General features: G+C 69.2%; 102 protein-coding genes and 8 pseudogenes (1 of these 110 only partly in view). 57 read left to right on the top strand and 53 right to left on the bottom strand.

What is annotated here, in order from left to right:
• Positions 1-236 carry the 3' portion of a DUF4333 domain-containing protein gene (locus EHO50_RS15580; RefSeq protein ID WP_164904856.1) on the top strand. It extends 115 nt beyond the left edge of the window, so the window shows 236 of its 351 coding nt (coding positions 116-351); its start codon lies off the left edge, out of view; its stop codon occupies positions 234-236.
• Between the two features lie 163 nt (positions 237-399).
• Here the strand turns inward: EHO50_RS15580 and EHO50_RS15585 are convergent, their stop codons facing one another.
• The 4 genes from EHO50_RS15585 to EHO50_RS15600 form a co-directional block, all read right to left on the bottom strand.
• Positions 400-1269: a helix-turn-helix domain-containing protein gene (locus EHO50_RS15585; protein WP_128430766.1), complete on the bottom strand. Its 870-nt coding sequence runs from the start codon at positions 1267-1269 to the stop codon at positions 400-402.
• A 173-nt stretch (positions 1270-1442) separates the two neighbouring features.
• Positions 1443-2141: a type 1 glutamine amidotransferase domain-containing protein gene (locus EHO50_RS15590; RefSeq protein WP_128430767.1), complete on the bottom strand. Its 699-nt coding sequence runs from the start codon at positions 2139-2141 to the stop codon at positions 1443-1445.
• A gap of 25 nt (positions 2142-2166) precedes the next feature.
• The gene (locus tag EHO50_RS15595; RefSeq protein WP_128430768.1) at positions 2167-2559 is read right to left on the bottom strand and encodes a nuclear transport factor 2 family protein; all 393 of its coding nucleotides are present in this window, start codon (positions 2557-2559) and stop codon (positions 2167-2169) included.
• A 54-nt stretch (positions 2560-2613) separates the two neighbouring features.
• Positions 2614-3213, bottom strand: coding sequence for a flavodoxin family protein (locus tag EHO50_RS15600; RefSeq protein ID WP_128430769.1), 600 nt, complete (start codon positions 3211-3213; stop codon positions 2614-2616).
• A 648-nt stretch (positions 3214-3861) separates the two neighbouring features.
• Here EHO50_RS15600 and EHO50_RS45030 point away from each other — a divergent pair.
• Positions 3862-4495 (top strand): annotated as a pseudogene (locus EHO50_RS45030) (XdhC family protein); the annotation flags it as partial.
• 5 nt (positions 4496-4500) lie between these two features.
• On the opposite strand, the gene EHO50_RS15615 reads toward EHO50_RS45030, so the two are convergent.
• The 7 genes from EHO50_RS15615 to EHO50_RS15645 all read right to left on the bottom strand — a co-directional run bounded on the left by EHO50_RS15615 (position 4501) and on the right by EHO50_RS15645 (position 11873).
• Entirely contained in the window at positions 4501-5166 is a 666-nt protein-coding gene (locus EHO50_RS15615) for a response regulator (protein WP_128430770.1), read from the bottom strand.
• Positions 5163-6431, bottom strand: coding sequence for a sensor histidine kinase (locus EHO50_RS45635; protein WP_128430771.1), 1269 nt, complete (start codon positions 6429-6431; stop codon positions 5163-5165). The genes EHO50_RS15615 and EHO50_RS45635 overlap by 4 nt, the downstream gene beginning before the upstream one ends.
• 108 nt (positions 6432-6539) lie before the next feature.
• Entirely contained in the window at positions 6540-7394 is an 855-nt protein-coding gene (locus tag EHO50_RS15625; RefSeq protein ID WP_128430772.1) for an ABC transporter permease, read from the bottom strand.
• Positions 7391-8329, bottom strand: a complete 939-nt coding sequence (locus tag EHO50_RS15630; protein ID WP_128430773.1) for an ABC transporter ATP-binding protein — start codon at positions 8327-8329, stop codon at positions 7391-7393. Before EHO50_RS15630 ends, EHO50_RS15625 begins: the two co-directional genes overlap by 4 nt.
• Positions 8330-8546: 217 nt before the next feature.
• Positions 8547-9677: a sensor histidine kinase gene (locus EHO50_RS15635; RefSeq protein WP_164904857.1), complete on the bottom strand. Its 1131-nt coding sequence runs from the start codon at positions 9675-9677 to the stop codon at positions 8547-8549.
• Between the two features lie 22 nt (positions 9678-9699).
• Entirely contained in the window at positions 9700-10404 is a 705-nt protein-coding gene (locus EHO50_RS15640) for a response regulator transcription factor (protein ID WP_128430774.1), read from the bottom strand.
• Between the two features lie 380 nt (positions 10405-10784).
• Positions 10785-11873 (bottom strand): amidohydrolase family protein, encoded by a 1089-nt coding sequence (locus EHO50_RS15645; RefSeq protein ID WP_164904858.1) that lies wholly within the window; start codon positions 11871-11873, stop codon positions 10785-10787.
• Positions 11874-12924: 1051 nt separating this feature from the next.
• Here EHO50_RS15645 and EHO50_RS15655 point away from each other — a divergent pair.
• The gene (locus EHO50_RS15655) at positions 12925-15351 is read left to right on the top strand and encodes an MFS transporter (protein ID WP_246101220.1); all 2427 of its coding nucleotides are present in this window, start codon (positions 12925-12927) and stop codon (positions 15349-15351) included.
• 203 nt (positions 15352-15554) lie between these two features.
• Here EHO50_RS15655 and EHO50_RS15660 read toward each other — a convergent pair whose 3' ends face one another.
• The 3 genes from EHO50_RS15660 to EHO50_RS15675 form a co-directional block, all read right to left on the bottom strand.
• On the bottom strand, positions 15555-16529 hold the full coding sequence (locus EHO50_RS15660; RefSeq protein ID WP_128430777.1) for an Lrp/AsnC family transcriptional regulator: 975 nt from the start codon (positions 16527-16529) through the stop codon (positions 15555-15557).
• A 4-nt stretch (positions 16530-16533) separates the two neighbouring features.
• The gene (locus EHO50_RS15665) at positions 16534-16989 is read right to left on the bottom strand and encodes a MarR family winged helix-turn-helix transcriptional regulator (protein ID WP_128430778.1); all 456 of its coding nucleotides are present in this window, start codon (positions 16987-16989) and stop codon (positions 16534-16536) included.
• 440 nt (positions 16990-17429) lie between these two features.
• The gene (locus EHO50_RS15675; protein WP_128430779.1) at positions 17430-17882 is read right to left on the bottom strand and encodes a MarR family winged helix-turn-helix transcriptional regulator; all 453 of its coding nucleotides are present in this window, start codon (positions 17880-17882) and stop codon (positions 17430-17432) included.
• Positions 17883-17955: 73 nt separating this feature from the next.
• Between EHO50_RS15675 and EHO50_RS15680 the strand changes: the two genes are divergently transcribed.
• Positions 17956-18747: an SDR family NAD(P)-dependent oxidoreductase gene (locus EHO50_RS15680; protein ID WP_128430780.1), complete on the top strand. Its 792-nt coding sequence runs from the start codon at positions 17956-17958 to the stop codon at positions 18745-18747.
• Here EHO50_RS15680 and EHO50_RS15685 read toward each other — a convergent pair.
• Positions 18744-19835, bottom strand: coding sequence for a LacI family DNA-binding transcriptional regulator (locus tag EHO50_RS15685; protein WP_128430781.1), 1092 nt, complete (start codon positions 19833-19835; stop codon positions 18744-18746). The genes EHO50_RS15680 and EHO50_RS15685 overlap by 4 nt on opposite strands.
• 467 nt (positions 19836-20302) lie before the next feature.
• On the opposite strand from EHO50_RS15685, the pseudogene EHO50_RS15690 reads away from it, so the two are divergent.
• The 5 genes and pseudogenes from EHO50_RS15690 to EHO50_RS15715 form a co-directional block, all read left to right on the top strand.
• Positions 20303-21130: pseudogene (locus EHO50_RS15690) on the top strand (LacI family DNA-binding transcriptional regulator); the annotation flags it as partial.
• 14 nt (positions 21131-21144) lie between these two features.
• Positions 21145-21647 (top strand): annotated as a pseudogene (locus EHO50_RS15695) (carbohydrate ABC transporter permease); the annotation flags it as partial.
• Positions 21648-21924: 277 nt separating this feature from the next.
• Positions 21925-23724: pseudogene (locus EHO50_RS15700) on the top strand (RICIN domain-containing protein); the annotation flags it as partial.
• A 430-nt stretch (positions 23725-24154) separates the two neighbouring features.
• Positions 24155-26278 (top strand): glycoside hydrolase family 2 protein, encoded by a 2124-nt coding sequence (locus EHO50_RS15705; RefSeq protein ID WP_128430783.1) that lies wholly within the window; start codon positions 24155-24157, stop codon positions 26276-26278.
• A 198-nt stretch (positions 26279-26476) separates the two neighbouring features.
• Complete coding sequence (locus EHO50_RS15715) at positions 26477-27043, top strand: SMP-30/gluconolactonase/LRE family protein (RefSeq protein ID WP_425472189.1); 567 nt, start codon at positions 26477-26479, stop codon at positions 27041-27043.
• A gap of 96 nt (positions 27044-27139) precedes the next feature.
• Here the strand turns inward: EHO50_RS15715 and EHO50_RS15720 are convergent, their stop codons facing one another.
• From EHO50_RS15720 to EHO50_RS15735, 4 genes are read right to left on the bottom strand one after another with little or no spacing between them, the layout of a single operon-like run.
• A complete protein-coding gene (locus tag EHO50_RS15720; RefSeq protein ID WP_128430784.1) occupies positions 27140-29155 on the bottom strand; it encodes a beta-galactosidase in 2016 nt (671 codons plus the stop codon).
• A 47-nt stretch (positions 29156-29202) separates the two neighbouring features.
• Entirely contained in the window at positions 29203-30087 is an 885-nt protein-coding gene (locus EHO50_RS15725) for a carbohydrate ABC transporter permease (protein WP_128430785.1), read from the bottom strand.
• Positions 30084-31064: a carbohydrate ABC transporter permease gene (locus tag EHO50_RS15730; protein WP_128430786.1), complete on the bottom strand. Its 981-nt coding sequence runs from the start codon at positions 31062-31064 to the stop codon at positions 30084-30086. Before EHO50_RS15730 ends, EHO50_RS15725 begins: the two co-directional genes overlap by 4 nt.
• 38 nt (positions 31065-31102) lie before the next feature.
• Complete coding sequence (locus EHO50_RS15735; RefSeq protein ID WP_181449628.1) at positions 31103-32413, bottom strand: ABC transporter substrate-binding protein; 1311 nt, start codon at positions 32411-32413, stop codon at positions 31103-31105.
• Between the two features lie 506 nt (positions 32414-32919).
• Between EHO50_RS15735 and EHO50_RS15740 the strand changes: the two genes are divergently transcribed.
• Positions 32920-33957 carry a LacI family DNA-binding transcriptional regulator gene (locus EHO50_RS15740; RefSeq protein WP_128430788.1) on the top strand — a complete coding sequence of 346 codons (1038 nt, stop codon included), beginning with the start codon at positions 32920-32922 and terminating at the stop codon, positions 33955-33957.
• A 226-nt stretch (positions 33958-34183) separates the two neighbouring features.
• A complete protein-coding gene (locus EHO50_RS15745; protein ID WP_128430789.1) occupies positions 34184-36244 on the top strand; it encodes an RICIN domain-containing protein in 2061 nt (686 codons plus the stop codon).
• A 23-nt stretch (positions 36245-36267) separates the two neighbouring features.
• On the opposite strand, the gene EHO50_RS45050 is transcribed toward EHO50_RS15745, so the two are convergent.
• Positions 36268-36432 (bottom strand): hypothetical protein, encoded by a 165-nt coding sequence (locus EHO50_RS45050; RefSeq protein WP_246101181.1) that lies wholly within the window; start codon positions 36430-36432, stop codon positions 36268-36270.
• 144 nt (positions 36433-36576) lie between these two features.
• Here EHO50_RS45050 and EHO50_RS15750 point away from each other — a divergent pair, with 144 nt between their 5' ends.
• From EHO50_RS15750 to EHO50_RS15770, 5 genes are all read left to right on the top strand, one after another.
• Positions 36577-37071: a MarR family winged helix-turn-helix transcriptional regulator gene (locus tag EHO50_RS15750; protein WP_128430790.1), complete on the top strand. Its 495-nt coding sequence runs from the start codon at positions 36577-36579 to the stop codon at positions 37069-37071.
• A 152-nt stretch (positions 37072-37223) separates the two neighbouring features.
• Positions 37224-37832, top strand: a complete 609-nt coding sequence (locus EHO50_RS15755) for a DsbA family protein (protein WP_128430791.1) — start codon at positions 37224-37226, stop codon at positions 37830-37832.
• Positions 37833-37878: 46 nt separating this feature from the next.
• Positions 37879-38685, top strand: coding sequence for an MBL fold metallo-hydrolase (locus EHO50_RS15760; protein WP_128430792.1), 807 nt, complete (start codon positions 37879-37881; stop codon positions 38683-38685).
• 2 nt (positions 38686-38687) lie between these two features.
• Positions 38688-39098 carry a nuclear transport factor 2 family protein gene (locus EHO50_RS15765; RefSeq protein WP_128430793.1) on the top strand — a complete coding sequence of 137 codons (411 nt, stop codon included), beginning with the start codon at positions 38688-38690 and terminating at the stop codon, positions 39096-39098.
• A 108-nt stretch (positions 39099-39206) separates the two neighbouring features.
• Positions 39207-39401 carry a nuclear transport factor 2 family protein gene (locus tag EHO50_RS15770; protein ID WP_246101182.1) on the top strand — a complete coding sequence of 65 codons (195 nt, stop codon included), beginning with the start codon at positions 39207-39209 and terminating at the stop codon, positions 39399-39401.
• A 470-nt stretch (positions 39402-39871) separates the two neighbouring features.
• Here EHO50_RS15770 and EHO50_RS15780 read toward each other — a convergent pair whose 3' ends face one another.
• Positions 39872-40564, bottom strand: a complete 693-nt coding sequence (locus EHO50_RS15780) for a TetR/AcrR family transcriptional regulator (RefSeq protein WP_128430794.1) — start codon at positions 40562-40564, stop codon at positions 39872-39874.
• Positions 40565-40665: 101 nt separating this feature from the next.
• Here EHO50_RS15780 and EHO50_RS15785 point away from each other — a divergent pair, with 101 nt between their 5' ends.
• The 6 genes from EHO50_RS15785 (at position 40666) to EHO50_RS15810 (ending at position 44987) form a co-directional block, all read left to right on the top strand.
• On the top strand, positions 40666-41604 hold the full coding sequence (locus EHO50_RS15785) for an NADP-dependent oxidoreductase (protein WP_128430795.1): 939 nt from the start codon (positions 40666-40668) through the stop codon (positions 41602-41604).
• A 31-nt stretch (positions 41605-41635) separates the two neighbouring features.
• A complete protein-coding gene (locus EHO50_RS15790) occupies positions 41636-42316 on the top strand; it encodes an SDR family NAD(P)-dependent oxidoreductase (RefSeq protein WP_128430796.1) in 681 nt (226 codons plus the stop codon).
• A gap of 79 nt (positions 42317-42395) precedes the next feature.
• A complete protein-coding gene (locus EHO50_RS15795; protein WP_128430797.1) occupies positions 42396-42767 on the top strand; it encodes a DoxX family protein in 372 nt (123 codons plus the stop codon).
• 50 nt (positions 42768-42817) lie between these two features.
• A complete protein-coding gene (locus tag EHO50_RS15800; protein ID WP_128430798.1) occupies positions 42818-43456 on the top strand; it encodes an NAD(P)-dependent oxidoreductase in 639 nt (212 codons plus the stop codon).
• A 15-nt stretch (positions 43457-43471) separates the two neighbouring features.
• Positions 43472-44494 (top strand): LLM class flavin-dependent oxidoreductase, encoded by a 1023-nt coding sequence (locus EHO50_RS15805; protein ID WP_128430799.1) that lies wholly within the window; start codon positions 43472-43474, stop codon positions 44492-44494.
• 277 nt (positions 44495-44771) lie between these two features.
• On the top strand, positions 44772-44987 hold the full coding sequence (locus tag EHO50_RS15810; protein WP_164904859.1) for a hypothetical protein: 216 nt from the start codon (positions 44772-44774) through the stop codon (positions 44985-44987).
• 165 nt (positions 44988-45152) lie between these two features.
• On the opposite strand, the gene EHO50_RS15815 is transcribed toward EHO50_RS15810, so the two are convergent.
• From EHO50_RS15815 to EHO50_RS15825, 3 genes are all read right to left on the bottom strand, one after another.
• Positions 45153-46292 (bottom strand): ABC transporter substrate-binding protein, encoded by a 1140-nt coding sequence (locus EHO50_RS15815; protein ID WP_128430801.1) that lies wholly within the window; start codon positions 46290-46292, stop codon positions 45153-45155.
• 129 nt (positions 46293-46421) lie between these two features.
• Positions 46422-46646: an MBL fold metallo-hydrolase gene (locus EHO50_RS15820; protein ID WP_128430802.1), complete on the bottom strand. Its 225-nt coding sequence runs from the start codon at positions 46644-46646 to the stop codon at positions 46422-46424.
• A gap of 352 nt (positions 46647-46998) precedes the next feature.
• Positions 46999-47211 carry a hypothetical protein gene (locus EHO50_RS15825; RefSeq protein ID WP_128430803.1) on the bottom strand — a complete coding sequence of 71 codons (213 nt, stop codon included), beginning with the start codon at positions 47209-47211 and terminating at the stop codon, positions 46999-47001.
• A gap of 531 nt (positions 47212-47742) precedes the next feature.
• Between EHO50_RS15825 and dctA the strand changes: the two genes are divergently transcribed.
• The 4 genes from dctA (at position 47743) to EHO50_RS15845 (ending at position 52467) form a co-directional block, all read left to right on the top strand.
• Positions 47743-49167 (top strand): C4-dicarboxylate transporter DctA, encoded by a 1425-nt coding sequence (gene dctA, locus EHO50_RS15830; RefSeq protein WP_246101183.1) that lies wholly within the window; start codon positions 47743-47745, stop codon positions 49165-49167.
• Positions 49167-50318 carry a glycerate kinase gene (locus EHO50_RS15835; protein ID WP_128430804.1) on the top strand — a complete coding sequence of 384 codons (1152 nt, stop codon included), beginning with the start codon at positions 49167-49169 and terminating at the stop codon, positions 50316-50318. The genes dctA and EHO50_RS15835 overlap by 1 nt, the downstream gene beginning before the upstream one ends.
• Positions 50319-50360: 42 nt before the next feature.
• Positions 50361-51260, top strand: a complete 900-nt coding sequence (locus EHO50_RS15840; RefSeq protein WP_128430805.1) for a LysR family transcriptional regulator — start codon at positions 50361-50363, stop codon at positions 51258-51260.
• 112 nt (positions 51261-51372) lie between these two features.
• On the top strand, positions 51373-52467 hold the full coding sequence (locus EHO50_RS15845; protein ID WP_128430806.1) for a tartrate dehydrogenase: 1095 nt from the start codon (positions 51373-51375) through the stop codon (positions 52465-52467).
• A gap of 746 nt (positions 52468-53213) precedes the next feature.
• On the opposite strand, the gene EHO50_RS44015 is transcribed toward EHO50_RS15845, so the two are convergent.
• The 7 genes from EHO50_RS44015 to EHO50_RS44525 all read right to left on the bottom strand — a co-directional run bounded on the left by EHO50_RS44015 (position 53214) and on the right by EHO50_RS44525 (position 59644).
• Positions 53214-53384 (bottom strand): nuclear transport factor 2-like protein, encoded by a 171-nt coding sequence (locus EHO50_RS44015; protein WP_164904860.1) that lies wholly within the window; start codon positions 53382-53384, stop codon positions 53214-53216.
• 249 nt (positions 53385-53633) lie between these two features.
• The gene (locus tag EHO50_RS15855) at positions 53634-54047 is read right to left on the bottom strand and encodes an ester cyclase (protein WP_128430807.1); all 414 of its coding nucleotides are present in this window, start codon (positions 54045-54047) and stop codon (positions 53634-53636) included.
• A gap of 121 nt (positions 54048-54168) precedes the next feature.
• On the bottom strand, positions 54169-55119 hold the full coding sequence (locus tag EHO50_RS15860) for an alpha/beta fold hydrolase (protein ID WP_128430808.1): 951 nt from the start codon (positions 55117-55119) through the stop codon (positions 54169-54171).
• A gap of 267 nt (positions 55120-55386) precedes the next feature.
• Positions 55387-56151 carry a 3-oxoacyl-ACP reductase family protein gene (locus EHO50_RS15865; protein ID WP_128430809.1) on the bottom strand — a complete coding sequence of 255 codons (765 nt, stop codon included), beginning with the start codon at positions 56149-56151 and terminating at the stop codon, positions 55387-55389.
• 310 nt (positions 56152-56461) lie between these two features.
• A complete protein-coding gene (locus EHO50_RS15870) occupies positions 56462-57742 on the bottom strand; it encodes a glutamate-cysteine ligase family protein (RefSeq protein ID WP_128430810.1) in 1281 nt (426 codons plus the stop codon).
• 67 nt (positions 57743-57809) lie between these two features.
• Positions 57810-58727 carry an ATP-grasp domain-containing protein gene (locus EHO50_RS15875; protein ID WP_128430811.1) on the bottom strand — a complete coding sequence of 306 codons (918 nt, stop codon included), beginning with the start codon at positions 58725-58727 and terminating at the stop codon, positions 57810-57812.
• A 107-nt stretch (positions 58728-58834) separates the two neighbouring features.
• The gene (locus EHO50_RS44525) at positions 58835-59644 is read right to left on the bottom strand and encodes a glutathione S-transferase family protein (RefSeq protein ID WP_181449629.1); all 810 of its coding nucleotides are present in this window, start codon (positions 59642-59644) and stop codon (positions 58835-58837) included.
• A 168-nt stretch (positions 59645-59812) separates the two neighbouring features.
• Between EHO50_RS44525 and EHO50_RS15890 the strand changes: the two genes are divergently transcribed.
• Positions 59813-60406, top strand: coding sequence for a TetR/AcrR family transcriptional regulator (locus EHO50_RS15890; protein WP_128430812.1), 594 nt, complete (start codon positions 59813-59815; stop codon positions 60404-60406).
• Between the two features lie 478 nt (positions 60407-60884).
• Positions 60885-61070, top strand: a pseudogene (locus EHO50_RS45055) (DNA-binding response regulator); the annotation flags it as partial.
• Positions 61071-61139: 69 nt separating this feature from the next.
• Here EHO50_RS45055 and EHO50_RS15905 read toward each other — a convergent pair.
• Together EHO50_RS15905 and EHO50_RS15910 are read right to left on the bottom strand one after the other, a co-directional pair.
• A complete protein-coding gene (locus EHO50_RS15905; RefSeq protein WP_128430813.1) occupies positions 61140-62321 on the bottom strand; it encodes an amidohydrolase family protein in 1182 nt (393 codons plus the stop codon).
• A 182-nt stretch (positions 62322-62503) separates the two neighbouring features.
• The gene (locus EHO50_RS15910) at positions 62504-63268 is read right to left on the bottom strand and encodes a 3-oxoacyl-ACP reductase family protein (protein WP_246101184.1); all 765 of its coding nucleotides are present in this window, start codon (positions 63266-63268) and stop codon (positions 62504-62506) included.
• A 132-nt stretch (positions 63269-63400) separates the two neighbouring features.
• Between EHO50_RS15910 and EHO50_RS15915 the strand changes: the two are divergent.
• Positions 63401-63584, top strand: a pseudogene (locus EHO50_RS15915) (TetR/AcrR family transcriptional regulator); the annotation flags it as partial.
• Between the two features lie 514 nt (positions 63585-64098).
• Here the strand turns inward: EHO50_RS15915 and EHO50_RS15920 are convergent.
• The 3 genes from EHO50_RS15920 to EHO50_RS15930 form a co-directional block, all read right to left on the bottom strand.
• Positions 64099-64467, bottom strand: a complete 369-nt coding sequence (locus EHO50_RS15920; protein WP_128430814.1) for a DUF805 domain-containing protein — start codon at positions 64465-64467, stop codon at positions 64099-64101.
• 431 nt (positions 64468-64898) lie between these two features.
• On the bottom strand, positions 64899-65849 hold the full coding sequence (locus EHO50_RS15925; protein ID WP_128430815.1) for an alpha/beta hydrolase: 951 nt from the start codon (positions 65847-65849) through the stop codon (positions 64899-64901).
• A 370-nt stretch (positions 65850-66219) separates the two neighbouring features.
• A complete protein-coding gene (locus tag EHO50_RS15930) occupies positions 66220-66921 on the bottom strand; it encodes an SDR family NAD(P)-dependent oxidoreductase (RefSeq protein ID WP_128430816.1) in 702 nt (233 codons plus the stop codon).
• 146 nt (positions 66922-67067) lie between these two features.
• On the opposite strand from EHO50_RS15930, the gene EHO50_RS45830 reads away from it, so the two are divergent.
• Together EHO50_RS45830 and EHO50_RS15935 are read left to right on the top strand one after the other, a co-directional pair.
• Positions 67068-67292, top strand: coding sequence for a TetR/AcrR family transcriptional regulator (locus EHO50_RS45830; RefSeq protein ID WP_342786934.1), 225 nt, complete (start codon positions 67068-67070; stop codon positions 67290-67292).
• A gap of 4 nt (positions 67293-67296) precedes the next feature.
• On the top strand, positions 67297-67764 hold the full coding sequence (locus tag EHO50_RS15935) for an SbtR family transcriptional regulator (RefSeq protein ID WP_342786935.1): 468 nt from the start codon (positions 67297-67299) through the stop codon (positions 67762-67764).
• Positions 67765-68196: 432 nt separating this feature from the next.
• Here the strand turns inward: EHO50_RS15935 and EHO50_RS15940 are convergent, their stop codons facing one another.
• Entirely contained in the window at positions 68197-69099 is a 903-nt protein-coding gene (locus tag EHO50_RS15940) for an AraC family transcriptional regulator (protein WP_128430817.1), read from the bottom strand.
• A gap of 129 nt (positions 69100-69228) precedes the next feature.
• Here EHO50_RS15940 and EHO50_RS15945 point away from each other — a divergent pair, with 129 nt between their 5' ends.
• The 13 genes and pseudogenes from EHO50_RS15945 to recX all read left to right on the top strand — a co-directional run bounded on the left by EHO50_RS15945 (position 69229) and on the right by recX (position 81783).
• Positions 69229-70008, top strand: coding sequence for an MBL fold metallo-hydrolase (locus EHO50_RS15945; RefSeq protein WP_128430818.1), 780 nt, complete (start codon positions 69229-69231; stop codon positions 70006-70008).
• A gap of 315 nt (positions 70009-70323) precedes the next feature.
• Positions 70324-71010 carry an SMP-30/gluconolactonase/LRE family protein gene (locus EHO50_RS15950; RefSeq protein ID WP_181449630.1) on the top strand — a complete coding sequence of 229 codons (687 nt, stop codon included), beginning with the start codon at positions 70324-70326 and terminating at the stop codon, positions 71008-71010.
• 469 nt (positions 71011-71479) lie between these two features.
• A pseudogene (locus EHO50_RS15960) lies at positions 71480-71647 on the top strand (ISKra4 family transposase); the annotation flags it as partial.
• Positions 71644-71850 (top strand): helicase associated domain-containing protein, encoded by a 207-nt coding sequence (locus EHO50_RS15965; protein ID WP_246101185.1) that lies wholly within the window; start codon positions 71644-71646, stop codon positions 71848-71850. The pseudogene EHO50_RS15960 and the gene EHO50_RS15965, both read left to right, overlap by 4 nt.
• 449 nt (positions 71851-72299) lie before the next feature.
• On the top strand, positions 72300-73817 hold the full coding sequence (locus tag EHO50_RS15970; protein WP_164904861.1) for an AfsR/SARP family transcriptional regulator: 1518 nt from the start codon (positions 72300-72302) through the stop codon (positions 73815-73817).
• A gap of 116 nt (positions 73818-73933) precedes the next feature.
• Complete coding sequence (locus EHO50_RS15975) at positions 73934-74674, top strand: SDR family NAD(P)-dependent oxidoreductase (protein WP_128430820.1); 741 nt, start codon at positions 73934-73936, stop codon at positions 74672-74674.
• 214 nt (positions 74675-74888) lie between these two features.
• Positions 74889-75611, top strand: a pseudogene (locus EHO50_RS15980) (NADPH-dependent F420 reductase).
• A 19-nt stretch (positions 75612-75630) separates the two neighbouring features.
• Complete coding sequence (locus EHO50_RS15985) at positions 75631-76959, top strand: SMP-30/gluconolactonase/LRE family protein (RefSeq protein WP_342786936.1); 1329 nt, start codon at positions 75631-75633, stop codon at positions 76957-76959.
• 490 nt (positions 76960-77449) lie between these two features.
• Positions 77450-77644, top strand: coding sequence for a DUF3046 domain-containing protein (locus EHO50_RS15995; RefSeq protein WP_128430821.1), 195 nt, complete (start codon positions 77450-77452; stop codon positions 77642-77644).
• Positions 77645-77704: 60 nt separating this feature from the next.
• Complete coding sequence (locus EHO50_RS16000; protein WP_181449631.1) at positions 77705-78976, top strand: AI-2E family transporter; 1272 nt, start codon at positions 77705-77707, stop codon at positions 78974-78976.
• Between the two features lie 76 nt (positions 78977-79052).
• Positions 79053-79436, top strand: coding sequence for a hypothetical protein (locus EHO50_RS16005; RefSeq protein ID WP_128430822.1), 384 nt, complete (start codon positions 79053-79055; stop codon positions 79434-79436).
• 214 nt (positions 79437-79650) lie between these two features.
• Positions 79651-80778 (top strand): recombinase RecA, encoded by a 1128-nt coding sequence (recA, locus tag EHO50_RS16010; RefSeq protein WP_128430823.1) that lies wholly within the window; start codon positions 79651-79653, stop codon positions 80776-80778.
• A gap of 3 nt (positions 80779-80781) precedes the next feature.
• Positions 80782-81783: a recombination regulator RecX gene (recX, locus tag EHO50_RS16015; protein ID WP_164904862.1), complete on the top strand. Its 1002-nt coding sequence runs from the start codon at positions 80782-80784 to the stop codon at positions 81781-81783.
• A 157-nt stretch (positions 81784-81940) separates the two neighbouring features.
• Here recX and EHO50_RS16020 read toward each other — a convergent pair whose 3' ends face one another.
• The 8 genes from EHO50_RS16020 to EHO50_RS16050 form a co-directional block, all read right to left on the bottom strand.
• Complete coding sequence (locus EHO50_RS16020) at positions 81941-82387, bottom strand: rhodanese-like domain-containing protein (protein ID WP_128431252.1); 447 nt, start codon at positions 82385-82387, stop codon at positions 81941-81943.
• Positions 82388-82572: 185 nt separating this feature from the next.
• Positions 82573-83154, bottom strand: a complete 582-nt coding sequence (locus EHO50_RS16025) for a cupin domain-containing protein (protein WP_425472190.1) — start codon at positions 83152-83154, stop codon at positions 82573-82575.
• 94 nt (positions 83155-83248) lie between these two features.
• Positions 83249-83335: a putative leader peptide gene (locus EHO50_RS46035; RefSeq protein ID WP_313960178.1), complete on the bottom strand. Its 87-nt coding sequence runs from the start codon at positions 83333-83335 to the stop codon at positions 83249-83251.
• A 117-nt stretch (positions 83336-83452) separates the two neighbouring features.
• A complete protein-coding gene (locus EHO50_RS16030) occupies positions 83453-85150 on the bottom strand; it encodes an FAD-dependent monooxygenase (protein WP_128430825.1) in 1698 nt (565 codons plus the stop codon).
• 177 nt (positions 85151-85327) lie between these two features.
• Entirely contained in the window at positions 85328-86260 is a 933-nt protein-coding gene (locus EHO50_RS16035) for an amino acid ABC transporter permease (protein WP_128430826.1), read from the bottom strand.
• Entirely contained in the window at positions 86257-86931 is a 675-nt protein-coding gene (locus EHO50_RS16040; protein WP_128430827.1) for an amino acid ABC transporter permease, read from the bottom strand. Before EHO50_RS16040 ends, EHO50_RS16035 begins: the two co-directional genes overlap by 4 nt.
• A 111-nt stretch (positions 86932-87042) precedes the next feature.
• Positions 87043-87894, bottom strand: a complete 852-nt coding sequence (locus EHO50_RS16045) for a glutamate ABC transporter substrate-binding protein (RefSeq protein ID WP_164904863.1) — start codon at positions 87892-87894, stop codon at positions 87043-87045.
• A 108-nt stretch (positions 87895-88002) separates the two neighbouring features.
• Positions 88003-88779: an amino acid ABC transporter ATP-binding protein gene (locus EHO50_RS16050; protein WP_128430829.1), complete on the bottom strand. Its 777-nt coding sequence runs from the start codon at positions 88777-88779 to the stop codon at positions 88003-88005.
• Positions 88780-89067: 288 nt separating this feature from the next.
• Here EHO50_RS16050 and EHO50_RS16055 point away from each other — a divergent pair, with 288 nt between their 5' ends.
• Positions 89068-89754, top strand: a complete 687-nt coding sequence (locus EHO50_RS16055; protein ID WP_128430830.1) for a response regulator transcription factor — start codon at positions 89068-89070, stop codon at positions 89752-89754.
• A gap of 9 nt (positions 89755-89763) precedes the next feature.
• A complete protein-coding gene (locus EHO50_RS16060; RefSeq protein ID WP_128430831.1) occupies positions 89764-91155 on the top strand; it encodes a sensor histidine kinase in 1392 nt (463 codons plus the stop codon).
• A gap of 26 nt (positions 91156-91181) precedes the next feature.
• Here the strand turns inward: EHO50_RS16060 and EHO50_RS16065 are convergent, their stop codons facing one another.
• Entirely contained in the window at positions 91182-92177 is a 996-nt protein-coding gene (locus EHO50_RS16065) for a TAXI family TRAP transporter solute-binding subunit (RefSeq protein ID WP_128430832.1), read from the bottom strand.
• A gap of 142 nt (positions 92178-92319) precedes the next feature.
• Here EHO50_RS16065 and EHO50_RS16070 point away from each other — a divergent pair, with 142 nt between their 5' ends.
• Positions 92320-92724: a pyrophosphohydrolase domain-containing protein gene (locus tag EHO50_RS16070; RefSeq protein ID WP_128430833.1), complete on the top strand. Its 405-nt coding sequence runs from the start codon at positions 92320-92322 to the stop codon at positions 92722-92724.
• Between the two features lie 105 nt (positions 92725-92829).
• Here EHO50_RS16070 and EHO50_RS16075 read toward each other — a convergent pair whose 3' ends face one another.
• The 3 genes from EHO50_RS16075 to EHO50_RS16085 form a co-directional block, all read right to left on the bottom strand.
• Positions 92830-93777, bottom strand: coding sequence for an NADP-dependent oxidoreductase (locus EHO50_RS16075; RefSeq protein ID WP_128430834.1), 948 nt, complete (start codon positions 93775-93777; stop codon positions 92830-92832).
• Positions 93778-93830: 53 nt separating this feature from the next.
• Entirely contained in the window at positions 93831-94127 is a 297-nt protein-coding gene (locus tag EHO50_RS16080; protein ID WP_128430835.1) for a DUF2218 domain-containing protein, read from the bottom strand.
• A 65-nt stretch (positions 94128-94192) separates the two neighbouring features.
• A complete protein-coding gene (locus tag EHO50_RS16085; protein WP_128430836.1) occupies positions 94193-94825 on the bottom strand; it encodes a GTP cyclohydrolase II in 633 nt (210 codons plus the stop codon).
• A gap of 193 nt (positions 94826-95018) precedes the next feature.
• On the opposite strand from EHO50_RS16085, the gene EHO50_RS16090 reads away from it, so the two are divergent.
• The 3 genes from EHO50_RS16090 (at position 95019) to EHO50_RS16100 (ending at position 97930) form a co-directional block, all read left to right on the top strand.
• Entirely contained in the window at positions 95019-95495 is a 477-nt protein-coding gene (locus EHO50_RS16090) for a MarR family winged helix-turn-helix transcriptional regulator (RefSeq protein ID WP_128430837.1), read from the top strand.
• A 68-nt stretch (positions 95496-95563) separates the two neighbouring features.
• The gene (gene miaB, locus EHO50_RS16095) at positions 95564-97078 is read left to right on the top strand and encodes a tRNA (N6-isopentenyl adenosine(37)-C2)-methylthiotransferase MiaB (protein WP_128430838.1); all 1515 of its coding nucleotides are present in this window, start codon (positions 95564-95566) and stop codon (positions 97076-97078) included.
• 123 nt (positions 97079-97201) lie between these two features.
• Positions 97202-97930 (top strand): class III extradiol dioxygenase subunit B-like domain-containing protein, encoded by a 729-nt coding sequence (locus EHO50_RS16100; RefSeq protein WP_128430839.1) that lies wholly within the window; start codon positions 97202-97204, stop codon positions 97928-97930.
• 76 nt (positions 97931-98006) lie between these two features.
• Here the strand turns inward: EHO50_RS16100 and EHO50_RS16105 are convergent, their stop codons facing one another.
• Complete coding sequence (locus tag EHO50_RS16105) at positions 98007-98276, bottom strand: antitoxin (RefSeq protein ID WP_128430840.1); 270 nt, start codon at positions 98274-98276, stop codon at positions 98007-98009.
• 24 nt (positions 98277-98300) lie between these two features.
• On the bottom strand, positions 98301-98582 hold the full coding sequence (locus EHO50_RS16110; protein ID WP_128430841.1) for a hypothetical protein: 282 nt from the start codon (positions 98580-98582) through the stop codon (positions 98301-98303).
• A 182-nt stretch (positions 98583-98764) separates the two neighbouring features.
• On the opposite strand from EHO50_RS16110, the gene miaA reads away from it, so the two are divergent.
• From miaA to hflX, 6 genes are all read left to right on the top strand, one after another.
• The gene (gene miaA / locus EHO50_RS16115; RefSeq protein ID WP_128430842.1) at positions 98765-99703 is read left to right on the top strand and encodes a tRNA (adenosine(37)-N6)-dimethylallyltransferase MiaA; all 939 of its coding nucleotides are present in this window, start codon (positions 98765-98767) and stop codon (positions 99701-99703) included.
• Between the two features lie 108 nt (positions 99704-99811).
• Complete coding sequence (locus EHO50_RS16120) at positions 99812-100315, top strand: hypothetical protein (RefSeq protein WP_128431253.1); 504 nt, start codon at positions 99812-99814, stop codon at positions 100313-100315.
• Positions 100316-100418: 103 nt separating this feature from the next.
• Positions 100419-101288 (top strand): diaminopimelate epimerase, encoded by an 870-nt coding sequence (gene dapF, locus EHO50_RS16125; protein WP_128430843.1) that lies wholly within the window; start codon positions 100419-100421, stop codon positions 101286-101288.
• A 299-nt stretch (positions 101289-101587) separates the two neighbouring features.
• Positions 101588-103783, top strand: coding sequence for a RelA/SpoT family protein (locus EHO50_RS16130; protein WP_128430844.1), 2196 nt, complete (start codon positions 101588-101590; stop codon positions 103781-103783).
• A 225-nt stretch (positions 103784-104008) separates the two neighbouring features.
• Complete coding sequence (locus tag EHO50_RS16135; protein ID WP_128430845.1) at positions 104009-105697, top strand: M1 family metallopeptidase; 1689 nt, start codon at positions 104009-104011, stop codon at positions 105695-105697.
• Between the two features lie 186 nt (positions 105698-105883).
• Complete coding sequence (gene hflX / locus EHO50_RS16140; RefSeq protein ID WP_128430846.1) at positions 105884-107377, top strand: GTPase HflX; 1494 nt, start codon at positions 105884-105886, stop codon at positions 107375-107377.
• 97 nt (positions 107378-107474) lie between these two features.
• On the opposite strand, the gene EHO50_RS16145 is transcribed toward hflX, so the two are convergent.
• Both EHO50_RS16145 and EHO50_RS16150 read right to left on the bottom strand, forming a co-directional pair.
• Entirely contained in the window at positions 107475-108695 is a 1221-nt protein-coding gene (locus EHO50_RS16145; protein WP_128430847.1) for a trypsin-like serine peptidase, read from the bottom strand.
• 333 nt (positions 108696-109028) lie between these two features.
• On the bottom strand, positions 109029-110249 hold the full coding sequence (locus EHO50_RS16150; RefSeq protein WP_128430848.1) for a trypsin-like serine peptidase: 1221 nt from the start codon (positions 110247-110249) through the stop codon (positions 109029-109031).
• Between the two features lie 855 nt (positions 110250-111104).
• Between EHO50_RS16150 and EHO50_RS16160 the strand changes: the two genes are divergently transcribed.
• The gene (locus EHO50_RS16160; RefSeq protein WP_246101186.1) at positions 111105-112805 is read left to right on the top strand and encodes a diaminobutyrate--2-oxoglutarate transaminase family protein; all 1701 of its coding nucleotides are present in this window, start codon (positions 111105-111107) and stop codon (positions 112803-112805) included.
• Positions 112806-112892: the final 87 nt, after the last annotated feature.

Consider the following 112892-nt stretch of genomic DNA (forward strand, 5'->3'; position numbering starts at 1 on the left):
CGACGACCGTGCCCCAGGCGGAAGTCGAGAAGCAGGTCCGCGAGAACTACGCCATGCCACTGGTCCAGCGGAAGCCGAAAGCCGTGAGCTGCGCCGGAGGTCTGAAGGCGCGGCAGCTCGACAGCGTCGCGTGCACGGTGACGGCCAAGGACGGAAAGAAGCAGGGCATCCTGGTGTCCGTGACCAAGGTCGACGGAAGCAAGGTCTCGTACGACTTCGTACTGCTGGCGGACTGACCGACACCAAGTCGAGCTGGCCGTTGCCGAGGCCCACACTCTCGCCGTACAGGACGCTGCTCAGGTCGAGGAGCGGGGAGGAAATCCAGGCCGCAGGCCGCGTTCGCGATGAACCAGGGGTTGGCGAAGGCGCCGGAGGTCGCCGCCTGTACCGAGAAAGGACTCAACCGACGGTGTCGGATGCCGTCCGCTTCTGGTCCACGGCCCAGGAGGCCAGGAGGCGCAGCCCGTCGTGGGAAGGGGAACCGGGCTCGGCGTTCCACACGATGATGTGCTGCTCGGGGTCCGTGCCGCACGTGAGCGTGTTCCAGTCGAGCGTCAGCTCCCCCACCACCGGGTGACGAAGCTTCTTGATGCCCTTGCCCCGCATCGCGACGTCATGCTCGGTCCACCACTGCCGGAACTGTGCGTCGCGGGCGGAGAGTTCCTCGACCAGAGCGGCGAGGCGCGGTTCGCCGGGGTAGCGCGCGCTCTCCATGCGCAGCTGCGCGATGGCCAGCCGGGTGACCTCTTCCCAGTCCGCGTACAGCTCGCGCATCCAGGGCTCGGTGAACAGCAGCCGGATGAACACGCGCTCCTGCTCCGGGTAGCGCCCGAAGTCGGTCCACAGGGCGGCGGCGAGCTGGTTCCAGCCGAGGATGTCGGTGCGCCGGCCGATGACGAAGGCCGGAGTGGCGGTGAGGTCGTCCAGCATGCGCTGGAGCTGCGGGTCCACCCGCTGGCGATCGTCCGACGTGAGCGGGCGCACCGTCTGCTTCGCCGCGAGCTCGAACAGGTAGGTGCGCTGGTCCTCGTTCAGGCGGAGCACCTGGGCGATCTCGTTCAGCAGGGGAGCCGATGCCTGGAGGCGGCCCTGCTCGATGCGCGTGTAGTACTCGGTGCTGATCGCGGCGAGAAGGGCCACTTCCTCGCGGCGCAGACCGCTCACGCGCCGCCGTTGACCTCCGCGGAGCCCGACCTCGGAGGGACTGAGCTCGGCACGGCGGGCCTTGAGGAACTCACCCAGCTCGTTCAGATGGGGGTTGCGGTTCATGATCTCCAGCCTCGCACAGAAGCTCGGCCTTGTGACGGGGTGTGATGCTGCCTACGTCAGCTCGATTGACACACGGAGATCGTACCGGTTCCGCCCTTTATGGCTGCACGCGGAAGAGGACTCGGCGGCCCGGAATGCGTACCGGGCCGCCGAGCGAGCGCGGAGCGGAGTCGTCAGCTCAGTGCTTTGAGCAGCTCCTGGGCCAGCGGAACGGCCGAGCCCGGGTTCTGGCCGGTGTACAGGGTGCGGTCGACCTCGACGTGCGGGGCGAACGGCTCGGTTTCGCGGTAGTCCGCCCCGAGCTCGTTGACGAGGCGGTCCTGCAGCAGCCACTTCGCGCGGTCCGCGAGACCGTTCTGCTTCTCCTCCGCGTTGGAGAGGCCGGTCAGGCGGTAGCCGGCGAACGGAGACGTCCCGTCGGGACCGATGGTGGCCAGCAGCGCCGCGGGGCCGTGGCACACCAGGGACACCGGCTTGCCGGAGGCGAGCCACTCGGTCAGCAGCTTGCCGGAGGCGGCGTCGTCGGGCAGGTCCTCCATCGGGCCCCAGCCGCCGGGATAGAAGACGGCCACGTAGTCGTCGATGTTCACGTCCTCGATGCGCATCGGGTGCGCCAGCTCGGTCGCCTCGCGCAGGGCGGTGCGCATGCGCTGCGCGCCTTCCTCGCCGCCGTTGAAGTCCGCGGTGAGGCTGAGCGCGTCCGCCGTGGGCGGTACACCGCCGGGTGTCGCCGCCGCGATCTCGTATCCGGCCTCCTTGAAGACCTGGTACGGACCGATTGCTTCCTCGGCCCAGAAGCCGGCCGGCTGCCGGGTTCCGTCGGCCAGCGTCCAGTGGTCGGACGCGGTGATCACGAAGAGGATCTTCGCCATGGTTACTGGTCTCCCGGTGATGGTGTCAGCCCTTGAGGGCTTCCTGGAGGATGTGGCTGTCGGCCGCCTGCCGCATGCTCACGGCCTTGCCGTCACGGACGGTCCACAGGTGGATGAACCGGACGTCGGCCTTGTTCCCGGTCTTTGTCTCGGCGTGGTAGTGCCCGTACACGAAGACGTGGCCTTCGTCGTCCGCGTAGAACTCCTCGGGCACCGCGCCGAAGGACTCGTAGTTCGGCATCGTCCTGCCGAAGAAGTCCTTCGCCGCGCTGTCCCAGCCGTGGTACACGCCGCTGTTCGGGAAGCCCGGGGTGATGTCCCAGACGAGGTCCGGGGCCATGACCTCGTTGGTGACCTCCGGGGCCATTCCGGATTCGTACAGCCGACGGATGAGGGCGAGGTGCGGGGAGTCGGACATGGGTCGCTCCTTGAGGGGGGTGGTGGATCGGATACGGGGAAGAAAGCCTTGCGATCAGGCGGCGAGGGCAGTACGTCCGGCGCGGAAGATCGCAGCCTGGCGCGCGACGCGCGCACCCAGGTGCTCCGCGGTGGCGATGTCCGACTTGTGGACCGCTTCCGGGCCGGCGTCGGTCGGGCTCTGGGCGCCGGCGCCCATGAAGAAGCCGAGTCGGTTGATGTCGTCCTCGCTGCCCGTGGTGGATGCCCAGCCCGGCTGCAGACCCAGGCTGATCCAGTGCATGCCGTGCTGGGCGGCCATGGTGGCGAAGTAGCCCAGGGTGGACGACTTGTCGCCGTTCTTGGCGCCGGAGTTGGTGAAGCCCGCGGCGAGCTTGTCCGCCCAGGCCTGGGGGTACCAGCGCTTGGTGCTGGCCTGGGCGAACGTGTGGAAGGCGGCGGAGGCGGTGCCCATGTAGGTGGGGGCACCGAAGATGATCGCGTCCGCGGCGTCCAGCTGTGCCCACTGCTCGTCGGTGATGGTGTCGACGGAGATCGAGATCACCTCGGCGCCGGCTTCCGCTGCGCCACGCGCCACGGCTTCGGCGATGACGGCCGTGTGGCCGTAGCCCGAATGAAATGCAATGGCGAGCGTGGGGCGGCCGGAATGGGACATGGCGATCTGGCTCCTCGGAAGTCTTTGCGCGGTGTGTGACCGAGCATTGCATCGGATGAGCGCGCTGTGAGGGGTAAGAAATTTTCCCCTGCCTACCGTCCTCCGGGTAAGCGATTCCGGCAGTTCGCTGTCGCCGTTCGTCGGAGACGAACTCCGTCCGGGATCTGATCGAACGCCGAGAAGGCGAACATCTTGTCCATGCTGGTCAGCAGGAAACGGCCCTTCGAATTGGGGTGCTGACCTCGCGGTGTCCTGTAGTAGTCGTACCCCTCGCGTAGGAGGTCCGGCGTGCTTTCGTTGATGTCCTCCAGCGTTCCGATCTGCTCGGCATGCCGAAGACCCCCATTCGCTCGGAGTCGACGAACGGAAGAGCGGTGAGGAAGTCGGCTGCACAGCGAGCGTCTTCCACTCGCGTCGTCGGGTCTTCCAGGAGGCGGGGTTCGCCACAGCTCGCTCCCTGATAGGAGGAGTCATAGACGACGGTGACGAATCCGTGCTCAGCGAGCCTCTCGGCGTAGTGGCCGATGGTCTGTTCCTTTACGCCTCCGGCCGGATGAATTCCGACGAGTGCCGGATATTTCTTTCTTCGCTGAAGTTGTGAGTTTGCAAATTGCACGCATTTCTCGATGTGCTGTCCGAGCCTCCCCATCAGCCGGGGCGTCCCACGCCCTGGCCCATGTCGCCGACGGCCCCGACGAGCTCGTCGGCCGTACGCTTCACGTCCCTGGCGAGGGGCCCGCGCGCTCCTGCGGGCGGGCCGCACAGCCCGCATCGAGGTCGGTGGCGACGCCGACACATGCCCCGAGCGGCTGTCCGTGCTCGTCCACACCCACGCGCCCCGCCCCCGCATGCTGATCTTCGGTGCCGTCGACTTCGCCGCCGCCCTCAGCCAGGCCGGCCGATTCCTCGGCTATTCGGTCACCGTCTGCGACGCTCGCCCCGTCTTCGCGACCACCGCCCGCTTCCCGCACGCCGACGAAGTCGTCGTCGACTGGCCCACCGCTACCTGGCCGTCACCGGGACCGACGCCCGCACCGCCGTCTGCGTCCTCACTCACGACGCCAAGTTCGACATCCCCCTGCTGCGTCGGGCACTGTCCCTCCCCGTCGGCTACGTCGGCGCCATGGGCTCGCGACGCACTCACGAGCACCGCATCGACCTGCTCCGGGAAGCCGGCGTCCCCGAGGGCCGATTGGCCCGTCTGCACTCACCGATCGGCCTGGGCATCGGTGCCCGTACGCCCGAGGAGACGGCGATCTCCATCACTGCGGAGATCAGTGCGGTCGGTCATGCACCGGGGTGGGCGTAGCCGGTCTGGTAGGCGATCACGACGAGTTGGGCGCGGTCGCGGACGCCGAGCTTGGTCATGATGCGGTTCACGTGGGTCTTGGCGGTCAAGGGCGAGATGTGGAGCTGTTCGGCGATGGCGTCGTTGGAGAGGCCGGCGGCCACCAGGACGAGCACCTGGCGTTCGCGTTCGGTCAGGCTCGTCAGATGCGGCGCCGGAGTGTTCGTCATGTCGGGAGTGGCCAGGTAGTGGGCGATGAGTGCCTTGGTCGCCTTGGGCGACAGCAGCGCCTCTCCGCGGGCGACCAGCCGGATGGCGTCGAGGAGGTCGGAGAGCTCCACGCCCTTTCCGAGGAACCCGCTGGCCCCGGCACGCAGCGCCTGGAAGACGTACTCGTCGGCTTCGAAGGTCGTCAGGATCAGCACGCGTACGCCCGCGAGGTCTTCGTCCGCCGAGATGGCGCGCGTGGCGGCGAGGCCGTCCATGTCGGGCATCCGGATGTCCATCAGCACGACGTCGGCACGGGTACTGCGGGCCAGTCCGACCGCCTCGCCGCCCGTCGCCGCCTCTCCGACGATTTCCAGGTCCGGCTCCGACTCGATGATCATGCGGAAGCTGGTGCGGACGAGGGCCTGATCGTCGGCTAGCAGAATGCGGATGGTCATCCCTGCCTCCCGTTGGCGTCGGACGCGCGCAGGGCCGTGCCGGACCGTTCTGACGTGCGCGTGTCGGTCGGTGGTCCGGCTGCCGACAGCGGTAGGTGCACATCGAGGTGAAAACGACCGTCGGCGTCTGCTGCGGCATGGAGGCTGCCGCCGACCGCGTGGGCGCGCTCGTGCATGCCCGTCAGCCCGTGTCCGGTGCCCAGCGCGGCCGATGCCGGGTACGGGCCGGAGTGTAGGGGGTTGGTGATTTGAATGCGCAGTTCGTCGGTCCCGTAGTCGACGAGCAGGTCTGCTTCGGCGGTGGAGCCGTGCTTGTGGGCGTTGGTCAGCCCCTCCTGGATGACGCGGTAGGCGGCCAGGTCGGTGGCGGTCGGCAGGGGGCGCGGGTGGCCGGACTGCCGGTGGCGGACGCTCAGCCCGGCGGCGGTCAGCGATTCGAGGAGCCCTCCGAGGCGGGACAGGCCGGGCACGGGTTCGGTCGGTTGCGCCTCGTCCGTCTCGTCGCCGGACTGCCGCAGTACGTGCAGCAGCGAGCCCAGTTCGTCCAGGACCGTGCGGCCGCCGTCGCGGATGTGGCCGAGCGCCACTTCGGCCTGGTCGGGCCGGTCACGCAGGAAGTGCCCGACGACGCCCGCCTGAATGGTGATCAGGGCGATGTGGTGGGCGATCACGTCGTGAAGCTCCCGGGCGATGCGCAGCCGCTCCTCGGCGACGCGGCGGCGGGCCTCTTCTTCCTTGCTCGCCTCCGCCCGCAGCGCTCGCTCCTCCATCGCGGCGGCGTAGTCGTGCCAGGTGCGTACGGTGGCTCCGACGGCGGCGAACATCCCGGTCCAGGCGAACACGGCGCCGGCCTCCGGGCCGGTGGCCGAATCCGTCGCGTAGGTGATGACGGCGTACAGGGCGAGGGCAGTGGCCGAGACGGCGACCAAGGCGGTCCGCCGGCGGACCGTTCGGGCCACGGTGTAGACCGCGATCAACGCGGCGAATTTCAGCACCCGCGACGGATACGACGCGAGGACGGTGAAGGCCACTTCCCCGAGCACTGTCAGCGCCAGGACGGGCAGTGGTGCCCGGCGGCGGGCCAGCACAAGCAGGAACGCTGCCGCCGCGGCGACGGCGTCAGCTCCTGACGGTCGTACGCCGTCGGGCCACCGTCCGAACAGCAGGGGCAGCATCCCGGCACCGCCCACGAGGGTGGCGAGGGCGGCATCCAGCAGGCGCGGGTGGGCGCTGGTCATCCTCCGCAGCGACGCCGGTCCGATCACGGCTTCACCGTTCCTTTGTACGGATCCTTGGTTCGGGCGGATGCGGCCGTCCGTCCTCACGCCTGAAGGCGTACGAGCGGGTGGGCGGGTTGTGCGCGGTAACCGGGCTCATGCGTCGCGTCGCTTGAGCACGACGGCCGCGCCTGCCAGGAGCACGACAATGTATCCGGCGAACACCGCGAGCCCGGACCCGGGTGACAGCGAGTCACTGGCCGTCTGCACGGACATGACCGCGTTCGCCGCGTTCGACGGCAGGTACGGGCCGATGGCGTCGTTCCAACTGCTCGGCAGGAGCTGGATCAGGCCGGGCACCACGAACAGCGCGCCCACCACGAGGGTGATCGTCCCGGCGGTGTTGCGCAGCAGGACGCCGACCGCCAAGCCGATCAGCCCGGCACCGGTCAGGTAGACCGCCGCGCCGACAAGCGCCCGGAACACCCCCGGGTCGGACAGCGCGGTGGTGTCCAGACCGCGAGAGGACAGGACCGACTGACCGGCGAGGAAGGCCCCCAGGACCGCGACGAACATGAGCACGAAGCTCACCACGGCGAAGACGATCACCTTGCCCCACAGCACCGGCAGGCGTGAGGGGACCGCGGCCAGCGTGGCGCGGATGGACCCGGTGGCGTACTCGCCGGCGCTCATCAGTACCCCGAGTACCGCCACGGCCAGCGCGGCGAGCGTCACCCCGCCCAGGCTGATCGAGGTCGGGTCACCGAAATCATCCTGTCCGGGACCGTCTCCCGAGCCGACCACACTGCTGAACAGCAGCCCGAGGCCGACGACAAGGGCCACGGTGATCGCCAGCGTGTAGAGCGTCGAGCGCAGCGATCGCAGCTTGATCCATTCCATGTGGACGACCCGCGGAAAGGTCACCCGCTGACCGCCCGCACGGCGACCGGCGGTCCCGGTCGTCTTCTGCGGGTCCTGCGTGTTCTGTGCGTCGAGGGCGGTGCTGCTCATCGGTTCGTCCTTCCGGCGGTGGCGAACTCGGCGGTGGTGGCGTGGTATTCGACGGAGTCGCGGGTCAGCTCCATGAACGCCTCCTCCAACGACGCCTCTTGAACGAACAACTCGTGCAGCACCAGGCCGGCTGCCGCGGCGCGCTCACCGATCTCGGCGCACTCCAGCCCCTGGACGTCCAGCACGCCGGGCCGGCTGCTGGTGACCGAGACGCCGTCACCCACCAGCAGGTCACGCAGGGACGCGGCCTGCGGCGACTGCACCCGTACGCTCCGGTTGGAGGCCTGGGCGACGAAGTCGGCGAGCGGACCCGCGGACAGCAGCCGGCCCTTCCCGATCACGATGAGGTCCTCGGCGATCAACGCCATCTCGCTCATCAGGTGGGAGGAGACGAAGACGGTCCGCCCCTGGTCGGCGAGGTCCTTCAGCAGGTTGCGGATCCACAGCACGCCTTCGGGGTCGAGGCCGTTGACCGGCTCGTCCAGCATGACGATGTGCGGGTCGCCGAGCAGTGCCGAGGCGATGCCCAGCCGCTGCCCCATGCCCAGCGAGAAGCCGCCCGCCCGCTTGCGGGCCACCTCCGTCAGACCGACCATGTCGATCACCTCCAGCACCCGCCGCTTGCCGATGCCGTTGCTCGCCGCCAACGCGAGCAGGTGCTGATATGCCGAGCGCCCGGGGTGGATCGACTTCGCCTCCAGCAGTGCCCCGATCTCCTGCAGGGGGGCCTTGTGCTGCTCGTAGGGGCGGCCGTTGACGCGGACCGTTCCGGACGACGGGCGGTCCAGTCCCATGACCATCCGCATCGTCGTCGACTTGCCCGCCCCATTGGGCCCGAGGAATCCCGTCACCACTCCAGGACGCACGGTGAAGCTCAGCGCGTCGACCGCGAGCTTGTCCCCGTACCTCTTACTGAGGTCTTTCACCTCGATCACGATCCACCTCCGGTTGTTTAGGCCTCAAGGTTCTTGCAAGGCGGTCGGATTTTGCGTCGCCCCACGGCGGTCACTGCCTGTACCACGACCGCGGTACGCCGCCGTCGGAGGCAGCGACCGTGGGGTGACGCTCGTCGTAGCTCGCCGTGCTCGAGCAGGGTGACCACTGACGGCGCGTTCCCCGGGGACCTGCCTCCGTGCCGGCGACATGTGGGTGTCAGTGGGATACCTCAGGCGTGTCGCCCTCGGGGGCGGGTCCCTGCGGTAGGCGCAGGGTGAACGTTGCTCCCTTGCCCAGCCCAGCGGATTCCGCGGTGATGTCTCCGCCATGAGCGCGGGCGATACCCCGGGCGATGGTCAGGCCGATGCCGCTGCCGCCGGCGGCAGCGGGTCGGCCGGGACGCTGGAGGCGTTCGAAGCGGTGGAAGATGCGCTCGAGGTCGTGCTCGGCGATGCCGATGCCGTCGTCCATGACGCGGACGACGACGTGGTGCATGGGATGCGGGTCGCCGTGCACGGACAGCGCCACATGCCCGTGCCGATCGCATGCGGTCAGTGCGTTGCCGAGCAGGTTCACCAGGACCTGGGTGATCCGGTCCGGGTCGCAGGGGGCGACGACGGGTGTGCCTGCGTCCACGACGAGGGTCACCATCTGGTCGTCGTACTGGGTGCGCAGTCGCTCGGCTGTGGTCCGTGCCAGCGCGGCCACGTCGGTGGGCTTGCGGTGAAGATCGAAGGCGCCCTCCTCCGACCGGGACAGGCTGGAGAGGTCGCCCGCCAGCCGCTGCAGCCGGTCCAGGTCGTCGGCCAGGGAGGCGAACATTGCCTCATCGGGGATGAAGATTCCGTCGGCCATGCCCTCGATCTGGCCGCGTAGGAGGGTGATGGGGGTGCGCATCTCGTGGGCGACCTCGGAGATCAGCCGGGCGCGGCGGCGTTCGGTGTCGGCGAGGGCTGCCGCCAGCGTGTTGACGTCTTCGACCAGCGCTGCCAGGCCCGGCTCGCTGGGGACTTCGAGGATGTCGTCGTAGTGTCCCTCGGCGAGCCGGTGCGTGGCGGCGCGCACCCTGTCGAGCGGACGCAGCAGAAACCGGGACAGGGCGACGGACGCCGGGAAAGCCGCGGCCACTCCGAACAAAAGGCCCACCTGCAGGACCACGTCGCCTTCGACGTCGTCAAGCCCGAGCCACACCTCGATCAGCGCACTGATCGCCGCCATGGCCAGCAGTGCCAACAGGAGCACCGTGACGTGCGAGAGCACCAGCCGGTTGCGGAGCGACAGACGCTCTTGGAGTCGGCGCAGCCGCGCACGACACCTGTGGTAGGCCGGGAAGGGGGAGGGCGGCATGGGCGGGTGTCCTTCCTGGCCGCTAGGCGGGGCTCCCGATGAACCGGTAGCCGATGGTGCGGACGGTGCCCACGAACCGGGGTGCGCTCGCGTCGTCGCCCAGCGCGCGCCGCAGCGTGCGGATGTGTACGTCCACGACGCGCTCGTCGCCGAAGAAGTCCTCGCCCCACACCTGGGTCAGCAGTCCGCGCCGGGTGAAGACCCGTCCCGGTGCGCGGGCCATCGCGAACAGCAGATCGAAGTCGAGAGCGGACAGCTCCACTGTCCGGCCGGCGTCGACGAGGACGGTCCGTGTCTCGGGATCGACAGTCAGTCCGTCGAAGCGCAGCACGCCGTCCTCGTGGGCCGCCTCGGACCGGCTGTCGGTGCGCCGCAGGATGGCGCGCACCCGTAGTGCCAGTTCGCGGGGGCTGAACGGCTTGGTGACGTAGTCGTCGCTGCCGGTGGTGAAGCCGATCAGCCGGTCGACCTCCTCGTCCCGGGCGGTGAGCATGATCACCGGTATCTGGCTCGCCTCCCGGATGCGGCGCAGGACCTGGAAGCCGTCCAGCCCGGGGAGCATCACATCGAGCACCACGAGGTCCGGCCGGTCGCGGGTGACGGCCTGCAGGGCGGACGGTCCGTCCGCGGCTTCGATGACGTGGAACCCGTCCGCCTCCAGGTAACCGCGCACGGTCATGCGGATCTTGGGTTCGTCATCGACGACCAGAACGCGCTGCGTGCTCATCGTGCTCGCTTTCCATCGCCGAGGCGGGGAGGGGAAGGGGGAGGGCCGTCGTGGCCGCGGGGTGACCGGCGGCGTGGAGGTAGAGGGCCTCGAATGGGGCCAGCGTACGGTGCATGTCGTGGCTGGCGACGATCTCCCGGCCTCGCCCATCCGGCGCCGGGCCGCCGGGTCGTCGAGCAGCTCCATGAGGCGGTCGGCGAGGTCGCGCACGTCACCGGGCGGGAACCGGCTCCCATCCAGCGGGCCGCGTTCGCCCGGCCGCCGACGCCGGTTTGCGTCGATGGCCTCTACCGTCGGCCGGTGCCGACCTTTTGCACAGAGCGCCGCCCGCGCCAGGTCGGTGGGGCAGCGGGGCGGCGGGCTTGGTGTGCGGTCGCGGTTCAGCGCGAGTTGGAGCGGCGTATACGCGCCCGCAGCTTCGGGAACTGCTCGAGGGCGTTGGTCCGCTCGAGAGCGATCCGCTGGCGCCGGTTGTAGATCTCGTCGACGGTCGGTTCGGGGTCGCCTGCCTTGGGAAGCGGCAGGCTGCCCTTGAGGAAGGGCATCGTCTCGACGTTGTCGGCCGCGTAGAGGTGGCGGGTCGCCGGCCAGTCGCTGCCGAACATGATGTGGTCGGCGGGCACCAGCGACGACAGCGGCTGCAACTGCGCGGCGGTGAACGCCTGTGCGTCGTCGAAGTACATCCGCGAGAGGTACGTGAGGGGGCCTTCCGGCAGCACCTCGTTGAACGGCGGGAAGGCCGAGTGCCGGGTCGCGAGCCGGTAGGCCAGGAACGGCAGCGCCCCGCCGCAGTGCGTGAAGTGCCAGCGGATGTTCGGGTAGTCCCGCAGAACACCGTTGTAGATCAGGCTCGTCATCGCACGGGTCGCGTCGAACGTGTACTCGAAGACGTTGTTCCCGGCCGGGATGTCGGGGCCGAAGCAGAGCTTCGGAGCCGGGTTCACCTCCGGACCCGTCGGGTGGACGTAGACGTAGGCACCGCGGTCATCGAGGATCCCGTACAGAGGCGCGAAGGAAGGATCCCCCAGGTAGGTGCCCTTGTAGTTGGTGAGCAGGCAGATGCCGTCGAGATCCAGGTCGGCGAGCGCGCGGTCCACCTCGGCCACCGCGCCCTCGATGTCGGGCATCGGAGTGACCGCGAAAATCCCGAACCGGTCACCACGCGTCTGCACGAGGTCGCGGGCGTAGTCGTTGACCGCGCGGGCGGTGGCACGCCGGTCGTCGACCGGGCCGACGGTGACCTGGAGGTCGCCGAACGACAGGACGCTGGCCTGGATCCGGTACTGGTCCATGAAGGCCAGGTGCCGATCGACCGACCACGGACCGTACGCCCCGGTAATGGCGCCGAGCAGGCCGTAGCGCTTCAGGTAGTCGTTGTACACGTCGGGGGAGTAGTGCGCGTGGGTATCGATACGCCAGTTGCCCCTCGGCAGCCCCGGACCGGACGCTGCCGCCTCCGGACTGGCCATGGCAGCAGGCACAGTGGCCGCAGCCGCCGTGACAAGCGCCGCGGCCGACGCCCCTTCGATCATCCTTCGACGCGAGATGTTCCGTCGCAGGTTCATTTCCAGTTCCCCTCTTCAATTCTGTGTGCGAGTCAGGTCGTATGCGTGTGGGTCGTTGCGCCGTCGTCAGGCCGGGGCAGGGCCTGCGCAGGACGGTGGATGGGGCCGGTGCCGTGCCAAAGGGGCAGGCCGGTGTCCCGTTTGGGCTGGGCGGCGATGGTCCCCGCTGTAATGGAGACCGCTGTCTCCTCGGGCGTGCGGGCGCGTGGTCCAGGCCGATCGGGGAGTGCAAGCGGACAAGTCGCTCCTCGGCTGGGCCGGTTGCCGCCAACAGGCCGATGCGGCGCTCATGTGCGGGAACCCCACGGCGCCGACGTAGCCGCGCCGACCGGTAGTCGGCTGGGGAGCGGAACCCGCCAACTACGCCCCGACCCCGCCGCCGCGGCGCCCACACAGGCCGTGAACAGGCCGGCGGTTCCTTCATGCAGCGCGTACTCGCCGACCACCCGCCCAACGGGGTCCACGTGCCTGGTCGACCCCGGATGAAGGAGCGCGCCGAGAGCGACGGAACCGGACGGAGTGGTGTGCGCGGCCGTCGTCAGGTGCCGCTGAGCATGGTGATCAACGGCGGCCGACGTCGACGGCGGTACGAGAAGGTCCTGCATGACCGCCAGGCAACAGCCGCCTCATAAAGCACGTACCACTCAGCCCATGAAGCTTCCATGAAGCCGGTCTGTCCGGACTGGCGCCCACTTCCTGGGCCGGGCCCGCAGTCTGCATCAGGTTCGCCCGCGCTGCGTTTCAAAGCCGTTGGTCCGTCGGAAATCCGTCGCAAGACCGCTCCGGATGTCGGTTTTCCTGGTTCTGGAGGCCGTGGCTGGCTCGGAAGGCGGAAGTGGCCGGAAGGTATCGGCGTGTAAGCCGAGTGCGGCCTTGCCGCGCCACGAGGGAGAGTTTCTTGAAAGTCGCGCCAACGGTGAACGAGCCGCGTGAACGGCAGGTGGCCACGCTGGTCATGGCCTGTCTCGGGATGTTCGTCGCCTATCTGCCAGTGACCACCGTCTCGGCGAGTCTGCCCGCCATCGCGAGCGCATTGCACGCGTCGACCTCCCAACTGACCTGGGTCTCGGCCGCGTTCCAGCTCCCCATGGCCGCTTTCATCCTGACCGCCGGGGTCTTCGGTGACGTACACGGCCGCAAGAAGGTGTACCTGGCCGGCCTCGCGCTGGCCGGCGCGGGAGCCGCGATCGCACTGTCGGCACAGTCGGTCGAGATCCTGTGGGTCGGTCAGGCGTGCGCCGGGTTGGGCGCGGCCGCGTTGCTGCCGTCGACGCTGGCCCTGATCAGCCATGCGGTGCCCGACCCCCGCAAGCGCGGCGGGTTCGTCGGGCTCTGGGCGGCGTCCCTGATGGCCGCGCTGGCCGTCGGGCCCATGATCGCCGGTGTGATCCTCGACCACACCACCTGGCGTTGGATCTTCCTTCCGGCCATACCGGTGGCGGTCATCACACTGGCGGTCGCGGCACCGCTGGTGACCGACTCCCGAGCTCCCGGTGAGCGTCGGCTGGACTGGCCCGGTCAGATCACGGCAGCGGTGACGATCACCGCGCTCGTCTACGGCGTCATCGAGGGCGGCGCCGCATCGTTCACCGAGGGTCGTGTGATCGCGGCCCTGTCGCTGGCGGCGGCCGGCGCCTTTGCCTTCGTCCTGTTCGAGCGGCGCAGCCCCAGCCCGATGCTGGACCTGTCGCTCTTCCGCAGCGCGGCCTTCAGCGCCACGACCGTGATCGCCATGATCACGTTCCTGGGGTTGATCGGCTTCTTCTTCGTCCTCAGCCTCTACTTCGGTCTGGTGCAGCGCCTCGACACCCTTCACGCGGGTTACCGGCTGATGGTCGTCAGTGCGGTGTCCCTGGTCGTGGGCACGCTCGCAGGCCGCCTCATGCACCGGATCCCGCCTCGAGCCATGATCACCACCGGCCTGCTGGTCACCGTGGGATCGCTGTTGTCCCTGACCGCGATCGACGCCGGGACCGCCTTCGGTCCGCTGGCCTGGCGGCTGGCCCTGCTCGGCCTCGGCCTCGGCCTGGTGATCACCCCCATGACCGCTACGGCGGTCGCGGCGGTGCCGCACCACTTGGCCGGCATGGCGTCGGCGGGCAACAACGCCTTCCGGCAGGTCGGCGGCGCGCTCGGCCCAGCCGTGCTGGGCACCCTGCTGACGACGAAGAGCGCCGACACCCTGCCCGGCCACCTGCGCGACGTCGGCCTCACGGGACCCGTGGCCCACCGGATCACCGACGCGGTGGACGCCGGCGGCCTGGGAGCGGCAGCCCGCATGAACCTCGGCCAGGACACCGGCCGGGCCATGGGCGCGTTGGGTGAGGCCTTCCTCGACGGCCTATACCTGTGCCTGATCGTGGCCGCATGCCTGGCCCTGGTTGCTGCACTCGTCGGCGCGGTACTGCTGCGGACTCCACAGCGCACCATGACGCCTGTTGCCGGCTCTGCAGATCAGGTCGCACCCGAGGACGCCGCGCCTTCCATCGAGTTCGAGCCGGAGCGGGAGCCGGTGCTGGTCGGTGCCCATGCCCGGGACCGGTCGGGGGAGCACGGGCAGCGGCTGGGCGCGGTCGGCTCCGCAATTGGTGGTGGCGCGTTCGTCCCTGACGGGGGGTGGGGTCCCGTCCTGTACGGCCGGATACTCGGGACGGCAGGGGAGGCGGTCGTGGGAGCCACGCTGACGCTGATCTCACTGGGCGGGCGACAACTGGGCCGGGCCGTGGCGCATTCCGGAGGCCGCTACCGTCTGGACGCGCCGAGCGCGGGATCGTACGTTCTGATCGCGGCGGCGGAGGGCCATCAACCGCAGGCATCCACCGTGGTCGTGGAGGAGGAGCCGCTGTCCCACGACATCCTGCTGTCCGCGAACAGCGGGTTGGTCGGCACCGTGGTCACCGCCGGAGACGGAGCGCCCGTGCAGGGTGCGACGGTGGCGGTGACGGACGTGCGGGGAGAGGCACTGGCCGCTGAAACGACCGACGCATCAGGTGCGTTCGCGTTCGGCGAGCTGCCGGAAGGCGATGTCACGGTGGTGGTGAACGCGGCGGGATTCCGGCCTGCCGCTCTCCCGGTGCGGGTGTTCGGCCCTCGACTCGCCCGTTTGGACGTGGCGTTGTGGCCGGGGGCAGTACTTCGGGGCACCGTGCGGGCGGGTGCGGATCGTCGGCCGCTGACCGACGCGCGGGTCACACTCGTGGACACGGCGGGCAACGTGATCGGCACGGCGACCACCGGGCCGGACGGCGGCTATGTCTTCACCGACCTGGACGCGGGCGACTACTCGGTGATCGCCGGCGGTTATCCGCCGGTTGCCGCGCCGGTAGCCGTGGACGGGCCGGGGCGCGAGTTCGACGTGGAGCTGGCTCATCCGGAGAGCTGAGTCGGCCACCCGATCGGTTCCCCTTCTTGAGAGGAAGGCAGGAGAACGTACTGGGCCGGGTCGCACCAAGGGGTAGGGAGCGGCCGGGACCGGTATGGGGCGCGTCCGTGGGGACGGGAAAGCGCCCGCGCCTGGTCCGGGACCCGCACCCTCTCGGGTCCCGGACCACGACGTGCCGACCTTGACGCGACCGCGTGCTGTGGTCAGCGGTTCGGTTCGTAAGTGAGTTGTTTGACCTGGCGCAGGATGAGAGCCGACTCGACCGCCTGGATGCCGTCGAGGGCACCGATCTTCTCGCTCAGGTAGGTGTACAGCTCGTCGGGGCTCTGGAAGTGGACGGAGGCGACGATGTTGGCGTGGCCGGTGGTGGCGGACGCGAAATGCACCTCCGGGTGTGCGGCGAGGCTGCGGCCGACGTCGGCGAGCGCGCGGGGCGTCACGGTGAGCCAGAGCATGGCACTGACGTCCTGCCCGAGGGGCCCGTGGTCGTACTGCACGTCGAAGTACAACACGCCGGTCGAACGCAAGGTCTCAAGCCGCCGTTTGACCACGGACTCCGACTGGCCGGTGGTCTTCTGCAGGTCCGTGAGGGTGGCCCGGCCGTCGAGGCGGAGCGTCTCGAGCAGCGCCTCGTCGGCCGCGTCCAGAGTGACGGGGGCATCGAGCGACACCGGAGGCGGCAGTCGCAGAGCGGCCTCCTGGTCGGCGGTGAGCGCGTTCGACTTGTTCAGCCAGCCGAGTGAGCCGCCGTAGAAGGAGTGCAGCAGGCAGTGGGCGGTCACCGTGACGATCTGCCGGGTGCGTTGGAGCCGGTCGAAGAGCAGCTCGTCCCGCTCCTTTCGGCTGCGGGGCTTCATACCGCAGACAACCTCGGTGCCACCGGAGATGAGGTTCACGTAGAGGGTGTCGGGGCGCTTGGCGAGTGCGTCCGCGAGCTGTTCCGCCACGTCCGGGGTGCAGTGCAGTCGTACCATCCAGCTCTGCCGGCCGAGACGGTTCTCGTCCGTCATGCCCAGCACCCGCACGTTGACGGTGCTGCGCAGCCGTCGGTACCGCCGGGCGACGGTCTGGTCGGAAACTCCGAGGACGGCGGCAATACGGCCGAACGGGGCGCGCCCGTCGAGCTGTAGCGCTTGCAGTATCTGCAGGTCGAGGGGATCGAGGGTCGGCAGGCCCACCGTCTTACGCCTCCCGGACCACGTCGGCCACCTCGTTGAGCAGTGCCCTCAGCTGTGCGGCCTTCTTCGGACCCGGCCTCTCGGCGATCCGCTGTCCGATCTCCACGATCACGGCATCGGCATCCCGCAGGCAGTCGCGGCCGACATCGGTGAGGTGCAGCTCCTGCACGTGGCGGTGGCGCCGGTGCGGTCGGCGTTCCAGTTGACCCCGCTCCTCCAGACGGGTCACCTGGGAGGCCACTGCTTGCGGGGTGACGTTCAGGCGGCGGGCCGGTTCCGCGCCGGTCAGGCCGGGATCGCTATGGACGCAGATCAGCGGGGTGTACTGCGCGGCGGCGATGCCCAGCGGTCGTAGCCGCTGATCCTTCCGGGCCTGCACAGCCCACTCCGCCCGACGCAGCGCCCAGGTCACCCGGTTCTGTGCGCCGGCAGCGATCGGCCGTTCGTCATCCTGTGTCACGCGGCGAGAATACGATACCTGGGGGTTCTCAAGTACTTGATGATCTTCAAGTGTGCGAATAGCTCTTCGGGGCCCTCCTGGAGGCTCGCGCCAGACAGGACGGTCGGCCCGCTTACCGCCACCTCCTCGCCCCGGCTCAGAGGCATGGGATCCCCAGGCCACGAGTCGAGGAGGTGGTCGACATGGTGGGACTGCGGGAGGTCGCCCGCAAACGTGCCGGAGGCTTCTTCCTGGGCATGAGCCAGCGCCTGGGCATCGAGACCTGAGCCCGCGGGGCCGAAGGCTAGTCGGGCGGAGATCGCCGTGGCCGTGTCGGCGATGTGGAACTCTGCACGTGGTGGTGCGGGTGCGGTCGGCGGGTCGGGCCGCCTCGGTCCTCCCGGCGGGTTGCCACGGAGGCCACCGCTCGGGGGTGACGTTCGGTCGACGGCAAGGCGGGCTCAGCCCTCGCGAACCGCCTCGGCCACCTGGTCGAGCAGCGCCCGCAGCCGCGCTGTCTCCGAGCCGAGACCATCGGTGATCCGCCGCTCGATGCCGACGATCACTGCGTCGGCCGCGCGCAACGCCTCCCGCCCGGCGTCGGTGAGGTGCAGTTCCTGGATGTGCCGGTGGCGCGGATGCTCACGTCTCTCCAGCTGCCCACGGCTCTCCAGGCGCGCCACCAACGAGGCGATGGCCTGCGGGGTCACGTTGAGGCGGCGGGCCAGCTCGGCGCCGGTCAGCCCCGGCTCGGCGTGCACCGAGATCAGGAGCGTGTAGTGCGCCGCCGCCATGCCCAGCGGGCGCAGCCGCTGCTCCTTGAGCGTCTGCACCGCCAGCTCCGTGCGGCGCAACGCCCAGGTCACCCGGTCAAGCGCGTCGAGCCCGACGGGCTCCTCGTCATTGCGTGTCACGCGATAAGGGTACGACACTTCAGGAGTATCAAGTGTTTGACAGCTGCCCAATGCTTGAGGAACACTGGTCCCCATGACTCGCACCATTGCTCTGATCACTGGCGCCTCCTCCGGCATCGGCGCCGCCTACGCCCGTCTCCTGGCGGACGAACACGACCTCGTCCTGGTGGCGCGACGCGCCGACCGCCTCGCCGACCTGGCCGAGGAACTCCGCGCCCATGGAGCAGCCGTCGAGGTGCTGCCCGCCGACCTCATGACCCACGACGGCATCGCCGCTGTCACCGACCGCCTGGCCGCCGGGGACGTACGCATGCTGATCAGCAACGCCGGCGCCGGCGGCTACGCCCCGCTCACTGACGTCGACCCTGCCGACATCGACCGACTGCTCACCCTCAACGCCGTCGCCCCCATCCGGCTGGTCCACGCCGCACTTCCCGGAATGCTCGCGGCAGGTGAAGGCGCGATCGTCACCGTCGCCTCGCTTCTCGCCCTCAGCGCGGGCCTCACGGACCCGCGAGCGCCTCGGCGCACCCTGTACGTCGCCGCGAAGGCCGCTACCTTGGGATTCACTCGCACGCTCGCCGGCGAACTCGCCGATACCCCGGTCCGGGTCCAGGTGGTGTGTCCCGGCGTAGTGGCAACCGAGTGGAACGGTGGCGCCGGCCACAGCATCCCCTGGGCGATGTCGCCGGAGGATGTGGCGTCGGCAAGCCTGGCCGGGCTGCGCCTCGGTGAGACGGTCTGTGCCCCTGGTCTGGAGGCTCAAGACTCCGCCCTGGACGCCTTGCTCACCGCGGAGACCGCTTTTGTCACGGGCGGCAATCAGCCCGCACTCGCGGCTCGCTACACAGACCCGCGAGCCTAGGGCGTTTCGTTTGACTGATGCGCAGTGGGCGCGGATCGAGCCGTTGCTCCGGGGGAGGACGGTGGGGGTGCAGTCGAGGCTCGGAGGACGAGTTCGACCGGTGGGTCGCTCGCCGGCGGTATTTGGGTGTCGGGCTTTTCGATGGCGTGGACGAGAAGCCTGATTCCCTCTCTGGCTGCGGCGTCGAACGGCTGGCGCACGGTGGTCAGGGGTGGGGTGACGTGGGCGAAGACGGGGTTGCCGTCGAAGCCGATGACGCTGACGTCGTGGGGCACGCGTCGACCGGCCTCTGTCAGGGCGTGGATCAAGCCGATCGCCATGTCGTCGCCCGAGACGAAGACCGCGGTCACCGCGGGGTCGGCGGCCAGTTTGCGGCCCGCTTGGTAACCGGAGTCGGCCGACCAGTCGCCTTCGAGGAGGGGCGGTTGGTGCCTGCCGCGTGCCGCCAGTGCTGCTCGCCATCCCTCGACACGGTCCCTGGCGGCGTACCAGCGCAGGGGTCCGGCGAGGTGGTGGACGGTCTGGTGTCCCAGATCGAGCAGGTGGTCCGTGGCGGCCCGCGCCAGCAGATCGGCGCCGACCCCCGCGGTCACCGCTCGAGGGCCGCCGAAGGCCGATGGCGCGCCGAGGAAGAGGATCGGCAGGTCGACGCGGACGGACACTTCTCCTTCGATGACGGGCTCGGAGACGATGATGCCGTCCACGCCTTGCTCCAGGAGGGAGTCCACGGCGGCGGCGATATCGTCCGGTTCGCCGTCCAGCGTGTTGACCACTCGGAGTGCGTAACCGGAGTCCCGTACAGCTTTCTCAATGGCCACAAGCAGGGAGGCGGTTCCGTACCCGGCCGTCCCCAGAGCGACCACACCGATGGAACGTGTTCGTCCGGAAGCCAGTGCCCGGGCCGCGTTGTTCAGCCGGTAGCCGAGTTCCTCGGCGGCTTCGATGACGCGTCGCCGTACGTCGGCGGAGACGTAGGGCTCGTTGTTGAGGACCCTCGACACGGTCTTGCGTGAGACGCCGGCCAGTTGGGCGACATCGGCACTGCGGGGCGCAGAGGGGCTCCCGCCCCGTCCTGCCGCTCGTGTCATGGTGTCTCCTCTGGCCGAACGCGGGAATCCTTCGAGGTCCGCTGTGTGACCGCGCGGTCATTGTCTACGCAGTCCGAGATCGCGCGTCAAGGGTGTGCGCACGGCTTCTTCCAGCCTCGCGCCCTGGCGGAAAGAAGCCGGGAGTCAGGTGTCGGGCGATGCCCTGCCTGCGGCGCAATTCTGCTTCTGACCAAGCGTCACTTGTTGCCGCCGGGGCCGACCATGTGGAGCTCCTGGGGTGCGGCGCCGGCTTCCGGGCGGTCGTCTTGGTGCAGTTCGTATACGTGTCCCGTCGAACGACCGCCTCGAGGCGAGGCCCCGGAGAAGAGTCCCGCAGGAGGGAAGTTGCGCTGTGCGCGCTATTGACGCGTGCTGCTCCGGCTGCATAGATATGACCGCGCGGTCAGTGATCGCGCGGTCATAGCGCTGACTTCGTCCGATGCAGGGATACGCCGCCGGGAGACTTCATGGCACGAGTAGTGAGGCGGAGCGCGCGTTCGCCCGCGCCGCGCAGCGAGGACGTGGCCCGTGTGGCCGGGCTCTCGCGCAAGACCGTGTCGCGGGTCCTCAACAACGAGCCGTACGTCTCTGACGAGGTCCGCGGACGCGTCCTTGAAGCCGCCGAGGAACTGGGCTATCGACTGAACCACGCGGCGCGGGCGCTGGCTTCGGGGCGGAACCGCTCCATCGGTGTGGTCGCCCTGGGGACAGCAGGGTACGGATCCGCCATGCTTCTCGTCGGCATCGAGAAGGCGGTGCGGGACGCCGGTTACGCACTGCGTGCGGTCAACACGGCGGACGGCGACCCGGATGGCATCGCCGGCGCCGTTATGTCGCTCCTGGAACAGGGAGTTGACGGCGTCGTCGTCTCCGAACCCATTGTGGAAGGCGAGGTTCCTGTCAGAGCCGATGTGCCGGTCCTCTTCCTGGGTGCGCCGCCGGCTCTCATCTCCGCCCGGACTCTGACCGTGGGCGTGGGCGCCCATGCTCTGGCCCGGGCGGCGACCGAACACCTGCTGGATCTGGGACACACGACCGTTCATCATGTCGCCGGTCCCGGGCGGTGGTACGCCTCCAAGGACCGTCTCGAAGGCTGGCGGGCGGCGCCGGCCGCCCGGGGCGCGCACGAACCGTCGGTGATCGAGGGTGACTGGTTACCCACCTCCGGCTACGCGGCAGGCCGCGAGCTGGCTGCGGACAGCTCCGTGACCGCCGTGTTCGTGGCGGGCGACGACATGGCCATCGGCGTGATCCACGCCCTGCGGGAGGCCGTCCGCCGGGTGCCGGACGACATGTGCCGCCCGCGCGCCCGGCCACCGCCCTGGCCATCCCGACCTATCTGCTGTTCGCCAAGGTCGGTCTGGTCAACACTCCCTGGGCGATCATCCTGCCCTCGCTGGTCAGCCCCTTCGGCCTCTACCCGATGCGCGTCCACGCGGCCGACGCCGTCCCGGACAGCTTCCTGGAGGCCGCCCGCATCGACGGCGCGGGGGAGGCGCGGATCTTCTTCCGGATCGCCCTCAGACTGCGGGCTCCGGGCCTGGTCACCGTTTTGCTCTTCACGCTCGTGGCGACCTGGAACAACTATTTCCTTCCACTGATCATGCTCAACGATCCGAACCGGTACCCCATCACGGTCGGCCTTCCTCTTGGGCCGTCCAGGCCCAGAACGGCGGCGCCGGCGCCAGCAGCGACATGCTCCCGCTCGTCGTGACCGGCTCCCTGATCTCCATCGTCCCGCTCGTCATCGCCTTCCTCCTGCTGCAGCGCTACTGGCAGAGCGGCCCGGCCATCGGAAGCGTCAAGCAGTGACGTACGAGCGCACCCCCCCGTCGTACTTCCCACGCTCCACCGGCGGTTCTCCCTACGGGAGTTCTGCCTGCCCGCGTGCTGTTCGTCGCCGTGTCAACGTCGTCCACAACCGGAGCCGACAGCCCGTCGGTGTCGCCGCCATCCCTGGATCTGGTCCGACGTCCTGGACGACAGCCCGGTCCCCGCGGGCCGCCGAACTCGAGCTCGACGCATGGGACGTGCGGGTGTTCGTCACCGGACGAGCATCACCCCTGACCATCCCTCAAAGGAGAGGCACATGCAGACAAGACGACTGGGAAAGGCGCTGGGAACCTTCATCGCGGCATCTGCGATGGTGGCGGTCCCCATGAGCAGCGCGCAGGCGTACAACCCGACGGGCGGGACCCTCTACCAGCTCGGAAATGAACCGTGCCTGAAGGGGCGGGGCAACTGTGCGATCTACGTGAAGTCGGCACAGCTGCAGAGCGGACGTCTGGTCGCGTCGTTCGAGAAGGCCACGGTCGTGCCGGAGACGGGAAGCGCTGACGGAGAGACCCTCCCGATCTACAAAAGCGACGACTACGGCACGTCGTGGCAGCCGCTGTCGGAGGTGAAGGCTCCGGCGTATCTCTCCAGTGACCCCCAGTACGCGAAGTACAAGAGCAACTGGGGCGCCCCCTTTCTCTACACGCTTCCGCAAGACCTCGGGAACCTGAAGAAGGGCACGCTGCTCCTCGCAAGCGTCGTGACGGGCGACGACTACTACTACAAGGAGCACAAGGCAGCCGATCCGAACTGGACTCCGTCCAACGACGGGGACCGCAGTGACATGGCGATAGCCCTGTACTCCAGCACCGACGACGGCGTGACGTGGGACGTCGTCAATGTCATCGCCACAGGGGGTTGGCAGGGCGGCAGCGCGGGCGCGGTCGGCAAGAACGTCGCCAAGGCGAACACGTACAAGCAGGTGGATCCCCTCTGGGAGCCGTACCTGATGGTCTACCAGGGCAAGCTCGTCTGCTACTACTCGGACGAGAACGACTACCTCGGCTTCGATCCGGTATCCGGCATACCGAAACTCGACCCTGCGAATGACACCGCTCCGGACTCGCACGGCCAGATCCTCGTCCACAAGACCTGGAACGGCCGCAGCGCGCAGTGGAGCGAGCCCGTCGTCGACGTCGCGGGCCTGACCCAGGACATGGGCGGCGGCAAGACACAGATCGGAGGCGGCAGGCCTGGCATGACGACCGTCGTCCCGACGACGGACGGCAAGTGGCTGCTCCCGTACGAGTACTGGGGCGGCGGAACCAACACCCGGTACGTGATCGCCGACGACCCGCTGAAGTTCTACCGCGGCTCCACGGACAACCCCGTCACCTCACTGCCGGTCGACGCCGGTTCCCGTCGGCTCGCGGTGAACGGCAGCCCGGTCGTCATCAACCTCCCCGACGGGCGCCTGGTGTACAACGCCGCCGGCAGCGGCAACGTCTGGGTCAACGAGAGCGGACGCAGCGACGGCGTGTGGAAGGAGTACCAGACGAATGCACCGGCCTCCTACACCCGCAACCTGCAGTACGTCGAGGGCACCGGCCGCATCGCGATCCTCAACCACCAGGGCACCTCGACGATCCGGTACTCCGAGGTCGACCAAGGCCGCTCGGACGGCGCCTACTACCAGCTCGTGAACCGCAAGACCGGGCAGGTCATCGGCACCGGCGGCAAGACCAACGACGCCAACATCGGCAACGGGGACGTGCCCGACGTCCGCCTGGAGGACGCCGGCTCGGTGGCGAACAAGGACACCCAGTACTGGCACCTGGTCACCAAGGCCGATGGTGCCCTGACGCTGCTGAACAAGTCGGGCGGCCGTGCCGCCGGCATCTGGACGGCGAATCCGACAGTCGGCCAGCGGATCGGCCAGTGGGTCGACGACACCCCGGCGGGCCTGTGGAACCTCACCAGGACCGCTGACGGCTACTACAGGTTCCAGGCGGCCAAGAACACCAACGTATACCTGACCGGTGCATCCGCTGGGGCGCCGCTGACCCTGCAGAACGCGGTCGCGGACGGCTCGCAGGAGTGGCAGCTCGTCCAGCAGGCTCCGACCTCCGCGGACCTGACGAGGGACAAGCGGTCGAAGAATCTGATCGCGGCGAACGAGGTCGGGGTGAAGGCAACCGTGTCGCTGGACGCGGCGGCGTCGGACCCCGCAGGCCACGCCCTGCACGCGAACACGACGGGCCATGTCTACGTGTTCGCAGCCGACGGGCAGGTCACCGACCTCGGTCCGGTCTCCTTCGACGAGGACCAGAAGGCCGGCGTGACGCTTCCATCGACGTTCGCGGGCGGAAGGAAGATCAAGGTGGCCGTGGTCTTCGACGACACACCGCTGATGTGGGACGCCGTCACTGTGCGGGCCGCTGCCATCGAACGCTGACCCGGAGGTTGGGGTGAGCAGCCTCGTCGGCTCACCCCAACCTCAATTGCCTGCCCTCTACTCCACCACTGCGGAAGTGAGTTCTGAAATGAAGGGTTTCCCTACGCGCCGGCAGGTGCTGAGCGGTACGGCTGGAGGAGTGCTGGCCTCGTTGGCGGGGATTCCGCTGGCCAACGCCGCCTCTGCTGCGACGTACACGGCGCCGAATCCGCGTGTGCGCATCGATCTCAACGCGCAGTGGCGATTCATCAGAGCGGACGTCACAGGTGCGCAGCAGCCCGGATTCGATGACGCCGGGTGGACGTCGGTCAACACGCCCCACACCTGGAACGCGGTCGACGGCGCCGACGGCGGCAACAACTACTACCGCGGAGTGGGCTGGTACCGCCGCCATTACACCGTGCCGTCCGAACTGGCCGGGAAGCGGCTGTACCTGCAGTTTGCCGGGGTCAACCAGGTCGCCGACGTCTGGGTCAACGGCACGTATCTGGGGCAGCACCGAGGTGGATACTCCCGGTTCAGGTTCGGCGTCACCGGTGTGCTCGTCCCGGGCGGGGACAATGTGATCGCGGTGAAAGTGACCAACGCCCGTGACACTGATATCGCGCCGGTGAGCGCGGACTACACCTTCGAGGGCGGCATCTACCGCAATGTGAGCCTGTGGGCCGTCGACAACCTCCATGTGCGGATGGAGGACTACGCGGGTCCCGGTATTTATCTGCGGCAGAGCAATGTGACCGCGGCGTCGGCCACGGTGACCGTGACGACGAAGCTGTGGAACGACAGCAGTACCACCAGATCGGTGGTGGTCCGCAGTGTCATCGCCGACAGGAGCGGGACCGTCGTAGCGGAGACCAGCAGCACCGCGCAGACCGTCGCCGCGGCCACCGGCGCCGAGATCGGACAGACCGTCCGCATCGACCGCCCACGCCTGTGGAACGGCCTGGCAGACCCGTACCTCTACAACGCCAGCGTCGAGATCCATGACGTCACCGCGGGCGCGGACAGGGTCGCGGATGTGGTGACCGAACGCCTGGGCCTTCGCTCCATCGCCGTGAACGCCGACACCGGCTTCCACCTCAATGGCAGCCGACTCGGTCTGCACGGCGTCAATCTGCACCAGGAGCGGGCCGGCAAGGGCTGGGCGATATCCGACGCCGATCACATCCAGGACTTCGACCTCATCCGGGAACTCGGGGCCAACGCCGTCCGGATGGCGCACTACCAGCACGACCAGAAGGACTACGACCTCGCTGACGAACGTGGGCTGATCGTGTGGGCGGAGATCCCGCTGGTCAACTCCGTCACCGACTCGACCGCCTTCACCACCAGTACCCAGAACCAACTGCGTGAGCTGATCCGGCAGAACTACAACCACCCGTCGATCGTCTTCTGGGGCATCGGCAACGAACTCACCGATTACAACGGCACCGCCACGAACAGGCTGCTGGCGTCACTGGCCGGCATCATCGAGTCCGAGGACCCCGACCGGCTCTCCACCTACGCGGTGCGTGGCGAAGACCCTGACGACGCGCAGTCCGGGCTGCACACGCAGGTCACGGGATTCAACAAGTACTACGGCTGGTACTACGGTTCGAAGGACGGTGAACTCGGTGCGTGGGCCGACAGCCTGCACGCGAACTCCCCGTCCCGCAGGATCGCCATGTCGGAGTACGGTGTCGGCGCCAACACCGCTCAGCACGCCCTCAACCCGCCGAAGCCCGAACCGGGTGGTTCCTGGCACCCTGAGGAGTACCAGTCGCTGTTCCACGAAGCGGCTTGGAAGCAGCTCGCCGCCCGCCCGTACATGTGGGGCACGTTCGTCTGGGCCATGTTCGACTTCGCCTCCGACGGCCGCAACGAAGGAGGCCGGCCCGGGATCAACGACAAGGGCCTGGTCACCCACGACCGACAGATCCGCAAGGACGCCTTCTACTGGTACAAGGCCAACTGGGCGAGCACGCCAACCCTCTACATCACCAGCCGCCGCTGGACCCAGCGAACCGACGCCACCACCGAACTCAAGGTCTACTCCAACGCGGACAGGGTCACCGCCACCCTCAACGGCTCCTCCCTGGGCGCCGTGAGTAGCAGCGACCGCATCTTCAAGTGGGCCGGCGTCACACTGAAGCCGGGGCGGAACACCGTCGTGGTGACCGCGACCATCAACGGCTCCACCTACACCGACACGGTCGACTGGACTCTCGGCTGAGAACCTCCGCTCCGAGGTCCCTGTCTCAAAGCGATGACGCCGGATCCGTCACGGCCGACGGACCGTCCTGGTACAAGGAGGCCACTCCCGTCCTCGACCTCGAAGGGAACCCACAGCCCGTCTCCGACGCCCTGCTCGACGAGTCCGCCGTGATCCGGCACACCGGCAGGCCGCGGCCGTTGGATCGACGGCCGGTACGTGTACGTCGACATCCTCAGCGGTCGGCTCTTCGAACTCCGCGAGGGCACCGAGCCGACGGTCCCGTGCCAACTGGCCCGGTTCGACGTGCCGTTGGGCGCCGTCGCGCCGGTGGGGGACCGGCCTGGAACGTGGATCGCCGCCGCGGGCACCGGCATCGCGCTGCTCACCGCCGACGGCGCACTGGAATGGCTGGACCGCCCCGAGGGCCGCCCCACCGTCCCCAGCCGCCTGAACGACGGTGTCGCGGACCCCGCAGGCCGCTTCTGGGCCGGAAGCACGGCCTACGACGGCACCCCCGGCGCGGGCTCGCTCTATCGAACGGACCCCGACGGCACGGTGGTACGCGTCCTCGACGGCCTGACCATCGCCAACGGGCCGGCCTTCACCGCCGACGGCACGACCATGTACGTCGCCGACACGGCCGTCGGCAACCATCCTCCGCTGCCGGGCGACCTCGCCTCCGGCGACCTCGTCGGCGGCGGCGAGGTGCTGAGCGTTCCCGTACCGGTCTCAGGAACGGCGGGCTGCTCCTGGCGCCGACTGCGTCCGGCCGCCACCGCTTGACCGCCCGGATGCACTGATCAGCGGCTCCGGCACAGCGGAAGTGACCGGGCCGCGCACCTGGCGTGGTGCCGCGGTCCGGTCACTTCGGCAGGTGGATCAGCGGGGCTCGCGGACCACGGCGACGCCTCCCGGTGGGACGGTGACGGTTCCGGTGACCGGTGTGCCGGTGAGGAGTTCGACGCCTTCGGCAGGGGGTTCGGCGCCCTTTCCGGTGTGGTCGATGAGGAACAGGTAGTCGGCCTCCGCGCCGCGGCGCCGGACGACCTCGATCCCGGCGGGTACGTCCTGCTCAGGTGTGACGCCGGCGTCCTGATGGATGCGGTCGAGCAGGGCGGCGAGCGTGTCCTGGTCGGGGTGGGTGCCCAGATACCAGGCGGTGCCGTCGCCGTGCCGGTGGCGGGTGACGGCCGGGTGGCCGGCCAGTGGGCCGTCGGCGTGGGAGGCGACGGCCTGCGCGCCGGTGAGCCGGATGCGTTCCGACCACAGGTCGGCCGTGGCACCCGACGCCACATCGCCGGTCAGGCCGGTCGTCTCGCCCGGCAGCAGGGGGAAGAGCTCGTCGGTGACCACCCCGAGGACATCGCGGAACGCGCCGGGGTAGCCGCCCAGGTACACATGGGCGTTCTCGTCGACCATGCCGCTGTGGAAACCGACGGCCAGCGTGCCCCCGCGCTCGGTGAACCGGGCGAGGTTCGCCGCGGCTGCCTCCGTGACCAGGTACAGCGAGGGTGCCAGGACGAGTTTGTAGCGGTCGAGTTCGGGGTCGTCGGGGCGTACGAAGTCGACGGCGACCCCGGCCCGCCACAGGGGGGTGTACCAGTCCCGAACAAGGTCCTGGTAGCGCAGCTCGCCGCTGGGCTGGGAGGGCAGTTCCAGAGCCCAGCGGGCGTTCCAGTCCCACACGATCGCCACCTGTGCCGTGCTGGTGGAGTCCCGCACCTCGGCCAACGCCCTGAGATCGGCGCCGAGTTGGACGACGTCCCGCCAGATCTGGCTGTCGGTGCCGGCGTGCGGCAGCATCGCCGAGTGCCACTGCTCGGCGCCCGCCTTCGCGGCCCGCCACTGGAAGAACGCGATGCCGTCGGCGCCGTGGGCCACGTGCGCGAGCGCGTTGCGGCGCATCTCCCCGGGGAGCTTGGCTCGGTTGACGGGCTGCCAGTTGACGGCACCGGTCGAGTGCTCCATGAGAAACCACGGGCCGCCCGCGAGCGAGCGCATCAGGTCGCCGTGGAGGGCGATGTCGACCTCGGCCTCCGGGTCGTCGGACATCAGGTAGTGGTCGTTGGAGAGGATGTCCAACTCCGGTGCCCAGCGCCAGTAGTCGAGGGCGTCGATGGTGCGCAGGACCAGGAAGTTGGTGGTCGCGGGGATGTCCGGAGCGGCCCGGCGCAGTACCTCGCGTTCGGCGGTGCACAGGGAGAGCAGTTCGTCGGAGCAGAAGCGGCGCCAGTCCAGCTGGTGGGTGGGGTTCGGGGGAGCCGCGGTGGCGCGGGGCGGCAGGATCTGGTCCCACGAGTAGTACCACTGGCTCCAGAACGTGGTGCCCCAGGCGTGGTTGAGGGCGTCCAGGTCGTCGCCGTAGCGGGCGCGCAGCCAGGTGCGGAAGGCGGCGGCGCTGGTGTCGCAGTAGCAGGCGTCGTTGTGGCAGCCGTATTCGTTGTGGATGTGCCACATGGCGACGGCCGGGTGGGTGGCGTAGCGCTCGGCGAGGGCTTCGGCGATCCGCAGCGCTGCTCGGCGGTAGGCGGGACTGGACGGGCAGAAGGTCTGGCGGCTGCCGTACGACAGTGTGCGGCCGTCCTTGTCGACCGGCAGCGCTTCCGGGTGCGCCTTGAAGAACCATGCCGGCGGGCAGGCGGTCGGGGTCGCCAGGTCCGCGTCGATACCGTTCTCGTGGAGCAGGTCGAGGATCTTGTCCATGCGGGCGAAGTCGTAGACGCCCTCGGCCGGTTCGAGCAGCGCCCAGGAGAAGATGCCGACGCTGACCATGGTCACCCCGGCCTCGCGCATCAGGCGCATGTCCTCGGCCCAGACCTCCTCGGGCCACTGCTCGGGGTTGTAGTCACCTCCGTAGGCGATTCCAGGTATGCGAAGACGGCGTGCGGTACTCACTGGCGGTGCTCCGGGAGGGGTGTAGGGGAGGGGCAAGTGGGGGTGTGTCAGCCCTTGTTGGCGCCCAGGGTGAGGCCGCTGACGAACTGCCGCTGCAGTACGAAGTAGACGATCAGGGTGGGGATCGCGGTGAGCAGGGCGCCCGCGGCCACCAGGTTGGGGTCCGTGAAGTACGCGCCGGAGAGGTTGTTCAGCGCCGAGGTGATCGGCATGTTCTCGCCGGTCGAGATCAGGACCAAGGCCCAGAAGAAGTCGTTGTAGATCCAGATGGACAGCAGCGTGGCCAGGGCGGCCATCGCCGGCTTGCACAGCGGCAGCACGATCTGCCAGTACATGCGCCACACCGAGGCACCGTCGACCAGGGCGGCCTCAGTCAGTTCGTGCGGGAGCGAGCGCATGTAATTGGCGAGCACGAAGGCGCAGAAGCCGGACTGGAACGCGACGTGGATGAGAACCAGGCCGAGCGCGGAGTCGTAGAGCTTGCCGGACATGGTGATGCCGGGCAGGTCGATGAGCAGGTACATCCGGTACAGCGGGGTGATGATGACCTGCTGCGGGAGCAGGTTGCCGGCGGTGAAGATGAGCAGCAGGGCGAGGTTGAGGCGGAAGTCGAAGCGGCTGACGTAGAAGGCCACCATCGACGACAGGAACAGCGTCACCAGCACCGCCGGCACGGCGATGATCATCGTGTTGACGAAGTAGTGACTCATGTCCGACTGCTGATACGCGTTCGTGAAGTTGTCGAAGCTCAGCTTGTCGGGCCAGGAGACATAGCCCTTCTCGCTGGTCTCCGCGTACGGCCGCATCGCCGAGTACAGCGCCCACAGCAGCGGTGCGAGCCAGGCCAGCGCCGCGCCCGCGAGGAAGAGGTGCAGCAGGACGCGGGCGGGGCGCACGGGCGTACGGACCTTGGTCATGACGGTGGTGCTCATGCGCGCCGCTCCTTCCGGAAGGTGGCCACCAGGTAGGGAATGATCACGACGAGGGAGATCAGCAGCAGGACGACCGCGATGGCGGAGCCGTATCCGATGCGGCTGGACTCGCCGATGATGTTGTTGGTGACCAGGATCGAGAGCAGCTCGGTGCCCTCGGCGCCCTTGTTGAAGACGAAGACCAGGTCGAAGGCGCGCAGGGCCTCGATGATGGTGACGACCAGGACGACGGTGTTGGTCGGGCGCAGGGTGGGGAAGATGACGTTCTTGAACGTCTGCCACTCGTTCGCGCCGTCGAGCGCGGAGGCCTCCCGCAGCGAGGGGTCGACGCCCTTCAGGCCGGCCAGGTACAGGATCATCATGTAGCCGGTGTGGCGCCAGGACGCGGCGATGAGGATGGCCCAGAGGTTGAGGTCGGGGTCGCCGATCCAGTCGATGTACTTGCCGGGCTCGTTGGCCCCGATGACGCTGTTGATCAGGCCCGTGTCGGGGTTGTAGACGAGCTGCCAGACGAAGCCGATGACCGCCATGGAGAGCACGACGGGCAGGAAGAACGCCGTCTGGTAGACGCGGCTGAACCGGATCTTCTTGTCCAACTGCACGGCCAGAAACAGGCCGAGTGGCGTGGGGATCGCGATCAGGACGACGAACCAGATCACGTTGTGCTCGAGGGCGGGCCAGAACTGCGGGTTCTGCTCGAAGAGCTCCTTGAAGTTCTGGAGCCCGACCCACTGGATCGAGTCGAAGCCGATGCCGTCCCAGGTGGTGAAGGCGAGGGCGATGGAGGCCAGGGCGGTGACCCAGACGAGGGCGACGTGCAGGATCGTCGGCACGCCGGCCATGAAGCCGAGCGTGATCCGGTCGCGGCGGGTCAGCAGGCGCTGGTGGCCGTGTGGAACCCGCCTCTTCGGCGTCGCGGCGCCCGGAGGCGGCACCGTGGCCGCCTCCGGGATCTTCGTGGTCGTTTCGGAGCTCATGGTGTCGGTGTTCATCCGCTTCAGAAGGGGGGTCGGGCTCAGCCGGACGCGAAGATCGTCTTCTTCTGGCGCTCGATCGAGGACAGCAGGCTGTCGATCCCCTTGGGGTCACGGATGAACTTCTGCAGCGCGGGCTGCATCACCGTGGAAGTGAAGTCCGGCCGGCTGTCACGGTCCATGAACTGGGTGAGATGCTTCGCCTGAGTGATCATCTCGTAGCCCTTCTTCTGGAGGGCGCTGTAACCGGAGGTGTCGGCCTTCGAGGAGGCGGCGATAAGGCTCGGGTCGGCCTTCAGGTAGATCTCCTCGGCCTGGGCGGTGCCCAGGAATTCGAGCAGCTTGACGGAACCGGCGTGGTTCTTGGGCTTCTTGCTGAGCATGATGCCGTCGGTCGGCGCCTCCACGGTGTCCTGACCGTACGCCGGGTCGATCTCGGGGAAGGCGAAGAAGTCGAGGTCGTCCAGGTCCGCCTTGTCGGTGAACTGCTGGGCCACGAACATGCCGAGCATATACATGCCGGCCTTCTTCGCCACCAGCGTCTGGGCGGCGTCCTGCCAGGTACGGCCGACCGCGCCCTCCTGGTGGTAGGGCAGGGTCTCGGCCCAGGTGTCGAAGACCTTGCGGACCTTCGCGTCGGTCCACGAAGCCTTGCCCGCCATCAACTCGACGTGGAAGTCGTAGCCGTTGAGACGGAAGTTGATCTGGTCGAAGGAGCCCATCGCCGGCCAGGCGTCCTTGTCGCCGTACGCGATGGGGACGAGGCCGTCCTTCTTCATCCGCTTGCAGAGAGCAACGTACGCGTCCCACGTGGTGGGGACCTCGTAGCCGTACTTCTGGAAGACGCTCTTGCGGTAGAAGACCGCCCACGGGGACGTGGTGAGGGGCACCAGGTAGTACTTGCCGTCCTGACCCTTGCTCAGGTCATGCATGGCACTGGGGAAGTTGCCCCCGATCGTCTTCCACACGTCGTCGATCGGGGAGGCGAGCCCCTTGGCCGCGAAGAACTGCATCCGGTAGCCGGCGAACCACTGGAACACGTCGTCCGGCGTGCCCTGCAGGTAGGTGTTGATTTGCTCCTGGAACGTGTTGTGGTCCTTGGTGTTGATGTCGACCGCGATCCCGGACTGCTTCGTGAAGGCCGCGTAGACGTCGGCGTACCCCTTCTTCGGTACGGCGTCGGACGCGTTGGATCCCACGGTGACGGTCTTGGGGTCCGACGAGGCGGAACTGCCGGCGCAGGCACTCAGCAGGGGGATGCCGGCACCCAGTACCGCGGCTCCGCCGAGCCCGCGGAGCACGGTGCGGCGGCTGGTGGCAGGCATGGCCTGACCAAGGGATGAATGGTGCATTTCGACTCCTGACAGGGCTGGCGGTACCCAGACTTGGCGCGTCAGTCGGAAGAGGGGTGGCGGAGAGGCAGCCGCTGAGTGACCAGAATCAAACACGATCAAACAAACACGATCGGTGGACGCCAGGAAGCGTGAACGCTCCGTGTCCTCGCTGTCAAGGCTCCGCGTCCGGCAATTCGTGATGGATCAGGTTCGGTCAGGAGCCCGACGTGCGGGCAACCGGAGTGGACGGACAGTACTGGCATGGCTGCCCGTCGAGTCGTCCCGTACGGAGTAGTAGGCGTTTGAGCTGCAGAAATGCATGCCGGGCGCGCTTCATCGGGCACTTGCGGCAGCCCCCTCCACCCGGCCGTGGGCCCCGGTGTCCGCTCACACCAGAGGCAAGTGGCATTGCGGGAACTCTTGACGCGGGCTCGGCGGATGCGTACACATTGACCGCGCGGTCTGACCGCGCGGTCACGTAATTGACCTCGTTCGATGGAGAACACACGGCCAGGGGAGACTTCATGACAACAGGGGTGGAGCGCGGTGCCGGCTCCTCCGCGCCGCGCAGTGAGGACGTGGCCAGGCTGGCCGGCGTCTCACGCAAGACGGTCTCCCGGGTCCTCAACAACGAGCCGTACGTCTCCGACGAGTCCCGACGGCGCGTCCTGGCGGCCGCCGAGGAACTCGGCTACCGGCTGAACCACGCCGCCAGGGCACTGGCCTCCGGCCGTACCCGCTCCATCGGTGTGGTCGCTCTGGGAACAGCCGGGTATGGAACCGCCTCCCTGCTCGTGGGCATCGAACAAGCCGTACGGGACGCCGGTTACGCGCTTCGCGTGGTCAACACACCGGACGGCAACCCGGAAAGCATCGCCGGCGCGCTGGAATCGCTCCTGGATCAGGGCGTGGACGGCATCGTCGTCTCCGAACCCATTGTCGAAGGTGAAGTCCCGCTCGGCGTCGACGTGCCGGTCCTTTTCCTCGGAGCCCCACCCGCCTTCACTGCCGCCCGGACACTGACCGTCGGCGTGGGCGCCCATCAGCTGGCGCGCGCGGCCACCGAACACCTCCTGGACCTGGGGCATTCGACCGTTCATCACCTTGCCGGGCCGCGGCGGTGGTACGCCACCAAGGACCGCATCGAGGGATGGCGGGCGGCGCTCGCGGCCCGGGACGCGCATGAACCGCCGGTGCTGAACGGCGACTGGTCGGCGGCTTCCGGGTACGCCGCGGGGCGCGCGCTGGCCTCGGACCGCTCGGTGACCGCGGTGTTCGCTGCGGGCGACGAGATGGCCATCGGCCTGATCCATGCCCTGCGGGAGGCCGGGTGCCGGGTGCCGGAGGACGTCAGTGTCGTCGGTTTCGACGGAAACCCGGTCTTCGCCTACGTGTCTCCTCCCCTGACCACCGTCCGCCAGCCTTTCGAGGCCGCGTCAAGCGAAGGAATCCGGCTACTCCTGCACGCCATCGAGAAGCCCGAAACCGCTCTGCCGCCGGCGAACGACCCGCCCGTCGAACTGATCGTCCGCGGCTCGACCGCGCCTCCGCCCTCCCGCTGACCCCACCCTCTGGTTTCACTGCTCCGGCGCACCCAAACGCCGGGGCACCCCACCTATGCCATTCCGCGCCTGTCGCGCCGCGTTCCCTGCGCTCGCGAGCCGCGCCCGGCAGCGGCGCCCGACGGTCCCCCCGGGCGTCGCGCCCAACGAACTCCGCCGCGTCACTCTGAGCCGTTCCGAGCCGGCGGACACCGAAACACCCTTCCCTTTCCCCCTGGGAGCCGCAATGTCCCCGTCGCAGACAGGCGCCAGACCCGGCGCCGCTCCGCGTTCCCGTCCCACCTCCTTCTTGGCCCTGGCCTTCATCCTGCTCGTCACGGTGATGACCATGGTCCTGCCCGCCGGCCGGGCGGACGCCCTGGCCCGCCCCTCGCAGACGATGTACACCCCGCCGTCGGGCGCGCCCTCGCCCGGGTCGCTCTACCCGCGGGGGCTGCGTCTGCAGCACAACGGCTCATCCAACGGCACCATCCTCGCGACGTTCGAGCAGTACACCTCGGGCAGACCGGTCTTCCCGATCTACCGCAGCACGGACAACGGCGACTCCTGGTCGAAGATCTCCGAGGTCGCCGACACGCAGAACGGCTGGGGCATGCGCTGGCAGCCCGAGCTGTTCGAACTGCCCACTGCGGTGGGCGGCTTCCCGGCGGGCACCATCCTGGCCGCCGGAGCCTCGGTCCCTGCCGACCGCTCCGCCATCAAGATCGATGTCTACGCCAGCACCGACCGCGGACAGACCTGGACGTTCGTCAGCAACATCGCCACCGGCGGCCCGGCATACGACCAGAGCGGCAACGGCAACACCCCCGTATGGGAGCCCTTCTTCCTCTACGCCAACGGCAAGCTGATCGTCTACTACTCCGACCAGCGCGACCTCGACCACGGCCAAAAGCTCGTGCACCAGGTCACCACGGACCTGCGCACCTGGGGTCCGGTCGTGGACGACGTGGCGATGCCCACCTTCAGCCACCGCCCGGGGATGCCCACCGTCGCGAAGCTGCCCAACGGCAACTACATCATGACGTACGAGTACGGCGGCTCGCCCTCGGGCAACTTCGCCGTCTACTACAAGATCTCCTCCGACCCGGAGGCGTTCGACTCCGTCACGGGCATTCCCCTGCGGTCGACGGACGGCGCGGTCCCCACCAGCACCCCGTACGTCACATGGCTACCGACCGGCGGTCCGAACGGCACGCTTGTCGTCGGCGCCTACAGCACCAGCGACCTGTTCCTCAACACCCAGAACGGCGCCGCGAACACCTGGACGCGTATCAGCTCCAACGTCGCCAACGGCTACAGCCGCGGCATGGTGCCCCTGTCCGACGGCCACAGCCTGCTCGTGCTCAGTGGCGGTAACGGAGGCCCCGACCTCTCCAACTCCGTCACCTACAGCACCATCGACCTGGGCGGCGGCATCTCGGACGGTGCGACCTACACCCTGTCCAACGCGGGCAGCGACCTGAAGCTCACCATCGCCGGCGGTTCCACCACCAACGGCACCACCGCGACCCAGCAGAGCACCACCAACGCCACCGATCAGCAGTGGCGCTTCGTGCGGCAGCCGTCCGGCTACTTCAAGATCTTCAACGTCGCCAGTGGCAAGGTCCTCGGTGTGGAGAGTCAGTCCACCGCCGACGGCGCCAGGATCCTGCAGTGGGACGACAATGGCACCTTGGACCACGAGTGGGCCGTCGCCCCGCACCAGGCCGGCGGGTACACCATCACCAACCGTGTGACCGGCAAGTACCTGGAGATCCCGAACGCCTCCACCGCGGCCGGCACCGCCGCCGTCCAGTGGAGCGGCACCAGTTGCGCCTGCCAGCGCTGGAACCTCACCCAGACCGCTCTGCCGCCGTTGGGCACCGGGCAGTACGTCCTCGTCAACAAGAACAGCGGGAAGTACCTGGACATCCCGCAGGGCTCGACCGCCACCGGTACGGCCGCGAACCAGTGGCAGAACTCGGCCTGTTTCTGCCAGCTGTTCACCTTCCAGTCCGCCGGCGGCGGAGCCTGGACCATCAGGAACGTCAACAGCAACCTCAATCTGGACATCCGTAACGGCTCCACCGCCGCCGGAGCCGCCGTCGTCCAGAACACGCCGTCCGCCGCGAACTCGCAGAAGTGGACCCTCACCGACGCGGGCAACGGCTATTACGAACTCAAGAACGTGGGCAGCGGCTTCAACGCCTCCGTCGCCCAGTCCTCCACCAGCAACGGCGCGGCAGTCGTGCAGTGGAACGACCTGAACATCGACGACCAACTCTGGAAGATCGTCCGCATCAACTGAGTGGCCGTCCGAAGAAGGACGTGTCAGGCGGTCGTGCCGGTCACCAAGTCCCCGGACTTGGTGACCTGGTACGTCACCGTGGCGCCGCTCCACAAGTGGAAGGTGAGGGTTGAGGTCGCCGCGACCCAGGCGGCACACCCGCCCACGACCCGGCGTTCGCGTTCCGAAGTCCCCGGTTTCCTCGGCATGACCGTCGAATGCTGGACCTCGTCCTCGTTCAGAGTTCCGAGCGCCGTTGCTGTCGCCCGACTGGGCGAGCCTGCTCCGCTGTGCCGGCCGTCCCTCCGTGATCGGTACGGTGGTGCCGGGACGACGAGAGGGGCGGCGCGGCCGTGGGTGAGGAAACGGGGATCGGGACGGCGAAGGATGCCGCCGACCATGAGCTGATCCTGGCGTTCGGGCGGTTGCAGGGGGCGGCGAACCGGCTGGAGTACATCCTCGGCCGGGCCCTTGAGGTGGAGTGCGGCATCAGCCATCTGGTCTTCGAGGTGCTGCTGATCCTCGGACGGGCGGGCGAGCCCGGGTTGTCCATGCGGGCCATCGCCCAGGAACAGGTCCTCACGACCGGCGGCGCCACCCGGCTGGTGGATCGCATGGAGACGGCTGGTCTCGTGACGCGCGCGGAGTCCCCCGACGACCGGCGTGGGAAGCTGGTGCGCCTGACCCCGCTGGGCGAGGAGACCGCCGTACGCGCTGCCAGGGTGCACCTGGAGAACATCAGGCGGTACTTCGTGGAGCCCCTCCCGGCGGCGGACCGCGAGCGGTTCGCGGAGGATCTGCGCATCCTCAGCCACACAGCCCGGGACGTACTGCCTCGACTTCCCTGAACCGCGGACCGGCGCCAGCGCGGGTCTGATGGCGTTGGTCGCACTCCTGTGTCCCAGTTCACACAGGTCGAGAAATATCTGATGAGTCAGCTACTGTTTGGTCAGGTGAATCGCTCGCAGTCGGCGGGCGCCCTTCTCTGCCGAGGTCCTCGATGAAGCTCGTCTACGTCTTCGACGCCTATTGCGGCTGGTCGCACGGATTCACCGCGACTCTGCGCGAGATCACCTCGCGCCATCCCGACCTGCCGGTCGAGGTGGTCTCCGGCGGTCTGTTCACCGGGCCGCGCCGGGTGCCGATCCGTGAGTTCGGGTACGTCCAGGGCGCGAACGCCAAGATCGCCGAGTTGACCGGTGCCACATTCGGCCAGGCGTACGAGGAGTTGATCGCCGACGGCTCGTTCGTGATGGACTCCGAGGCCGCCGCCCGCGGTGTCGCGGCACTGCGCCAGGTGGCCCCCGACCGTGCGGCGGAGCTGGCTGCGGCCTTGCAGCACGCCTTCTACGTCGACGGACTGAGCCTGTCGGAGGCGGCCACCTACCGGACGGTCGCCCAGGCGGCCGGGCTCGACTCCGATGCCGTCGTCGCCGCCTTCGAAGCGCCCGAGGCGCAGACCGCGGCCCGCGACGACCTCCGCCGCGCGGCCCAGCTCGGGGTCACCGGGTTCCCCACCCTGATGGCCGTCGACGGCGACTCCGTCACCCCGCTCGCCTACGGCCACGCCACCGCCGACGAGGCCGACGAACGCCTCGCCGCTCACTGAGCTTTCCCCGTCCCCACCCCATCCCTTGCGAAAAGGAGCGCCTGGCATGAGCACTCTCGACTTCAAGGTCCTCGACCTGGACTTCCCGGCCGGCAGCAAGAACAAGACCGCCACCCTCGTCACGGGTGAGAACGAGGCGCTGCTGGTGGACGCCGGCTTCACCCGCGCCGACGGCCACCGTCTGGCCGCCGAGATCCTCGACTCGGGCAAGAAGCTGACCACCGTGTTCGTCAGCCACGGCGACCCCGACTTCTACTTCGGCGCAGAGATCCTTGCCGACGCCTTCCCCGAGGCGAAGTTCGTCGCCACGCCGATCGTCATCGAGCACATCAAGCATTCCTACGAGGGCAAGCTGAAGGCCTGGGCGGCGCTCGGCCCGAACCTCCCCACCCGCCTGGTCGACCTTGAGCCGCTGACCGGCGACCTCACCCTGGAGGGCCACCGCTTCGAGCTCAAGGGTGGCTCCGAGGAACTGTCCGACCGGCACTACCTGTGGCAGGCCGAGTCCCGCGCCGTCCTCGGCGGTGTCCTGCTCTTCCAGCAGGAGCACGTCTGGGTCGCCGACACCGCCACCCCCGCTTCCCGTGCCGCCTGGATCAAGCTGCTGGACGAGATGGCCGCCCTCGCCCCGGAGCTGGTCGTCCCCGGCCACCGCCTGCCCGGCACCGCGGCCGACGTCTCCGCCATCACCGCCACGCGTGACTATCTCGTCGCTTTCGAGGAGGAGCTCGGCAAGGCGGCCGACGGCGCCGCGCTGACTGAGGCGCTCGTCCAGCGCTACCCGGACAACGGCATGCTGATCGCCGCGCAGATCGGGGCGAAGGTCGCCAAGGGCGAGATGAAGTGGGGCTGAGCATGAGCGAGTTCGCCACTTCTACGGCCCCCGCCGACGTCGTACGCCGCCAGTACCTGGCCTCGGCCGCGGGCGACCTGGAGGCCCTGCGCGCCACTCTCGCGCCCGACGTGGAGTGGACCGAGATGGCCGGCTTCCCGCTCGCCGGCACCTACCGCACCCCCGACGGCGTCACGTCGAACGTGATGGAGAAGCTCGGCCAGGACTGGGACGGCTGGGCAGCCCACGACGACACCTATGTCGTCGACGGCGAGAACATCGTCGTCCTCGCCCGCTACACCGCGACCAACAAGGCCACCGGCAAGCCGATCGACGTCCGCGTCGCCCACCACTTCGTCGTACGCGGCGGCCTGATCGTGCGGTTCGAGCAGTTCGTCGACACCGCCCTCGTCCGAGACGCCATGACGGACTGACGCGTTCCGTACCACCGCACGGCAGGAGATCCTCATGTCCGCTGACGACAACAAGGCGCTGGAGATCGCCTTCTATTAAGTCCACTGGCTGCGCGGGCAGTTCCCCGAGTGCGCCTGGACATCAAGCGCGCGATCGCCGAAGGGGACCTGGTGGTCCACCCACAGCAACCAGCACCTGAGCCCGGCGACCGCGGAATGGCCGTCGCGGACTTCTGGCGCGTCGCCGACGGGAAGATCATCGAGCACTGGGACGTGATCCAGGAGGTGCCGGAGAAGAGCGTCAACCACAACACCATGTTCTGAGGTCCGCGGCGGCATCCGCGCCGGATCTTCGACCCCCTGCGGGAACGGTTCAACGCCCGCGGTATACCCTCCCGCGCGGTGCAGTTGCCCCCCAGTAACCCGGACAGCGCCGCGACATGAGAACTGACCGAGGACGTCGCGACCGTACGCGTCGAGATCGACTCCGTCGACGGGCCCGTCGTTCTGGCCGCCCACTCCAACGGCGGCGTCCCCGGGACCTGGGCCGCCGCCGATTGCGGCCAGGTCACCGAACTCGTCCACATCGCCGCCTTCGCGCTGGAACCGGGCGTCTCCATGATGAAGTGGATCGGCGGAGACTTCCCGCCCACCTGGATCCACTCGCCCGACGGCATGGGGCGTCTGTGCACCCAGATCGCCATCATCTGCGTGCGGGCGGAGCGGGGCGGTCATCCGTTTTCGGCAGACGTCCGCCTCGGCGCGAACGCGTGCTGCTGGCCGAGGCCGTCACTCTAGGCGGTGCCCGGGCCGGTGCGTGACAGGCGGACCATGGCGCGGTAGAGAGCCCTGGGCTTTGGGGCTTCGGGCACTGTGGGAAGCGGTGCGCCGGGGGCGGCGTAGGAGCGGAGCATGTGGCCGACGAGGCGGCGCCAGGTGTCGGGGGCGTCCTCGCCGGCGGCGGCGAGGACGCCGGCGTTGGCCATCTGCAGGATGACGAGGTCCTCCGGGACGAAGTCCTCGCGGAGGTGTCCGCTGCTCTTGGCGCGGGCGATGAGTTCGAGGAATCCGTTGTACGACTCGGTGCGGCGGGCTTCCAGTGCCTTGGCCGTGGGGAAGGTCATGGTCAGGACGTCGGCGAAGCCGCGGTCGGCGGCCTGCATGGCGCAGACGGCGTGGATGTAGCCGGTGAAGCCGTGCCAGGGGTCGGGGTCGGCGAGTGCCTCGGCGACGGCGCCGGCGTAGGCGTCCATGCGGTCGGCGAAGACCGCGTTGATCAGCTCCTCCCGGGTGGCGAAGCGGCGGCTGAGCGTGGCTTTGCCGACACCTGCCTCGCGGGCGACCGAGGTCATCGAGACGCCGAGCCCTTCGGCGGCGAAGAGACGGCGGGCGGCGGCAAGGATGCGGTCGCGGTTGCGTTCGGCGTCAGCGCGCAGTCCCGTGCCGGGCTGCTGGCACGGCGTCTGGTCGGAAGACGGGGAGGTCATGCCCCCACTCTACCCAAGTGGAACGGGCGGCCCGTTTCCGTTGTACGGTGGGCTACAGTGAAAGTGGGCCGCCCGGCCCACTTAGTCCAAAGGGTGTAGTCATGCGCGCTGTAACGCTCGAATCCGTCCCCTCGGCCCCGGCCGTGACCGAGGCGGACACTCCTCGCCCGGAGGCCGGGGAATTGCTGGTCAAGGTGGCCGCCGCCTCACTGAACGGCTTCGACGTCGCCGTCGCGGCCGGCTACATGCAGGGGATGATGGAGCACCGCTTCCCGCTGGTGCTGGGCCAGGACTTCGCAGGCACCGTCGAGGCGCTCGGTGAGGGCGTGGAGGGCTTCGCGGTCGGCGACGCGGTCTTCGGTGTGGTGCTGAAGCCGTTCCTGGGCGCCGGGTCGCTGGCTGAGTACGTCACCGTGCCCGCTGGACACGGAGTCGCCCGCGTCCCCGCGGGCCTGAAGGCGGAGGATGCGGGCGCGCTGGGCGTGGCCGGGGCCACCGCCCTGGTGAGCCTGGACGCGGTTGCCCCGGCCGAGGGCGGGACGCTGCTGATCTCGGGAGCCTCCGGCGGGGTGGGCGCTCTGGCGGTGCAGCTCGCCCCAGCCCGCGGCGCGAAGGTGATCGCGACCGCCCGCCCCGGCACGCAGACCGACTTCGTCACCGGCCTGACCGACGCGGAGGTCCACGTGGTCGACTTCACCGGTGACCTTCAGGGGCAGGTCCGTGCGATCGCCCCGGAGGGCGTGGACGCGGTGCTGCACCTGGCGGGCGACGGCGCGGCGCTGGCCGCTCTGCTGCGGCCCGGCGGACAACTCGCCTCCACCACCGGCCTGACCCAGGACGACGTCAAGGGGCGCGACGTCACCGTCCACACGATCATGGCCAACCCCGACGCCCGGATCCTGACCTCCCTGGCCGAGCAGGTCGCCTCCGGTGCCCTGCGCGTGCCGGTCACCGCCACCTACCCGCTGGAGCAGGCCACGCAGGCGTTCACCGCTTTCAGCTCCGGCACCCAGGGCAAGATCGCCGTCTCCTGCTCCTGACATTCATCACTTCACGGAAAGAGTTCTGATCGTGCCCACTATTGCCATCATCGGCGCCGGCCCCGGTATGGGCCTGGCCATCGCGCGCACCTTCGGCAGCCGCGGCTTCGACGTCGCCCTGATCTCCCGCACCAAGGAGAAGCTTCAGACGCTGGTCGGGCGGCTCGGCCAGGAAGGCATCACCGCCGAGGCGTTCACCGCCGACGTCCTGGACCGGCCCTCCCTGACCGCCGCCCTGGACGCCGTGAAGGCCCGCTTCGGCAGCATCGACGTACTGGAGTACTCGCCGGCCCCGCACTCCCCGGTGGCCGGCCTCACCATGGTCGCCCCCTCGGAGGCGACGGTGGACGACCTGCAGCCGCAGATCGAGTACGTCTTCTACGGCGCCGTCACCGCCGCCCAGGCGGTCCTGCCCGCGATGAGGGAGGCGGGCGCCGGCACCCTGCTGTTCACCACCGGCGGTGGCTCGGTGGACCCCATTCCCATGCTCGGCAACGTCAACGCCGCCGCGGCAGCTCTGCGCAACTGGGTCATCAACCTGGACAAGGAGCTGGCCGGCAGCGGCGTGCACGCCGCGCACGTGGCGATCAACGTCTGGATCGGTGACGGCGGACCGGAGGGCATCCCGACGGCCACGCCCGAGCAGATCGCCCCCCTGTACTGGGACCTGCACGAAGACCGCGACCGCTCCGAGGCCGTCTTCAACGCCTGACCGGCTGGTCCACCCCGCTCCCGGGAAGGAGCATCCGCCCCCTCCCTACCCTGTCCCCTTCCCCGTAAGGAATGAGTACGTGAACGTCTTCTTGTGGATCGTGCAGGCCGTGCTGGCCGCCATGTTCGCCATGGCCGGCGTCATGAAGTCCACCCAGCCCAAGGACAAGCTGGCCGGACAGCTGCCCTGGACGGCCGACTTCTCCCAGGGCACCGTCCGCCTCATCGGCATCGTGGAGTTCGCCGCCGCGCTCGGACTGATCCTGCCTGCGGCCACCGACATAGCCCCCGTGCTGACCCCGCTGGCCGCGACCGGCCTGATCGTGGTGATGGTGCTGGCCGCGATCACCCACGCCCGCCGCAAGGAACCCAGCGCGATCGCCTTCAACGCCGTCCTGCTGATCCTGGCCGCCCTGGTGGCCTGGGGCCGCTTCGGGCCGTACAGCTTCTGACCCTCTCCGTCTTACCTCAACCTTCTGACCGCCACCGCGAGGAACCCCTGATGCGTGTCACCGTCTTCGGCGCGACCGGCGGCATCGGCCGCCTGGTCGTCCAGCAGCTCCTGGACGGCGGCCGCCAGGTCACCGCCCTGGTCCGCACCCCCGCCAAGCTCGCCCTGAACCACTCCCATCTCACGGTCGTCACCGGGCAGTTGTCCGACCGCGATGCCGTCGAGCAGGCCGTCAGTGGTGCCGACGCGGTGATCAGTGCGCTTGGCCCGTCCTTGAAGCGGTTCACGACCGGCACCCAGGTGACCGACGGCACCCGCACCATCGTGCAGGCCATGCAGGCGCAGAAGGTGGACCGGTTCATCGGCCTGGCCACGCCCTCACTGGCCGATCCGCGCGACAGGCCCCACTGGAAGCACAAGGTGCTGCCCGTCATGGCCGGGTTGATGTTCCCCAACGCGCTGGCCGAGCTGAAGGGCATGACCGAGGCCGTCACCGGCTCCGATCTCGACTACACCATCGCCCGCATCACCAACCCGACGAACAAGCCCGCCACCGGCCGCATCCGCTCCGGATTCCTCGGCCACGACAAGGTCGCCTCCGCCATGACCCGCGCCGACATCGCCGCTTTCCTCGTCTCCCAGCTCACCGACACCCGCTACCGGCGGGCCATGCCCGTCATCAGCAACTGAGGCCAGGAACCCGACATGACCTTCGAACTCGGCGTCTACTCCTTCGGTAACACCCCGCGCCTGCCAGACGGCAGCCGCGGCCCCACCGCCCAGGCCCTGCGCGATGTGCTGGAGGCCATCAAGCTCGCCGACGAGGTGGGTCTGGACTTCTTCGGGGTGGGCGAGCACCACATGCGGGCGATGCCGCTGTCCTCGCCCACCTCGGTGGTCAACGCCGCCGCGGCCTCCACCAGCCGGATCAAGCTCAGCACCGCGGTGACCGTGCTGTCGACCGACGACCCGATCCGGGTGTTCCAGCAGCTCGCGACCGCCGCGTCCCTGGCTCCGGGACGCATCGAGTTGGTCGCCGGACGCGGTTCGTCGACGATCACGTTCCCGCTGTTCGACTACGAAGAGCGCGACTACGACATGCTGTACGCCTCCAAACTGGACCTGCTGATGGCGGTCAACGCCGGCGAGAGCGTCACCTGGCGCGGCCCGCACCGCAGGCGGCCGCTGCAGGACGTCACCGTCTTTCCCCGCCCCGAGGAGCCGCTGAAGATCTGGCTGGGCACCGGCGGCAGCCCGGATTCGGTGTCCCGTGCCGTGGAGTTGGGGCTGCCGATGTTCCTCGGCATCCTCGGTGGCACCCCCGAGCACTGGGCGCGCTACGGGCACGCCTACCGCGCCGCCTGGGCCCAGGCCGGTCACCCCACAGAGCGGGCCGACATCGCGGTCGCCGTGCACGGGTTCGTCGCCGACACCGGCGACAAGGCCCGGTCGACCTACCTGGACCACGAGCACCGCATGATGGCCGAGGGCATGGCCGAACTGGGCCGCCCCGCCCCCTCCCGCGCCGCGAACTACGGCCCCGACGGCATGGTCTTCGTCGGCAGCCCCGACGAGATCGCCGACCGCATCCTCCACCTGCACGGACTCCTCGGCCACACCCGCCAGATCCTGCAGATGGACGTCGGCGGTATGCCGCAGCGCGACTTCCTGCGCGCCATCGAACTGCTCGGCACGAAGGTGCTCCCCCTGATACGCGCCGCCCACTGAACCTCCGGCCAAGGAGCCCGCGAATGCCGCCTGACCATCTGATGATGCGCGCAGTCCAGTACGACCGATACGGAGGCCCCGAAGTGCTCTCCGTCCATACCGTCCCACGTCCGTCCCCCGGGCTGGGCCAGGTGCTCATTCGGGTCCACGCGTCCAGCGCCACCTGGTCGAAACGAGGACCCGCTCCGGCGCGATGCGTCTGATGACTGGGCGACGCTTCCCCACGGGAACGATGAAGCGCAGGGTCGCGGGGGTGCTGGTCGCGGGTGGACTCTCCATGGCAACTCTGCTGGGCGCCAGCGGAGCTGCCGGTGCGGCCGGCTCCTTCTCGGTGACCGGTAGCGGACCGACGCCGCAGGCGGCGAACGACGCTGCGGCGGCGACCGCGAGCGCTGCCTGTGGCGGCCGCTACGTCTACGACAGCCAGGGCAGCCTCGTCGGGAACTCGGGCGGAACCTGGTGGACCGCCACCATGTGGATCGAGTGCATCTGACACCGGGTAACCGCCGTCAGGCAGGCGGATGAACCCCTGACCCGAACAGGGCTCTACGACGAAGGTAATGGGCATCCCCACCCGCCGAAGGGCTGGTGGGGATGCGAGACGTCGTTATACGGCCCGGAATCCTTCGGGCCCGATCCGTACGGGGCCTGTCGGGGGTCAGGCGCCCGGGTGCAGGCCGGGCCACCCGGGTGTCGGGTCGCCCTTGACCTCGCCGAAGTAGAGGGCGAAGGTCTGCTTCAGTCGCTCGACCTCGGCCCGGTCCTCCATGAAGCGAGGGAACCCGTCCACGTTGGCGTTCGGGTACTCCCAGATCGGCTTCAGGCCGGTGGGCGGCGCGATGTCCGTGCGCACCGACCAGCTGTTGGAGGTCTGGCGCTCGGTGGACAGCTGCCAGTTGAGGTAGAGCTTGGCCGCTGTGGGGTGGGCGGCCTGTTTGAGGATCGCGATCCGCTGCCCCCATGCCATGAATGGGTGTCCGTCGGTCATCATCCAGCGGTTCGGGCTGGTGGCGAGCGGGTTGCCACCGGCGCCGACGCCGATGATCTTCTCCTTGCTGGTGACTGCGGTGCCGGGGGAGAAGGAGCCGCGGGCGAACTGCGGTTGCTGGGCGGCGAAGTCGGCCATCCAATCCCAACCGTAGGTCTCCGCGTAGAGGGCGAAGAGGTAGAGCACCGCGTCGTCGTCGTGCGGGTAGGAGGAGGCGATGGCGCCCTTCCAACGCGGGTCGACCAGGTCCAGCGGCGTCTGCGGCGCGTCGGCCCCGGCCGCCGCCACGTCGTACAGGTAGCTGAAGGCGATGACCATGCCGGCCACCCAGGCACCGTCCGGGTCCCGGAACTTCTTGTGGAGCTTGCTGAAGCCGGCGGGCTTGTAGTGCAGCAGCCGTCCCTGGCGCTTCCAGCGGGTGAAGTCGTGCAGCGTCTGCAACTGAACCACGTCGGGGACCAGGGTGTCGGTCGCGAACTGGTTGTCCACGCGGACGTCGTGGTACTTGCTGTAGTCCACGATGAGGTTGAGGTCGATCTGCGGGAACCGCTGGCGGAACGCGGTCCGGGCGCCGGCGCCGCTGCCGGAGTTGGCGAGGTCGCCGCCCGCGTAGATCACGAGCTTGCCGCCTTCGGCGATGGCGGCCTGGTACAGCTCGTCGAGGCTCCTGGTCTCCTCGGCGCCGGCGCCGCGTGCGGCTGTGGCCGGGGCGGCCGCGGCGGGGGTCGCGGTGGCGCCGAGCGCGCCGAGTCCGAGTGCGGCGCCCGCTCCGGTGGCGAGGAGATGCCGTCGACTGGGGAGGCTGGTCACTGGGGTAACCCTTTCTGCGTGGGGGCAGGGATGTTCCCGGAGTACGGGCGGCGGACCGCCTCGGCCGGGACAGCGGGAGTGGAAACGGCGAAGCCGGTGTTCTGGTACGGCGTGCTCAACAGGCCCATATCAACCCCATGTCATCTCGCCCCGGCGTCCGTGGCCGTGGCTGACGAACACGGTGATGAGCTTCTTGCCGGGATTGAGGATCTTGGCGGCGAGCCGGCGGTGTTCGCGGGTGGGACCGGCGTTGACCAGCATCGCCTCCTGCTCGCCGGTGGCGAGGGTAGCGGTCTTGTTCATGCTGCCGACCGGAAAGTCCAGGCCGAGGACTGTGAGTTCGAGCGTGCTCATCAGGGCTCTTCGCTCTTCGGTCGAGAATGGGGCTCGCTGGGTGCGAGCGGTTCACCTGATGATATCTGACGAGTCAGGTGTTCTCGTGCTGGATGCGCGCGGTGTGATCCGAGTCGCATGGCCTGCTGTGTGGTCAGGGCAGTTGGCGTGGGCGCTGCGCCCCCATGCGTCGGGTGGGATCGGATCGGCGGGGCGACGGAGACGCCGCGGTCGGGCTCGGCGCACCGTACGCCGCCGGATGGCCGCATCCAATGTCCCAGGTCAGTCGGACGGCAGCAGTCGCCTCATCAACGCCTCCTCCGGTGCACCGCCGACGCCGCGCGGCCGGTGGTGGCCGAGGTCAGTCCATGGGCTAGCGGGCCATCATCACGGCGAATTGACGGTACGTCAGGCAATAGCGGACGCGCGCGCCTGTCGCTCCCGTCAGTGCTGCCCGCCCCTCGCTCGGGCGGAGACGGTCGACGATGGATGACCTCCAGCCGACCTCGGCGAAGGACTCCTCCTCGCGGCCGGACGCGGCGAGGAGGCCGGAATACACCGGCAGCGTCACCGCCAGGCCTGTCATCGCGCGCCGGGAACTGCGGCTGCGAAGGTCACAGGCGGCTACGCAACTCACCGGGTCCCTCTGGCATCGCGCGCCACGCTCCTCAGGCGCTGCGTCCTGGCTGCGTCCCACAGCGGCATGACGCGCGCGGTCTTCTGCTTTGTCCTGTTCGGCGACGCGGATGCGCCGTTCCGAGGCGACATGGACTGGGTCACGGCAGCCTCCTGACCAGTCAGCGGCGCGTCACCCGGGGCGCGCGTCGACTGTCCTTTCTCATTGATCAAAATAAGTGGGAAGTCGGCTCCATTTACTCCTTCCCCTCAGTGTGGCGCGCGTCACCTGGTCGGCGGTGGGATCTGGCGTCGGGCCGGAGGTGAGGCAGCCCGGCACCTTGGCGACGTGGAGCCTGTGGCCGGTGTCGGTACTGATAGGCACGGCCTATACAGGGCATCGATTTTTGGTCGTGGACCCCCTGACATGTGAGCCGGTTCACTGTGGCGAAAGCTGGCGCGGACCGATCGGGCTCGGTGTCGCGCGATCAGGGAGGCTGCAATGACGCATACCCCGGGCAACGGACGAGCCGAGCAAGCCGCGCGTATCGCGGCGAAGCCGTGGTACCGGCAGTTGTACGTCCAGGTGCTGGTGGCGATCGTGATCGGCATCGTGCTGGGCTGGCAGTGGCCGGATCTGGCCACCGACATGGAGCCGATCGGCACGACGTTCATCACCGCCATGAAGATGCTGATCGGCCCGATCGTCTTCCTGACCATCATCGGCGGGATCGCCGGCGTCGCGGACCTGAAGAAGGTCGGCCGCACCGGCATCAAGGCGCTGACCTACTTCCAGGTCGGCACGATCGTCGCCCTGCTGACGGGCCTGGTGGCCATCAACCTCTTCCGGCTCGGCGACGGCGTGCACGCCGATCCGTCCACGCTGCAGACCTCGGGCGACGCGAGCCAGTACATCGAGACGGGCGAGCACCAGCACTGGTGGGAGTTCCTCACCGGCATCGTGCCGGACAGCTTCTTCGGCCCGTTCGTCGAGGGCAAGATCCTCCAGGTGATCTTCCTGGCCGTCGTCTTCGGCATCGCGATCAAGATGGTCGGCAGGACGGGCGAGCCGATCATCGCGGCCGTGGGACGCCTGACCGAGGTCGTCTTCAAGGTCCTGTCCTTCGTCATGAAGGCCGCCCCGCTGGGCGCCTTCGGCGCGATGTCCTACGCCATCGGAAAGTTCGGCCTCTCCACGCTGACCAGCCTCGGCTCGCTGATCCTCCTCTTCTACGTCACCTCCCTGCTGTTTGTGGTGGTCGTGCTCGGCGGGGTGCTCGCCCTGTACGTCCGGCTGAACATCTTCCAGCTCTTCCGCTACTTCAAGGAGGAGTTCTGGCTGATCCTCGGCACCTCGACCGCCGAGCCGGCGCTGCCCGGACTGATGCGCAAGCTGCAGTTCATGGGTGCGGAGCGGTCCACGGTCGGCCTGGTCGTGCCGACGGGCTACAGCTTCAACCTCGACGGCGCGGCGATCTACCTCTCGCTGGCCACCCTGTACATCGCCCAGGCCACCGACACTTCCCTCTCCGTCGGCCAGCAACTCGGGCTGCTGGCAGTGATGTTGCTGACGTCAAAGGGTGCGGCGGGGGTCGCTGGCGGCGGGTTCATCGCGCTCACCGCGACGCTGTCGACGGTCGGTTCCGTGCCCGCCGCGGGGATCATGCTCATCTTCGGCATCGACAAGTTCATGTCGGAGTGCCGGGCGCTCGTGAACTTCTTCGGCAATGCAGTGGCCACCTTGTTCGTTGCCAAGTGGGAGAACGGCCTGGACCTGGAGCGGGCGAGGGCGGTGCTGGCCGGCAAGGAGGGGGAGCCACCGCTCACCGCAGGGACCGATGCGGAGACCGAGGCGGAGGCCAAGCCCCGCGTCGAACTCGGCAAACAGCGCCCGGCCGTAGTGCACCCCGCCGAGGTCGCCCCCTGATGCCCGCCGTCCTGATCGCGCCGGACAAGTTCAAGGGCTCCCTCACCGCCGACGAGGCTGCCCGCGCTCTCGAACGCGGGCTACTGGAAGCCGCCCCCCGGATCCAGGTCGAGCGCCTCGCTCTGGCGGACGGGGGAGAGGGGAGCGTGGCCGCCGCCTGCGCAAGCCGGTTCAGCCCCGAGAAGATCACGGTGTCCGGGCCGACCGGCGGGCCTGCCACGGCCGAGGTCGCGGTGCACGGCCGTACCGTCCTCATCGAGGCGGCGGCCATCTGCGGACTCGGCATTCTGCCGGGCGGGCACAAGATGCCACTCACGGCCACGAGCCGGGGCGTCGGGCAGGCGATCCAGTACGCGCTGGCGGGCGAGGCGGACACGATCGTCCTCGCCCTGGGCGGGGTCGCGACCACGGACGGCGGCGCGGGCCTGCTGCAGTCCCTCGGCGCGATGCTGGCCCAGGAGGACGGCACGCCGATCGGTCCGGGCGGCGAAGGACTCGCCGATCTCCGCACGGTCGACCTCGCCGAGGCCCGCGCCGCACTCGCCGGGGTCGACCTCGTCCTGGCCACCGATGTGGACAACCCGCTTCTGGGGCCGACGGGCACGGCCGCCGTCTACGGTCCTCAGAAGGGGGCGAGCGCGGACGACGTACGGGAACTCGACTACGCGCTCGCCGGTTTCGTACGGCGACTGGAGGCGGCCGGGGTCACAGAGGCCGCAAGGCTTGCCGATGCCCCCGGGGCCGGGGCGGCCGGCGGGCTCGGGTACGCCGGGATGCTGCTGGGCGGGCGGGTGTGCTCCGGGGCCGACTACTTCCTCACTCTGCTCGGCGCCGATGAACTGCTCGCGAACGCCGACTTCGTGATCACCGGCGAGGGCAGCCTCGACGAACAGTCCCTGTCGGGCAAGCTGCCGGTCGCACTCGCGAGGCGGGCCCGGCGACTGGGCGTGGCGGTGCACGCGGTGGCCGGCCGCTGCACGCTGCCCGCGGACCGGACCGCCGCACACTTCCGCTCCGTCCAGGCCCTGACGGACCTGACCGACCAGGACTGCGCGAACGACAGCGCCCTGTCCGCGCGGCTGCTCGCCGAGTGCGGGCGGAGCCTCGCCGACCGCTGGATCGGACGCGGAGGAACGGAAACCGGCAGGTAGGCTCGCTCCGCCTGTCGTACCAGCACAGAGCGGGGAGGCGCCGTGGACGCCCGGCAACTGGAGTACTTCCTCGCCATCGTCGAGCACGGCGGTTTCAGCAAGGCCGCCGCCGCGCTCCACGTGGCCCAGCCGTCGCTGTCCCAGGCGATGGCGAACCTGGAGGCCGATCTCGGGGTGGCCCTCTTCCACCGGGTGGGGCGGGGCGTCATCCTGAGCGAGGCCGGACAGGAACTGCTGGAGCCGAGCCGGCGCGTGCTGCGGGACCTGGCCGCCGTACGGGACACCGCGGCCGCGCTCGCCGGGCTGCACGGCGGTACCGTCGAGGTCGCCACCATGCCCTCGCCCGGCATCGAGCCGCTGACGACCTTGATCCACCGTTTCGGCGAGTTGCATCCGTCGGTGACGGTGAGCACGCAGGCCGCCTTCACCCCGGACGAGGTCGTCTCCCTGGTCCGCAGCGGTGCCTGCGAACTGGGCCTGCTGGGCAGCGCCGCTCCCGTGCACCCGTCCGGGCTGGACGTCCTGCACGTCGAGGACCAGCCGTTCGTGGTCGTCGCCGCACCCGGCGGGGCGATCGAGGACGACGTCACCATCCGGCCCGAGGACCTGGCCGGGCAGAAGCTCATCGCGTCCCGCACCGGCAGCTTGATGCGCAGCATCGTCGACGACATCACCGCAGGCGGCACCGGCACGGAGATCGTGACGGTCGTCGACCACCGCACCTCGATCCTGCCGCTGGTCCTCACCGGGGTGGGTGTCGCCGTGCTGCCCTCCTCGTGGACCCGGCTGGCCCGCCGCTGCGGCGCCGTGGTCGCGCCCATCGAGCCGACCGCCCACCTTCACGTGACGATGGTCAGCCTGCCCGCGCACCTCACGCCGGCCGCGCGGGCGTTCCTCGTTCTCACCAGGTCGCTGGCGCAGCGGCGGGCACCTGCCGCCTGACGCAGGACCGATCGGCTGTGCCTATACGTCCTATCGAAAGCAGGTCTTGGACGCGCTATGACGTCGGTGTGTTGACTCGAACCGACCGCACGACAGCGAGCCGGAGGCACCCATGACCACCGCACCCCGCACGTTCCGCATCGCCGCCATCCCCGCCGACGGGGTGGGCAAGGAGGTCGTCGCCGCAGGGCGAGCCGTCCTGGACGCCCTGGCCGAGACCTCCAAGGCCTCCGCCGCCCCCTTCAACTTCGCCTGGGATGAGTTCCCCTGGGGCTGCGAGTTCTACGAGCGCACCGGCAAGATGATCGACGACGACGGCCTGGAGCAGCTCAAGGACTTCGACGCGATCTATTTCGGTGCCGTCGGCTGGCCGAGCGTGCCCGACCACATCAGCCTGTGGGGCCTGCGCCTGAAGATCTGCCAGACCTTCGACCAGTGGGCCAACGTCCGCCCCGTCAACTTCCTGCCCGGCGTGCAGAGCCCCCTGCGCAAGGCCGACCACACCGAACTCGACTGGGTCGTCGTCCGCGAGAACAGCGAGGGCGAGTACGCGGGCCTCGGCGGCCGTAACCTCTCCGGCCGCGGACCCGGCGGTGAAGTCGCCGTCCAGTCGGCCCTGTTCACCGAGGTGGGCTGCGAGCGGATCATGCGGTTCGCCTTCGACCTGGCCCGCACCCGGACGCACAAGAAGGTCTCCTCCGTCACCAAGAGCAACGCCCAGCAGTACGGCATGGTCCTGTGGGACGACGTCTTCAAGCGCGTCGCCGCCGACTACCCGGACGTCGAGACCGAGAGCGTGCTCGTGGACGCGATGTCGGCCAAGTTCGTGCTGCGCCCCGAGGATCTCTCGGTCGTCGTCGCCTCCAACCTCAATGCCGACATCCTCTCCGACCTCGGCAGCGCGCTGGCCGGCAGCCTGGGCCTCGCGGCCAGCGCCAACCTCAACCCGGAGCGCCGCTTCCCCAGCATGTTCGAGCCGGTCCACGGCTCCGCCCCGGACATCGCAGGGCAGGGCCTGGCCAACCCGATCGGCGCGGTCGGCAGCGCGGCCCTGATGCTGGAGCACTTCGGCCTGCCCGACCAGGCCACCAGGCTGTACAAGGCGATCGAGGCCACGACCACTGCGGGCATCCTCACCCGCGATGTCGGCGGCACGGCCACGACGGAGGACGTGACCAAGGCTCTGATCGACGCACTCAGCGCCTGACGGTCTGAAAGCGAGCTCTGAACGTCGTCGCGGGTCCCATGAACGCAGAGTCCCTTGGTGGCGAGCATGGACGTAACCTGGTTACGGATCGCAGCTTCGGCGTCGGTCTCCGCTCCGCCGCGCGGCAAGGCCCGCGCTCCACTCGCCGGGTGCCGGCTGCGTTTCGTCGACCGCGCGAGCGAAGGCGGGATCGGCCACCCCGGCCAGTGGGGCCGTTGGGGACGGGGACGGTACGGGGGATCGATGTCCTGCACCCCCGTCTCGCTGTCCGGCACAGCGCGGGCGGATCCTTCGACCTCGGTGCCGGAGACTTGGGCACTGGCACGCACCGTTGTGGGTAGCGGGTGTGTAGGGAAACCCTGCCCGCTGCGGCCCTTATGTCCGAGTGTTCGGCAGGGTCCTGAGCGGCGTCGCGCCGCCGTGAAGTACCGATGACTTGACGCCGTTTCGGGCGAGTCAGCTACTCAGCTGACTTCCATTTCTGGCACTTTGAGGTCGGGCGGGTAGCCCTTTGCGCGGAGCCAGGCATCGAGGGCCAGGGCGACGATGTCTCCGTGCGGTAAGTCGGTGTCGGCGTTGCAGCGGCGGATCCGGCGCTGGAGCTGGAGGACGTCGGGGACGGCGTAGTTGAGCTGTCCCCGCGTTTGGTGTGCCGGTTGCTGATGACGTCCAGAGTTGTCTTTCTTTGCTCGACATCTCTCTCCTTGATCCTCTCGGCCGCGCAGTGTGAGACAGGGTCGTTCCTCTTACAGTCCCGCCTCGGCGAGCACATCGGTCGCACGGGAGTCGTAGTACTCATCGATCCTGCTGATCAGACCGTCGGGACTGAGCTCGACACGCATGAAGTCAGGAAGCCGTAACCGACTGCCCGTGAGGAGAGCCGTGAGGGTGTGCTGGAGGAACACCTGCTGACCCACCGCCGTAGCCGCTTCCTCAGCCTTCCTTCTGTTGTAAATGGCCTGTTGTTGGGCGCGTTTTGTTTGGGTAGGTGACGAATGGAGCGAGCGCCTCCGATATGTCGTCAGACGGCCTTCAGGAGCCAACAGGGCAACAGAGTGGGCCATGAGAACCTCCGGCGAAGCGTCTGTGGGGCGGTCAACTTCTGCTCTTCGCCGGGGTCCTTGTCTGGTCCGCTCACGCCGCGCTGATGCATCCTTGCTGCTGCCTCAGCCGGTGAGCTGCATCTGCAGTTGCAGCAGTTCTTCGACGTGCCGGATCTCGACGATCCGGCCGTCGACCACCCGAGCGAGGTCGATGCCGGAGCAGGTCACGTCACGGCCGGTCGCGGGCAGTCCGAACCATGGGCCGGTGTGGGTAGCTGTGATCACCCACTGGGAGACGACCCAGCCGTCGTCTGTCTCGGCCTGGTAGACGATCTCGTGGTGAGCGTTGGTGAACCCGTCGCGCATGGCAGCGACCATCCTCTTCATTCCCTCGATCGCCGACGGAGCCCCTGGGGGCAGGTTGTGGTCGATGAGATCAGGCGAGACCAGGGTGTCCAGCGCAGCGATATCGCCCGCGTCGAAGGCGGCGAATACGCGAGTAGGAACATCGCGGACGGAAGTGGGTTGGCTGTGCATCAGGGGTTTCCTCTCACTTCGGTGTGTCGGCTGTCGAGGTCGCCGTCCGGGGACCGTGCGAGCTCTGCATCGGACGGTCCCCGGACGTCATGTGGTCATGTGGCCGTGTGGTGCTTTTTGGTCAGGAGGTGGGGGTGGGGTAGAAGGCGTTGATCTCGGCCAGGACGCGGTCGGGTGCTTCGTGGAGGAGGAAGTGTCCGGCGCCGGGGACGTCGGCGGAGGTGGCGTGGGGGGCGGCGTCCTGGAGGGGTGGCAGGACCATGTCGGCGAGGCCGGCCTGGGTGATCATGCGGACCGGGATGGTCAGCGGGGTCTCCTGGAGTTTGGTGTTGTCGGCCTCGTCCTGGGTCTCGGTCCGGTAGAGCTCGAAGCCGGCGTGCAGGACCTGGGGGCGGGAGAACAGCCGGACGAACTCGGCCAGTTCGTCGTCGGACACGTTCTCGCCGGCGGTCCTCATCCCCTGGAAGAAGTGGGTCAGGAAGGTTTCGACCCGGCCGGTGACCAGTTCCTCGGCGAGCGGGTTCTGCTTGTTGAAGGAGAAGTGCCAGAACATCGACTCGATGGTGGCGAACTTCAGGTTCTTGCCGGTCAGGCCGTAGTCCATGAGGAACAGGCCCGACACCTGCTCGCGGTACTGGGCGGCCAATGGGTAGGCGACGCTGACGCCGAAGTCGTGGGCGACGACGTGTACGTTCTCGCGGTGGCCGAGGTGGTTGAGCAGCTTGTGGATGTACGTGGCCAGGACCGCCTTGGTCCTGGAGGACGGGTTTCCGGTCGAGTCGCCCATGCCCGGCAGGTCGATGGCGATGACGGTGCGGCCGGGCAGCAGTGAGGGCATGACCTGGCGGTACTCGTACCAGCTCTGCGGCCAGCCGTGCAGCAGCACCATGACCTGCGGGCCGTCGCCTCCGATGACGTAGTGCATCTGCACGTCGTCGATGGTGGTGAAGCCATGCCGGAAGAGCTTGTTGAACTCGTCGTCGTCCTTGGTCGCCGCGTCGTAGCCGGGGCTGAGCGGCTCCTCCGACCCGACGGCTACGGCGGTCGTGGAGGCTGTGGTGGAAGCGTTCATGATGGTGGTAAGTCCTTTTAGTAGGGGGGTAGTAGCGGATTCGTCGCGCGCAGCGGTGCGGGTGGAGGCCGGTGGCGTGCGACGCCTTCGTGAGGGCGTCCGGTGGTTGTTCGGTCGCAAAAGTGGACTGCGCCAGGAACGGCCGGTGGGGTCGCGTCGTTGGCGGCCTGCTGCGTGACGTGTTCGACGTTGGCGCCGGTCGAGAACTCTGCGTCGATCGCGGGCACCGGGATGTTCAGGTGGATTGCGGCCGCCGGGGATAGGGCCTCAGACAGAGGAGCCGCCGTCGACGTTCCAGGTGCTGCCGGAGACGAAGTGGGCTTCGGGGCCGGCGAGGTAGGCGACGGCGCTGGCGATGTCGGCGGGCTTGCCGTAGTGGCCGACCGTGGTGAGCTGCCTCATCCATTCCGCGGCCGGGCCGGAGTCGGGGTTCATGTCCGTGTCGGTGGGGCCGGGCTGCACGGTGTTGACGGTGATGCCGCGCGGACCGAGTTCGCGGGCCAGGCCGCGGGTGAAACCGGCGACGGCGGCCTTGGTCAGGGCGTAGACGCTTATGCCGGGCTGGGGGGCGCGGTCGGCGCTGACGCTGCCGATGGTGATGATGCGACCGCCCTGGCCGAGATGGGCGGCGGCGGCCTGGACGGCGCTGAACACGCCCCGGACGTTGACCGCGATGATCCGGTCGAACTCCTCGAGCGTGAAGTCCTCGATCGGCGCGGCGTATGTGACGGCGGCGTTGTTGACGAGGATGTCGAGTCCGCCGAAGTGCTGGGTGGTGCGGCTGACCGCTGCCCGGACGGCTTCGTGGTCCGCGTTGTCCGCCTGTACGGCCAGGGCACTCGTCGCCTCGGCCACGGCGTCGGCCTGGTCCTTGGCACTGGTGTAGGTGAAGGCGACCTGGGCGCCGTCGGCGGTCAGGCGGCGCACGATCGCGGCACCGATGCCCCGGGACCCGCCTGTGACCAGGGCGGTTTTGCCGTCGAGGGGCCGTATGTCGGACTGGGTGGTGCCGGGGGCGGGCTGGGCGCTCATAGGGGTCTCCGATGTCTTCGACACTGCATTTACGAACCGAACCGCTCGGTTACTATAATCATGGTGGCACTAACCTGGGCAACCACAAGATTCATTCCGCGGCGGCGAGCTTTTTTTCGAGGAGGCTTTCCGCGACGCTGCGAGATCCGAAGGCGATGTTCAAAAAGCCCTGTTCGGAGAGCTGGTGAGTTCGCCGGGAGCGATCGCGGGGTCCGCTCGGCGTACTCCACGATCTCGATCAGCAGGCCGTCCAGACTGCCCTCGGACAGGACGGCGGACCGGGTCAGTGTGAGAACTGCGAAGAGCCGGCTCAGGTCGTGCAGGCGAGGCCGGGCGTGGCGACGAGATTCGTGGTCGGTGGCGTGGACGGCGACCGCCGCACGCCGGCGCCGGTCAGGTCGATGGGTAACGGCAACCACGCGCGAGAGCCGGGGGTGAGGTGCCGCGCGGTGAACCTCTTGAGGAACGAGTCGAGCAGGTCGACGTGCTCGCGGGTGTCAGCCACCTCCGGCGCGTACGTCGACAGGACGCTCGAGAGGATGGTCGCAGCCTCGGCGAGCCGCGGGTGACGCAACCCGTAACGGGCCGCGTCCAGCCACAGGTCGCTCGTGTCCGGCAGTCGTTCGTGGAGCTCCTCGCGGACGCCTGACTGACCGATGGTCGCGACCGCCAACGCAGCGGCGGCGCGCTCGGCGCGAGGCAGCGCGTCCAGGACCCGCAGCTCCATCCAGCCTCGGGGGCGGATGGGCGGGAAGAGCGTGGTGAGGTGGTACCGGAAGTCGTCGATCGTCGGCCACCCCAGCTCGTGTCCGCGGTACATCCACTGACGGAAGGTCATCGACTTGCTCACACCGGCGCCGCCCGGATGTCCCGGCCCTTCGGTGGGGATGAAGAACACGAGCGCGTCGAGCGCGTAGAACAGCCAGCTGCCGCTGGGGTCGTCCGACATCGGGACCGGCCGGGTGCGCGTGGGGTCGATGTTCCACCAGATGCCCTGCCGCGCCGATTCCCACGTGGTACCGGAGGCGTCGACGGCGCGGGAGTTCGCGAACATCGCAATCAGCACCGGTGCGGTCAGGTTGAGGATCCGCCACCGACCGAGCGGGTCCGCGGGGTCATTGCTGATGTTGACCTGCACCGACGAGGTGTTGGTCATCATCCAGCGGCCCGCGACCCCCTGGCGGTCGAAGTGCTCGTTCATGGCCCGGTATCGGGGCTGGTCGAGGATGCGGACGGGGGCGCGCACGTCCACGGCCCTGCTCTCAGCCCGAAGGCCGAGTCGCGACAGCCTCTGCTCGAGCACGGCGGCGTCGGTGTCCACGGCGCGGATCGCGTCCGAGACGGATGGCTGAGGGACCGAGGACAGCTCGATCTGGCCGCCCGGCTCCACGCTGACACGCCCTGCCTCGGGCAGCGGGGAGTCGGCCAGGGTCAGCAGCTGACCCAGGTCGGGGCGGGTCACCGGGTCCGCCACCGGATGGACCGCCCATTCGGCCTCGAGTCCCAGCAGGTCGTCCTTCGTCGCGGCGAACATGGCGTCCGTGACCTCACGCAGCTTCTCGTACGTGATCGAGTGGTGTGCTGCCGGCATGGCGAGCTCCTTTCGGAGTCCGTGGTGAATGTCGGGTGTTTACGACCTGCTGACGACCGCGGCCCGCCTACGCCGCCTTCTCGATGAGGTCCCAGAGGGCGATCTGAGGCTTCTCGCCGTACAGCTCCTCGATCTGGGAGAACCCCACGGAGGAGGTGATGTTGATCTCGGTGACGTGATCGTCGATGACGTCGATGCCGCAGATGTAGATCCCTCGCTCGACCAGCTTCGGCCCCAGCAGTCGCGCGAGTTCCTCCTCGCGCGGGGTGATGGTGGTCCGGTGGATCGAACCGCCCTGCGCGATGTTGGCGATGTAGCTGCCGTGCTTCGGGATCCGGACGAAGGCTCCGGCAACGTCGCCACCGACGAAGAAGATGCGCTTGTCGCCCGCGGTGACGCGGGGCAGGAATGCCTGTGACACGAGCGGGGGGCTGCCCTCGGCCAGCCGGGCCCTGACGAGCTCCTCGTCGAATGCCGCCGAGGTCACCCTCGCGATCCCGCGTCCGCCGTACTCGTAGAGCGGCTTGATGACGACGTCCTGGTGACGATCGGTGAAGTCGCGGATCTCGTCGACGTCGCGACTGATCAGCGTGGGCGGCGTGAACTCGGGGAACTCGAGAGGGAAGATCTTCTCCGGGAAGCGGATGATGCTCTCCGGGTCGTTGATGACGAGGACCTTGTCCTTTATCCGGTCCAGCAGGTACAGCGTCGTGAGGTAGGACATGTCGACCGGCGGGTTGGGCCGGAAGTGGATCACGTCCATGTCCTCGAGGTCGACGCGGATGTGTTCCTGCCTGTCGGCCGCGTCGGCACCCGTGTACAGGCGCGCCTTGGCGATCAGGCGCCCCTCGACCTGGCTCACGGCGGCGGGACAGACCTCGTGGACCGTGTGGCCTCGCACGAGTGCCTCGTCGGCGATCTTGGTCGTGTCCTGGGATGCGTAGGTCCCCAGCTTCTCGGAGATGACGGCGACGGCGAGCGGCATGGCACCTTCCTGTTCACGGGACACCCTGACGTGTGCGGGGTTGCGGTGGGCCGGCGCGCACGTCGCCGTGTTCGTCGGCCCACCGGGATGGGTGAGCTCGTAGCGCCTCAGGCGGGGTTGAAGGCCAGCTTGAGCTCGGGGTACCAGGTCTCCTGGATGTTCTGGATGTAGCGACCCAGGTTCGGGATCGTCCGCACGAAGTCAGTGATCTCCGGGTGCATGCCGCGGGCCTGGAAGAACGCCTGCGTGAAGCCGAACAGCGTCGCGTCGTAGGAGCTCGGGGCGTCGTTGCCGAGGAGGAAGCGGTTCTCGCCCAGGATGACCGAGATGGCCTCGAAGTCCTTCTTGGCCTTGTCGATGATCTCCGCCGGTGTGTACCGCGCGATGCCCTGGTCGTAGCAGCGCTTGCGGAAGTCATCGCGGCGCACCCGGATGGCCTCCTGGACTTCGGCCGGCAGCGCAGACGTGTCGCCGAGCGTGTTGCTGACGATGAAGTCGAAGCCCTGCTGGTCGAAGAACTCGAAGTAGATGATGATCCAGTAGAGGTGGTCCTCCAGCGTGCGCTTCACGGCGTGGCCGATGGCCCTCTGCTCCTCGGTGAGGTGCGTGTCGGGGTCGGAGACCGTCCGCTTCAGCCAGTCGATGATGAGCTGGGAGTCGGAGATCCTGGTCTCCCCGACGGTGATGTACGGCACCTTCCCACGCGGTCCGACGTCGGGGATGGGCTCGGCGACGACCTTGTGCTTGACGTCGAAGAGGCGGAAGTACGCCTGCAGCTTTGCGACGTACGGCGACAGGGTCGTCACGTAGGCCGCCAACTCGCTATCGCCGAGCGTCACGCCGTGCAGCTCGAACTCGGTGTCGCTGTCGACCTGGAGGTTGTCGTAGGGGTTCTCGTAGAGCGGGTACTGCGTCACTGTCGGCTCCATCAGTAGTGCGCCGGTTTCTGGGCGGTGCCGGGGGCGGGCTGGGGCCCATGGGCAATTGCGAACCGAATCGATCGGTTACTATATGCATGATGACACTAACCTGAGCAACCACGGGATTCCTCCCGCGGCGGCGAACTTTTTCTCAAGGAGGCTCCGATGCCCAGCACGGGACGGCCCCGATCATTCGACACAGACGAGGCACTGGAGGTGGCGATGCGGGTGTTCTGGGCCGAGGGCTACGAGGGGGCCTCGCTCGCCGCGCTGACCGAGGCCATGGGGATCAATCGGCGCAGCATCTATGCCGCCTTCGGCAACAAGGAGGAGCTGTTCCGCAAGGCCGTCGACCGTTATGTGGAGGGCCCGGGAGCCTTTGTGGCCCCGGCTCTTGAGCTGCCCACCGCCCGGCAAGTGGCCGAGGCGATGCTGCACGGAGCCGCGGACGCCCATACCCTCCCGGACTGTCCGCGCGGCTGTCTGCTGGTGCAGTCCGCGCTGGCCGCCGGCCCGGAAAGCGAACCGGTCCGTCGCGACCTGGCCGAACGCCGGGAGGCCGGAGTAGCCGCCCTGCGGAAACGGTTCGAACAGGCCCAGGCCGAGGGCGACCTGCCTTCCACCGCCGACCCGGAAACCCTCGCCCGCTATGTGCACACCGTCGGGCAGGGCCTCGCCGTACAGGCCGCCGGTGGCGCCAGCCGAGAAGACCTGCACCGCGTCGTCGATCAGGCCCTCAGCACCTGGCCGAGCGCCTGATCCGACTACCGGGCCATCACCTGAAACGCCCGGCTGAGACGCATCACGACAGTCGGCTCACAGGCGTTCCTGCAGTACACGCTGACCGCGGCGCTCCGCTCCGGAGACCAGTTCCGGATGCCGACGATGATGCGGCTGGAGATCGACTCAGACGGGCTCGTGGCACGGATCGAGGAATACTTCGACTCACGCGCGCTCGACAGCCTCGCCGAAGTCTCGCGACGGGCTCCGCGTTCAGCGAGAACGAGAGCGCGCCCCCCGGGGCCAGAAGCCCGCCTGCCCCGCCACCGTCACGTCGAAAGGACGGCCCCGCGTCGTTCCCGTCATCGTCGGCTTCGGCGGCGACTCGGGGACGATCAGTGTCGGCGCGCACGACCTGCCCGACCACCGCGGCCAGGACCGCTTCCACCACCGCAACATCGAGAAGAACCCATGGATCGCTCTCGTCGTCGACGCCGTGGTCTCGACCGATCCTTGGACACGATACGACACCCTGCCGGCCATCAAGGCGGGCGCAACGGGTCAACTACTCAAGGACGCCCCGCGCGACGAGCTCTTCACGGCCGTCCGCGCGACGGCCGACAGCCGCACCGTGTCATCCCCGGCCGTCGCCTCCCGCCCGGTTTGCGCGGTGCGTACTCCCGGGCTCTCGGCGACGAGTCCCTTTCCGCCCAGCCTCGATTGGCTCGGCAAGGAGCGTTCTCATGGCAAGCCCACCGGGGCTGGGCGGAGACTAGTTCCCGGGCAGGCGGTGGCCGGCCCGGTACACGGCCCGGATTTCGGTGAGGGCGGAGACGTCGGCGGCGGGTGAGCTGCCGACGACCAGCAGGTCTGCGTCCGCGCCGGACCGCAGCACGCCCTTGCGGCCGGGCAGGCCCACCGCTTCGGCGGCCTCGGTCGTCGCGGACCGCAACACGTCGAGGGTGGGCATGCCCAACTCAGCGAGCTGCACCAGCGCGTACGGAAAGACGTTGTGTGGCTTTCCCGGCTCGATGCCCGCGTCGGTGCCGACGACGACCCGTGCGCCCGAAGCGATCACCTTGGTCAGGACGTCGATCAGGGCGTCGATGCGGGCGGCAATGGCCGGTGGCGGCGGCGGTGCGCCCGGCGTCCCTCCCAGCGTGAGACTGGCGAAGATCCCCTGCTTCACAACCCGGTCGAGCAGGTCGTCCCGCAGTCCGGCACCGTCGGGGGTCATGAAGGTGAAGTGCTCGATGGTGTCGAAGCCGGCGTCGATCACATCCCCGATCGCGTCGGCGGCATGGACGTGCGCGGCCGCGGTGAGCCCGAGACGATGCGCCTCCTCGACGATCAGCCGCAGATCTGCCGGACCGTACTGCTGGTGCAGGGGGCTGGAGCCGGGCGTCATGCTGCCACCGCCGGCCATCACCTTCACCACGTCACATCCACGCTCGGCCCGCTCGCGTACCGCGGCCAGCAGCGCGTCGGCTCCCTCGGCCTCGCCGCCGAGGAAGTGGCAGTGGCCGCCGCGGGTGGTGATCGGCGGACCGGCGGCGACGATCTCGGGGCGCTGCGTGGAAGGCACCTGGTCGCGGAGGGCGAGGGCGAGGTAGTCGCGGTCGCCGAGATCCCGGACTGTGGTGACGCCGGTCCGCAGTGCGGTCGCCGCCGCGGTGCGGGCGGTGTCGAGGATGGTGCCGGGGTCGCCGTTCGTGACGTGGGCCACGGCATCCGTGCTCGCGTCCCAGCACAGGTGGACATGCGCGTCCACCAGTCCCGGAAGCAGCCATGCCGCCGCCCCGAAATCGGTGACGGTGGCGTACTCGGGTGGGGCCGCTCCTGTGAAGTCCACATCCCGGATCAGACCGTTCTCGATCAGCACCATGCCAGGCCCTCTGACCTGGACGCCGTCGAAGACGTTCCCGGCTCTGAGTACATGAAGTGCGCTCTGCATCGCTGTGCTCTTTCTCTTTCGTCCGGAGTGGGCGGATGGCGGCTGTGTGGGGGCGGGCCACGAGAGACTCCGGCTCACCGGCGGCCGAACCATGTCCATCTCTGCCGCCGGGAACCGGAGTACGTCCGGTGGCATGGGTTGTCACAGTGGTCAGGTGAATTGACTCCGCCCGGGGTGGGCGGTCAGACAGCGATGCCGCCGTCGACGTTCCAGTTGGCGCCGGTGATGAAGTGGGCTTCGGGGCCGGCGAGATAGGCGACGGCGCTGGCGATGTCGGCGGGCTCGGCGAAGTGGTCGAGCGGCATGAGCTGCTTCAGGGACTCCGCGTACGGGCCGGAGTCAGGGGTCATGTCCGTAGTGGTGGGGCCGGGCTGCACGTTGTTGACCGTGATGCCGCGCGGACCGAGTTCGCGGGCCAGGCCGCGCGTGAGGCCGGCGACGGCGGCCTTGGTCAGGGCATAGACGGTTGCGCCGGGGAAGGGGACGCGGTCGACAATGACGCTGCCGATGGTGATGATGCGACCGCCCTGGCCGAGGTGGGGAGCAGCGGCCTGGATGGCGCTGAACACGCCCCGGACGTTGACCGCGATGAGCCGGTCGAACTCCTCCAGTGGGAAGTCCTCGATCGGCGCGGCGTGGGAGATGCCGGCGTTGTTGACGAGGATGTCCAGTCCGCCGAAGTGCTGTGTGGTGCGGCTGACCGCGGTCCGGACGGCTTCGTGGTCCGCGCTGTCCGCCTGTACGGCCAGGGCGCCTGTGGCCTCGGCCACCGCGTCGGCCTGAGCCTTGGAACTGGTGTAGGTGAAGGCGACCTGGGCGCCGCCGGCGGTCAGGCGGCGCACGATCGCGGCACCGATGCCCCGGGACCCGCCGGTGACCAGGGCGGTTTTGCCGTCGAGGGGTCGTATGTCGGACTGGGGGGTACCGGGGGCGGGCTGGGCGCTCACAGAGGGGTCTCCGATTTCTTCCACACTTCATTTACGAACCGAACGGCTCGGTTACTATAGCCGCGATGACATTAACTTGAGCAACCACAAGATTCCTTCCGTGGCGGCGAACTTCTTCTCAGGGAGGCTCCGATGCCCAGCACGGGACGGCCCCGGTCGTTCGACACCGATGAGGCGCTGGAGGTGGCGATGCGGGTGTTCTGGGCCGAGGGCTACGAGGGCGCCTCGCTCGCCGCGCTGACCGAGGCCATGGGGATCAACCGGTGCAGCATCTATGCGGCCTTCGGCAACAAGGAGGAGCTGTTCCGCAAGGCCTATCGCTCACCTGGTCAGCGAGCGGGAGGCCGGCCCGGACGCCTGTGCGGGCCTGGTGCATTTCATGCTGAACGATGTGGCCAGCGAGGAGCGGGCCTGCGAGTTCGCCGCAGCCTTCCACGCGCCCTGTACGGAGACCTTCAGTCACTGAATCGCGCGGTGCCGGGTGCCGGACTGCCCGAGTAGCCCGTTCGGTCCGTGCTCGTGGCCGTCTGGATATGAACCCGATCTTTTGGGGGCAGGCAAGGGGAGCGATCGAGTGTTCACTCCTCGGAGGATGCGGCGATCCATCCACCCGGCGACGAATACCCCCCCGTTGGCGGGGGCTGGCTCTGAGCTCGCCGAGCGCATCACCAACGTGGCGCGGCTTTCTGGCCGTGCGCGCACCCGGGGCGGCGCGGCGGCCGATGCGGCGCTGCTGGTGGTCTCCGAGCTGGTCAGCAATGCGGTGCCACGGTGGCGGAGTGACCGGGTTCGGGCTGCGGTCCGGACCGGGCACCGTCCACGTCGTCGGTTCAGTCGACGGGCTGGTCGGCGGCCTTGGGGGAGAGGCCGTACTGGTTGGCGCCCGGAGAGCTGTCCACCGTCATGCCCACGAGGTACAGGATGGGGCCGACGGCCGGAATCAGGGCGATGAGCATTCTCCACCCGGACTTACCGGTGTCGTGCAACCGGCGGACTGAGACGCTCAGCATCGGCACGACGAACGGCACCAGCAACAGGCTGAGCAACGGAAGCTCGAATGCGAAGCTGCTCCCGGCGATCACGGCGGCGGCGCCCATGTACAGCAATGAGAACCACCAGTACTCCGCGCGCCGTGCGCGACCGGAGAGCGTGGCGAACTTGGATGTGAGGCACGTGCGTGCCGCATCGGTGAACGACATGGTGGTCACAGCGGTCCATTCGTAGAAGTGTCACGGAGGCACGGTGGATCGGGCGGCGAGAGTGCGGTGGTGCCTGAAGTGCCGCCACCACCGCCTCCGCGGTTGTGGGCCGTACGAGCCCTACGATCAGGCCCGACTTGATAGAGGCCCTTGTTTCTCCTGGCCGCATGACCGCATGAGTGCCCCCGGGGCTTCACGGCGAGGAACCGGCGGCTCGGTCCGCGGTTACGCGTACGGCCTGCTGTGATGGCGGTGCCTGCCGAGACCGTTGACGTCGAGCGGGACCAGACGACGGCGGCGGAGCGCCGGGATCTGGTGCGGTGGCCCGGTCGGGCTGACAGACCGCGAAACTCTCCTCGGCGGGTATCGGCCGACACTGTGGGCAGGATCAGTGCGGTCGCCGATGCCGTCAGGAGCCCGGAGAGGTGTCGTCAACTGCCCTGTGCGCCGAGGCCGCGAAGCAGCGCCGCGAGCATGTCGGCGAGTACGCGCTTGCCCACCGCGGACTCGGGGATGAGGCCGCCGTGCAGGACGCCGGGGTAGAGGACGAGTTCGGTGGGGACGTCGGCGTGTGCGAGGCGCTGGGCGTACTCGATGTCCTCGTCGCGGAACGCGTCGTACTGGCAGGCGGAGATGAACGCCGGAGGCAGTCCGGACAGGTCCTCGGCGCGGGCCGGTGCGGCGTAGCCAGAGACGTCGGTGGTGCCCGGGCGGCCCTCCCCGAGGTAGCAGCCCCAACTGACCTGTGTTGCACGGCTGTTCCACAGCGGGACGTCGTCGTAGGCGCGCATCGACGGTGTCTGGAGACGGTCGTCGAGTTGGGGGACGCCCAGGTACTGGAAGCACAGCGCGGGTCCGCCGCGGTCGCGGGCGAGGAGGGTCACCGCGGCGGCGAGGCCGCCTCCGGCGCTCTCCCCGGCGATGCCGAGGCGGTCGGGGTCGATGCTCAGTTCGCTCGCAGACTTCGCAGTCCACACCAGGGCCGCGTAGCAGTCTTCCAGGCCGGCGGGGAAGGGGTGTTCCGGGGCGAGCCGGTACTCGACGGAGACCACGACCGTGCCGACCTCGGCGGCGATGCGGGTGGCCGTGGCGTCGAACTGCTCGACGCTGCCCATGATGAACCCGCCGCCGTGGAGGAACAGCAGGCCGGGCAGCGGGCCGACCCGCTCAGCGGGCGCGTAGACACGGACCATCACGTCGGGGGCGCCGTCGGGCCCGGGAACGGTGATGTCGCGGGTGCTGATCGGGATGTCCGGTTCGTAGGTCGGCAGGCCGGCTCGGACCGCTGCCTCACCCACGGCGCGCAGTTCATGGAAGTCGGCGAATGGCCTCGGGAGCATCTCGAGCCAGGGGGTGATGTCGGGGTGGTATGCGTAGGTCATGAAGCCTCCTCGGTGGGGTCGGGCGAGGGCCCGGTGGACGCTGTGCGGGCGACCTTGCAGTGCTTGGTGTCGCGTCATTGGTGTCGGTGGATGCCCAGAGAGATGGACGTGAGGCTGAGCAGACCGCGTTGAGCGCTGTGGCTGGCTCCTTGCGGCGGGTGTGGAGGCCCATGGCCGGGACCATGATCACTGCAAGGCCGGCGGAGTGAGCACCGTTGCGATGTCCAGGCAGCTGGGAGGCTCAGCCCGATGGCCACAGGTACACGTTCATAGGGGCGGAGTCTTCTTCGGGGTCGCGCCGCGGCGCTGGGACGCCGCGACGCGATCGGGGTGCGACGAGGGGGGCCGGGTCAGCAGAGCCGACGCGGTGTCAGGCGCGGGGGAAGCCGTCGGCATCGAGGCGGAAGACGAGCTCGGCCTCGTCGCGCTTGGTGGTGTGCAGGTCCCAGTAGAGGGGGGCGATTTGCTCGGGCTTGGCCGCCTCCACGCCCGGGATGACGGAGACACCGATCGACGAGTCGATGCCGACGTGGGCGGCCTGGATACCGGTGCCGTCCAGCTCCTTGTGCAGGTTCATCGCCCAGTTGCGCAGCGCCGCAGCGGCGGCGTTGACGTTGGCGACCCGCGGGTCGGGCCAGATCGAGCCGGCGCCGGTGGTGTAGAGCAGGGTGCCCGCGCCGGCCTCACGCATGGCGGGGAGGACCGCCTGGGTGGCGGCGATGGCCCCGTACAGCTGGAAGTTCATCTCGAACTCCACATGAGACGGCTCGGTCTCGGCCGGAGCGGTCAGCTTGATGACACCGAACGACCCCACCGGGGAGTACTCCAGGACATCGATCCCGCCGAAGTGTGCGGCGGCGTCCTTGAGCGCCTGGGTGAGCGCGTCGCGGTCGAGCACGTCCGCGGGGAACGCGGCGGCGGTGAGGCCCTCGGCGGCGAGCGTGCCGACAAGACCGTCGAGCTTCTCGCGGTTGCGGGAGATCAGGGCGACGTCGAAGCCCTGGGAGCCAAAGGTACGGGCGATGGCCAGGCCCAGCTGGGGGCCGGCTCCAACGATGGCGATGCTGGTCACAGTGATCCTTTCCAAAAGCTGGTCGAAGGAAGAAAGCCATCCGGATAGCCCTACCCATATCGAGATTCGGATAGGGCGCTCCGGTTCGCTGCTGCCACCGTACCACCAAAAATGGATAGGGCAATCCGATTGCTGGACTCCCCGGTATGACCCCCGGCACCCAGCATCCCGGCGGCTCCGCCGCCCAACCTCTGCGCAGCGACGCCGAGCGCAACCGTGAGCGGATCACCGCCGCCGCGCGCAAGGTGTTCGCACGTGACGGCCTGGGTGCCTCGATGGCCTCCGTGGCCCGTGAGGCGGGTGTCGGCATCGCCACCATGTTCCGCCGCTTCCCCCCCCAAGGAGGAGCTGGTCGACGCCGTCTTCATTGACCGCATGGACGCCTACGCCGAAGCGGTCGCCGCCGCGCTGGACGACCCCGACCCCTGGAACGGGTTCGTCGGCTACATCGAGACCGCCTGCGCGATGCAGGCCGCCGACAGCGGCTTCGCCGACGTCCTGACCACGACCTTCCCCACCGCCAAGGCCCTGGAGCGGCGCCGCAACGAGGCATATGAGGGCATGGTGGAACTCATCGGCCGGGCCAAGGCCACAGGCCGGCTGCGTGAGGACTTCGACTCCTCGGACCTGGTGCTGCTGCACATGGCCAACGCTGGTGTCGTCAACGCCACCGGCGACGCCGCCCCCGACGCCTGGCGCCGCGTCGTCGCCCTGCTGGTCCAGTCCTTCGAAGCCCCCGCCCGCCGCTCCCTGCCCGCCTCACCCGAGCATGACGCCCTCTACAGGGCCATGCTCCGCGCCGGTCCGGCGGTTGTTGCGGAGCCGGATGCGGGTGACAACTGACCTGGGGCTGGCGCTATCTCGCGGTGCTCGACTCCTCGCCGCGTTCTCAGCTGCGACGTTGGTGTGTCGGCCGTCTCCACGAAGCTCGTGCTGGCACCCGCAGGCGCGAGCGTTGTACGCACTCGGGCAGGCCGAACTGCTCCTGTGCTCGCGTGAGTTGGCCCGCGAGTAGGTCGGCCGCGCGGAGGCTCGAGTGATCGCGCAGGCCATCGGCCGACCGGAGACGGCTGCGCTGATCGAGTCCTTCACCGGAGGCGGCGGGGTGCGTGCGTGACCAGGGGGCCGTGGCAGCGGTGCCGTGGGCCCTTGCAGCGCACGTCTGTGCGCAGGGGGCCTCGGCAGCCAGAGCCGCAGAGCTGCCGGGTGCTCTCTTTCCATCATGCCGCGCCGCTCAAGCGCCAGGCCGCCCGGTCGGCACAGCCTGTCACGGGCTCACTGCTGGCCCTGATGGGCCAGGCGGAAGGCGCCGGGCGTCACGCCGGTGTGGCGGGTGAAGAACTTGCCGAAGTTGGTGGGTTCGGGGAAGCCGAGGTGGCGGGCGATGGTCGCCACCGGTTCGTCGGTGTGGGCGAGCAGCCGTTGGGCCTCCAGGGCGACGCGGCCGTCGATGACGTGCTTCACGGGCTGTCCGGTGGCGGCCGTGCAGGCGCGAGTGAGTGTCTTGACGGTGTATCCGAGGCGGTGGGCATAGTCGGCGGCGCGGCGGGTGGTGGCGTAGGAGAGTTCCAGCTCGGTGCGGAAGCGGGTGTAGACCTCCCCGCCGGCGTGCGGGTCGCCGCCGCCGTCGGGGTGGGGGAGTCGGTCGATCTGCAACAGCACGGTGGCGAGCAGGAGTTGGAGGATCTCCGCAGACACGGTCTGTTCCGGCCGGCCGTACTCGGCCCGCAACTGGCCCAGCAGGGTGGACAGCACCGCGTAGTCGGGGCTCGCGCCCAATTGCCAGCACGCCGGCCCGTACCACTCGTTGACCAGCCGGTTGGCGCTGCTGGAGTGGGGCGGGAAGGCCGGTGTGAACAACAGGTGGGTGCCGTTTGCGGTGCCTGGTCGCACGAAGCGCTGCACCTGTCCGGGGCGGATCCACAGCAGGGTGCCCGGGCGGCAGGGGTAGGTCACGAAGTCTACGGCGTGTTCGCCGCTGCCCTCGGTGACGAGGGTGAGGGTGTGGAAATCGACCCGGTGCACCGCATCCGGCCGTCTGCGTCGGCGCCGCCCGTGCAGGGTGGCCAGCTCGATGATCTCGAAGCCGGGGATCCGTTCTTCGGGCGGGTTGAAGTCCAGCCGGGGGATGCCGCCGCCCCGGGAAGGAGAAGCCTGGCCAAGATCCGCGGAGTTCATCACCGCCTCCTGGATGTCCTCGATTTACCACACCGGGTCTCCAGGCTATCTCGTCTGCCTCTGTTTTTGCGGCGAGAGTGGATGACGTCAAGGCGGCGCACGGCCGCCCTCACCACAAGGGGCCCCTTCATGAACGGCACGGTCACGGTCCTCGACAAGGGCGCGGTCCGCATCCACAGCTACATGTCCCCGGCGGACACCTTCCACACGACCACGCAGCTGATCGAGACTCCCGCGCGGGTCATCGCGGTCGACGCCCAGCTGATCCCCGCCTACGCGGACGAGGCGGTCGCCTATGCCAAGGGGCTCGGCAAGCCGCTGGACCGGCTCATCATCACCCACGCCCACCCGGACCACTACAACGGTGCCGCCCGCTTCGGCGTCCCCGTTCACGCGCTGGCCCAGGTGCGCGAGCAGATCGTCGCGCGCGGCGACAGCCGGCTGCCCAGCGGCCTGGTCATCCCGGTCGCCGACTTCACGCCGACCGTGGAGATCACCTCTGGCACCGAGGTCGTCGACGGGATCCCGTTCGTCTTCCAGGCCGTCTCCGGTGGTGAGGCCGCCGACGAACTCCTCGTCAAGCTCCCCGAGCAGGGCGTCCTGATAGCCCAGGACCTCGTCTACCACGACGTCCATCTCTACCTGGGCAACAACGACATCGCCGGCTGGCAGCAGGTGGTCGACGCGCTGGCCGCCGAATCCGGTTACGACACGATCCTCGCCGGCCACGGCCTGCCCGCCGGGCCGGAGATCTACGAGGAGGTGCGTCGCTACCTCGCGGACGCCCAAGAGCTGCTCGGCGACGACGGCGAGGCGTACAAGAAGGCGATCGTGGACCGATACCCCTCCCATGTCGGCCCGTTCATCATCGACATCGCCAACCGGTCCCTCTTCCCCGCCGACCACTGAGCCCAGTCCTTCTGCTCATCGCAGCTCACGCCTTCAGAAGGACTTGCCGTCGCAGCCACAGCCCCGGCGCTCGCCATCCCGGACGCGACCGGGAGGCCCACCGCCGCTTCGGTTCAGCACCGCGCCCACCTGCCCGCCAGTTACTCGATCCCCGGCAGCCGGACCTACCCCGAGGGCATTGCCCGCCAGCAGGGAACGCCCTACTTCTACGTCGGCAGCACCAGCGACGGCACCGTCTACCGTGGTGACGTCCGCCAGAGCGCGACCAAGGTGTTCCTGCCGGGCGGTAAGGACGGGCGCACCTCCGTCGCAGGCATGAAGACCGACCGCGCGGGACGCCTCATCGTCGCGGGCGGCGCCACCGGCAAGGTCTTCGTCTACGACACCCGTACCCGCGCCCTGCTGCACGTGTTCGACACCGGCCGCGCCGACGTCTTCCTCAACGACGTGGCCCTCGCCCCGAACGGGGACGCCTACATCTCGGGCTCCGTCCACCCGGTGCTGTGGCACATCACGGCAGCGGAGTTGACGAGCAAGCACGTCCAGCTGCCTCTGCACGTCGGTGCGGACCTGGCCAAGTCCCCGACCGACTACAACGCCGGCTTCAACGGCAACGGCCTGGTCGTCACGGACGGCGGCCGCTACGTCCTGCTGGCCGACTACAACGACTACGCCTTCTACCGCATCGACACGATCAGCCACAAGGTCGTTCCCATCGACCTCGGCGGTGTTAAGGGCGTCTCCGGCGATGGTCTGCTGCTGCGCGGCAACACCCTCACCGCCGTGACCGAACTCGACCATCCCGAGGGCCAGGTCGCGATCCTGAAACTGAGCCACGACTACACCAGGGCCAAGCTCGGGCGCACTATCCACGGTCACGGTATGCACAGCCCTTCCACGGCGGCCTTCGACGGACGCGACCTGCTGATCGTCAACCTCCAGTTCCAGGTCGCCGACCCACAACCGCCGTTCAATGTGGTGCGAGTCCACGCGAACCGATGACCGGGCACAGCACAGAGAAGGAGCGTGCGGATCCTTTCGAGGGATAGCTGAGCTGGGAAGACGCTGATTGCCGTGTGGGCGGTGTCGTCGTACTTCTACCGTGGCGAGGTGGAGGTGGGCGCGATGGTGTCGTTGCCGGAAGAGCTCCAGGCGCGGGAGGCCGCGGCTCGACAGCGGGTGGAAGAACTCCAGGCCGAGGCCGCAGAGTTGGCTGTCCGGCTGGAGAAGGCCGGGGCGGATCTGTCGCGGTGGGAGATCACGCGGGAGAGCGTCATGCAGGTGCTGGCGGAGTTGTCGGCCGCCGAGGAAGCTGCGGCGCCTCACGGGATCGGAGTGACGGCGGTGCCGCCGTGGCGAGAGGGCCTGGTAGCTGGGGTGTTGTCGCTGATGCTGCGGGTCCGTTGCAGGCCAAGCAGATCGTGCCGCGGATCGGACTGGAGGCCACGACGGCGAAGATCGAGGGGACGCGGACATCACCGGCGCCCGCTGGGGACTCGACGGCGGCGAAGCCATCCTCCGACTGCGCGCATTCATAACAAACGGCGACTTCGAAGACTACTGGACCTTCCACACAGCCCGCGAACATCAACGCCTCTATCCCAGCCCCAACCAGCAGAACTACAGCCTCACTGCTTGATCCCGACCATCACTTCAGAGGATCCGCACCCTTTTGAGGGCGTCCGCCTCGACGGGGACACGGTCAGGATCGGCGCCTGGCTCGCCAAGGCCCGCACCAAGCACCGCTCCGGCCAGCTCCCCGACGAGCGCGTCCGCCTGGTCGCCGCACTATTCGACGGCGACTGGACGGAGGAGACCGCCGCCCCGGCCTTCCCCATGTAGCCGTGACTTCGCTGTGGGGTGGGCAACTTCCACCGCCGTTCTCCGCTTTCCCGCCCCGAACGGCCCTCAGCCCCCCCTCCGGCCCCGGCTCGCGCGCGCGACCACACCGCTGAAGGCGGATGGTCTCAGGCTGTGATGCCAGTTCAGTGCGGACGCGGCGCATGAAGCCACGGACGGCGGGCTCACGGCGCCATGGGGTGAGAGCACCAACTGGTCGGAGGTGGCCACCGAGATCCGACGCCGGATCGGCAAGGCGGTGACCCCGGACGGAGAACCCGAAGAGGTGCTGGAGTCGATCGCGAAGGTGGCGCGGTAGGAGGACCGGTACGGCAGTGGCGGGTTGTCCTGGCGCGGAGAGGCGGTTCGGAACGTGGCCAACGCGGAGAACGCCGGGAAGCAGGCGATCCGCGTGCGCGTTGTGCTGTCGCATGAGCCTGCGATTTTCGCTGATGGGTCCCGTACGAGCCTGGCGCGACGAGGAGGAGATCGAACTGGGGCCGCGCCAACAGCGTTCGGTGCTGGCGGCGTTGCTGCTGAACAACGGCGTCAGGCTGACCAACGACCAGCTGATCGGCATGGTCTGGGACGACCCGCCGCCGAGCGCGGTGATGGCGTTGCGGACGTACGTGTACAAGATCCGCAAGGCGCTTCCGGAGTTGGACCTGAAGTCCAGGGACGGCGGGTACATGGCCCGCGCGGAGATCGTCGACGACTGCGGCGGCGAACCCCTGGAGGGCCTCCAAAGTGCCTACTTCGACGCGCAGCGGGTGCGGCTCGGCGACCACCGGCTCAAGGCACGCGAGGACCGCCTGGAACGCGAGTTCGACGTACTTCAGCTACAGGCCCACGTCGCCGCCTTCCCCCTCAGGGAGCGTCCCCGCGCCCTCCTGATGCGCGCGCTCTACCTGGAGGGCAGGCAGGGCGAAGCACTCGACCAATTCCGCAGGGCACGCGCCCTCCTCCGCGAGGAGCTCGGTCTCGAACCGGGGCCGGAGCTGCGCAGGGTCCACGCGCAGATCCTCAGCGGCGATCTCACCGCGCCGCGCAGGCCGGAGCAACTGCCGCCGGACCTGATCGACTTCGCCGGCCGTGCCGAGGAGATCGCGCAGGCTCTGCGGACGCTGCCGGGCACCGTGGGCATCACCGGTATGCGGGGTAGCGGCAAGACCGTGCTGGCCACCCGGATCGGCCATCTCGTGAAGGGCCGCTTCCCGGACGGGGAGATCTTCGTCAGGGGCAGGGACGTCGCCGGTGAGCTGTTGCGGGCGGTCGGTGTGGAGAACCCCGTCGGCGACAGGGCCACGCTGTGGCGGGAGAAGGCGCGCGGCAAGCGGTTCCTCGTCGTGGTCGACGACGTGCGGGACGCGGCTTCCGTGCGCGATCTGGCCACGCCCGGATCGGCGATGATCCTCACGAGCGTCCGCCGGTTGCACGAGCTGCCCGGCGTGAGCTGGGTGCAGATCGCCGGGCTGACCGAGCCGGAGGCGCGGGAGTTCTTCCGCAGGACCATCGGACCGGTGCGCGCGGACGCGGAACCCGAGCAGGTCGAGGTACTGCTGGAACACCTCTCGCGACTGCCGACGCCGATCAGGGTGGCCGGCGGCAAGCTCGGCTCCCGCCCCGACTGGACGATCGAGATGTTTCTGCTGAAGATGCGGCGGGAGGGCAAGTCCGCCGACGCGCTCCCGTCCGACTGCGCCGCGATGCTGGCCCCGATGATCGCGGCCGATCAGGATCTCACCGATCCCGAACGCCACCTGCTCAGGTGTTTCGCGCGCCAGGACACCGAGGTGATCGACTACCACAAGGCGGCGCGGATGTTCGGGGCCGACCCCGGTGAGATCGAGCGGGTGCTGGAGTCGCTCGCCGGGGTCCACCTCATCGAGCCGCTCGTGGTCGGCCGCTACCGGTTGCCGCCGTTCGTGCGCGTCTACTTCGCGCTGCGCACACCGGTGCCAGTCAGCTGAGGGGCGAGTGAGGGGCGCAGCGCGTCGAGACCGGGCCGCTTCCTTCCTACCGCCCTGACCAGGCGGTATATACGGAATTTATGCGCTGACGATCCAGCGGGGCCACGTTTGCACACATGTCAACCAAGGAACTTCAGGGCAAGAAGGCACTCGTCACCGGCGCCACCTCGGGCATCGGCCGCGCGATCGCGCTCAAGCTCGCGGAGGCGGGTGCCACCGTCTATGCGACAGGGCGCAGGGCCGAACTCGGCAAGGAGACCGTCGAGCTGATCGAGCGGGCGGGCGGCACGGGCCACTTCGTCGTCGCGGACGTCGCGAACCTCGACGAGGTCCGCAAGCTCGCCGCGGAGGTCGGCGAAGTGGACGTGCTCGTGAACAACGCGGGCGTCTTCCCGTCCTCGCCGACCCCCGAGCAGTCGCGCCACGACTACGAGCAGATATTCGACGTCAACGTCCGCGCGACCTACTTCCTGACGGCCGCGCTCGTGCCGGCCATGGTGGCCAGGAAGAAGGGTGCGATCGTCAACGTGTCGTCGATGGCCGGGCAGATCGGCACCCCGGAAAGCTCGGTGTACAACGCCTCCAAGGCCGCGATGGACTCGCTGACCCGGTCGTGGGCCGTCGAGTTCGGCGCGGCGGGCGTGCGCGTCAACTCCGTGGCACCCGGTCTGATCCGTACCGACATGGCCGTTGACATGCTGGGCGAGAACCTCGAGGCGTACAGCCAGAACACGCCGCTCGCCCGGGTCGGCGAGCCCGAGGAGGTCGCCGAGGCCGTGGCGTTCCTGGCCTCCGACAGGGCCGGCTACATCACCGGTGCGGTGCTCCTCGCCGACGGCGGCTACGTCGCGACCTGAGGCGTCGACCGGATCGGCTGCGTAGTCATCGTCGTCCTCGTCACCCTCGTCGTCTCGGCGGCCCCCTCCCAGAACGTGCGGGAGGGGGCCGACGCCGCGTCGCAGGCCCCCTCGACTGATCGATGGACGGAAACCGATCAACCGAGGTCGGGCGAATTCGATTGGGTGCGGTTCCGGTTCCTGAACCCCGCACCCAAAGAAGGACGACCACACCATGCAGATCACCATCGTCGGTGCGGGCAACATGGCCCGAGGTATCGCCACCCGCGCCCTGGAGGGCGGCCACGCGGCCACCATCACCGCCAACGACCCCGCCAAGGCCATGTGACTCGTCGACGAACTGCGCATGCGGGCCCATGGCCCTGGCCGCATAGGTGCCGCCGACGACTCCGCCGTGGACACCGTGGACATCGTGGTCCTCGCAGTGCCCTTCGACGCGGCCAGGCAGCTCGTCGCCTCCTACGGGGCGCGGCTGAACGGCAAAGTCCTCGTCGACATCAGCAATCCCGTCGACGCCTCGCTCGACGCGCTCGTCGTCACCCCGGGCAGCTCGGCCGCCGAGCAGATCGCCGGGGCTGCGACACCGCAGGCGCGGGTCGTCAAGGCGTTCAACACCACGTTCGCCGCGACCCTGGTCGCCGGACAGGTGGCCGACACGACGCTGGACGTCTTCATCGCAGGCGACGACGAAGACGCCGGCAAGCAGGTCGCCAACCTTGTCACCTCCGGAGGGCTGAACCCAGTCGACGTCGGCGCGCTCAAGCACGCACGCGAACTGGAGGGCTTCCAACTGCTGCACATGGCCCTGCAGACCCGGGAAGGCGGCCATGGCTGGGCGAGCACGATCAAGATCGTCGCCGCCCCTGAGCTGCGCGGACACCGCCCTCGCCCCGTGGCCGACCCGCAACTCCCGCGGACGGCAGCGGGCCCTGACTGATCCCCAGGAGAAGCACCCCATGCACGTGCGCACCTCACTCACCACCCTTGCGGTCGCCGCGGCCCTGCTGGCCGGCCCCCGCCTCCACCGCCACCGCCGCGACCACCCCCTCTCGGCACCCGGCATCGCCAACCACTTCGACCTGGCGGCCTCACAGCAGCCCGAGAACATCACCGTCGGCCGCGCCGGATCGGCGTATCTGACCTTCTCCTTCGCTCGGCAGGTCGTCCGACTCGTCCCGGGCGGCCGAGTGCACCTCCTGGCCACCCTGCTGGCCCCGGCCAAGGCCAGCACCCCCAATCTGGGCAAGGCCTTCGTCGGCGGCATCGCCCGCAGCGACGACGGCACCCTGTACGTCACCTACCCCACCGGCACCGCGGACCTCACCGGCATCTGGGCCGTGCGCCCCGGCGGCCGGCCGCACCGCATCGCGGCCCTTCCCGCCGACGGCCTGCCCAACGGCCTCGCCCTCGACCAGCGCACCGGCCGGCTCTACGTCACCGACTCCGTGCACGGCGTCATCTACCGCGTCCCCGCAGGCGGCGGCAGAGCCACCGTCTGGGCCGACAACGCGGCCCTGCAGCCCACCACGTTCGCCGGCGCCAACGGGATCAAACTCCACAACGGAGCCGTCTGGGCGACGAACTCGGACCACGGCACGGTACTCCGTATCCCCGTCACCACTCGGGGTACCGCCGGCCCGGTCGAGGTCCGGGCCGAGGGCATCAGCCTCATCGACGACTTCACCTTCACCGGCCGCGCGACACCCTCCTCGCCGCGCGCAACAACAACGAAGTCGACCTGGTACGCCCCGACGGCACCCACACCGTCGTCCTCACCGCTGACGACGGCCTCCAGACGCCCACGTCCGTCGCGGTCCACGGCCACACGATGCACGTCCCCAGCGCCGCCTACCTCACGAACAAGGACCCCAACCTGCTCGTCGCGCACCTCGACCGCTGACGCGGCCGCAAGCACATACCTCGCCCGTGCCGGTGCCGCGCCGACAGAGCCGGCACCGGCACGGGCCGAACGGCAGGAAAGCCGTCCGCACACTCTCCTCGCCAACGAAGCCCAGGAACGGACATGTCCGAAACCCCCCAGACCAGCACCGCCACCACGGACGACGCGCCCCGCTCTCCAAGGCAGGGCCGCCGCTCCAGCCGTCTGCCCCTCGTCCGTGTTCCCGCACCGGGACAACGCCATCATCCCGCGGTCGGCAGATCGCCAGGAGACGTCCGCCGAATTCGCCAACCGTGTCCGACAAGGGACACCATCCGCCAGTCATGGGCAAGCACGCGAGCTGCTCCGGACGGTCTGGCTAGGCGCTGGCAGCCGGTCATGGTGAAACTCCCGTGGGAGAGCCCTCACGAACCTCAGAACGAACGGCAGCGCATCGACTGGGCTCCGCGTGCTTACCCGCTGTTCCTGGCTACCCGGCAGCGGCGCGCATGCAACCGCGGCACTGGAACAGGCGTCTCCGGAAGCCCGCGCTCGCCTCCGCGGGACTTATCGGCAAAGTGGACCCCGATTCCGGCGGGAGCAAGTGGGAGCCGTAGCGCGAACTCGGCTTCCATGCCCTGCGCCACACCTGTGCCGGCGTCCAGCTCGAAGCCGGCGAGTCGATCGTCTCCCTCGCCCGCTGGCTAGGGCATGCCGACCCTGGCTTTACTCTGCGTACATACACGCACTTCATGCCCGACGCAGGCACGCGAGGTCGCGCCGCCATGGATGCTTGGTTCAGCGGGGAGGCGAACTCCCTGGAAACCCCCTGACGGTCGTGCGGGGGTGTGAGGGGCAGGAAACGTGCAGGTCATTGCGGGTATGGAGCGGAATTCATGCGGTTGACGGTCTTCTGGGAGCGGATGGCGGATCACTTCGGTCCGGGATACGCCGACACCTTCGCGCGCGACCACGTGATGACGGAGCTCGGCGGGCGCACGGTGCACGAGGCGCTGGACGCCGGCTGGGAGGCCAAGGACGTGTGGCGTGTGGTGTGCGCCGTCATGAACGTTCCGGGGGAGAAGCGCTGACCGGTCACGAAGATCGCAGGACGGCAGCCGGTTGTCGGTGGCGTGGGCGACACTTGCTCCGTGGCACGCACTGACGAGACCGGGCAGCTCGCCCGGCACGGATCCCCGTTCGGCACGACGCCGCCCACCCGGCCTCCGGGCGAGGGCGCAGCCGGGCCGAGCAGCCGCATGCCGCGCTGGCTGCCGCGGGCCATGGTGCTCGCGCTGGCGCTCATCGGCGCGTTCCAGCTGGGCAGCTGGGCCTTTCACCAGCTCACGGCGCTGCTGATCAATATCCTCATCGCATTCTTCCTGGCTCTGGCCATCGAGCCGGCGGTGAGCTGGATGGCCGCGCGCGGCATGCGTCGGGGGCTGGCCACCGGCATTGTCTTCCTCACCGTGATCATCGTGTCCGCCGGGTTCGTGACGCTGATGGGGTCGATGCTCGCGGGTCAGATCATCAAGATCGTCGAGGATTTCCCGAACTACCTCGACTCCGTCATCAACTGGATCAACACGCACTTCCACACCGACCTGCGCCGCGTGGACGTCCAGGAGGGCCTGCTGCGCTCCGACTGGCTGCGCAACTACGTCCAGAACAGCGCGACCGGCGTCCTGGACGTGTCCGCCCAGGTCCTCGGCGGTCTCTTCCAGTTGCTGACGATCACGCTGTTCTCGTTCTACTTCGCCGCGGACGGCCCGCGACTGCGCCGCGCACTGTGCTCCGTACTGCCGCCGGCCAGGCAGGCCGAGGTGCTGCGGGCGTGGGAGATCGCCGTCAACAAGACCGGCGGCTACCTGTACTCGCGCGGTCTGATGGCGCTGATCTCCGGTATAGCCCACTACATCCTGCTGGAGAGCCTGGACGTGCCGTACGCGCCCGTGCTCGCCGTGTGGGTCGGCCTGGTGTCGCAGTTCATCCCCACCATCGGCACGTATCTCGCGGGCGCCCTGCCCATGCTGATCGCCTTCACGGTCGATCCCTGGTACGCGCTGTGGGTGCTGATCTTCGTCGTGGTCTACCAGCAGTTCGAGAACTATGTGCTGCAGCCCAAGCTGACCGCGAAGACCGTCGACATCCACCCCGCGGTCGCCTTCGGCTCGGTCATCGCGGGCACCGCCCTCCTCGGCGCGGTGGGCGCACTGATCGCCATCCCGGCGGTCGCCACGCTGCAGGCGTTCCTCGGGGCCTACGTGAAGCGGTACGACGTCACGGACGACCCCCGGGTCCACGGGCATCGGGGACGGGGCACAGGCGGCAGCCTGTTCACGCGCGCGCGTGAGTTGTGGGTACGACGGCCGGGGGAGCAACCTTCGGCGGAGACGGGGAGTTCCGGGGAGAGCTCCGCCTGAGGCCGGCTGCGGCTGCCGTCCAGGATTGAGCAGCCGTACTCAAGTCCGGATGGGCTCGACGTCGGAGGATGTGCCCATGCTCGCGTGGGTCGTGGACGTCTTCATGGCGGTCTGGATCACAGCGCTCGATGTGCTGCTGCTGGCCGTGTACTGGTTCTGGGTGGGCCTCAAGCAATGGGCATCTGAAAGACGCGCCCTTGGCCCGCCAACGAGCCTCTACCTGGTGCTGACGATCGGGTCTGCCGGATTCACCGTGGTCGGCTTCGGGTTCTACCGGGCGGATCTGGTGGTGGCCGCCCTGTCTCAGCTCGTCGTGGCCGCAGCACTCCTGCTCGTTCTGTTGCTGGGGCTCGGCACCGAGTGTGCTCGCTGGGCCGCCAGGCGCTCGGAGCGGCGTCGTCTCGTGCGTGAACGCCGCGCTCGACCATCACCATCACCCTCGAGGACACCGGACACGTAGTCTCGAGGGTGACGCGTGGTGTGCTTGACACGAAAATCGAACATCCATTCTCATGGAGGCTCCGGCGGGGAGCTCGGCGGGCAGTTCGCCACAGTTTCAATGGAGATGTGCCCGAGTTATCCACAGGCCGGACGGGCGTCGGGGCGCATTGTCAGTGGCAGGCGTTAGCGTCTTTGACGTGAAGCGATCGACTCAAGCAAACCGGGTGGAACCCATGGCAGGAACCGACCGCGAGAAGGCGCTCGACGCCGCGCTCGCACAGATTGAACGGCAATTCGGCAAGGGCGCGGTCATGCGCATGGGCGAGCGGCCGAACGAGCCCATCGAGGTCATCCCCACCGGGTCGACCGCACTCGACGTCGCCCTCGGCGTCGGCGGCCTGCCGCGTGGCCGTGTGGTGGAGGTGTACGGCCCGGAGTCCTCCGGTAAGACGACCCTGACCCTGCACGCGGTGGCGAACGCCCAGAAGGCCGGCGGCCAGGTCGCCTTCGTGGACGCGGAGCACGCCCTCGACCCCGAGTACGCGAAGAAGCTCGGCGTCGACATCGACAACCTGATCCTGTCCCAGCCGGACAACGGCGAGCAGGCGCTGGAGATCGTGGACATGCTGGTCCGCTCCGGTGCCCTCGACCTCATCGTCATCGACTCCGTCGCGGCGCTCGTCCCGCGCGCGGAGATCGAGGGCGAGATGGGCGACAGCCACGTCGGTCTGCAGGCCCGTCTGATGAGCCAGGCCCTGCGGAAGATCACCAGCGCGCTCAACCAGTCCAAGACCACCGCGATCTTCATCAACCAGCTCCGCGAGAAGATCGGCGTGATGTTCGGTTCCCCGGAGACCACGACGGGTGGCCGGGCGCTGAAGTTCTACGCCTCGGTGCGTATCGACATCCGCCGCATCGAGACCCTGAAGGACGGCACGGAGGCGGTCGGTAACCGCACCCGCTGCAAGGTCGTCAAGAACAAGGTCGCGCCGCCCTTCAAGCAGGCCGAGTTCGACATCCTCTACGGCCAGGGCATCAGCCGTGAGGGCGGCCTGATCGACATGGGTGTGGAGCACGGCTTCGTCCGCAAGGCCGGCGCCTGGTACACGTACGAGGGCGACCAGCTCGGCCAGGGCAAGGAGAACGCGCGCAACTTCCTTAAGGACAACCCCGACCTGGCCAACGAGATCGAGAAGAAGATCAAGGAGAAGCTGGGCGTGGGCGTGCGTCCGCAGGAGCCGGCTGCCGAGCCCGGCGCGGACGCCGCGGTCTCCGCCACCCCGGACGACGCCGCGAAGACGGTGCCGGCTCCGGCGGCGGCCAAGGCGGCCAAGACCAAGGCCGCCGCAGCCAAGAGCTGACCCGTGACACGACGCACGGACTGGGCCGAGTACGCCGCCTACCCGGACGCTCCGCGTGAGCGGGCGAGAGGCGGCGACAGGGCCTCCTCCGGGAGGGGCGGTTCCACCTACGGAGGGGACGCGGCCCATGACACAGACGGGGGGAACGACGACGGCACGGCGCCGTACGGCACGAGCGGGCCGTACGGGCGCTACGGGGGGCACGGCAAAGAGTCGGGCCTGACGTACGGCGACGAGTCGGGTCTGGCGTACGGCGATGATCCGGGCCAGGGCGGGGCGGACGGCGAAGCGTGGCCGGAGGGCGGCTCGGCGTATGGCGCAGGAGCGCCCGGCAGGGCCGGCGGCGGTTCGCGCCGAAGCCGCGGCGGGGGCCGGGGCACGGATGGCTCGGGCGGCAGCGCCGCCTCCACCCCGCGCGGGCGTCGCCGGCGCGGCCGCACAGAGCCGTCCAGTCAGGACGGAGGCGCTTCTTCCTCGTCGAGGGCCGAGAAGGAGGCGCCCCCGGGGGACCCGGTGGAGCAGGCGCGGGCGATCTGTCTGCGTCTGCTCACCGGGACCCCGCGCACGCGCAAGCAACTCGCGGACGCCCTGCGCAAGCGGGAGATCCCGGACGACGCCGCCGAGGAGGTGCTGTCGCGGTTCGAGGAGGTCGGTCTCATCAACGACAGTGCGTTCGCGGACGCCTGGGTGGAGTCCCGGCACCACGGCCGGGGACTGGCTCGACGTGCGCTTGCCCAAGAACTGCGGACCAAGGGCGTCGACTCCACACTGATCGACGCGGCCGTCGCCCAGCTGGACTCCGAGCAGGAGGAGACGACCGCACGCGAACTCGTCGCCCGCAAGCTCCGCTCGACGCGCGGCCTCGACCGCGACAAACGCCTGCGCCGCCTCGCGGGCATGCTCGCCCGCAAGGGCTACCCCGAGGGCATGGCCCTCCGGGTAGTCAGACAGGCCTTGGAGGAAGAGGGAGAGGACACGGAGTTCCTCGAGGACGAGGGGTTCTGAATCCGACGGCCCACGGCCACGGCACCGTATAGGCGCTGGTACAGGCGCTGAGGGTGGGTGCAGGGCCGGGGACTGCAGGATTCCGGCCCCGGACACGGTGGACGCGCGGGGGCGCCCATCGCGTTCGGGGCCGGGATCGCCGCCCCTTGGGCAGCTCCTAGGCCTCCGCCCCCACCCCCGGCGTCACCGGAAGTCCCTCCGCCCGCCAAGCCTGGAACCCCCCGACCAGGTCGGTCGCCCGGCGCAGTCCCAGTCGTCGTAGCGACTCCGCCGCGAGGCTGGACGCGTACCCCTCGTTGCAGATGACCACGACCCGCAAGTCGTGACTTGTGGCCTCGGGGGCGCGATGGCTGCCCTGCGGATCGAGCCGCCACTCGAGTTCGTTGCGCTCGACGACCAGGGCGCCGGGGATCAGTCCGTCCCGCTCGCGCAGCGCCGCGTACCGGATGTCGACCAGCAGAGCCTCGCCGGCCCGGGCAGCCTCGTACGCCTCCCGCGGCTCGATCCGCGTGTAGCCCGCACGCACCCGCTCCAGCAACTCGTCGATGCCGACCGGCCGTTCATCCACGCTGCCCACGCCCACCTCTGCCTCGCCCCCGCCGATGGGCTGCTCGCTCACGCTGCCCGTCTTCGACGTACCCCCGCCGACCGGCCGTCCACTCACGCCGCTCGTCTTCGACTCACCCCGGCCGACCGGCTGCTCAGGCACGCCGCTCACCTTCGGCTCGCCGCCCCCGACAACCGGCCGTTCGCCCGAACCACGCACCGCAGACCCGACGACCGCCCCGCTCACTGCCAGTCCTCCGGGCGTTCCACCTGCTCCAGACGCAGGACCGGTCCGCTGCGGCTGAAGCGGCGGATCTGCGGCAGGGGCGGGTAGTAGGCGTGCACGGAGATCGCATGCCGGCCGGCGGATTCGTTGAGGACCTCGTGCACATGGTGGTGGCCGAAGGAGCGGCCCTTTCCGGCCGGCAGCCGGCGTTCCCGGTCCACGTCGTCCGTCAGTTCCAGCGTCTTCCAGCCGTCGGCGGGCAACCGGACGGCGAGCGAGTTCTCCTTGAGCTCACCGGCCGCCGTCACGAAGGCCCCGACCGAGTCGGCATGGTCGTGCCAACCGGTGCCGGTCCCGGGCGGCCAGCCGATCAGCCAGGCCTCGCTGCCGCCGGGACCCTCGAGCCGTACCCAGGTTCGGCCCTCGGGATCGAGCGGCAACGAGGCAATCAAGTCGGCGTCGGCGGCGGTACGCCGTACGAAGTCGAGAAGGTCCGCCTGCGTCGGCGTGGACACCGGCCTGGAAACCGGCGTGGAGACCGCCGCGGAAACCTGCTGAGAAGCGGCAACGGCGGCAGGGGATGCGGGGGATACAGACACGGGCACCGTCCTGATGAGAGTTCGCCAAGAGCGCGCGACAGCAGAGGCGACAAGGCGGCAGGCGTGGCGCGCGCGGAAGAAAGGGGATGCGAGTTCAGCAGGACGGACGACACACGCAGCCCGCATAGCGGACGAGGTCCATATGGACCCTCCGCCACAGGCGTACACAGGTGTCGGTCATGGTCGGGAGTACACCATGACGGTGCGAACCGGTCAACTCACTGTCACTATGCGGACCGCACAGTGACAGTGAGTGCTGCTTTGAGGTGAGAACGAGGAGGAGTTGCCTACGACGGGATCAGCGTGACCCGGCCGCCGCCCCGGCCTGCTCCGCCGCCCCGGCCTGTGCTCTGACCGGTCCCCCCAGCGCCGCCTCAGCTGCCGCATACAGATCGGCCGGCCGCACCCCGCTCAACGCCGTCACCAGGTGCCCGTCGGGCCGGACCAGCAGGACCGAATGCGCGGCCGCCCCCGGATAGCTCTCCGCGACCAGCAACTCGGCCGGATACGGCAGCGCCGTCACCGCGGCCGCCAGCCGCGGCATGATCCCCGCGGTGGCCCAGTGCTTGCGGTCCCACACGCCCGTGCCCGGCGCGATCAGTACGACCAGCAGCGCGCCCCGCCCGAGCCGGTCCCGCAGCTGCACGAAGGAGCCGTCCTCCGCGGTGACCCGCACGTCCATGACCGGCGCACCGCGGGGCGTGTCCACGGGGACCTCGCCCTCCAGAGACCGGGGCGCCAGCGGAGAGTCGGCGTACGTCCCTGGCGCACCGATCGCTCCCTGCCCCAGGTGGCCGTCCATCAGCAGCGCGTCATGGCCCCGCGCGGAGCCGGGGACGACCGCGCGCAGCCCTCCGCCGCCGCGCAGCAGCGGCAGCGCCTGGTCGGCGGCGCGCAGCCGGGCGGCGACGGCCGAGCGCCGCTCCGCCTGATAGCTGTCGAGCAGCGCCTCGTGCGGCCCGTGGTGCCAGGCCGGCGCCAGCTTCCAGGCGAGGTTGTCGGCGTCCCGCAGCCCCTCGTCCAGGCCGTGCGTGCCGAGCGTGCCGAGGCAGTGCGCCGCGTCCCCGGCGAGAAAGACGCGGCCCACGCGCCAGCGGCGGGCCAGGCGGTGGTGGACCGTGTGAACCCCGGTGTCGAGGAGTTCGTACGGCGGTGTCGGCCCGCCGGTCCACCCGGCGAGCGTCTCCCGGACGTGGGCCACCAGCATCTCGGGCGTGACCAGGTCCTTGCCCGGCGGCAGCAGCCAGTCGAGGCGCCACACCCCGTCCGGGAGCGGCCGTCCGGTCACCTCCCCGCCCGAAGGTCCGGACGTCCGCCACGGCGGCATCCGATGGAGCAACGCCTGACCGTCCCAGGGAAGTTCCGCGCGCAGCGCGGCCACGGCGTGTCGCTCCACCGCCGTACGGCCCGGAAAGCGGATGTCCTCCAGCTTTCGCACAGTCGAGCGCTGGCCGTCGCAGCCCACCAGGTAACTGCCGCGCCACCAGGTGCCCTTGGGGCCGCGGGTGTGGGCGGTGACGCCCGAGGGCTCCTGCTCGATGGCGTCCAGGCGGCTGTCCACGACGACCTTGACGAGCCGCTCGCCGACGAGGGCCGCGCGCAGGGCGTCGGTCAGTACGTGCTGGGCGATGTGCAGGGGGGCGGGTTTCGTGACGGCCCCAGGGTTTGTGACGCCCCCGGGGCTCGTGATGCCCCCAGGGCTCGCGACGCCCTCGCCCCCTTCCGCGGAGGCGTCGAACTTGACCTCTCGCATCACCTGCTTGCGCCGCATCGCCCGCCATCCGGCCCAGCGGGCCCCGGCCTCGCCGACCGGCACGCCCGTCAGGCGCTCCATGAGGGCGGTGGTGTCCTCGCGCAGGACGGCGGTGCGCGCGAGGCGCGGTTCGTCCTTGCCGGGGCCCTCGTCGAGGACGACGGACGGCACCTCCTGACGGGCCAGCGCCAGGGCGAGCGTGAGCCCGACGGGCCCCGCTCCGACGATGATCACCGGGTCCACGGCGCGGTGCCCCCTGCCCGCAGCGGTGTCCCGAGGGACGCAAGTGAACAGAAGGCTGGAGCAGGGTGCACGATCACAGAACGTATGCAACCCATTGCCGGTGCTTGCGTCAAGTGACGGAGGGCAGTGGCGATCATGCCACTGCCCTCTGCGCCGTTCACGCCAATTGACTGCTTGTCAGGTATAGGTCCTGGAGCCTGGGAGGCCGCCGCCTTCACCACCGGTCCCGAAGGAGCCGCCCACCGCCGCCGGGTTCAGCTCCTCCATGTCCTCGGCGCTGAGGACCGCGCCCGTGCTCTTCTTGCTGCGCCGCAGCCGCTGCTCCAGCCAGCTCGCGAAGCTGGTGAGCATGAAGTTCAGCACGATGTAGATGATCGACACCACGATGAAGCTGGGGATGACCGTGGCGTAGAAGGCTGCCATCGTCTGGCGCGCGTTGAGCAGTTCGGTGAACCCGATCATCACGCCGCCCAGCGCGGTGTCCTTCACAATGACCACGAGCTGGCTGACGATGGCCGGCAGCATGGCGGTGACGGCCTGCGGCAGCAGGATGCTCCTCATCGTCTGGCCCTTGCGCAGGCCGACCGCCATGGCGGCCTCCGTCTGCCCCTTGGGCAGCGCGAGGATGCCGGCCCGCACGACCTCGGCCAGGACGGACGCGTTGTAGAGCACGAGGCCGGTGACGACCGCGTAGAGGGGCCGCTGTTCGCTGGAGACGCCCGTGTAGCGGTTGTAGAACTCGTTGGCGAACAGCATCAGCAACAGGACCGGGATCGCCCGGAAGAACTCGACCACCCAGGCGGCCGGAAGCCGCACCCACCGGTGGTCGGAGAGGCGTGCGATACCGAAGACCGCGCCCAGCGGAAGAGCGATCACCATGGCCAGCGCCGCGGCCTTCAGCGTGTTGCCGAGACCTGGCAACAGATAAGTCGTCCAGGCTTCCGACTGAGTGAACGGCTTCCACAGAGCCCACGCCCACTGGTTCTTCTCGTCCAGCTTGTACCAGATGAACCAGGCGAGCAGGGCGAGCAGGGCGAAGAAGGCCACCGAGATGAGCACGTTGCGCCGCTTGGCGCGGGGGCCCGGAGCGTCGTAGAGAACGGAGGTCATCGCTTCACCGCCAGTCGCTTGCTCAGCCAGCCGAGGATCAGGCCGGTGGGCAGAGTCAGTACCACGAAACCGAATGCGAAGATCGCGCCGATGAGCAGGACGGCGGCCTCGTTCTCGATCATCGTCTTCATCAGGTAGGCCGCCTCGGCCACGCCGATCGCGGCCGCCACGGTGGTGTTCTTGGTCAGCGCGATCAACACGTTGGCCAGCGGGCCGATGACCGAGCGGAAGGCCTGCGGCAGGATGACGAGCCGGAGGTTCTGGCTGAAGGTCAGCCCGATGGCACGGGCCGCCTCGGCCTGGCCGAGCGGCACGGTGTTGATGCCGGAACGAATCGCTTCGCAGACGAACGCCGCGGTGTACGTGGCGAGACCGAGGATCGCCAGGCGGAAGCCCTGGACCTTGAAGTCGTCGCTGCCCATCGTCACGCGGAAGGTGTCGGCAAGGCCGAGCGAGGTGAAGATGATGATGACCGTCAGGGGAATGTTCCGGACGATGTTCACATAGGCCGTGCCGAATCCGCGCATCAGCGGGACCGGGCTCACTCGCATCGCGGCCAGGAGGGTTCCCCAGATCAAGGAGCCGATGCCGGAGAAGAAGGTGAGTTTCACCGTCATCCAGAAGGCGCCCAACAGGGTCGGGTTGTCATAGTCAGAAAGAAAGTCGAACACGATCTCCCGCGCTTCCGGGTGGATGGCGTATGTGGATAGCGCGGCGCACCGCCGCCCTGATCGCGGTGGACGGCGGCGCGCCGGTGGATCCCTGCGCTACTTGACGACGCGCTACTTGACGATGACGCCGATCTTCGGCGCGGGCTCGTTCTTGTAGTTGGCCGGACCGAAGTTGTCGGTGACCGCCTTGTCCCAGGCCTTGTCGCTGACCATCTTCTCCAGGGCGGCGTTGATCTTGTTGACGGTCTCGGTGTCGCCCTTCTTCACACCGATGCCGTAGTTCTCGTTGCTCAGCTTGAGGCCGGCGAGCTTGAACTGGCCCTTGTACTGCTCCTGCGCGGCGAAGCCCGCGAGGATCGAGTCGTCCGTGGTCACTGCGTCCACGGCGCCGCTCTGCAGCGCGGCGATGCACTCCGAGTAGCCGCCGTACTCCTTGAGGTTGGCCTTCGGGGCGATCTCGTCCTTGATGTTCTGCGCCGAGGTGGAGCCGGTCACAGAGCACAGGTTCTTGCCGTTGAGGTCGGTGGCCTCGGAGATGTCGGAGTCGGACTTGATCAGCAGGTCCTGGTGGGCCAGCAGGTACGGTCCGGCGAAGTCGACCTTCTCCTTGCGCTCGTCGGTGATCGAGTAGGTCGCCGCGATGAACTTCACGTCGCCACGGGCGAGCGCGTTCTCACGGTCGGCGCTCTTGGTCTCGACGAACTCGATCTGGTCGGCGTCGTAGCCGAGCTCCTTGGCCACGTACGTCGCCACGTCCACGTCGAAGCCGGAGAAGGAGCCGTCAGCTTCCTTCAGGCCGAGACCGGGCTGGTCGTACTTGATACCGACCTTGATCTTGTCGCCGCCACCGGAGCCGGAGCCGGCCGCGCTGTCCTTGTCGCTGTCGCCACCACCACAGGCGGTCGCGGTCAGGGAGAGTACGAGTGCAGCGGCCGCCGCGGCGGAGACCTTGCGGAGCTTCATGGTGAACATCCTTTGCGTGAAGAAGAGATGCGTGCCGTCAGGAGAGGCGGGTGACGCAGGTCGTCGGTTGCGTGAAGCAGTCCGTCAGTGGTGCGGGATCGCACCCCGTCAGTGGTGCAGGATCTTGGACAGGAAGTCCTTGGCGCGGTCGCTGCGCGGGTTGCTGAAGAACTGGTCGGGCACAGCTTCTTCGACGATCTTGCCGTCCGCCATGAACACCACCCGGTTGGCGGCCGAACGGGCGAAGCCCATCTCGTGGGTGACGACGATCATGGTCATGCCGTCGCGGGCGAGCTGCTGCATGACCTCCAGTACCTCGTTGATCATCTCCGGGTCGAGAGCCGACGTCGGCTCGTCGAAGAGCATGACCTTGGGGTCCATGGCCAGCGCACGGGCGATGGCCACACGCTGCTGCTGGCCGCCGGAGAGCTGTGCGGGGTACTTGTCCGCCTGGCTGCCCACGCCCACCCGGTCGAGCAGGGAGCGGGCCTTCTCCTCGGCCTTCTTCTTGTCGGTCTTGCGGACCTTGATCTGGCCCAACATCACGTTCTCGAGCACGGTCTTGTGCGCGAAAAGGTTGAAGGACTGGAAGACCATTCCGACGTCGGCACGCAGCTTCGCCAGCGCCTTGCCCTCAGCGGGCAGCGGCTTGCCGTCGATCGCGATCGCGCCGGAGTCGATCGTCTCCAGGCGGTTGATGGTGCGGCACAGGGTGGACTTCCCGGACCCGGAGGGTCCGATGACCACGACGACCTCGCCGCGGGCGATCGTCAGGTCGATGTCCTGGAGCACGTGCAACGCGCCGAAGTGCTTGTTCACGTTCTTCAGGACGACCAGCTCGCCGGTCGCGGCCACATCTTCCTTGGCCACCGATACTTCGGTCATCGCTCTCAGGCTCCGTCCTCCTCGGTTTCGGAGGACAGTAGTAACCGTATCCGACCTGCGTCATTAGTTCTGAGGGGAATCTGAGCATCACGATCCGATAGCAATCGGACACGTGTCGTAGCACTTGACACCTGGGCGCGTACCGGCTGGATAACGGAAGCCGCGAGCAACCGGAACCCACTTGACGGCGTCGTCGTCCATCAGCGTGACTGCCATGATGCACGCGCGCGTGTGCATGCACTGTGTACCTACCTGAATCGTACGGCCGATGAACCGAAGGAGGCCGGGGTGAGACTGCTCCTCGTCGAGGACGACAACCATGTCGCTGCAGCGCTGTCCGCGGTCCTGGCGCGGCACGGTTTCGAGGTCACGCACGCGCGCAGCGGCGAGGAGGCCCTCCAGGCGCTCGTCCCCGAGGGCAACGGCTTCGGCGTCGTCCTCCTCGACCTCGGCCTGCCCGACCAGGACGGATACGAGGTCTGCGGCAAGATCCGCAAGCGCACCAGCACCCCGGTGATCATGGTCACCGCGCGCTCCGACGTCCGCTCGCGCATCCATGGCCTCAACCTCGGGGCCGACGACTATGTGGTGAAGCCGTACGACACCGGGGAGCTGCTCGCCCGGATCCACGCCGTCAGCCGGCGCACCGTGCAGGAGGAGGCCGAGACGGGTGGCGACGGTGTGCTGCGCCTGGGCGCCGTACACATCGAACTGCCCACCCGCCAGGTCAGCGTGGATGGTTCGGTTGTCCAACTGACCCGCAAGGAGTTCGATCTCCTCGCCCTGCTCGCCCAGCGCCCTGGGGTGGTCTTCCGCCGGGAGCAGATCATCAGCGAGGTGTGGCGCACGAGTTGGGAGGGGACCGGGCGCACCCTTGAGGTGCATGTGGCGTCCCTGCGCGCCAAGCTGCGCATGCCGGCGCTGATCGAGACCGTACGTGGCGTCGGCTACCGACTCGTCTCCCCGACCTCGTAGCGGGCAAGTGTGCGCACTCGTCTCCTCCCGCTGCTCATCGTCCTGATGGCGGCCGTGCTGCTCGCCCTCGGCGTACCGCTCGCCGTCAGCCTGGCCGCGGCACAGCAGCAGAAGGTCGTCGTCGACCGGATCGACGACACGGCGTACTTCGCGGCCATCGCCCGGCCCGGCGCCGACACCACCTCCGGGTCCCGCGACGAGCTGCGCATCCTGAGCCGGGAGCTCGAGAGCTACTACGACGTCTACGGCATCAGGGCCGGTGTCTTCCTGCCCAACGACACGCCCCTGGCCAACGGGCCGACGACCTGGTTCCTGCCCGAGTCCGGCGAAGTGCGCGACGCCTTCGAGGAGTCGCTGCTCAGCCGGCGCAGCCACGACCCCAAGCAGGTGTGGCCCTGGCAGCGCGGCCGCCTCGTCATCGCCTCGCCGGTCATCCGGGACGGTGACGTCGTCGCGGTCGTCGTCACCGACTCGCCCACCGGGCAGATGCGTTCGCGGATCCTGCACGGCTGGCTGATCATCGGCGCGGGTCTGACGGCCGCGATGCTGGTGGCCGTCGGGGCCGCGCTCCGGCTCACGGGCTGGGTGCTCAGGCCGGTTCGGGTGCTGGACGCCACCACGCACGCGATCGCCAGCGGCCGCCTGAAATCACGGGTCGCGGTGGCCAGCGGTCCGCCGGAACTTCGGCGGCTGGCCCGGTCGTTCAACGAGATGGCGGACAACGTCGAGGACGTGCTGGAGCAGCAGCGCGCCTTCGTCGCCGACGCCTCGCACCAGCTGCGCAACCCGCTCGCGGCGCTGCTGCTGCGCATCGAGCTGCTCGCCTTCGAACTTCCCGAGGGCAATCAGGAGATCGCTTCGGTCCAGGCCGAGGGCAAGCGTCTGGCCCAGGTCCTGGACGACCTGCTCGACCTGGCCCTGGCCGAGCACACCGAGGCCGATCTGCGGCTCACCGACGTCGGTGCGCTGGCCGCCGAGCGTGTCGCGGCCTGGTCGCCGACGGCCGAGGCCAAGGGCGTACGGCTGGTGGGGGACTGCCCGCCCACCACCGCCTGGGCCGACCCGATCGCGCTGTCCAGCGCGCTGGACGCGGTGATCGACAACGCGGTCAAGTTCACGCCGGAGGACGAGCGGGTCGAGGTGACCGTCACCTCCAACGGCAGTACGTCGACGATCGTCGTGACCGACCACGGCCCCGGCCTCACCGACGAGGAACTCGCCCGCATCGGCGACCGCTTCTGGCGCAGCGGCCGGCACCAGAACATCAAGGGCTCCGGTCTGGGGCTGTCGATCTCGCGCGTGCTGCTCGCGGCGGGCGGGGGCTCCATCTCGTACGACCGTCATGAGCCGCACGGCTTGCGGGTGACGGTGACGGTGCCCAGGTCGGGGCCGACGCCGTAGCGGGCCGGCAGGGTGCTCGTGGTTTCCTACGGTTTGACCGAGCGGTAGTAACGCTGGGCGCCCTCGTGCAGTGTCAAGGGGTCGGTGTAGATCGCCGTGCGCAGGTCGACCAGTTGCGCGGAGTGGACGTGGGCGCCGATGCCGTCGCGGCTCTTGATCACCGTACGGGTGAGCCATTCGGTGAGGCGGGGGTCCATGTCCTTGCGGGTGATCAGCAGGTTGGAGACGGCGATCGTCGGCACCGTGTCCCCGTTCTGGACGGTGGGGTAGGCCGACTCCGGCATGTTGGTCGCGCGGTAGAAGTGGGCCGCGTCGCCCTGCGCGTGCACCTTGGCGACGAGACCGGCGTCGATCGGCACGAACCGGAACGCGGAGGTCTCGGCGATCTTCTCCAGCCCGTCCGTAGGTACCCCGCTCGACCAGAAGAACGCGTCGAGCTCGTGCCCCAGCCGCTTGGGTCCGGTGTCGATGCCGTCCGACCGGGGAGTGATGTCCTTCTCCGGGTCGATGCCGGCGGCCTCGAGCACGCGCGTGGCGATCAGCCGCACACCGGAGTCGGGCAGCCCTATGGCCACCCGCTTGCCTTTCAGGTCCGCCACGGAGCGGATGTCCGAGTCCGGTGGGACGACGAGCTGTACGTAGTCGTCGTAGAGGCGGGCGACGCCGCGCAGCCGGTCGGTGACGGGCTTGTCGCCGATCTTGAACGTGTCCACCGCGTCGGCGGCGGCGATCGTGAAGTCGGCCTGCCCGGTCGCCACGCGCTTGACGTTCTCCTGCGACCCGTCGCTCGTCAGCAGCCGCACCTTCAGCTGTGGCATGTCCTTGGCCAGCTCGTTGCGCAGAAGCTCGCCGTACTCCTGGTAGACCCCCGCGCGCGTGCCGGTGCTGAACGTGATCGTCCCGCTCGGCGGCTCCTCACCCAGGGGCAGCAGCCACCACAGCAGCAACCCGAGGGCGACGAACCCGGCGGCCGCGCCCTCCAGGGCCCGGCGCCTGCTGATGCGGGAGAGTGCCTTGGACATGGCCGCGATCCTGCCAGCCGGTATGCGGTCCTGACCAGGGCAGGGGTCACAGGGGGAGTGGCGGGGGTGGGGGAGGGGGCGGCCGCCGCAGCCGCACGCATCCTCAAGGAGCACTGTCAGACCCGGCCGTTACAGTCGCCGTATGAGTTCGTCGCCCGCTGACCTGGTCCGTGCCTTCCACCTCGCCTTCGGGCTCGACGCCCGCAGTACACCGACGGAGGTCTCCCCGGATCTCGCCGCACACCGTGGAGAACTGCTTGCCGAGGAGGCCGCGGAGGTCGCCGAGGTCTCCGTCACCGGCCCGCTCGACAGACTCGCGCACGAGCTGGCGGACGTCGTCTACGTCGCGTACGGCACGGCCCTGGTCCACGGGATCGACCTCGACGCCGTACTGGCCGAGATCCACCGCTCCAACATGACCAAGCTGGGCCCCGACGGCCAGGTCGCTCGACGGGCCGACGGCAAGGTGCTCAAGGGCGAGCACTACGAGGCACCGGACGTGTCGGCCGTACTGCGCCGCCAGGGGTGGGTGGCCGACGGGGCGTGACCGGTCGGGAGGAGTGAGGGGGTGGAGGACCTCGGTAGGGGTGAGGGGCAGAGGCTAGGGGGCGCGAGGAGCTCGCCGACGCGCCGGTCTCCTCGCCGGTGTGGGTCAGGGCAGGATGACCGTCTTGCCACGGGAGCCGCCGGCGCGGGCGCGGGCCACGGCGGTGGGGGCGTCGGCCAGGGGTACCTCGGTGTCGATCGTGATACGGAGCTTCCCGGCGTCGGCGAGGGCGGCGAGGGACTCGAGTTCGGCCCGGCTGGGGTCGTTGACGAGGTTGATGCCGTGGACCTCGCGGGCGGCCAGCGCGTCGGGGTCGGCGGCGTGGTTGGTGCTGATGAGCCTGCCACCGGGCTTGAGCAGTCCGGCCAGGGCGTCGATGTCGCCGCCGGGCCGGGTGACCAGGTCGAGGACGGTGTCGATGCCGTCGGGGTGGGCGGCGAGGACTTGCTCTGCGGTGGGCGCGGCGACGAAGTCGATGACCTGGTCGGCGCCGAGTTCGCGGAGGTGGCCCGCTATGTCGCCGGTGCCGGTGGCCAGCACCCGGGCCCCCTGGAGGGCGGCGAACTGGATCGCGGACTGGCCCACACCGCCGGACGCCCCGTTGATGAGGATCACATGGCCGGCGTCGAGGCGGGCGGCCTCGATGGCCTGGTAGGCGGTGACACCGGCGGTGGGCAGCGCGGCCGCGACGGCGAACGGCAGGTCGTCGGGCATACGGGCGATCGTGCCGTCCTCGGCGGCCAGGACGTACTCGGCGTAGGAGCCCCGGCCGTACGGGAGGTTCATGAACTGGCCGTAGACGGTGTCGCCGGGCCGGAAGCGGTTCACGCCGGGGCCGATGCGTTCGACCACGCCGGCGCCGTCCGAGCCCATGACGAGGGGAAAGTCGTGCTCGACCATGCCCTTGAGGGCTCCGTCGGCGACCTTCCAGTCGAAGGGGTTGAGCGAGGCGGCGTGCAGACGGACCAGCAGCTCACCCGGGCCCGGTTCCGGCACGGGCAGGTCGGTGACGAGCGGCTCGGCCCCGAAGTCGGTGATGATGACGGCCTTCATGGCGATGCCTTTCTCCTGTCTTCCGGGTGTGTCGTCAGTCCTGAGCGGGCTCGTCAGTCCCGAGCGGGCTCGTCCCATGTGACGGTCAGTTCGTTGCGCCGGCCGAAGCGTTCGAGGTGGCTGCCCACGACGTCCTGGATGGCGGTGAGTGCGGTCGTGTCCGGTGCGGTGACCCGAATCAGAAGGTGGTCGTCCAGGGCTTCGAGGACGACGTCCGTGTGCTGGAAGGCGAGGCGGTGCCCGCCGTCGGGGGTCTCCTCGACGGGGATCTTTCGGCCGAAGTGCGAGGCGAGCTGCTTGGCGTAGCGCGGGGCGGCGTCGGTGGCGACGCGGGCGAGGGAGGAGGGCACGAGAGAACTCCAGGGGATGGGTGCCGGGTGGTTCCGGGATGCCGATGGGGTGCTGTCGGGTTACGTCAGCCGGCCAGCGCGGCGAGGCCGACGGGGTCGGGCAGGGCGATGGTGTGGTGGGTGTGCTGGGCCTTGGCGTGCAGGTAGCGGACGTTGCTGTCGGTGGCGAAGACCCCGGTGGGCCGGACGTAGCGCACGGAGACGCCCAGGTCGCGCAACTGCCCGCCCTTGTCGGGGTTGTTGGTGAGCAGGTCCAGCTCGTCGATGCCGAGGGCGGTCAGCATCTGGGCGGCGGCGGTGTAGTCACGGCCGTCCTCGGGCAGGCCGAGCGCGGTGTTGGCCTCGTAGGTGTCCAGGCCCGCGTCCTGCAGGGCGTAGGCGTCCAGCTTGTTGTACAGGCCGATGCCGCGGCCCTCCTGACGGAGGTAGAGCAGGACGCCGCCGGTGGAGGCGATGCGCTCCACGGCCTCGCGCAACTGCGGACCGCAGTCGCAGCGCGCCGAGCCGAACACGTCCCCGGTCAGGCACTCGGAGTGCAGCCGCACCAGCGGTGCCGGGGCCGCCGTGGGATCACCCAGGACGAGCGCCACATGCTCCTTGCCGTCGACCAGGCCGTGGAACGTGACTGCCTCGGCGGTGACCTCGTAGCCGTCGCCGAAGCGCAGGGGGATGGTCACGCGGGTCCGTACTGAAGCCATGAGTGCTCCTTCGAGGGCTGGACGAACCGGCAGGTTCAAATTTGAATCTCGATGCATCGACGATAGCGCGAAGTTTCAAATTTTGAACAACGGCTTTCGTGTTGCGCCGGTCACATCGCGCGGATGTGGGCCGCCACGCGCCGCCGCAAGCGGCCCCAGGTTCGAATTTGAACCGTCGCGATAACGTGGACGCATGACCGCCCCGCAGTGGTTGAACGAGGAAGAGCTGCGCGCCTGGTACGCCTTCGTGGCCGCCGGTGCGCTCATCAATCGCCGTCTGGATCAACAGCTCAAGGACGACGTGGGGATCACACACCTTCAGTACGAGATCCTCGTGCGCCTCGACGCGGCCCCGGACCGGGAGATGCGCATGAGCGCGCTCGCTGACGCGCTCCTCAACTCCAAGAGCGGCCTGACGTACCAGATCACCCAGCTGGAAAAGGCCGGGCTGGTGACCCGGCGCTCCTGCCCCAGCGACCCGCGCGCGGTCTACGCCGTCCTCACCGACGCCGGCAGGTGCATGCTGGAGCAGGCGGCCCCGGGCCATGTCGCACAGGTCCGCAAGCTGCTCATCGACGTCCTCACACCACAGCAGCTCGCGACCATCGCCGACGGCCTGACCGAGGTAACTCACCGCATACAGAGCAGCGAAGCCGACCCCGCGCGGTAGCCCTCTCCCGCCGGTACCGCCTCCGAACACCGAAACGAGGGGCTCCGGCGACCGCATACCCTTGTCCCATGAGCAGCAGCGACCGGAGCCAGGCAGTGGGCGTGAAGACATACGAGGTGCGCACCTACGGGTGCCAGATGAACGTCCACGATTCCGAGCGATTGTCCGGGCTGCTCGAAGACGCCGGTTACGTACGCGCCCCCGAGGGCTCGAACGGCGACGCGGACGTCGTCGTCTTCAACACCTGCGCGGTCCGCGAGAACGCCGACAACAAGCTGTACGGCAACCTCGGCCACCTCGCGCCGATGAAGACCAAGCGCCCCGGCATGCAGATCGCGGTCGGCGGCTGCCTCGCGCAGAAGGACCGCGACACCATCGTGAAGCGTGCGCCCTGGGTGGACGTCGTCTTCGGCACGCACAACATCGGCAAGCTGCCCGTCCTGCTGGAACGCGCGCGCGTGCAGGAGGAGGCGCAGGTCGAGATCGCCGAGTCACTGGAGGCGTTCCCGTCGACGCTGCCGACGCGGCGCGAGAGCGCCTACGCGGCCTGGGTGTCGATCTCCGTCGGCTGCAACAACACCTGCACCTTCTGCATCGTCCCGGCCCTGCGCGGCAAGGAGAAGGACCGTCGCACCGGCGACATCCTCGCCGAGATCGAGGCCCTGGTCGCCGAGGGCGTCTCCGAGATCACGCTGCTCGGCCAGAACGTCAACGCCTACGGCTCCGACATCGGCGACCGCGAGGCGTTCAGCAAGCTGCTGCGGGCCTGCGGGAACATCGACGGCCTGGAGCGCGTCCGCTTCACCTCCCCGCACCCGCGCGACTTCACCGACGACGTCATCGCCGCCATGGCCGAGACGCCGAACGTGATGCCCCAGCTCCACATGCCGCTCCAGTCCGGCTCGGACACGGTCCTGAAGGCGATGCGCCGCTCCTACCGCCAGGAGCGCTACCTGGGGATCATCGAGAAGGTCCGCGCCGCCATCCCGCACGCCGCGATCACGACGGACATCATCGTGGGCTTCCCCGGCGAGACCGACGAGGACTTCGAGCAGACGCTGCACGTCGTGCGCGAGGCCCGCTTCGCGCAGGCCTTCACCTTCCAGTACTCCAAGCGGCCCGGAACCCCGGCCGCGACCATGGAGAACCAGATCCCCAAGCAGGTCGTCCAGTCGCGCTACGAGCGTCTCGTCGCCCTCCATGAAGAGATCTCCTGGGAGGAGAACAAGAAGCAGGTCGGCCGCACGTTCGAGCTGATGGTCGCCGAGGGCGAGGGCCGCAAGGACGACACCACCCACCGCCTGTCCGGCCGCGCCCCCGACAACCGCCTGGTCCACTTCACCAAGCCGGAGCAGGAGGTCCGCCCCGGCGACGTGGTGACGGTCGAGATCACGTACGCCGCCCCGCACCACCTCCTCGCCGAGGGTGCCGTCCTCGACGTCCGCCGCACGCGCGCGGGCGACGCCTGGGAGAAGCGGAACGCCGCCGCGCAGGCCAAGCCGGCCGGTGTGCTGCTCGGCCTGCCCAAGGTGGGCGTGCCGGAGCCGCTGCCGGCGGTCACCGGAGGCTGCGCCGTCGACTGACCGGGCCGACCGGACACGACCGACCGGACCGCGAGAGATCAGAGGCCGGACCGCGGCAGGCGACGCCCGTGACCGGAGGACGCGTCCCGGGTGACTCATGGGCCGCGCAGTAGGCTGCCGATCATGCTTGTCGCCGCCGCAGTCTGCCCTTGCCCGCCGCTCCTTGTGCCCGAGCTCGCCGCCGGTGCCGCGCCCGAGCTGGCTGCCGCGCGAGCCGCCTGCACGGACGCGCTCGGCGTGCTCGCGGCCGCCCGGCCCGACCTTCTCGTGGTCGTCGGCCCCGCCGAGGAGAGCGGGCGCGGGGCACATGCGGAAGGCACGCCGGGCTCCTTCCGCGGCTTCGGCGTGGACATCGACGTACGGCTGGGCGGGGCCCAGGACGGCGCGGCCGCCCCGGTGCCGTCGGAACCCCGTCTGCCCACCTCGTTGGCCGTCGCCGCGTGGCTGCTGGAGCGGACCGGGTGGTCGGATGCCCCGATCGAGGGACTCGGTGTGGGGGAACCTCTGGAGGCCGAGCGGTGTACTGAAGTCGGAAGGGACATCGCCGCCCGGGCCGAGCGGGTGGCGCTGCTGGTGATGGGCGACGCCAGCGCCTGCCGCACGCTCAAGGCCCCGGGCTACCTCGACGAGCGGGCGGCACCTTTCGACGCGTCCGTCGCGCGTGCGCTGGGCAAGGCGGACGTGGCCGCGCTCAGGACGCTGGACGCCGAGCTCGCGCGTGAGCTGAAGGCCTCGGGCCGGGCCCCGTGGCAGGTCCTCGCGGGAGCCGCCGAGGAGGCGGGCCTTTCGGGCGCCCTGCTGTACGAGGACGCGCCGTACGGGGTGGGGTACCTGGTCGCGACCTGGTCGTAGGGCGGGTCGGCGCCCACCCGAAAACGGCGGACGGCCGGGAGCCGTCAAGCTCCGCGGCCGTCCGTCGATGTGCCGTTCAGGTGGTCGGCGGGGGTGCGTCCGGCGGCGGCGCGCTGCCGCCCGTCGCCGTGTGGTCGCCCTTGTGCGCGAGCCGGTCCATGGCGCCCTTGGCCTTGCCCGTACCCGTGTGGATCTTGTCGCTGTACTTGCCCTTGGTCTTCTCGTCGACGAACTTCTCAGCCTTGTCGAGGCCGTGTTGCACCTTCTCCTCGTGCCGGTGCGCGAAGTCGGAGACCTTGTCCTTGGCCGGGGCGAGTTTGGCTTTCAAATTGTGCATCAGACCCATGGTTCACCTTCCCGCGCGGGGCAGTTACGTGCGGGCGCCCTCGTCGGCCTCACGGTCGGCCGCCTCGTCGGCGGACTGCTGCTTGGGGATCTCGACGCCGTCGTCGGTGTCGGCCTCGCCGGGCTCCTCCGCCGTCGACTGGACCCCGTCCTCGGCCCTGTCCTCGGCCTGGGCCTCGGCCGACCCCTTCGCCTCTGCCGCCTCCTCCGCCGCGGGTTCGGCCGTTGGTGTGTCGGCCTGAGCCTCGGCGGTTGACGCCTCCTCCGTAGCCTTCGACCTCCGGAGAAGTCGTGCGAAAACGCCCATATCCACTCCATACGTTACTCGTGCGGGCGAAATCCCGCGTCGTCCGGTGCGCCCGTTTGTGTCGCCCGGTCGCCGCCTCCGCGAAACCGGCGGCGAAAACCTCGCAACTTGGAACGACCCCGCGCGCGTGCCGTCACGTAACTCGTTCGAGGCCACCCCGTGAGGTTTGCGAGACTGGGTCGGTGAGTAGCGCACCTTCCGCCCCCCGAGTCATCGCCGTAGTCGGACCGACCGCAGCCGGAAAGTCCGATCTGGGCGTATTCCTGGCCCAGCGACTCGGCGGCGAGGTCGTCAACGCCGACTCCATGCAGCTCTACCGAGGGATGGACATCGGCACCGCCAAGCTGACGCCCGAGGAGCGCGCCGGTGTCCCGCACCACCTGCTGGACATCTGGGACGTGACGGTCACGGCGTCCGTCGCCGAGTACCAGCGGCTCGCGCGTGAGCGGATCGACGCGCTGCTGGCCGAGGGGCGCTGGCCGATCCTGGTCGGCGGCTCGGGGCTGTACGTCCGTGGAGCCGTCGACAACCTGGAGTTCCCCGGCACCGACCCCGAGGTCAGGGCCCGGCTGGAGGAGGAGCTCGCGCTGCGCGGCTCCGGGGCGCTGCACGCCCGCCTGGCCGCCGCCGACCCCGAGGCCGCACACGCGATCCTGCCCAGCAACGGGCGCCGTATCGTCCGGGCCCTCGAGGTGATCGAGATCACGGGACAACCCTTCACCGCCAACCTCCCCGGCCATGACTCGATCTACGACACGGTCCAGATCGGCGTCGACGTGGCCCGTCCCGAGCTCGACGAGCGCATCGCGCGCCGGGTCGACCGGATGTGGGACGCAGGGCTCGTGGAGGAGGTCCGCGCGCTGGAGGCGCAGGGGTTGCGTGAGGGGCGTACGGCCTCGCGTGCGCTCGGCTACCAGCAGGTGCTCGCGGCGCTCGCCGGGGTGTGCACCCTCGATGAGGCGCGCGCCGAGACCGTACGTGCCACCAAGCGCTTCGCGCGCCGCCAGGATTCATGGTTCAGACGCGACCCGCGGGTGCACTGGCTCAGTGGGGCTGCGGCAGATCTCACAGAACTTCCGCATCTCGCACTGGCGTTGGTCGAACGACCGGTTACAGCCTGATCACGTGATGGCATCGGGACGCTCCGGCCGCCGTCCGGGCCTCCGACGCCATGCCATCATCGAGCTTCGATCGACCAAGTGGAGTCCGAGTTGGGAGGGCGCGTGGCGATGGAGGCCGGCCCTCGCGACACCGCACAAGGCACTGAGAACGTCACCGCCGACAGGGGCGAACCGGAGCAGGACGGCGACCGTCTGAGCCCCGACGGGCCCGACGAGGCGGAGGGCGGCGTCACCGACGACGGCCCCGAGCCCGAGGAGATGTACGCAAGCGGCCCGGAGGTCGAGGTCGAGCTGCGCCCGCAGCGCCGACTGCGCATCTGGCAGCTCGCGCCCATCGTGTCCCTCTCCGCGGTCGGCTCCCTGATGTTCGCGTTCCCGCTGGCCTTCGACTTCGGCGACAGCGGGGCCGTGATCGCCATGCTGGGGCTCCTGATCTGCTCCTGCGCGGCCGGCTGGGGCATGATGGCGGCCCGCCGGGTGGGCTACACCTGGCCCGGGCTGCCCCAGCGGGGCTCCGGGCGCAGAGCGGACTGGCGGGTCGTGGTGGCCTACGCCCTGCTCGTGGCTGCGGTGATCGTGCTCGCCGTGTGGCGCGTGGCCCGGCTGCGCTGACCTTCACGCGCGCGGGGATCGGCGTACGACCACACGCGCGCGTGGGCTGTCGTACGCCCCAGCACGCGCATGGCTTGTCGTACCGACCCCTTACGATCGAGGAATGAGCACGCGGATCGCCTTCCTCAAGGGTCACGGCACCGAGAACGACTTCGTGATCGTCCCGGACCCCGAGAACGCCATCGACCTGCCCCCGGCCGCCGTCGCCGCCCTGTGCGACCGCCGCGCGGGCATCGGCGGTGACGGGCTGCTGCACGTGGTGCGGTCCGCCGCGCACCCGGAGGCCAAGGACATGGCGGCCGAGGCCGAGTGGTTCATGGACTACCGCAACGGCGACGGCTCGATCGCGGAGATGTGCGGCAACGGCGTGCGCGTGTTCGCGCGCTACCTCCAGCGCGCCGGATACGCAGCCGAGGGTGACCTCGCGGTCGCCACGCGCGGGGGCGTGAAGACCGTGCACATCGCCAAGGACGGTGATGTCACGGTCGGCATGGGCAAGGCGCTGCTCCCCGAAGGGGACGTCACGGTGAGCGTCGGCGAGCGCAGCTGGCCCGCGCGCAACGTGAACATGGGCAACCCGCACGCCGTCGCCTTCGTGGACGACCTCGCGCACGCCGGTGACCTGTACTCCCCGCCGCCGTTCAGCCCGGCCTCCGCCTACCCGGACGGGGTCAACGTCGAGTTCGTGGTCGACCGCGGGCCCGGGCATGTCGCCCTGCGCGTGCACGAGCGCGGTGCCGGCGAGACCCGTTCGTGCGGCACGGGCGCGTGCGCCGTCGCCGTGGCCGCCGCGCGGCGGGACGGCGCCGATCCGGCGGTCACCGGTGCCCCCGCGACGTACACCGTCGATGTGCCGGGCGGCACCCTGGTGATCACCGAGCGGGCGGACGGCGAGATCGAGATGACCGGCCCCGCGGTGATCGTCGCCGAGGGTGAGATCGACGCGGACTGGCTGGAAAACGCGGTCCGTTGAGGGGCGGGGCGGCTTGGTATCCCAGCCTCGACCGCTCCGGTGCCTGTCACCGGCCCCGTCCGGGGTGGCGGGCGCGTTCGAAATCATGGCCAGTCAGCTGTCAGGTGGCGGGAAATCGTAAACCTGTGAACCCTCGCTCGAATGGGTGATCCGTTTCACGCTCGGCGAGAGGCGGTCAGCCGCACGTGATGGGCTCGGTAGCATCAAGCACCGGCCCGGACGGGGGAGATGTCGCCATCCCCTGAGCCGTGTCCGCCATGGGGCACCCCGTCCGCCGGTCCACGCAGCCGGAGGTGCCCATGAGTGCGGAGGCAACGAATTCCGCGACGCCAGGCCCGGTAGCAGGCCCTGTGACGCCCGCGGTGTCCCGCAGGAAGGCCCGCGCCCGGATCGATCTGCGCCGCCTCGGTCGGGCTGCGCTGCTCGGCCCCGCCTCACGCGACCGGCTGCCCGACGCCATCAGCCATGTCGTCGACGCCCACCGCGCCCACCATCCCGACGCCGACCTCGAACCGCTGCGCCGCGCCTATGTGCTGGCCGAGTCCTCGCACCGCGGCCAGATGCGCAAGAGCGGCGAGCCGTACATCACGCACCCGCTCGCGGTCACCCTGATCCTCGCCGAACTGGGCGCGGAGACCACCACCTTGACGGCCTCTCTGCTCCACGACACGGTCGAGGACACCGATGTGACGCTCGACCAGGTCGGTGAGCAGTTCGGTGCGGAGGTCCGCTTCCTCGTCGACGGCGTGACGAAGCTGGAGAAAGTCGACTACGGCGCCGCCGCCGAGCCGGAGACCTTCCGCAAGATGCTCGTCGCCACCGGCAACGACGTCCGTGTGATGTCGATCAAACTCGCCGACCGGCTGCACAACATGCGCACCCTCGGTGTGATGCGCCCGGAGAAACAGGCCCGCATCGCCAAGGTGACCCGCGACGTCCTCATCCCGCTCGCCGAACGGCTCGGCGTCCAGGCGCTCAAGACCGAGCTGGAAGACCTGGTCTTCGCGATCCTGCACCCGGAGGAGTACGAGCACACACGGGAGTTGATCGTCGACAACGCCTCCCGCGCCGACGATCCGCTGGCCGAGATGGCCGACGCGATGCGCAAGGTCCTGCGCGAGGCCGACATCCAGGCCGAAGTCCTCATCCGGCCACGGCACTTCGTCTCCGTGCACCGGGTGTCCCGCAAGCGTGGCCGGCTGCGCGGTGCCGACTTCGGACGGCTGCTGGTACTGGTGAACGAGGACGCGGACTGTTACGGCGTCCTGGGCGAACTGCACACCTGTATGACGCCCGTCGTCTCGGAGTTCAAGGACTTCATCGCCGTCCCCAAGTTCAACCTGTACCAGTCGCTGCACACCGCCGTCGCCCGCGAGGACGGCCAGGTCACCGAAGTCCTCATCCGGACCCACCAGATGCACAAGGTCGCCGAGGCCGGTGTCGTCGCGCTCGGCAATCCCTACGCTCCTCCTGCGGAGGAGCAGGCCGCCGCCGCGAGTGACGGCGAGCGCGCCGACCCCACGCGCCCCGGCTGGCTGTCCAGGCTCCTCGACTGGCAGGAGGCCGCGCCCGACCCGGACACCTTCTGGTCCACGCTCCGCGAGGACCTCGCCCAGGACCGCGAGATCACGGTCTTCCGGCCCGACGGCGGCACCCTGGGCCTGCCCGAGGGTGCGACCTGTGTGGACGCGGCGTACGCGCAGTACGGAGAAGACGCGCACGCGTGCATCGGCGCCCGCGTCAACGGCCGCCTGGCGACGCTCAGCACGGTTCTGCGGGACGGGGACACCGTCCAGCTCCTCATGGGCCAGGACCCGGCCTCGGAGCCCTCCAGGGAGTGGCTGGAGCACGCCCACACGCCCGCCGCCCGGATCGCCATCCAGCGGTGGCTGGCCGCCCATCCCTCGCAGGGCGATGCCCCCGGGGCCGAAGAGACCAGGGTGCTCTTCCGGCCCACGGGCGACGGATCGGTGGGCCAGGAGACTGCCGCGGAGGGGCAGGCCTTCCGCCCTGCCGTCGAGGGGCCGGCCGGCCGCTACGCCACCGCCGACGTCCTCGTCGACCAGCCGGGCGCGACCGTACGCCTCGCCGGCTGCTGTACTCCCGTACCGCCCGACGAGGTCACCGGATTCTCCGTGCGCGGGGGAGTGGTGACCGTCCACCGCGTCGAATGCGCCGCAGTGGCGCGTATGAAGAGCGCGGGGCGCGCGGAGATCGGGGTGCGCTGGGGCGACACCACCGAGTGCCGGGTCACCCTGGTCGCCGAATCGTTCGTCCGCCCGCACCTGCTGGCCGACCTCACGGAAGCCATGGCCCTGGAGGGCGCCGAAATCGTATCGGCGACGGTCGAGCCCCCGACCCAGCAGCGCGTGCGCCACACCTACACGGTCCAACTCCCGGACGCGGCGCTGCTCCCGGGGCTGATGCGGGCGATGCGGAATGTGGCCGGCGTGTACGACGTGAGCCGGGCGCAGCCGCAGATGCAGGGGGCGTGAAGGGGCGAGGGAGCGCGGGGTGTCGCGCGAGGGTTTGTTGGTGCGGGGATGGGCGCGTGGGGCGCCCACGGCGGGTTCAGTCGGACATGACGAGCCCGCGCGAGGCAGGCTGCTCCAGCGACCGGTCCCAACTGCACCCGCCCAGCAGCCACCCGACACCCCCGTTCGAGTGTGCCGGTCGCGCGTCGTCGACGCCCCGCACGCGCGCGCTGATAGCCGTGGTGCATGCTGCTCACCCCCCGCACCGAGGCCCAGCGACCAGTCCCTGGCGCTCCTCGCCCCCGTCCCCGCACCCGTCGGCGTCTCAAGGCCCCCGCACTGTTGGCCGTCGTCCTCTCTTCCTGCCTGCTCGCCGCGAGCGCCCCTGCCGAACCCCTGGGTGTCGGTGACCGCCTCTTCCCGTACCTGGGCAACCCCGGCTACGACGTGGCCTCGTACGACCTCTCGTTCACCTATCCCGGCACCAACACCAAGCCCCTCAAGGCCGTCACCACGATCAACGCCTGGGCGACCACGGACCTGGAACGCTTCAATCTGGACTTCGCCCACGGCAAGGTCGAGTCCGTCGAGGTCGACGGGGAGCCGGCGTCGTTCAGGAGCGCCGGTGAGGACCTCGTGGTCACGCCCGAGGAGTCGTTGCCCGAGGGCAGCTGGATGCAGATCACCGTGCGGCACACCAGCGACCCCAAGTACGGCGAGAGCCGGGACGGCGGCTGGGTGCGCACGGCTGACGGCCTCGCCATGGCCAACCAGGCCGACGCCGCCCACGTCGTGTTCCCGTGCAACGACCACCCCTCCGACAAGGCGATGTTCACCATCCGGGTCACCGCGCCCAACGGCTACACCGCCGTCGCCAACGGCCTGCAGGCCGACGTGGACCGCTCGGGCAAGGCGACGACCTGGACGTATCGCACGCGGCACCCCATGGCCACCGAGCTCGCCCAGGTGTCCATCGGCCGTTCCACGGTGCTGCACCGCACCGGCCCGCACGGACTGCCCGTACGGGACGTCGTGCCCACCAAGGACCGCGAGCAGCTCGAACCGTGGCTGAAGAAGACCCCCGGCCAGATCGCCTGGATGGAGCGGAAGGTCGGGCGGTATCCCTTCGAGACGTACGGCCTGCTGATGGCCGAGGCCGCCACCGGCTTCGAACTCGAGACCCAGACACTCTCTCTCTTCGAGAGAGAGCTCTTCACCGAGTCGGCCTTCCCGAAGTGGTACATCGAGTCGATCATGGTGCACGAGCTGGCGCACCAGTGGTTCGGCGACAGCGTCAGCCCGCGCACCTGGTCCGACCTGTGGCTCAGCGAGGGGCATGCCACCTGGTACGAGGCCCTGTACGCGGCGGAGAAGGCCGGCCGGCCGATGGAGGCGCGGATGAAGGCCGCGTACGCCGCATCCGACCGCTGGCGTGCGGCCGGCGGACCACCGGCCGCCCCCAAGGCGGGCGACCCCGGCAAGAAGAACGGCATCTTCCGGCCGAACGTCTATGACGGCGCGTCACTGGTCCTGTACGCCCTTCGCCAGGAGATCGGCGCCCCGGCCTTCGAGCGTCTGGAACGCGCCTGGGTGAGCCGTCACCAGGACGGTGCCGCCACAACCGCGGACTTCGTCGCGCTCGCGGAGGAGATCTCCGGCCGCCACCTCGAGGGGTTCCTGCACGCCTGGCTGTACGGGGAGAAGACCCCGCCGATGCCCGGTCAGCCGGAGTGGAAGTCCGTGGACCCCGACAAGACGCCCGCGAAGAAGGCCGCGGGGAAGAAGGCGGCCGGAGGGAAGGCAGCCGGGAAGAAGGCGGCCGGGAAGAAGGCGGCTGGGAGGAAGGTCGCCGGGAACAAGGCGACTGTGAAGAAGGCGATCGCGAAGTCGGTGACCGTGAAGACGGTGACAGTGACGAACACGATCGCGAAATAAGGCGGTGACGAGACGGCCCGTGCCGTGCGACCATTTTTGGGTCGGCGCGGTACGGGCCGCGGGAATCTCCCGGGGCACTCGTGCGTTGTGAGCAGTGACGGATCAGTTCCGAGGCGCTACGGACTCGCTCCGCAGGGCCGCTGCCACCGTCGCCGCAAACGGATTGCCCATCGACGTAAGGATCCAATGACCTCCTCTTCTTCCTTTTCCCAGGACACGCAGCGCTTCGCGCACACCCATCCCGAAGGTCTTCGGGCCGATGCCCTGATGGAAGAGGACGTCGCCTGGAGCCACGAGATCGACGGAGAGCGGGACGGCCACCAGTTCGACCGCTCCGAGCGCGCGGCTCTGCGCCGTGTGGCGGGCCTCTCCACCGAGCTCGAGGACGTCACCGAGGTCGAGTACCGCCAGCTCCGCCTGGAGCGGGTCGTGCTCGTCGGTGTCTGGACCTCGGGGACCGTGCAGGACTCGGAGAACTCGCTGGCCGAGCTCGCCGCCCTCGCGGAGACCGCGGGCGCGCTCGTGCTCGACGGCGTGATCCAGCGCCGCGACAAGCCCGACGCGGCCACCTACATCGGCTCCGGCAAGGCCGAGGAGCTGCGGGACATCGTGCTCGAGACGGGCGCCGACACTGTCATCTGCGACGGTGAGCTCAGCCCGGGCCAGCTCATCCACCTCGAAGACGTCGTCAAGGTCAAGGTCATCGACCGTACGGCCCTGATCCTCGACATCTTCGCCCAGCACGCCAAGTCCCGAGAGGGCAAGGCGCAGGTCGCGCTCGCGCAGATGCAGTACATGCTGCCGAGGCTGCGAGGCTGGGGTCAGTCGCTGTCCCGGCAGATGGGCGGCGGCAAGGGCGGCGGCCTCGCCACCCGTGGTCCCGGTGAGACCAAGATCGAGACGGACCGGCGACGGATCCGCGAGAAGATGGCGAAGATGCGCCGGGAGATCGCGGAGATGAAGACCGGCCGCGAGATCAAGCGCCAGGAGCGCAAGCGCCACAAGGTGCCGTCGGTCGCCATCGCCGGCTACACCAACGCCGGCAAGTCGTCGCTGCTCAACCGCCTCACGGGCGCGGGCGTGCTGGTCGAGAACGCCCTGTTCGCGACCCTCGATCCGACCGTGCGCCGGGCTGAGACCCCGGGCGGACGGCTGTACACGCTGGCGGACACGGTCGGGTTCGTCCGTCACCTGCCGCATCACCTGGTCGAGGCGTTCCGCTCCACCATGGAGGAGGTCGGCGAGTCCGACCTGATCCTGCACGTGGTGGATGGCTCGCACCCGGCCCCGGAAGAGCAGCTGGCCGCCGTGCGCGAGGTGATCAGGGACGTCGGCGCGACCGACGTACCGGAGATCGTCGTGATCAACAAGGCGGACGCGGCCGACCCGCTGACGCTGCAGCGGCTCATGCGGATCGAGAAGCGTTCCATCGCCGTCTCGGCCCGCACCGGCCAGGGCATCGACGAGCTGCTCGCGCTGATCGACAACGAGCTGCCGCGCCCGTCGGTCGAGATCGAGGCGCTCGTGCCGTACACGCTCGGCAAGCTGGTCGCCCGCGCCCACACCGAGGGAGAGGTGATCTCCGAGGAGCACACCCCGGAGGGCACGCTGCTCAAGGTTCGGGTGCACGAGGAGCTGGCGGCAGATCTCGCGCCGTACGTTCCGGCGGCGACCGCCTGAGTCGTCGCGGAACGGCGGTCCGTGTGGCCGTAGAACTGCCGAAGGCCCGCCCCCTGTCGCAGGGGGCGGGCCTTCCATGTGGGTCAGTGTGCGTGAGTCATCGGCCGCCGTACGTCTTGCTCATGTACTGGTACACCGACTCGGCGCCCGCGCCCAGCTGCGGGCCCGCGAGCCAGGTGTTGTCCTCCGGGCCGATCGAGGTGTTCGACACGAGCGTGGTCTCGCCGTTCACCACCCGGAACCAGCCCCCGCCCGACGAACCGCCGGTCATGGTGCAGCCGATGCGGTACATCGTCGGCAGAGCCGAGCTCAGCGACAGGCGGCCCGGACGGTCGAGGCACTTGAACATCTGGAGGCCGTTGTACGGCGGTGCCGCCGGGTAGCCCCAGGCGCCCATCGTGGCGACCTCGCTCGCGGACGGAGCGGAGAAGTCGACATCCAGGGCGCCGGTGGTCTCCTCCAGGGACTTCGCGCCGGCCTCCGGCTTCACATGCAGCACGGCGTAGTCGTACGCGGCACCCGCGCCGCCCGTGTCCGAGCCGCCCTGGATCCATTCGTTCGACGTCGATACCCAGTCGGCCCACCAGTTGCCGTAGGGAGCGATCTCGGTGGCCGTCGCGTTGCCCAGCTGCGCCTCGGACTTGCCGAGGTCGTTGTAGGCCGGGACGAAGACGATGTTGCGGTACCAGCCGCCGCTCTGGCCGGCGTGCACACAATGGCCGGCCGTCCAGACGAGGTTGGACTTGCCGGGGTGGTTGACGTCCCTGACGACCGTGCCGGAGCAGACGGCCGGGCCGTCGGGGGTGTCGAAGAAGACCTTGCCGACGGGTGCCGCGTTCTGGTGGTACGGCGTTTTCTCGGCCGTGGCCTGGACGGGCGCCGGCTCAGGGTCGCTCACGCCCTGGTCGGCCGAGGCGTCCTGTGTGGTGACGGTCTTGTTGGCTTCCTTCGCGGACTGCATCCGGTCGGGCTTCCACAGGCCCTCGATCACCGGGTTGACGAAGTCCTTGGCCTCGCTGAGCCACTTGTCCTTGTCCCAGTTCTTCCAGGCCCCGTCCTTCCACTTGTCGATGTCGATCCCGTGTTCCTTGAGCTTGTCCGCGAGCTCGGCCGGGATCTGGATCTTGCCGTCACCGGCGGTGTCGGCGGCGTCGGCAGCCCGCGAGGCGGCAGCCTCGGCCCGGTCGCTCGCCGAGTCCTCGGTCGAGCCGCCACAGGCGGTCGCGGTGAGCGCCAGCACGGCGGCGAGTCCCGTGGCGGCGAGGACGGAGCGACGCCCGCGGCGAGGAGCTGCTGCGGGCATGGGTGTGGAAGGCATGGTGCGATAACCCCCGTTGAAGCGTGTGACTGCTGTGACCTCTGTGGCTGCTGTGACTGCCGTGAACTTCTGTGACCTCTTGATGGCAGCTGCTCGTCGCGGAGGGGCCGTGCACTCATGGGTGCGAGCCCTTCGGACGCGACACCCCACTATGCCCGTGGAGTTGAGGCCGAACGGCGGTGGGGCGGTGAAGGTTTCTCCTCACCGCCCCACCGCGCCATTGCCGTTCGGCACCACCGCATCACCGCGTCACTGCAGCCGGTGCCTACCGTGCCTACGGTGCCGCCATTGACCGGCGTCCGGCGAACGTTATTGATCGGCGTCCGGTGAACGTCACTGACCGGCGAACTTCTCGCTCACTTCGTCGAACACGCCCTTGGCCTCCTTACCCAGCCGCGGACCCGCCAGCCAGCCCGAATCCACCGGGCCGATCGAGGTGTTGGACACCAGCGCCGGCTTGCCGTCCGAGCCCGTCGCGAGCCAGCCACCACCGGACGAACCGCCCGTCATGGTGCAGCCGATGCGGTACATCGTGGGGGCCGACGCGTCGATCGACAGCCGGCCAGGCTTGTCCTGGCACTGGAACAGCTTCTGGCCGTCGAACGGCGCGGCGGCCGGGTAGCCGATCGCCTTGAGGCTGTCCACCTCGGGCACTGCGGGGGCGTTGAAGTCCACCGGGAGGGCCGAACCGACCGTCTCCTCCAGGGACTTGCCGCCGCTGCCCTCCTCCGGCTTCACATGCAGCACGGCGAAGTCGTACGGGGCGCCGTCCCCGCCCGTCGGACCGCCCTGCGCGATCCACTGGTCCGAGGTCCGCGCCCAGTCGGCCCACCACACGCCGTACGGAGCGACCTGCTCCCTGGTGGCGTTCTCCAACTCGGCCGATCCCATGGCCTTGTCGTTGTACGACGGCACGAACGCGATGTTGCGGTACCAGCCGCCGCTCTTGCCCGCGTGCACACAGTGACCCGCCGTCCACACCATGTTGGACTTGCCGGGGTTGGCCGGGTCCTGCACGACCGTTGCCGAGCAGACCATCGTGCCTTCGGGAGAGTCGAAGAACACCTTGCCCGCCTCGGCGGCGTTGGCGTGGTACGCGGGCGAAACCGCCTGCGCGTCCACCGACTCCGGCGTCGGGTCGGTCACACCCTGGTCACCGGAGAGGTCGCTGTCGTCGACACCCCGGTCCGGGTCCTCGGCCTCCCGCATGCGGTCCGGGTCCCACAGGCCCTCGATGATCGGGTTGATGTAGTCCTTGGCCTCGCGGAGCCAGTCGTCCTTGTCCCAGTTCTTCCAGGCGCCGTCCTTCCACTTGTCGATGTCGATCCCGTGCTCTTTGAGCTTGTCCTTGATGTCGTCCGGGATCGTGATCTTGCCTTCACCTCCGGCCGCCGCGGACGCGCTGGCCTCCGCGCCCGCCTCGGCGTCGCCCGACTCGCAGGCCGTGGCGGTGAGCGCCAGCGCCGCGGCAAGCGCGACCACGGGCAGCGGGGAGGTTCTGCGGCGTGCGCTCCCTCCTCGGCGAGTGGTGAACGACGGCCGTATCGATCGCATGATCTGACTCCCCCTGAGGTGACGGTACTTGGCGCTGCGACCGTGAACTCCCGCTGATCGCCAGCGGATTGCTTGCCGATTGCGTGCAGATCGCTTGCTGATCGGGCGGGATGTCACGGCGCGTTGGGACGGCACCACACACTATGCGGTCGCTGTGGGGGAGTGCCGACGGAACGGCAACGGTTTCGCTACGGGCTGTCTGACCTGGCAGTTCATCCGGATTCGGGGGGAGGTGCGTAGCGGCGACACCGGGGCGTCGCGCGAGCAGGCCGAGGAGATCGAATTCCTGGGGAGTCAGCTGGACGAGCGAATGGTCCACACTGACCCGCCGCGTCGGCAGATCGTCAATCACCGAGCCGCCATGCAGCACGGTCTTGACCCCTTCCACGGCGGGGCCGGACGACAGTCCGGCTCTGCACGGTTGCCACAAGCAGCCCATTTCCCTTGGTGTCCGGCCCTGGATTGGCTCTTGCCCAGGTCGCTCACCTGTCGGCGGACGCTGGAGGAGCGGCGCGAGCGGGCGGCGGTGTGCAACGTGCTCCGCTGGACCGAGCGCGGCCACGGCCGGTACGGGGGCCTGGGTCGGCCCGCCGGTCTGGCCCGCCCTGTGCGCAGTCTGCTTCCACCTCGTGAAGGTCCATCGGCGATGGTTCCGTCACCGCAAGGATCTTGAAGCAACCCGTAACCCGGTGAACGGTCCGCGGTTGGTAGCGGTGGGGGGCCAGCTGCCCGTGGGCGGTCCCCAGTGCCCAGTTCCCCGGAGCTTCGAGTCGACGCTCGCGGGGCTTCGTATGTCGGGTGGGGCGAGGATGCGAGAGACCTGCTCGCCCCTGGACAGCGGGAGGACAGGGAGCCATGGTCGTGACCGAATCTTTGCGCGGGGGGACATCCGAGTCGGCGGGGGCGCGTGCCGTGCAGGAGGGGATCCTGCGGCGACAGTCGGCGCGCGAGTCGGCGGCGCGCACCTACGCGCGTGCCCTGCCGATCGTGCCTGTACGGGCACGTGGGCTGACCATCGAGGGCGCGGACGGCCGCCGCTACCTGGACTGCCTCTCCGGCGCCGGGACGCTGGCGCTCGGACACAATCACCCCGTGGTCCTGGAGGCCATCCGCAAGGTTCTCGACTCGGGCGCACCACTGCACGTCCTCGACCTGGCGACCCCCGTCAAGGACGCCTTCATCACCGAGCTCTTCCACACGCTGCCGCCCGGTCTCGCCGACCGTGCACGCGTGCAGTTCTGCGGACCGGCCGGCACCGACGCGGTGGAGGCCGCTTTCAAGCTCGTCCGGGCCGCGACCGGACGCACCGGAATCCTCGCTTTCAGCGGCGCCTACCACGGGATGACCGCCGGAGCGCTCGAAGCCTCCGGGGGCGCCTTCGACGTACGAGTCGCCCGCCTGCCCTACCCGCAGGACTACCGCTGCCCCTTCGGTATCGGTGGCGAACACGGCGCCGAACTCGCCGCCCGCTGGACCGAGTCCGTCCTCGACGACCCCAAGTCGGGTGTGCCGCGCCCGGCCGGGATGATCCTCGAACCCGTCCAGGGCGAGGGCGGAGTGATCCCCGCGCCGGAGGGCTGGATGCGGCGCATGCGGCAGATCACCGCCGACCGTGCCATCCCCCTCATCGCCGACGAGGTCCAGACGGGGGTCGGGCGCACCGGCTCCTTCTGGGCGGTGGAGCACAGCGGCGTCACCCCCGACGTGATGGTCCTCTCCAAGGCCATCGGGGGCAGCCTGCCCCTGGCGGTCATCGTCTATCGCGACGACCTCGACGCCTGGCAGCCCGGCGCCCACGCCGGCACGTTCCGCGGCAACCAGCTCGCCATGGCCGCCGGGACGGCGACTCTCGCTTACGTCCGCGAGCACCGGCTCGCCGAGCGGGCGGCCGAACTGGGCTCGCGGATGCTGCACAAACTCCAGCAACTCGCAGGGGAGTTCGCCTGCATCGGGGATGTGCGGGGGAGGGGCTTGATGATCGGGGTCGAGGTGGTGGATCCAGAGGCCGATTCCGAGCACGGCGAGGGGCGGTCGGTTCCCCTGGCGTCGACTGAGGGAGTCGGCGGCGGGCCGGGGCTCCTGACTGCTCCCGCTCGGAACGAGGCTCGCGCCCAGGTCGAGTCGGATGCTTCGGCCGACACTGGTTGGCCTGGAGGCGGGGCGGGCGTTCTGGTGGGTCTGGACCCTGCCCAGACCATGGGCGGCTCCTCGACGGACGCCAACGGCACCGCCCGAGGAGCCGGTTCGACGGCGGCGCAGACCTCGGATCGCCACCCTCGCCCTGCCGCTCCCGAACTCGCGGCCGCCATCCAGCGGGAGTGCCTGCGACGTGGCCTGATCGTCGAACTCGGCGGCCGCCACTCCAGCGTCGTACGCCTGCTTCCGCCCCTGACCATCAGCGACGAACAGGCTGCCGCAGTGCTGGACCGACTGGCCGACGCCGTTGCCGCGGTGTCCCGAAGCCACACCCATCACGACGCGTTCGGTGCGGACCGTACGCACCATCCGTCCCCGCGCCCTCGGCGGCCCGGTGGCCGTACCGACCGGGCGGGATAGCGCGGTCCGATGGTGCGCGACGGCCGTGGCGCGCGCCAGCCCGCACTCCACCCGGTCCTGTCGCGTCGGCGTCCGTTCACCGACCCA

It is taken from the genome of Streptomyces cyaneus (assembly GCF_004028635.1).
Classification (GTDB): domain Bacteria; phylum Actinomycetota; class Actinomycetes; order Streptomycetales; family Streptomycetaceae; genus Streptomyces; species Streptomyces cyaneus.

What these genes read in the sequence shown, in the direction of transcription:
- dctA (WP_246101183.1), top strand. Translation starts at nt 47,743, where the DNA reads ATGACGCATACCCCGGGCAACGGACGAGCCGAGCAAGCCGCGCGTATC.
- hflX (WP_128430846.1), top strand. Translation starts at nt 105,884, where the DNA reads ATGACCTCCTCTTCTTCCTTTTCCCAGGACACGCAGCGCTTCGCGCAC.
- EHO50_RS16005 (WP_128430822.1), top strand. Translation starts at nt 79,053, where the DNA reads ATGCTCGCGTGGGTCGTGGACGTCTTCATGGCGGTCTGGATCACAGCG.
- EHO50_RS16090 (WP_128430837.1), top strand. Translation starts at nt 95,019, where the DNA reads ATGACCGCCCCGCAGTGGTTGAACGAGGAAGAGCTGCGCGCCTGGTAC.
- EHO50_RS16135 (WP_128430845.1), top strand. Translation starts at nt 104,009, where the DNA reads ATGCTGCTCACCCCCCGCACCGAGGCCCAGCGACCAGTCCCTGGCGCT.
- EHO50_RS15865 (WP_128430809.1), bottom strand. Translation starts at nt 56,151, where the DNA reads ATGAGCGCCCAGCCCGCCCCCGGCACCACCCAGTCCGACATACGGCCC.
- EHO50_RS15985 (WP_342786936.1), top strand. Translation starts at nt 75,631, where the DNA reads ATGCACGTGCGCACCTCACTCACCACCCTTGCGGTCGCCGCGGCCCTG.
- EHO50_RS15680 (WP_128430780.1), top strand. Translation starts at nt 17,956, where the DNA reads ATGACTCGCACCATTGCTCTGATCACTGGCGCCTCCTCCGGCATCGGC.
- EHO50_RS46035 (WP_313960178.1), bottom strand. Translation starts at nt 83,335, where the DNA reads ATGACCGACACCTGTGTACGCCTGTGGCGGAGGGTCCATATGGACCTC.
- EHO50_RS15615 (WP_128430770.1), bottom strand. Translation starts at nt 5,166, where the DNA reads ATGACCATCCGCATTCTGCTAGCCGACGATCAGGCCCTCGTCCGCACC.
- EHO50_RS15725 (WP_128430785.1), bottom strand. Translation starts at nt 30,087, where the DNA reads ATGAGCACCACCGTCATGACCAAGGTCCGTACGCCCGTGCGCCCCGCC.
- EHO50_RS15685 (WP_128430781.1), bottom strand. Translation starts at nt 19,835, where the DNA reads ATGACACGAGCGGCAGGACGGGGCGGGAGCCCCTCTGCGCCCCGCAGT.
- EHO50_RS16160 (WP_246101186.1), top strand. Translation starts at nt 111,105, where the DNA reads ATGGTCGTGACCGAATCTTTGCGCGGGGGGACATCCGAGTCGGCGGGG.
- EHO50_RS15640 (WP_128430774.1), bottom strand. Translation starts at nt 10,404, where the DNA reads ATGAGCACGCAGCGCGTTCTGGTCGTCGATGACGAACCCAAGATCCGC.
- EHO50_RS45830 (WP_342786934.1), top strand. Translation starts at nt 67,068, where the DNA reads ATGACCCCCGGCACCCAGCATCCCGGCGGCTCCGCCGCCCAACCTCTG.
- EHO50_RS16045 (WP_164904863.1), bottom strand. Translation starts at nt 87,894, where the DNA reads ATGAAGCTCCGCAAGGTCTCCGCCGCGGCGGCCGCTGCACTCGTACTC.
- EHO50_RS16065 (WP_128430832.1), bottom strand. Translation starts at nt 92,177, where the DNA reads ATGTCCAAGGCACTCTCCCGCATCAGCAGGCGCCGGGCCCTGGAGGGC.
- EHO50_RS15890 (WP_128430812.1), top strand. Translation starts at nt 59,813, where the DNA reads ATGCCCAGCACGGGACGGCCCCGATCATTCGACACAGACGAGGCACTG.
- EHO50_RS16150 (WP_128430848.1), bottom strand. Translation starts at nt 110,249, where the DNA reads ATGCGATCGATACGGCCGTCGTTCACCACTCGCCGAGGAGGGAGCGCA.
- EHO50_RS15870 (WP_128430810.1), bottom strand. Translation starts at nt 57,742, where the DNA reads ATGCCGGCAGCACACCACTCGATCACGTACGAGAAGCTGCGTGAGGTC.
- EHO50_RS15940 (WP_128430817.1), bottom strand. Translation starts at nt 69,099, where the DNA reads ATGAACTCCGCGGATCTTGGCCAGGCTTCTCCTTCCCGGGGCGGCGGC.
- EHO50_RS16075 (WP_128430834.1), bottom strand. Translation starts at nt 93,777, where the DNA reads ATGAAGGCCGTCATCATCACCGACTTCGGGGCCGAGCCGCTCGTCACC.
- EHO50_RS15740 (WP_128430788.1), top strand. Translation starts at nt 32,920, where the DNA reads ATGACAACAGGGGTGGAGCGCGGTGCCGGCTCCTCCGCGCCGCGCAGT.
- EHO50_RS15760 (WP_128430792.1), top strand. Translation starts at nt 37,879, where the DNA reads ATGAGCACTCTCGACTTCAAGGTCCTCGACCTGGACTTCCCGGCCGGC.
- EHO50_RS15970 (WP_164904861.1), top strand. Translation starts at nt 72,300, where the DNA reads ATGGGTCCCGTACGAGCCTGGCGCGACGAGGAGGAGATCGAACTGGGG.
- EHO50_RS15785 (WP_128430795.1), top strand. Translation starts at nt 40,666, where the DNA reads ATGCGCGCTGTAACGCTCGAATCCGTCCCCTCGGCCCCGGCCGTGACC.
- dapF (WP_128430843.1), top strand. Translation starts at nt 100,419, where the DNA reads ATGAGCACGCGGATCGCCTTCCTCAAGGGTCACGGCACCGAGAACGAC.
- EHO50_RS16130 (WP_128430844.1), top strand. Translation starts at nt 101,588, where the DNA reads ATGAGTGCGGAGGCAACGAATTCCGCGACGCCAGGCCCGGTAGCAGGC.
- EHO50_RS15585 (WP_128430766.1), bottom strand. Translation starts at nt 1,269, where the DNA reads ATGAACCGCAACCCCCATCTGAACGAGCTGGGTGAGTTCCTCAAGGCC.
- recA (WP_128430823.1), top strand. Translation starts at nt 79,651, where the DNA reads ATGGCAGGAACCGACCGCGAGAAGGCGCTCGACGCCGCGCTCGCACAG.
- EHO50_RS16050 (WP_128430829.1), bottom strand. Translation starts at nt 88,779, where the DNA reads ATGACCGAAGTATCGGTGGCCAAGGAAGATGTGGCCGCGACCGGCGAG.
- EHO50_RS15935 (WP_342786935.1), top strand. Translation starts at nt 67,297, where the DNA reads ATGGACGCCTACGCCGAAGCGGTCGCCGCCGCGCTGGACGACCCCGAC.
- EHO50_RS15845 (WP_128430806.1), top strand. Translation starts at nt 51,373, where the DNA reads ATGACCACCGCACCCCGCACGTTCCGCATCGCCGCCATCCCCGCCGAC.
- EHO50_RS15805 (WP_128430799.1), top strand. Translation starts at nt 43,472, where the DNA reads ATGACCTTCGAACTCGGCGTCTACTCCTTCGGTAACACCCCGCGCCTG.
- EHO50_RS15995 (WP_128430821.1), top strand. Translation starts at nt 77,450, where the DNA reads ATGCGGTTGACGGTCTTCTGGGAGCGGATGGCGGATCACTTCGGTCCG.
- EHO50_RS15595 (WP_128430768.1), bottom strand. Translation starts at nt 2,559, where the DNA reads ATGTCCGACTCCCCGCACCTCGCCCTCATCCGTCGGCTGTACGAATCC.
- EHO50_RS15800 (WP_128430798.1), top strand. Translation starts at nt 42,818, where the DNA reads ATGCGTGTCACCGTCTTCGGCGCGACCGGCGGCATCGGCCGCCTGGTC.
- EHO50_RS15655 (WP_246101220.1), top strand. Translation starts at nt 12,925, where the DNA reads ATGGCCTGTCTCGGGATGTTCGTCGCCTATCTGCCAGTGACCACCGTC.
- EHO50_RS15590 (WP_128430767.1), bottom strand. Translation starts at nt 2,141, where the DNA reads ATGGCGAAGATCCTCTTCGTGATCACCGCGTCCGACCACTGGACGCTG.
- EHO50_RS15735 (WP_181449628.1), bottom strand. Translation starts at nt 32,413, where the DNA reads ATGCACCATTCATCCCTTGGTCAGGCCATGCCTGCCACCAGCCGCCGC.
- EHO50_RS15920 (WP_128430814.1), bottom strand. Translation starts at nt 64,467, where the DNA reads ATGTCGTTCACCGATGCGGCACGCACGTGCCTCACATCCAAGTTCGCC.
- EHO50_RS15780 (WP_128430794.1), bottom strand. Translation starts at nt 40,564, where the DNA reads ATGACCTCCCCGTCTTCCGACCAGACGCCGTGCCAGCAGCCCGGCACG.
- EHO50_RS16145 (WP_128430847.1), bottom strand. Translation starts at nt 108,695, where the DNA reads ATGCCTTCCACACCCATGCCCGCAGCAGCTCCTCGCCGCGGGCGTCGC.
- EHO50_RS16070 (WP_128430833.1), top strand. Translation starts at nt 92,320, where the DNA reads ATGAGTTCGTCGCCCGCTGACCTGGTCCGTGCCTTCCACCTCGCCTTC.
- EHO50_RS45050 (WP_246101181.1), bottom strand. Translation starts at nt 36,432, where the DNA reads ATGCCGAGGAAACCGGGGACTTCGGAACGCGAACGCCGGGTCGTGGGC.
- EHO50_RS15825 (WP_128430803.1), bottom strand. Translation starts at nt 47,211, where the DNA reads ATGACAGGCCTGGCGGTGACGCTGCCGGTGTATTCCGGCCTCCTCGCC.
- EHO50_RS15975 (WP_128430820.1), top strand. Translation starts at nt 73,934, where the DNA reads ATGTCAACCAAGGAACTTCAGGGCAAGAAGGCACTCGTCACCGGCGCC.
- EHO50_RS15765 (WP_128430793.1), top strand. Translation starts at nt 38,688, where the DNA reads ATGAGCGAGTTCGCCACTTCTACGGCCCCCGCCGACGTCGTACGCCGC.
- EHO50_RS16035 (WP_128430826.1), bottom strand. Translation starts at nt 86,260, where the DNA reads ATGACCTCCGTTCTCTACGACGCTCCGGGCCCCCGCGCCAAGCGGCGC.
- EHO50_RS15925 (WP_128430815.1), bottom strand. Translation starts at nt 65,849, where the DNA reads ATGACCTACGCATACCACCCCGACATCACCCCCTGGCTCGAGATGCTC.
- EHO50_RS16110 (WP_128430841.1), bottom strand. Translation starts at nt 98,582, where the DNA reads ATGGGCGTTTTCGCACGACTTCTCCGGAGGTCGAAGGCTACGGAGGAG.
- EHO50_RS15875 (WP_128430811.1), bottom strand. Translation starts at nt 58,727, where the DNA reads ATGCCGCTCGCCGTCGCCGTCATCTCCGAGAAGCTGGGGACCTACGCA.
- EHO50_RS15810 (WP_164904859.1), top strand. Translation starts at nt 44,772, where the DNA reads ATGGCAACTCTGCTGGGCGCCAGCGGAGCTGCCGGTGCGGCCGGCTCC.
- EHO50_RS15745 (WP_128430789.1), top strand. Translation starts at nt 34,184, where the DNA reads ATGTCCCCGTCGCAGACAGGCGCCAGACCCGGCGCCGCTCCGCGTTCC.
- EHO50_RS15945 (WP_128430818.1), top strand. Translation starts at nt 69,229, where the DNA reads ATGAACGGCACGGTCACGGTCCTCGACAAGGGCGCGGTCCGCATCCAC.
- EHO50_RS15625 (WP_128430772.1), bottom strand. Translation starts at nt 7,394, where the DNA reads ATGAGCAGCACCGCCCTCGACGCACAGAACACGCAGGACCCGCAGAAG.
- EHO50_RS15635 (WP_164904857.1), bottom strand. Translation starts at nt 9,677, where the DNA reads ATGCCGCCCTCCCCCTTCCCGGCCTACCACAGGTGTCGTGCGCGGCTG.
- EHO50_RS15600 (WP_128430769.1), bottom strand. Translation starts at nt 3,213, where the DNA reads ATGTCCCATTCCGGCCGCCCCACGCTCGCCATTGCATTTCATTCGGGC.
- EHO50_RS15835 (WP_128430804.1), top strand. Translation starts at nt 49,167, where the DNA reads ATGCCCGCCGTCCTGATCGCGCCGGACAAGTTCAAGGGCTCCCTCACC.
- EHO50_RS15860 (WP_128430808.1), bottom strand. Translation starts at nt 55,119, where the DNA reads ATGAACGCTTCCACCACAGCCTCCACGACCGCCGTAGCCGTCGGGTCG.
- EHO50_RS16085 (WP_128430836.1), bottom strand. Translation starts at nt 94,825, where the DNA reads ATGGCTTCAGTACGGACCCGCGTGACCATCCCCCTGCGCTTCGGCGAC.
- EHO50_RS15645 (WP_164904858.1), bottom strand. Translation starts at nt 11,873, where the DNA reads ATGGCCAGTCCGGAGGCGGCAGCGTCCGGTCCGGGGCTGCCGAGGGGC.
- EHO50_RS15855 (WP_128430807.1), bottom strand. Translation starts at nt 54,047, where the DNA reads ATGCACAGCCAACCCACTTCCGTCCGCGATGTTCCTACTCGCGTATTC.
- EHO50_RS15705 (WP_128430783.1), top strand. Translation starts at nt 24,155, where the DNA reads ATGAAGGGTTTCCCTACGCGCCGGCAGGTGCTGAGCGGTACGGCTGGA.
- EHO50_RS15950 (WP_181449630.1), top strand. Translation starts at nt 70,324, where the DNA reads ATGAAGACCGACCGCGCGGGACGCCTCATCGTCGCGGGCGGCGCCACC.
- EHO50_RS15730 (WP_128430786.1), bottom strand. Translation starts at nt 31,064, where the DNA reads ATGAGCTCCGAAACGACCACGAAGATCCCGGAGGCGGCCACGGTGCCG.
- EHO50_RS15905 (WP_128430813.1), bottom strand. Translation starts at nt 62,321, where the DNA reads ATGCAGAGCGCACTTCATGTACTCAGAGCCGGGAACGTCTTCGACGGC.
- EHO50_RS16105 (WP_128430840.1), bottom strand. Translation starts at nt 98,276, where the DNA reads ATGGGTCTGATGCACAATTTGAAAGCCAAACTCGCCCCGGCCAAGGAC.
- EHO50_RS15820 (WP_128430802.1), bottom strand. Translation starts at nt 46,646, where the DNA reads ATGAGCACGCTCGAACTCACAGTCCTCGGCCTGGACTTTCCGGTCGGC.
- EHO50_RS15755 (WP_128430791.1), top strand. Translation starts at nt 37,224, where the DNA reads ATGAAGCTCGTCTACGTCTTCGACGCCTATTGCGGCTGGTCGCACGGA.
- EHO50_RS16120 (WP_128431253.1), top strand. Translation starts at nt 99,812, where the DNA reads ATGGAGGCCGGCCCTCGCGACACCGCACAAGGCACTGAGAACGTCACC.
- miaB (WP_128430838.1), top strand. Translation starts at nt 95,564, where the DNA reads ATGAGCAGCAGCGACCGGAGCCAGGCAGTGGGCGTGAAGACATACGAG.
- EHO50_RS16100 (WP_128430839.1), top strand. Translation starts at nt 97,202, where the DNA reads ATGCTTGTCGCCGCCGCAGTCTGCCCTTGCCCGCCGCTCCTTGTGCCC.